This window comes from Pseudomonas sp. NFR02 (assembly GCF_900119375.1).
Taxonomy (GTDB): Bacteria; Pseudomonadota; Gammaproteobacteria; order Pseudomonadales; family Pseudomonadaceae; genus Aquipseudomonas; species Aquipseudomonas paracarnis.
Window position 1 is genome coordinate 111360 of record NZ_FPJJ01000008.1, and the last position, 113482, is coordinate 224841.

The 113482-nt window shown below is 61.1% G+C and carries 105 protein-coding genes and 1 pseudogene (2 of these 106 only partly in view); 63 read left to right on the forward strand and 43 right to left on the reverse strand.

Going from position 1 to position 113482, the window contains the following annotated elements; translation table 11 throughout:
- Positions 1-55, reverse strand: partial view of a bifunctional DedA family/phosphatase PAP2 family protein gene (locus BT199_RS22320; RefSeq protein ID WP_019818749.1) — the beginning only. 1262 nt of this gene lie to the left of the window's left edge; the window shows 55 of its 1317 coding nt (coding positions 1-55); its start codon is at positions 53-55; its stop codon lies beyond the left edge, outside the window.
- A 162-nt stretch (positions 56-217) separates the two neighbouring features.
- Positions 218-901, reverse strand: coding sequence for a DNA-3-methyladenine glycosylase (locus tag BT199_RS22325; protein ID WP_072435472.1), 684 nt, complete (start codon positions 899-901; stop codon positions 218-220).
- Between the two features lie 175 nt (positions 902-1076).
- Between BT199_RS22325 and BT199_RS22330 the strand changes: the two genes are divergently transcribed.
- The 13 genes from BT199_RS22330 (at position 1077) to BT199_RS22390 (ending at position 13558) form a co-directional block, all read left to right on the forward strand.
- The gene (locus tag BT199_RS22330; RefSeq protein ID WP_003194482.1) at positions 1077-2342 is read left to right on the forward strand and encodes a glutamate-5-semialdehyde dehydrogenase; all 1266 of its coding nucleotides are present in this window, start codon (positions 1077-1079) and stop codon (positions 2340-2342) included.
- Entirely contained in the window at positions 2342-2986 is a 645-nt protein-coding gene (gene nadD, locus BT199_RS22335) for a nicotinate-nucleotide adenylyltransferase (protein WP_003194480.1), read from the forward strand. Before BT199_RS22330 ends, nadD begins: the two co-directional genes overlap by 1 nt.
- Before the next feature lie 66 nt (positions 2987-3052).
- Positions 3053-3547 (forward strand): ribosome silencing factor, encoded by a 495-nt coding sequence (rsfS, locus tag BT199_RS22340; protein ID WP_003176298.1) that lies wholly within the window; start codon positions 3053-3055, stop codon positions 3545-3547.
- A 9-nt stretch (positions 3548-3556) separates the two neighbouring features.
- Entirely contained in the window at positions 3557-4024 is a 468-nt protein-coding gene (gene rlmH, locus BT199_RS22345) for a 23S rRNA (pseudouridine(1915)-N(3))-methyltransferase RlmH (protein WP_003176297.1), read from the forward strand.
- 15 nt (positions 4025-4039) lie between these two features.
- Positions 4040-5938 carry a penicillin-binding protein 2 gene (mrdA, locus tag BT199_RS22350; RefSeq protein ID WP_014720086.1) on the forward strand — a complete coding sequence of 633 codons (1899 nt, stop codon included), beginning with the start codon at positions 4040-4042 and terminating at the stop codon, positions 5936-5938.
- A 31-nt stretch (positions 5939-5969) separates the two neighbouring features.
- A complete protein-coding gene (gene rodA, locus BT199_RS22355; RefSeq protein ID WP_044268991.1) occupies positions 5970-7073 on the forward strand; it encodes a rod shape-determining protein RodA in 1104 nt (367 codons plus the stop codon).
- 17 nt (positions 7074-7090) lie between these two features.
- Positions 7091-8101, forward strand: a complete 1011-nt coding sequence (mltB, locus tag BT199_RS22360; protein ID WP_020301955.1) for a lytic murein transglycosylase B — start codon at positions 7091-7093, stop codon at positions 8099-8101.
- Positions 8101-9105: a septal ring lytic transglycosylase RlpA family protein gene (locus BT199_RS22365; protein ID WP_014720084.1), complete on the forward strand. Its 1005-nt coding sequence runs from the start codon at positions 8101-8103 to the stop codon at positions 9103-9105. The genes mltB and BT199_RS22365 overlap by 1 nt, the downstream gene beginning before the upstream one ends.
- A 180-nt stretch (positions 9106-9285) precedes the next feature.
- Positions 9286-10443: a D-alanyl-D-alanine carboxypeptidase family protein gene (locus tag BT199_RS22370; RefSeq protein WP_014720083.1), complete on the forward strand. Its 1158-nt coding sequence runs from the start codon at positions 9286-9288 to the stop codon at positions 10441-10443.
- An 85-nt stretch (positions 10444-10528) separates the two neighbouring features.
- Positions 10529-10810, forward strand: a complete 282-nt coding sequence (locus BT199_RS22375; RefSeq protein ID WP_005791752.1) for a DUF493 domain-containing protein — start codon at positions 10529-10531, stop codon at positions 10808-10810.
- Entirely contained in the window at positions 10810-11457 is a 648-nt protein-coding gene (gene lipB / locus BT199_RS22380) for a lipoyl(octanoyl) transferase LipB (protein ID WP_072435473.1), read from the forward strand. The genes BT199_RS22375 and lipB overlap by 1 nt, the downstream gene beginning before the upstream one ends.
- Before the next feature lie 25 nt (positions 11458-11482).
- Positions 11483-12484 (forward strand): lipoyl synthase, encoded by a 1002-nt coding sequence (gene lipA / locus BT199_RS22385; protein ID WP_175556221.1) that lies wholly within the window; start codon positions 11483-11485, stop codon positions 12482-12484.
- Positions 12485-12637: 153 nt separating this feature from the next.
- Positions 12638-13558 (forward strand): S66 peptidase family protein, encoded by a 921-nt coding sequence (locus BT199_RS22390; RefSeq protein WP_072435475.1) that lies wholly within the window; start codon positions 12638-12640, stop codon positions 13556-13558.
- 115 nt (positions 13559-13673) lie between these two features.
- Here BT199_RS22390 and BT199_RS22395 read toward each other — a convergent pair whose 3' ends face one another.
- From BT199_RS22395 to leuS, 5 genes are all read right to left on the reverse strand, one after another.
- Entirely contained in the window at positions 13674-14999 is a 1326-nt protein-coding gene (locus tag BT199_RS22395) for a lytic murein transglycosylase (RefSeq protein WP_014720079.1), read from the reverse strand.
- Between the two features lie 61 nt (positions 15000-15060).
- Positions 15061-15225: an alternative ribosome rescue factor ArfA gene (gene arfA, locus BT199_RS22400; RefSeq protein ID WP_003176285.1), complete on the reverse strand. Its 165-nt coding sequence runs from the start codon at positions 15223-15225 to the stop codon at positions 15061-15063.
- 173 nt (positions 15226-15398) lie between these two features.
- Complete coding sequence (holA, locus tag BT199_RS27315) at positions 15399-16436, reverse strand: DNA polymerase III subunit delta (RefSeq protein WP_003194456.1); 1038 nt, start codon at positions 16434-16436, stop codon at positions 15399-15401.
- 39 nt (positions 16437-16475) lie between these two features.
- Entirely contained in the window at positions 16476-17081 is a 606-nt protein-coding gene (lptE, locus tag BT199_RS22415) for an LPS-assembly lipoprotein LptE (protein WP_014720078.1), read from the reverse strand.
- 88 nt (positions 17082-17169) lie between these two features.
- On the reverse strand, positions 17170-19776 hold the full coding sequence (gene leuS, locus BT199_RS22420; protein ID WP_032904148.1) for a leucine--tRNA ligase: 2607 nt from the start codon (positions 19774-19776) through the stop codon (positions 17170-17172).
- A gap of 261 nt (positions 19777-20037) precedes the next feature.
- Here leuS and BT199_RS22425 point away from each other — a divergent pair, with 261 nt between their 5' ends.
- Together BT199_RS22425 and BT199_RS22430 are read left to right on the forward strand one after the other, a co-directional pair.
- Complete coding sequence (locus tag BT199_RS22425) at positions 20038-20343, forward strand: hypothetical protein (protein WP_072435477.1); 306 nt, start codon at positions 20038-20040, stop codon at positions 20341-20343.
- Positions 20344-20440: 97 nt separating this feature from the next.
- Positions 20441-21202 (forward strand): YdcF family protein, encoded by a 762-nt coding sequence (locus tag BT199_RS22430; RefSeq protein WP_014720075.1) that lies wholly within the window; start codon positions 20441-20443, stop codon positions 21200-21202.
- A 112-nt stretch (positions 21203-21314) separates the two neighbouring features.
- Here the strand turns inward: BT199_RS22430 and lnt are convergent, their stop codons facing one another.
- From lnt to miaB, 5 genes are all read right to left on the reverse strand, one after another.
- Positions 21315-22838: an apolipoprotein N-acyltransferase gene (lnt, locus tag BT199_RS22435; RefSeq protein ID WP_014720074.1), complete on the reverse strand. Its 1524-nt coding sequence runs from the start codon at positions 22836-22838 to the stop codon at positions 21315-21317.
- 8 nt (positions 22839-22846) lie between these two features.
- Positions 22847-23686 (reverse strand): HlyC/CorC family transporter, encoded by an 840-nt coding sequence (locus BT199_RS22440; protein ID WP_003194444.1) that lies wholly within the window; start codon positions 23684-23686, stop codon positions 22847-22849.
- A 42-nt stretch (positions 23687-23728) separates the two neighbouring features.
- On the reverse strand, positions 23729-24187 hold the full coding sequence (ybeY, locus tag BT199_RS22445) for an rRNA maturation RNase YbeY (RefSeq protein WP_019818065.1): 459 nt from the start codon (positions 24185-24187) through the stop codon (positions 23729-23731).
- Positions 24180-25184 carry a PhoH family protein gene (locus BT199_RS22450; RefSeq protein ID WP_019818064.1) on the reverse strand — a complete coding sequence of 335 codons (1005 nt, stop codon included), beginning with the start codon at positions 25182-25184 and terminating at the stop codon, positions 24180-24182. The genes ybeY and BT199_RS22450 overlap by 8 nt, the downstream gene beginning before the upstream one ends.
- 230 nt (positions 25185-25414) lie before the next feature.
- On the reverse strand, positions 25415-26743 hold the full coding sequence (gene miaB, locus BT199_RS22455) for a tRNA (N6-isopentenyl adenosine(37)-C2)-methylthiotransferase MiaB (protein ID WP_014720071.1): 1329 nt from the start codon (positions 26741-26743) through the stop codon (positions 25415-25417).
- A gap of 130 nt (positions 26744-26873) precedes the next feature.
- Here miaB and BT199_RS22460 point away from each other — a divergent pair, with 130 nt between their 5' ends.
- The 6 genes from BT199_RS22460 (at position 26874) to BT199_RS22485 (ending at position 32850) form a co-directional block, all read left to right on the forward strand.
- The gene (locus BT199_RS22460; RefSeq protein ID WP_003215457.1) at positions 26874-27200 is read left to right on the forward strand and encodes a DUF1820 family protein; all 327 of its coding nucleotides are present in this window, start codon (positions 26874-26876) and stop codon (positions 27198-27200) included.
- Positions 27201-27423: 223 nt separating this feature from the next.
- Positions 27424-29478, forward strand: coding sequence for an oxidoreductase (locus BT199_RS22465; RefSeq protein ID WP_072435478.1), 2055 nt, complete (start codon positions 27424-27426; stop codon positions 29476-29478).
- A 38-nt stretch (positions 29479-29516) separates the two neighbouring features.
- Entirely contained in the window at positions 29517-30275 is a 759-nt protein-coding gene (locus BT199_RS22470; protein WP_019818062.1) for a transporter substrate-binding domain-containing protein, read from the forward strand.
- A 30-nt stretch (positions 30276-30305) separates the two neighbouring features.
- Positions 30306-31022: an ABC transporter permease gene (locus tag BT199_RS22475; RefSeq protein WP_072435479.1), complete on the forward strand. Its 717-nt coding sequence runs from the start codon at positions 30306-30308 to the stop codon at positions 31020-31022.
- Complete coding sequence (locus tag BT199_RS22480) at positions 31019-31729, forward strand: ABC transporter permease (RefSeq protein WP_072435480.1); 711 nt, start codon at positions 31019-31021, stop codon at positions 31727-31729. Before BT199_RS22475 ends, BT199_RS22480 begins: the two co-directional genes overlap by 4 nt.
- An 8-nt stretch (positions 31730-31737) precedes the next feature.
- Positions 31738-32850, forward strand: a complete 1113-nt coding sequence (locus BT199_RS22485; RefSeq protein WP_072435481.1) for a succinylglutamate desuccinylase/aspartoacylase family protein — start codon at positions 31738-31740, stop codon at positions 32848-32850.
- On the opposite strand, the gene BT199_RS22490 is transcribed toward BT199_RS22485, so the two are convergent.
- The 4 genes from BT199_RS22490 to BT199_RS22505 all read right to left on the reverse strand — a co-directional run bounded on the left by BT199_RS22490 (position 32851) and on the right by BT199_RS22505 (position 36384).
- Positions 32851-33405: a tetratricopeptide repeat protein gene (locus BT199_RS22490; protein ID WP_072435482.1), complete on the reverse strand. Its 555-nt coding sequence runs from the start codon at positions 33403-33405 to the stop codon at positions 32851-32853.
- Positions 33406-33631: 226 nt separating this feature from the next.
- Positions 33632-34915, reverse strand: a complete 1284-nt coding sequence (hemL, locus tag BT199_RS22495) for a glutamate-1-semialdehyde 2,1-aminomutase (RefSeq protein ID WP_019818059.1) — start codon at positions 34913-34915, stop codon at positions 33632-33634.
- A gap of 11 nt (positions 34916-34926) precedes the next feature.
- On the reverse strand, positions 34927-35556 hold the full coding sequence (gene thiE, locus BT199_RS22500) for a thiamine phosphate synthase (RefSeq protein ID WP_072435483.1): 630 nt from the start codon (positions 35554-35556) through the stop codon (positions 34927-34929).
- A 30-nt stretch (positions 35557-35586) separates the two neighbouring features.
- A complete protein-coding gene (locus BT199_RS22505) occupies positions 35587-36384 on the reverse strand; it encodes a hydroxymethylpyrimidine/phosphomethylpyrimidine kinase (protein ID WP_072435484.1) in 798 nt (265 codons plus the stop codon).
- A 275-nt stretch (positions 36385-36659) separates the two neighbouring features.
- On the opposite strand from BT199_RS22505, the gene BT199_RS22510 reads away from it, so the two are divergent.
- The 4 genes from BT199_RS22510 to BT199_RS22525 all read left to right on the forward strand — a co-directional run bounded on the left by BT199_RS22510 (position 36660) and on the right by BT199_RS22525 (position 43140).
- Positions 36660-39059 (forward strand): hybrid sensor histidine kinase/response regulator, encoded by a 2400-nt coding sequence (locus BT199_RS22510; RefSeq protein ID WP_072435485.1) that lies wholly within the window; start codon positions 36660-36662, stop codon positions 39057-39059.
- Positions 39060-39127: 68 nt separating this feature from the next.
- Entirely contained in the window at positions 39128-40780 is a 1653-nt protein-coding gene (locus BT199_RS22515) for an acyl-CoA dehydrogenase family protein (RefSeq protein ID WP_072435486.1), read from the forward strand.
- A gap of 183 nt (positions 40781-40963) precedes the next feature.
- Positions 40964-42436 carry an AMP nucleosidase gene (amn, locus tag BT199_RS22520; protein ID WP_161981173.1) on the forward strand — a complete coding sequence of 491 codons (1473 nt, stop codon included), beginning with the start codon at positions 40964-40966 and terminating at the stop codon, positions 42434-42436.
- A gap of 71 nt (positions 42437-42507) precedes the next feature.
- Positions 42508-43140, forward strand: a complete 633-nt coding sequence (locus BT199_RS22525) for a pseudouridine synthase (protein WP_005791693.1) — start codon at positions 42508-42510, stop codon at positions 43138-43140.
- Here the strand turns inward: BT199_RS22525 and BT199_RS22530 are convergent.
- On the reverse strand, positions 43135-43344 hold the full coding sequence (locus tag BT199_RS22530) for a DUF2788 domain-containing protein (RefSeq protein WP_025999909.1): 210 nt from the start codon (positions 43342-43344) through the stop codon (positions 43135-43137). The two genes, BT199_RS22525 and BT199_RS22530, sit on opposite strands and share 6 nt — an antisense overlap.
- Before the next feature lie 196 nt (positions 43345-43540).
- Complete coding sequence (locus BT199_RS22535; RefSeq protein WP_003194418.1) at positions 43541-44020, reverse strand: Lrp/AsnC family transcriptional regulator; 480 nt, start codon at positions 44018-44020, stop codon at positions 43541-43543.
- A 427-nt stretch (positions 44021-44447) separates the two neighbouring features.
- Here BT199_RS22535 and BT199_RS22540 point away from each other — a divergent pair, with 427 nt between their 5' ends.
- Entirely contained in the window at positions 44448-45410 is a 963-nt protein-coding gene (locus BT199_RS22540) for a DUF6515 family protein (RefSeq protein ID WP_038451614.1), read from the forward strand.
- Here BT199_RS22540 and BT199_RS22545 read toward each other — a convergent pair.
- Both BT199_RS22545 and BT199_RS22550 read right to left on the reverse strand, forming a co-directional pair.
- Positions 45407-46300, reverse strand: a complete 894-nt coding sequence (locus BT199_RS22545; protein ID WP_072435487.1) for a cation diffusion facilitator family transporter — start codon at positions 46298-46300, stop codon at positions 45407-45409. The genes BT199_RS22540 and BT199_RS22545 overlap by 4 nt on opposite strands.
- Before the next feature lie 9 nt (positions 46301-46309).
- On the reverse strand, positions 46310-46729 hold the full coding sequence (locus BT199_RS22550; RefSeq protein WP_003194410.1) for a hypothetical protein: 420 nt from the start codon (positions 46727-46729) through the stop codon (positions 46310-46312).
- Between the two features lie 253 nt (positions 46730-46982).
- Between BT199_RS22550 and hrpB the strand changes: the two genes are divergently transcribed.
- Positions 46983-49490, forward strand: a complete 2508-nt coding sequence (gene hrpB / locus BT199_RS22555) for an ATP-dependent helicase HrpB (RefSeq protein ID WP_072435488.1) — start codon at positions 46983-46985, stop codon at positions 49488-49490.
- A gap of 122 nt (positions 49491-49612) precedes the next feature.
- Here hrpB and BT199_RS22560 read toward each other — a convergent pair whose 3' ends face one another.
- Together BT199_RS22560 and BT199_RS22565 are read right to left on the reverse strand one after the other, a co-directional pair.
- The gene (locus tag BT199_RS22560; RefSeq protein WP_072435489.1) at positions 49613-50701 is read right to left on the reverse strand and encodes an endonuclease/exonuclease/phosphatase family protein; all 1089 of its coding nucleotides are present in this window, start codon (positions 50699-50701) and stop codon (positions 49613-49615) included.
- A gap of 41 nt (positions 50702-50742) precedes the next feature.
- Positions 50743-51402 carry a YciC family protein gene (locus BT199_RS22565; protein ID WP_032873246.1) on the reverse strand — a complete coding sequence of 220 codons (660 nt, stop codon included), beginning with the start codon at positions 51400-51402 and terminating at the stop codon, positions 50743-50745.
- 182 nt (positions 51403-51584) lie between these two features.
- On the opposite strand from BT199_RS22565, the gene BT199_RS22570 reads away from it, so the two are divergent.
- The 3 genes from BT199_RS22570 (at position 51585) to BT199_RS22580 (ending at position 53539) form a co-directional block, all read left to right on the forward strand.
- On the forward strand, positions 51585-52307 hold the full coding sequence (locus tag BT199_RS22570; protein WP_072435490.1) for a DUF2076 domain-containing protein: 723 nt from the start codon (positions 51585-51587) through the stop codon (positions 52305-52307).
- Between the two features lie 118 nt (positions 52308-52425).
- Positions 52426-52902: a LabA-like NYN domain-containing protein gene (locus tag BT199_RS22575; RefSeq protein ID WP_003194396.1), complete on the forward strand. Its 477-nt coding sequence runs from the start codon at positions 52426-52428 to the stop codon at positions 52900-52902.
- Positions 52903-52927: 25 nt separating this feature from the next.
- Positions 52928-53539, forward strand: coding sequence for a 3'-5' exonuclease (locus BT199_RS22580; RefSeq protein WP_014720051.1), 612 nt, complete (start codon positions 52928-52930; stop codon positions 53537-53539).
- A 187-nt stretch (positions 53540-53726) separates the two neighbouring features.
- On the opposite strand, the gene BT199_RS22585 is transcribed toward BT199_RS22580, so the two are convergent.
- The gene (locus BT199_RS22585; RefSeq protein ID WP_072435491.1) at positions 53727-54038 is read right to left on the reverse strand and encodes a DUF6124 family protein; all 312 of its coding nucleotides are present in this window, start codon (positions 54036-54038) and stop codon (positions 53727-53729) included.
- Between the two features lie 488 nt (positions 54039-54526).
- Between BT199_RS22585 and BT199_RS22590 the strand changes: the two genes are divergently transcribed.
- Positions 54527-55093 carry a hypothetical protein gene (locus tag BT199_RS22590; protein ID WP_072435492.1) on the forward strand — a complete coding sequence of 189 codons (567 nt, stop codon included), beginning with the start codon at positions 54527-54529 and terminating at the stop codon, positions 55091-55093.
- Complete coding sequence (locus BT199_RS22595) at positions 55083-55349, forward strand: acyl carrier protein (RefSeq protein WP_072435493.1); 267 nt, start codon at positions 55083-55085, stop codon at positions 55347-55349. The genes BT199_RS22590 and BT199_RS22595 overlap by 11 nt, the downstream gene beginning before the upstream one ends.
- Before the next feature lie 187 nt (positions 55350-55536).
- On the opposite strand, the gene BT199_RS22600 is transcribed toward BT199_RS22595, so the two are convergent.
- Complete coding sequence (locus BT199_RS22600) at positions 55537-55998, reverse strand: Lrp/AsnC family transcriptional regulator (RefSeq protein ID WP_072435494.1); 462 nt, start codon at positions 55996-55998, stop codon at positions 55537-55539.
- A 160-nt stretch (positions 55999-56158) separates the two neighbouring features.
- Between BT199_RS22600 and yedA the strand changes: the two are divergent.
- Positions 56159-57056, forward strand: a pseudogene (gene yedA, locus BT199_RS22605) (drug/metabolite exporter YedA).
- Positions 57057-57104: 48 nt separating this feature from the next.
- Entirely contained in the window at positions 57105-58439 is a 1335-nt protein-coding gene (locus BT199_RS22610; protein WP_072435495.1) for an RNA helicase RhlE1, read from the forward strand.
- A gap of 113 nt (positions 58440-58552) precedes the next feature.
- On the opposite strand, the gene BT199_RS22615 is transcribed toward BT199_RS22610, so the two are convergent.
- Positions 58553-59779, reverse strand: a complete 1227-nt coding sequence (locus BT199_RS22615) for a TIGR03862 family flavoprotein (RefSeq protein ID WP_072435496.1) — start codon at positions 59777-59779, stop codon at positions 58553-58555.
- A gap of 171 nt (positions 59780-59950) precedes the next feature.
- Positions 59951-60871, reverse strand: a complete 921-nt coding sequence (locus BT199_RS22620; protein WP_072435497.1) for a histone deacetylase family protein — start codon at positions 60869-60871, stop codon at positions 59951-59953.
- Positions 60872-60948: 77 nt separating this feature from the next.
- On the opposite strand from BT199_RS22620, the gene BT199_RS22625 reads away from it, so the two are divergent.
- Genes BT199_RS22625 through BT199_RS22635 form a run of 3 tightly spaced genes read left to right on the forward strand, consistent with a single transcriptional unit; the run spans position 60949 to position 63010 of the window.
- Complete coding sequence (locus BT199_RS22625; protein ID WP_014720044.1) at positions 60949-61518, forward strand: GNAT family N-acetyltransferase; 570 nt, start codon at positions 60949-60951, stop codon at positions 61516-61518.
- Positions 61519-61556: 38 nt separating this feature from the next.
- On the forward strand, positions 61557-62426 hold the full coding sequence (gene tesB, locus BT199_RS22630; RefSeq protein ID WP_014720043.1) for an acyl-CoA thioesterase II: 870 nt from the start codon (positions 61557-61559) through the stop codon (positions 62424-62426).
- A complete protein-coding gene (locus BT199_RS22635) occupies positions 62423-63010 on the forward strand; it encodes an HAD family hydrolase (RefSeq protein ID WP_072435498.1) in 588 nt (195 codons plus the stop codon). Before tesB ends, BT199_RS22635 begins: the two co-directional genes overlap by 4 nt.
- A 132-nt stretch (positions 63011-63142) precedes the next feature.
- Here BT199_RS22635 and BT199_RS22640 read toward each other — a convergent pair whose 3' ends face one another.
- From BT199_RS22640 to BT199_RS22650, 3 genes are read right to left on the reverse strand one after another with little or no spacing between them, the layout of a single operon-like run.
- Positions 63143-64117: a lipoprotein gene (locus BT199_RS22640; RefSeq protein WP_032904158.1), complete on the reverse strand. Its 975-nt coding sequence runs from the start codon at positions 64115-64117 to the stop codon at positions 63143-63145.
- Positions 64118-65005, reverse strand: coding sequence for a KPN_02809 family neutral zinc metallopeptidase (locus BT199_RS22645; protein ID WP_014720040.1), 888 nt, complete (start codon positions 65003-65005; stop codon positions 64118-64120).
- A 45-nt stretch (positions 65006-65050) separates the two neighbouring features.
- A complete protein-coding gene (locus BT199_RS22650; protein WP_072435499.1) occupies positions 65051-65464 on the reverse strand; it encodes a lipoprotein in 414 nt (137 codons plus the stop codon).
- Between the two features lie 199 nt (positions 65465-65663).
- On the opposite strand from BT199_RS22650, the gene BT199_RS22655 reads away from it, so the two are divergent.
- Complete coding sequence (locus tag BT199_RS22655) at positions 65664-66542, forward strand: DMT family transporter (RefSeq protein ID WP_003194370.1); 879 nt, start codon at positions 65664-65666, stop codon at positions 66540-66542.
- 1 nt (position 66543) lies between these two features.
- Here the strand turns inward: BT199_RS22655 and BT199_RS22660 are convergent, their stop codons facing one another.
- Positions 66544-67878, reverse strand: a complete 1335-nt coding sequence (locus BT199_RS22660) for an MFS transporter (protein WP_058410081.1) — start codon at positions 67876-67878, stop codon at positions 66544-66546.
- 226 nt (positions 67879-68104) lie between these two features.
- On the opposite strand from BT199_RS22660, the gene quiC reads away from it, so the two are divergent.
- The gene (gene quiC, locus BT199_RS22665) at positions 68105-70006 is read left to right on the forward strand and encodes a 3-dehydroshikimate dehydratase QuiC (RefSeq protein ID WP_072435500.1); all 1902 of its coding nucleotides are present in this window, start codon (positions 68105-68107) and stop codon (positions 70004-70006) included.
- 77 nt (positions 70007-70083) lie between these two features.
- Entirely contained in the window at positions 70084-70749 is a 666-nt protein-coding gene (locus tag BT199_RS22670) for a TetR/AcrR family transcriptional regulator (RefSeq protein WP_014720036.1), read from the forward strand.
- A gap of 53 nt (positions 70750-70802) precedes the next feature.
- Here BT199_RS22670 and BT199_RS22675 read toward each other — a convergent pair whose 3' ends face one another.
- Both BT199_RS22675 and aroQ read right to left on the reverse strand, forming a co-directional pair.
- Positions 70803-71651 (reverse strand): shikimate dehydrogenase, encoded by an 849-nt coding sequence (locus tag BT199_RS22675; protein ID WP_072435501.1) that lies wholly within the window; start codon positions 71649-71651, stop codon positions 70803-70805.
- On the reverse strand, positions 71651-72097 hold the full coding sequence (gene aroQ / locus BT199_RS22680; RefSeq protein WP_014720034.1) for a type II 3-dehydroquinate dehydratase: 447 nt from the start codon (positions 72095-72097) through the stop codon (positions 71651-71653). The genes BT199_RS22675 and aroQ overlap by 1 nt, the downstream gene beginning before the upstream one ends.
- Positions 72098-72447: 350 nt before the next feature.
- On the opposite strand from aroQ, the gene BT199_RS22685 reads away from it, so the two are divergent.
- On the forward strand, positions 72448-72876 hold the full coding sequence (locus BT199_RS22685) for a DUF4160 domain-containing protein (protein ID WP_072435502.1): 429 nt from the start codon (positions 72448-72450) through the stop codon (positions 72874-72876).
- Positions 72873-73337 (forward strand): DUF2442 domain-containing protein, encoded by a 465-nt coding sequence (locus BT199_RS22690; RefSeq protein WP_034126939.1) that lies wholly within the window; start codon positions 72873-72875, stop codon positions 73335-73337. The genes BT199_RS22685 and BT199_RS22690 overlap by 4 nt, the downstream gene beginning before the upstream one ends.
- 114 nt (positions 73338-73451) lie before the next feature.
- On the opposite strand, the gene trmA is transcribed toward BT199_RS22690, so the two are convergent.
- On the reverse strand, positions 73452-74531 hold the full coding sequence (trmA, locus tag BT199_RS22695) for a tRNA (uridine(54)-C5)-methyltransferase TrmA (RefSeq protein ID WP_072435503.1): 1080 nt from the start codon (positions 74529-74531) through the stop codon (positions 73452-73454).
- Positions 74528-75823, reverse strand: a complete 1296-nt coding sequence (locus tag BT199_RS22700) for an NCS2 family permease (RefSeq protein ID WP_003194342.1) — start codon at positions 75821-75823, stop codon at positions 74528-74530. Before BT199_RS22700 ends, trmA begins: the two co-directional genes overlap by 4 nt.
- Before the next feature lie 188 nt (positions 75824-76011).
- Here BT199_RS22700 and BT199_RS22705 point away from each other — a divergent pair, with 188 nt between their 5' ends.
- The 4 genes from BT199_RS22705 (at position 76012) to BT199_RS22720 (ending at position 80245) form a co-directional block, all read left to right on the forward strand.
- Positions 76012-76458: a DUF4879 domain-containing protein gene (locus tag BT199_RS22705; RefSeq protein ID WP_014720031.1), complete on the forward strand. Its 447-nt coding sequence runs from the start codon at positions 76012-76014 to the stop codon at positions 76456-76458.
- A 96-nt stretch (positions 76459-76554) separates the two neighbouring features.
- On the forward strand, positions 76555-77079 hold the full coding sequence (locus BT199_RS22710) for a (2Fe-2S)-binding protein (protein WP_019818032.1): 525 nt from the start codon (positions 76555-76557) through the stop codon (positions 77077-77079).
- A complete protein-coding gene (locus tag BT199_RS22715) occupies positions 77076-78065 on the forward strand; it encodes an FAD binding domain-containing protein (protein WP_072435504.1) in 990 nt (329 codons plus the stop codon). Before BT199_RS22710 ends, BT199_RS22715 begins: the two co-directional genes overlap by 4 nt.
- A complete protein-coding gene (locus BT199_RS22720) occupies positions 78062-80245 on the forward strand; it encodes a xanthine dehydrogenase family protein molybdopterin-binding subunit (protein ID WP_072435505.1) in 2184 nt (727 codons plus the stop codon). The genes BT199_RS22715 and BT199_RS22720 overlap by 4 nt, the downstream gene beginning before the upstream one ends.
- 104 nt (positions 80246-80349) lie before the next feature.
- Here the strand turns inward: BT199_RS22720 and BT199_RS22725 are convergent, their stop codons facing one another.
- Together BT199_RS22725 and BT199_RS22730 are read right to left on the reverse strand one after the other, a co-directional pair.
- Positions 80350-83196, reverse strand: coding sequence for a dermonecrotic toxin domain-containing protein (locus BT199_RS22725; RefSeq protein ID WP_256576025.1), 2847 nt, complete (start codon positions 83194-83196; stop codon positions 80350-80352).
- Positions 83197-83348: 152 nt separating this feature from the next.
- The gene (locus BT199_RS22730; protein ID WP_058410077.1) at positions 83349-84587 is read right to left on the reverse strand and encodes an MFS transporter; all 1239 of its coding nucleotides are present in this window, start codon (positions 84585-84587) and stop codon (positions 83349-83351) included.
- Positions 84588-84903: 316 nt separating this feature from the next.
- Here BT199_RS22730 and BT199_RS22735 point away from each other — a divergent pair, with 316 nt between their 5' ends.
- From BT199_RS22735 to BT199_RS22745, 3 genes are read left to right on the forward strand one after another with little or no spacing between them, the layout of a single operon-like run.
- Entirely contained in the window at positions 84904-86343 is a 1440-nt protein-coding gene (locus BT199_RS22735) for a cytochrome ubiquinol oxidase subunit I (protein ID WP_014720025.1), read from the forward strand.
- A gap of 1 nt (position 86344) precedes the next feature.
- Entirely contained in the window at positions 86345-87352 is a 1008-nt protein-coding gene (gene cydB / locus BT199_RS22740) for a cytochrome d ubiquinol oxidase subunit II (protein WP_014720024.1), read from the forward strand.
- A gap of 12 nt (positions 87353-87364) precedes the next feature.
- Positions 87365-87529: a DUF2474 domain-containing protein gene (locus BT199_RS22745; RefSeq protein WP_003194328.1), complete on the forward strand. Its 165-nt coding sequence runs from the start codon at positions 87365-87367 to the stop codon at positions 87527-87529.
- A 118-nt stretch (positions 87530-87647) separates the two neighbouring features.
- Here BT199_RS22745 and BT199_RS22750 read toward each other — a convergent pair whose 3' ends face one another.
- Positions 87648-88772 (reverse strand): methyltransferase, encoded by a 1125-nt coding sequence (locus BT199_RS22750; RefSeq protein WP_072435506.1) that lies wholly within the window; start codon positions 88770-88772, stop codon positions 87648-87650.
- A gap of 138 nt (positions 88773-88910) precedes the next feature.
- Entirely contained in the window at positions 88911-89621 is a 711-nt protein-coding gene (locus BT199_RS22755; protein WP_038451576.1) for a helix-turn-helix transcriptional regulator, read from the reverse strand.
- A gap of 436 nt (positions 89622-90057) precedes the next feature.
- On the opposite strand from BT199_RS22755, the gene BT199_RS22760 reads away from it, so the two are divergent.
- Positions 90058-90834 (forward strand): ferredoxin--NADP reductase, encoded by a 777-nt coding sequence (locus BT199_RS22760; RefSeq protein WP_019818025.1) that lies wholly within the window; start codon positions 90058-90060, stop codon positions 90832-90834.
- A 41-nt stretch (positions 90835-90875) separates the two neighbouring features.
- Here the strand turns inward: BT199_RS22760 and mscL are convergent, their stop codons facing one another.
- The gene (mscL, locus tag BT199_RS22765) at positions 90876-91292 is read right to left on the reverse strand and encodes a large-conductance mechanosensitive channel protein MscL (protein ID WP_019818024.1); all 417 of its coding nucleotides are present in this window, start codon (positions 91290-91292) and stop codon (positions 90876-90878) included.
- A gap of 287 nt (positions 91293-91579) precedes the next feature.
- Here mscL and katB point away from each other — a divergent pair, with 287 nt between their 5' ends.
- The 3 genes from katB to radA are packed head-to-tail and all read left to right on the forward strand — an operon-like array spanning position 91580 to position 95121.
- Positions 91580-93121: a catalase KatB gene (katB, locus tag BT199_RS22770; RefSeq protein ID WP_072435507.1), complete on the forward strand. Its 1542-nt coding sequence runs from the start codon at positions 91580-91582 to the stop codon at positions 93119-93121.
- A 57-nt stretch (positions 93122-93178) separates the two neighbouring features.
- Positions 93179-93718 (forward strand): ankyrin repeat domain-containing protein, encoded by a 540-nt coding sequence (locus BT199_RS22775; protein ID WP_072435508.1) that lies wholly within the window; start codon positions 93179-93181, stop codon positions 93716-93718.
- 35 nt (positions 93719-93753) lie between these two features.
- Positions 93754-95121 carry a DNA repair protein RadA gene (gene radA / locus BT199_RS22780; RefSeq protein ID WP_003194313.1) on the forward strand — a complete coding sequence of 456 codons (1368 nt, stop codon included), beginning with the start codon at positions 93754-93756 and terminating at the stop codon, positions 95119-95121.
- A 129-nt stretch (positions 95122-95250) separates the two neighbouring features.
- Here the strand turns inward: radA and BT199_RS22785 are convergent, their stop codons facing one another.
- Positions 95251-95619, reverse strand: a complete 369-nt coding sequence (locus tag BT199_RS22785; protein WP_072435509.1) for a PilZ domain-containing protein — start codon at positions 95617-95619, stop codon at positions 95251-95253.
- A 174-nt stretch (positions 95620-95793) separates the two neighbouring features.
- On the opposite strand from BT199_RS22785, the gene BT199_RS22790 reads away from it, so the two are divergent.
- The 3 genes from BT199_RS22790 to yjiA all read left to right on the forward strand — a co-directional run bounded on the left by BT199_RS22790 (position 95794) and on the right by yjiA (position 99214).
- Positions 95794-97860 carry a carbon starvation CstA family protein gene (locus BT199_RS22790; protein ID WP_014720014.1) on the forward strand — a complete coding sequence of 689 codons (2067 nt, stop codon included), beginning with the start codon at positions 95794-95796 and terminating at the stop codon, positions 97858-97860.
- A 15-nt stretch (positions 97861-97875) separates the two neighbouring features.
- Positions 97876-98073, forward strand: coding sequence for a YbdD/YjiX family protein (locus tag BT199_RS22795; protein ID WP_003194308.1), 198 nt, complete (start codon positions 97876-97878; stop codon positions 98071-98073).
- A 184-nt stretch (positions 98074-98257) separates the two neighbouring features.
- The gene (yjiA, locus tag BT199_RS22805) at positions 98258-99214 is read left to right on the forward strand and encodes a GTPase (RefSeq protein WP_014720013.1); all 957 of its coding nucleotides are present in this window, start codon (positions 98258-98260) and stop codon (positions 99212-99214) included.
- 188 nt (positions 99215-99402) lie between these two features.
- Here the strand turns inward: yjiA and glyA are convergent, their stop codons facing one another.
- Together glyA and BT199_RS22815 are read right to left on the reverse strand one after the other, a co-directional pair.
- Complete coding sequence (glyA, locus tag BT199_RS22810) at positions 99403-100656, reverse strand: serine hydroxymethyltransferase (RefSeq protein ID WP_003194304.1); 1254 nt, start codon at positions 100654-100656, stop codon at positions 99403-99405.
- Between the two features lie 235 nt (positions 100657-100891).
- Complete coding sequence (locus tag BT199_RS22815) at positions 100892-104743, reverse strand: sensor domain-containing protein (RefSeq protein ID WP_019818019.1); 3852 nt, start codon at positions 104741-104743, stop codon at positions 100892-100894.
- Between the two features lie 285 nt (positions 104744-105028).
- Here BT199_RS22815 and ettA point away from each other — a divergent pair, with 285 nt between their 5' ends.
- Positions 105029-106693 (forward strand): energy-dependent translational throttle protein EttA, encoded by a 1665-nt coding sequence (gene ettA, locus BT199_RS22820; RefSeq protein ID WP_014720011.1) that lies wholly within the window; start codon positions 105029-105031, stop codon positions 106691-106693.
- A gap of 66 nt (positions 106694-106759) precedes the next feature.
- Here the strand turns inward: ettA and BT199_RS22825 are convergent, their stop codons facing one another.
- The gene (locus tag BT199_RS22825; protein ID WP_014720010.1) at positions 106760-107689 is read right to left on the reverse strand and encodes a LysR family transcriptional regulator; all 930 of its coding nucleotides are present in this window, start codon (positions 107687-107689) and stop codon (positions 106760-106762) included.
- A gap of 95 nt (positions 107690-107784) precedes the next feature.
- Here BT199_RS22825 and BT199_RS22830 point away from each other — a divergent pair, with 95 nt between their 5' ends.
- The 6 genes in view from BT199_RS22830 to aepX are tightly spaced (at most 48 nt apart) and all read left to right on the forward strand, a layout consistent with a single transcriptional unit that may run on beyond the window.
- Positions 107785-108978 (forward strand): MFS transporter, encoded by a 1194-nt coding sequence (locus BT199_RS22830; protein WP_019818017.1) that lies wholly within the window; start codon positions 107785-107787, stop codon positions 108976-108978.
- Between the two features lie 34 nt (positions 108979-109012).
- Positions 109013-109837, forward strand: coding sequence for a hypothetical protein (locus BT199_RS22835; protein ID WP_019818016.1), 825 nt, complete (start codon positions 109013-109015; stop codon positions 109835-109837).
- Between the two features lie 32 nt (positions 109838-109869).
- Entirely contained in the window at positions 109870-111087 is a 1218-nt protein-coding gene (locus tag BT199_RS22840; protein WP_060768007.1) for an MFS transporter, read from the forward strand.
- 39 nt (positions 111088-111126) lie between these two features.
- Positions 111127-112356, forward strand: a complete 1230-nt coding sequence (locus BT199_RS22845) for a pyridoxal phosphate-dependent aminotransferase (RefSeq protein WP_072435511.1) — start codon at positions 111127-111129, stop codon at positions 112354-112356.
- Positions 112357-112380: 24 nt separating this feature from the next.
- Complete coding sequence (locus tag BT199_RS22850; RefSeq protein WP_019818013.1) at positions 112381-113226, forward strand: hypothetical protein; 846 nt, start codon at positions 112381-112383, stop codon at positions 113224-113226.
- A 48-nt stretch (positions 113227-113274) separates the two neighbouring features.
- Positions 113275-113482, forward strand: the start of a protein-coding gene (aepX, locus tag BT199_RS22855; protein WP_072435512.1) for a phosphoenolpyruvate mutase. Its footprint extends 683 nt past the window's final position; only the first 208 of its 891 coding nucleotides appear in the window; the start codon lies at positions 113275-113277; its stop codon lies beyond the right edge, outside the window.

The window sequence follows — 113482 nt, forward strand, 5'->3', positions numbered from 1 at the left end:
GCCATTGTGGGTTGAGGGTCAACCAGCCGGTGATGCTATCGAGCCATTGGCCCATACAATCCACTCCATGCATACATATTCAAAAAACGCTGAAGATTCAATTGTGGGAGCGGGCTTGCTCGCGAATGCGGTGTGTCAGAAACAGATTCCTTCACTGACACGCCGCATTCGCGAGCAAGCCCGCTCCCACATTGGATCCGCTGTGTTGCGGATATCATCAAATCAAAAAATAATCTCGGCCTTCGACCTGGCCCCGACGCAGCGGGTTCCGCGTGCAATAAGGCGCATAGCCAGCATCGACGAAGCGGTACATCAAGTGTTCATCGCGCCCACTGGGGATGCCCAGGCGCGTGGTCTGGATAATCTGCGCGGGCACCTGGCCCACGTCTTCGACATACAGCAGTTCCTGATCGAAGCGCTTGGCGTCCCACATCGGCACTTTCAGGCCCAGGGCCTTGCACAGCAGCGTCTGGCCCGCACAGAGTTTTTGCGAGGGGCGTGGGCTGCCATCGGGGTTGGGGTTGTTCAACAGCATCTGCGCCAGGCTCGCCGCGCCGGAAATGTCGTCGACCCAGGGATAGGCCGATTTGATCAGCACGGCATTGCCCGGGCCGTGAGCGCTGAAGTTCAACGAATCACCGCCACGGGCGTAGTACATGTAGATATGGCCACCATCCAGAAACAAAGCCTTACGCTTTTCTGTGTAGCCGAGTGAGGCGTGGCTGCCTTTTTCGGCCACGTAATAGGCTTCGGTTTCAATAATTCGCGCCGAAAGCCAGAGATCGCCCACACGATGACGAATGACTTTTCCGAGTAATTCGCGCGCAAGCAGTTGGGCATCGCGGTCGAAGAAGCTATCGGGCAGGGGGCTGGCGGGAAGTTGGGGCGAAAAATCGGGCATGGCGGTCAAGGGTTGATACGGCTAAATGTGACCGAATCATAACAACTCTCAGCTTAATTACGCCTGAACCTGGGGTTTTTACAGTTCATTTCGACCATCCGCCCCTCACCGCTGTCAGTCGGGCGGCGTCACAGCTATAATCTGCCGCTTTCCTCTTTGCCAAGACTCCCTGACCATGACTGAGTCCGTTCTTGACTACATGACCCGCCTGGGTCGCGCTGCCCGGCAGGCCTCGCGGTTGATCGCCCGTGCGAGCACCGCGCAGAAGAACCGTGCGCTGCTGGCGGCTGCGGATGCTCTGGATGCTTCGCGCTCCGAGCTGACCGCCGCCAACGAGCTGGACCTGGCCAATGGGCGCGCTAACGGCCTGGAGCCAGCCCTGCTGGACCGCCTGGCGCTGACCCCGGCACGTATTGACGACATGATCGAAGGCCTGCGTCAGGTGGCCAAGCTGCCTGACCCCATCGGTGAAATTCGCGACATGCGTTACCTGCCGTCCGGCATCCAGGTGGGCAAGATGCGCGTGCCCCTGGGCGTGATCGGCATTATCTATGAGTCGCGCCCGAACGTGACCATCGACGCCGCGAGCCTGTGCCTCAAGTCAGGCAACGCTACCATCCTGCGTGGCGGTTCCGAGGCGATCAACTCCAACCGCGCCATCGCCGCCTGCATCCAGCAGGGCCTGGCCGTGGCCGAGTTGCCAGCCGAAGTGGTGCAAGTGGTGGAAACCACCGACCGTGCCGCCGTGGGCGCGCTGATTACCATGCCGGAATTCGTCGACGTGATTGTGCCTCGTGGTGGCAAGAGCCTGATCGAGCGCGTCAGCCGCGATGCCAAGGTGCCAGTTATCAAGCACCTGGACGGCGTCTGCCATGTGTTCATCGACATCGCCGCCGATCTCGACAAGGCGATCCGCATTGCCGACAACGCCAAGACTCACCGCTACGCGCCGTGCAACACTATGGAAACCCTGCTGGTGCACGTCGGCATTGCCGAGCGCGTGCTGCCGCCGCTGGCCGCCATCTACCGTGACAAGTCGGTAGAACTGCGCGGTTGCGAGCGCACCCGTGCGCTGCTGGGCGCGGACGTCATCGAGGCGACCGAGCAGGACTGGTACACCGAGTACACGGCCCCGATCCTGTCGATCCGCATCGTCGACGACCTGGATCAGGCCATCGAACACATCAATACCTATGGCTCCAAGCACACCGACGCCATCGTTTCCGAGCATTTCAGCGATGCCCGGCGTTTCCTCAACGAAGTGGATTCCGCTTCGGTGATGGTCAACGCCTCGACGCGTTTTGCCGACGGCTTCGAGTACGGCCTGGGGGCGGAGATCGGTATTTCCACCGACAAGCTCCACGCACGCGGCCCGGTGGGCCTCGAAGGGCTGACCAGTGAGAAGTACGTGGTGTTTGGCGACGGTCATGTGCGCACTTGATGACTAAACGCATCGGGCTGCTCGGCGGTACTTTCGACCCCGTGCACATCGGCCATTTGCGCAGTGCCCTGGAAGTTGCGGATGCCCTTGCGCTGGATGAGCTGCGCCTGCTGCCCAATTTTCGGCCGCCCCATCGCGACACGCCGCAGGTGGCCGCAGAACAACGCCTGGAAATGGTGCGTGTTGCCGTAGAAGGTATATCGCCGCTGGTGGTGGACGATCGCGAACTCAAGCGCGATAAACCGTCCTACACTATCGACACCCTGGAGCTGATGCGCGCCGAATTGGCCGCAGATGACCCACTGTTTCTGCTTTTGGGCTGGGACGCATTTTGCGGCCTGCCCTCTTGGCACCGCTGGGAGGAACTCCTCCAGCATTGCCACATCCTGGTTTTGCAACGCCCGGATGCCGACAGCGAACCGCCGGATGCCTTGCGCAACCTGCTGGCCGCGCGGTCGGTAAGTGACCCCTTGGCCCTGACCGGGCCGAACGGGAATATTGCATTCGTCTGGCAGACCCCGCTTGCGGTGTCCGCCACCCAGATCCGTCAACTGCTGGCCAGCGGGAAGTCGGTACGTTTCCTGGTGCCTGACGCGGTCCTGGCCTACATCGATGCGCACGGGCTTTACCGTGCGTCGAACTGAAAAGGCGCGCTTGAACGCACGAACCGTGCAGCAAGCGCCCGAACATACGAGCAAAACGAGTTTTATATGACGAACAAAGACGTAAGCAAAGTTAAGCGCAAAGGCACCTTCAAAAGCGCGCCGCTGCCGGTTGAAGCCCATGTTGGCCCGGAACTGGCTGGCGAAGAGCTGGTGAAAGTCGCCGTGGCTGCCCTGGAAGACGTTAAAGCCCAGGACATCCAGGTGCTGGACGTGCGCGACAAGCAGAGCATCACCGACTTCATGATCATCGCCACCGGTACCTCCAACCGCCAGATCGGCGCGATGCTGGACAAGGTTCGCGAAGCCGTCAAAGCCCAGGGCGTCAAGCCGCTGGGTGAAGAAGGCAAGGGCGACAGCGACTGGGTGCTGCTGGACATGGACGATGTGATCGTTCACATGATGACCTCCAACGCTCGCCAGTTCTACGACCTGGAGCGTCTGTGGAAAGGCGCCGAGCAGAGCCGTGCTGCCGATGGCAAGCACCACAGCCCGGAAGTGGGCCACGCGCACTTCGACAAGCTCAACAAAGACCAGGAATAAGGAACGGCTGTGCGCCTGCGTCTGATCGCTGTCGGTTCACGCATGCCCAAGTGGGTGGAAGAAGGCTGGCACGAATATGCCAAGCGTCTGCCCGCTGAGCTGTCGCTTGAGCTGGTGGAAATACCGCTCAATACCCGGGGCAAGAACGCCGACGTGGCGCGCTTTATCCGTCAGGAAGGCGAAGCCATGCTGGCCAAGGTCGGCCCCAATGAGCGCATCGTCACCCTTGAAGTGCACGGCAAGCCCTGGAGCACCGAGCAACTGGCGGTGGAGCTGGATCGCTGGCGCCTGGATTCGCGCACGGTCAATTTCATGGTCGGCGGCCCGGAAGGGCTGGCGCCGGAAGTCTGTGCGCGGGCCGATCAGCGCTGGTCGCTGTCGGCGCTGACGTTGCCGCACCCGTTGGTAAGGATTCTGATCGGTGAACAGCTGTATCGCGCCTGGACAGTTCTGTCCGGGCACCCTTACCACAAATAGCCTGCGCCGCCCCCGATGACCCAACCGATCCGCATCAAGGACCACGAGAAAGACGCACGTCTGGTACGCGCGCGGGTGGTGTTCGGTGCTGTCTTGGTGGTGGTGCTGATGTGCGTGCTGATTGCGCGGCTGTATTTCCTCCAGGTGATCCAGTACGACTATCACTCCACGCTGTCGGAAAACAACCGGGTGCATGTGCAGCCGATTCCCCCTACCCGTGGGCTGATTTTCGACCGCAATGGCGTGGTGGTTGCCGATAACCGGCCAAGCTTCAGCCTGAGCATGACCCGTGAGCGTTCCGGCGACTGGAAGCAGGTGCTCGATGTCATCGTCGAGGTGCTGCAACTGACGCCGGAAGACCGGGCCGTCTTCGAGAAGCGCATGCGGCAGGGGCGCCGGCCGTTCGAGCCGGTGCCGATCCTGTTCGAGCTGACCGAAGAGCAGATCGCCCGGATTGCGGTGAACCAGTTCCGCCTGCCGGGTGTGGAAGTGGTGGCGCAGTTGGTGCGGCATTACCCGCAAGGGCCGCACTTTGCCCACTCCGTTGGCTACATGGGGCGGATCAACGAGAAAGAGCTGAAAACCCTCGACCCGATCAACTACAGCGGCACCCATCATATCGGCAAAACCGGCATCGAGCGTTTCTACGAGGCCGAGTTGCATGGCCAGGTAGGTAACGAGGAAGTCGAGACCAATGCGCGTGGCCGCGTATTGCGCGTGCTCAAGCGCACCGATCCGGTACCGGGCAAGGACATTGTCCTGAGCCTGGACATCAAGTTGCAGGAAGCTGCCGAGATGGCCTTGGGCGGTCGGCGAGGTGCCGTAGTGGCGCTGGACCCGAAGACTGGCGAAGTGCTGGCGATGGTCAGCCAGCCCAGCTTCGACCCCAACCCGTTTGTGACGGGCATCAGCTTCAAGGCCTACGCCGAGCTGCGTGACTCCATCGACCGGCCACTGTTCAACCGTGTGTTGCGCGGCCTGTACCCCCCGGGCTCGACCATCAAGCCGGCGGTGGCGATTGCCGGCCTGGATGCTGGTGTGGTCACGGCCTCAAGCCGGGTGTACGACCCTGGCTACTACATGCTGCCCAACTACGACCACAAGTACCGTAACTGGAACCGCTCCGGTGACGGCTATGTCGATTTGGACACCGCGATCATGCGCTCCAACGACACCTATTTTTACGACCTGGCCCACAAGCTGGGGATTGATCGGCTATCTGCCTACATGGGCAAGTTTGGCCTCGGTCAGAAAGTCTCCTTGGACATGTTCGAAGAATCCCCCGGCCTGATGCCATCGCGGGAGTGGAAGCGTGCGACCCGCCGCCAGGCGTGGTTCCCTGGCGAAACCCTGATCCTGGGTATCGGCCAGGGCTATATGCAAGCCACTCCGCTGCAACTGGCCCAGGCCACGGCGCTGGTGGCGAACAAAGGCGTGTGGAACCGACCGCATCTGGCCAGGACCATCGAAGGCGAAAAGCCGGTGGACGACAACCCGATTCCGGACATCGTGCTGCGTGACCCGTCCGACTGGACCAAGGTCAACCACGGCATGCAGCAGGTGATGCACGGCGCTCGCGGCACCGCGCGCAAGGCGGCGGTCGGCGCGCAGTACCGCATTGCCGGCAAGAGTGGTACGGCCCAGGTGGTCGCAATCAAGCAGGGCGAAAAGTATGACCGCTCCAAGGTGCAGGAGCGCCACCGCGACCACGCCTTGTTTGTCGGCTTTGCGCCGGCGGAAGACCCGAAAATCGTGGTGGCAGTGATGGTCGAGAACGGCGAGTCCGGCTCCGGCGTCGCGGCCCCAGTGGTACGCCAGGTGATGGACGCCTGGCTGCTGGCCGACGATGGCCGGCTCAAGCCCGAGTATGGCGGCCCCCCTTCAAGCCCCGAGGTTACGGCCCGTGAAGAGTAATTTTGACCGCATCCTCTCCAGCGAAGATGTGATGCGTCGCCGTGCGACGTTGCTGCAACGCATGCACATTGATGGCCCCTTGCTGATCCTGCTGCTGACCCTGGCGGCCGGCAGCCTTTTTGTACTGTATTCGGCCAGCGGCAAGAACTGGGACTTGCTGATCAAGCAGGCGTCCTCGTTTGGCCTGGGCCTGCTGTCGATGGTGGTGATCGCCCAGTTGGAGCCGCGCTTCATGGCACGCTGGGTGCCCTTGGGCTATGTCGCCGGCGTGTTGCTGCTGGTGGTGGTGGACGTCATGGGCCACAACGCCATGGGGGCCACACGCTGGATCAACATCCCGGGGGTGATTCGCTTCCAGCCGTCGGAATTCATGAAGATCCTGATGCCGGCCACTATTGCCTGGTACCTGTCCAAGCGCACCTTGCCGCCGCAGCTCAAGCACGTGGCGATCAGCCTGATCCTGATTGGCGTGCCCTTTGTGCTGATCGTGCGCCAGCCGGACCTTGGCACCTCGTTGCTGATCCTCGCCGGTGGCGCGTTCGTACTGTTTATGGGCGGATTGCGCTGGCGCTGGATCCTCAGCGTGCTGGCCGCCGCCGTGCCTGTGGCGGTGGCCATGTGGTTCTTCTTTATGCACGACTACCAGAAGCAACGGATCCTGACGTTCCTCGACCCGGAGAGCGACCCGCTGGGCACCGGCTGGAACATCATCCAATCCAAGGCGGCCATCGGTTCCGGCGGGGTATTTGGCAAGGGGTGGTTGCTGGGCACCCAGTCTCACCTGGACTTCTTGCCCGAGAGCCATACCGACTTCATCATCGCGGTGATGGGCGAAGAGTTCGGCCTGGTGGGCATTTGCGCATTGTTGCTGATCTATCTGCTGTTGATTGGTCGCGGCCTGGTGATCACGGCCCAGGCGCAGACGCTGTTCGGCAAATTGCTCGCCGGCAGCCTGACCATGACTTTTTTTGTTTACGTTTTCGTCAACATCGGTATGGTCAGTGGCCTGCTGCCGGTGGTTGGGGTGCCGTTGCCATTCATTAGCTACGGCGGAACTTCGCTGGTGACATTGCTGTCAGCGTTTGGGGTTTTGATGTCGATTCATACGCATCGCAAGTGGATCGCACAGGTTTGAATAAGGTGAAGATGTCAATGCAAGTAATGCGCGGCTGGGCGACTCGGCATGCGACCTGGATGGGCCTGATCGGGCTGCTGGGGGCAACGCAAGAGGCGCAGGCCGGTGACTACGATGGCTCTCCCCAGGTTGCCGAATTTGTCGGTGAGCTGACCCGCGACTACGGTTTTGCCGGTGAGCAACTGATGGGCGTGTTCCGCGAAGCCCAGAAAAAGCAGGCGATCCTCGACGCCATTTCCCGGCCCGCCGAACGCGTCAAGCAGTGGAAGGACTATCGCCCGATGTTCCTCACTGATGCACGCATCGCCCGCGGCGTGGATTTCTGGCGCCAGCACGAGGCGGTACTGGCCCGCGCCGAGCAAGAATACGGCGTGCCGGCGCAGGTGATCGTCTCGATCATCGGCATCGAAACCTTTTACGGGCGCAATACCGGCAGCTACCGGGTGATCGACGCCTTGTCGACCCTGGGCTTCGATTACCCGCCCCGTGCCGAATTCTTCCGCAAGGAACTGCGCGAATTCCTGTTGCTGGCCCGCGAAGAGCAGGTCGACCCGCTGAGCCTCAAGGGCTCCTACGCCGGGGCGATGGGCTTGCCGCAGTTCATGCCGAGCAGCTTTCGCGCCTACGCGGTGGATTTCGACGGTGACGGGCACATCAATATCTGGAGCAACCCCGACGATGCCATCGGCAGCGTGGCCAGCTACTTCAAGCGCCACGGCTGGGTGGGCGGCGAGCCGGTGGTTATCCGCGCCGATGTCGCGGGCGAGCACGCCGACGAGGGCCTGACCCAAGGTATCGAACCGGTCAAGACCGTCGGGGAGTTGCGAGCGCTGGGCTGGTCGAGTCAGAATGCGCCACGCGACGACATGCCGGTGACGGCATTCCGCCTGGAAGGCGCAAATGGCCCTGAATACTGGATGGGCCTGAAGAATTTCTACGCAATCACGCGTTATAACCGCAGTGTGATGTACGCCATGGCCGTGCATCAGCTGTCAGATGAGCTGGTTCAAGCACGGGGCAACAAGTAATGCGGGTATCGCCGTTCAAAAAACCGCTCAAGCTGGTGGCGTTCGCCGCGTTGTCCTTGTTGGTAGCCAGTTGCTCCACCACGCCTAACCGTGCGCCGGCCAAGAAGGCCGGCGGCGCGGTCGTGCGCGCCCAGCCGGGCCTGGACATCAACCGCGCGCACAAAGACGGCGCGCCGTGGTGGGATGTGGATGTGTCGAAAATCCCGGACGCCACGCCGACCCTGCACACCGGCCCCTACAAGGCCAACCCCTATACCGTGCTGGGCAAGAATTACTTCCCGCTGCAGGAGTCCAAGACTTACGTGCAGTCGGGCACCGCGTCCTGGTACGGCACCAAGTTCCATGGCCAGAACACCGCCAACGGCGAAGTGTATGACCTGTATGGCATGAGCGCGGCCCACAAGACCCTGCCGCTGCCCAGCTATGTTCGCGTCACCAACCTGGACAACAACCGCACGGTGATCCTGCGGGTCAATGACCGCGGGCCGTTCTATTCGGACCGGATCATCGACCTGTCCTACGCCGCCGCCAAGAAGCTTGGCTACGCCGAAACCGGCACCGCCCGGGTGAAAGTCGAAGGCATCGACCCGGCGCAGTACTGGGCCCAGCGCGGCAAGCCGGCGCCGTTGATGCTCAACGAACCGGCTACCCCGCAACCGCAAGTGACGGCCTCGACCGGCAAGATCGAGCAGTGGACGCCGCCGCCGGCGCAACATGCTCCGGATACCGTCGTCGTCCCTCACGCGGCACCGGGCGCCTCGATGGCGGGCGGGCAATACCTGCAGGTCGGCGCTTTCGCCAACCCGGATGCGGCAGAACTGTTAAGGTCCAAGCTCAGCGGCATGGTCAGTGCGCCGGTTTTCATCAGCTCCATCGTGCGTAACCAGCAAACGTTGCACCGTGTGCGCATGGGCCCGATCGGCTCGCCGAGCGAAGTGGCGCAAGTGCAGAACAGCGTACGCCTGGCCAACCTGGGGCAACCTAGCGTGGTCACCGCAGAATAAGTAAAGCATTGATGGCTCGGGGGCGTCTGCGTGCCCGAGCCCTGGTTGTTGGCTCGTTGAACAATAAAAACCCAGGGGCAAGGGGTGAGCGGGCAACCGAACACGTGACAGTCTGGAAGCGGGCTGTCTGAATAGTTTTGCCCGCGAGGGCAAGTTTCCATAAGCAATTTCGAGAGACGGATGAACATCACCACCTTAGCCAAACGCACGTGCCTGCTTATCTCGCTGATCATCACCCCGGCCGCCTGGGCGGTTGAAATGGTGCCGGCCTCCCCGCAACTGGCCGCCAAGTCGTGGGTCCTCATGGACGCCGCCAGTGGCAACGTGCTGGTCGAAAACGGCGGTGATGTACGCCTGCCGCCTGCCAGCCTGACCAAGCTGATGACTGCCTACATCGCGACCCTGGAAATCCGTCGCGGCCAGATCGGCGAAAACGACCCGGTTACCGTCAGCGAAAACGCCTGGCGTACTGGTGGTTCGCGGATGTTCATCAAGGTGGGTTCGCAAGTGACCGTGAGCGACCTGCTGCACGGCATCATCATCCAGTCCGGTAACGACGCCAGCGTCGCCCTGGCCGAGCACATCGCCGGCAGCGAAGACGCCTTCGCCGACATGATGAACAAAACCGCCGGTGAGTTGGGCATGACCAACAGCCACTTCATGAACCCGACCGGCCTGCCGAACCCGGAGCACTACTCGTCGGCTCATGACATGGCGATCCTGGCGCGCGCGATCATCCGCGTTGACCCGGTGCACTACGCGATCTACTCCCAGAAGGAATTCTTCTGGAACAACATCAAGCAGCCTAACCGCAACCTGTTGCTGTGGCGCGACAAGACCGTCGATGGCCTGAAGACCGGCCACACCGACGAAGCCGGCTACTGCATGGTGTCGTCCGCCGTACGTGATGGCCAGCGCCTGATCGCCGTAGTATTCGGCACCAACAGCGAGCAGGCCCGTGCGGCCGAGACGCAAAAACTGCTGACTTACGGCTTCCGCTTCTTCGAAACCCAGACCTTCTACCAGAAGGGTGCTGAACTGGCGACCGCGCCGGTGTGGAAGGGCTCGACTTCTCAAGTCAAGGCCGGCCTGGCCGACGACCTGACCCTGACCATGCCTAAAGGCCAGCTGAAAAAGCTCGCCGCCAGCATGACCCTGAACCCGCAATTGGTTGCGCCAATCGCCAAGGGTGATGTGATCGGTAAGGTCGAAGTGAAGCTGGACGACAAGGTGGTGCACAGCGCCGACCTGATCGCGCTGGACGCTGTCGAGGAAGGTGGTATCTTCCGCCGCGTATGGGATAGCATCCGTCTATTCTTCTACGGCTTGTTCAACTGATTGTGTGCACCTGCAAAGCCCCGCGTTGATCCAACGCGGGGCTTTGCCCGTCGCCACGGCTTAGCGCTTACGAGGCTGTTCTGCCATGACCGATAAAGACGTAGAAGTAAAGGCGCCAAAGATCGAATTTCCTGTGACGGATTATCCCGTCAAGGTGATCAGCGATACCGGTGTCGGCCGCAAGGACAAGATTCTCGAAATCGTGCGCAAGCACGCGACAATCAACGACAACCGCGTGGACGAGCGCCAAAGCTCCACCGGCAAGTACACCACGATCCAGTTGCACATCGTTGCGACCGATCAAGACCAGCTCTACAACATCAACAGCGAACTGCGAGCCACCGGCTTCGTGCATATGGTGCTGTGATGTCGCAAGTCCTGGGCTTTCGCGAGCTCGGCCGGATGGCATACGAGCCGGTCTGGCATGCCATGCAGCGCTTTACCAATGAGCGCGGCACCTCGGCCCCGGATGAAATCTGGCTGGTGGAACACCCGCCGGTCTTCACCCAGGGTCAGGCCGGCAAGGCCGAGCACTTGCTGCTGCCGGGTGATATTCCGGTGGTGCAGGTCGACCGAGGGGGACAAGTGACTTACCATGGGCCCGGTCAACTAGTGGCTTACCTGCTACTGGACGTGCGCAAGCTGGGGTTTGGCGTGCGCGACCTGGTCAGCCGCATGGAAACGTGCCTGATCGAGCTATTGGCCAGTTACGGCGTGACCGCCGTGGCCAAGCCCGATGCACCGGGTGTATACGTGGATGGCGCGAAAATCGCCTCCCTGGGGCTGCGCATTCGCCACGGTTGTTCCTTTCATGGCCTGGCCTTGAATGTGGACATGGACCTGGCGCCGTTCCGGCGCATCAACCCGTGCGGTTACGCCGGGCTTGCGATGACCCAGTTGAGTGAGCATGCAACATCCATAGAATTTGCCGAGGTAAGTGCCCGGCTGCGCGCGCAGCTCGTCAAACACCTCGACTATGCAGAGCAGATGACCCTGACGGGCGGAATCGATTGATATGACTACTGATGTTGTGCAAACCATGATCCCGGCGCTGGACATCACTGAGCGTCCAGCCCCGGCCCCGCGTGCCAAGGTGGAAGCCGGCGTCAAGCTGCGCGGCGCCGAGAAGGTTGCACGCATCCCGGTCAAGATCATCCCGACCACCGAACTGCCGAAGAAACCTGACTGGATTCGCGTGCGCATCCCGGTTTCGCCGGAAGTCGACCGTATCAAGTCGCTGCTGCGCAAACACAAGTTGCACAGCGTATGCGAAGAAGCCTCCTGCCCGAACCTGGGCGAGTGCTTCTCTGGCGGCACCGCCACGTTCATGATCATGGGTGACATCTGCACCCGTCGTTGCCCGTTCTGCGACGTCGGCCACGGCCGTCCGAAGCCGTTGGACGTCAACGAGCCAGAAAGCCTGGCCATCGCCATCGCCGACCTGAAGCTCAAGTATGTGGTGATCACCTCGGTAGACCGCGACGACCTGCGTGACGGTGGTGCCCAGCATTTTGCCGACTGCATCCGCGAGATCCGCAAGCTGTCGCCGAACGTGATGCTCGAAACCCTGGTGCCGGACTACCGTGGCCGGATGGACGTCGCCCTGGACATCACCGCTGCCGAGCCGCCGGATGTGTTCAACCACAACCTGGAAACCGTGCCGCGCCTGTACAAGGCTGCACGCCCGGGTTCGGACTACCAGTGGTCGCTGACCCTGCTGCAGAAATTCAAGCAGATGATGCCGCACATCCCGACCAAGTCCGGCTTGATGCTGGGCCTGGGTGAAACCGACGAAGAAGTCATCGAAGTCATGAAGCGCATGCGCGAACACGACATCGACATGCTGACCCTGGGCCAGTACCTGCAACCGTCCCGCAGCCACTTGCCGGTGCAGCGCTTCGTGCACCCGGACACCTTCGCCTGGTTCGCCGAGGAAGGTTACAAGATGGGCTTCAAGAACGTGGCCTCGGGCCCGTTGGTGCGGTCTTCGTACCACGCCGACGAGCAGGCCAAGCTGGTCAAGGCGAGCCTGGTTTCGTAAGCCGCCCCCAGAATCAATGTGAAATGCTGGCTTGTGTGGGAGCTGGCTTGCCTGCGATAGCATCACCTCGGTGTCACTGACACACCGAGGCGCTTGCATCGCAGGCAAGCCAGCTCCCACATTTCGTTCTGCGTCATATAGGGAGAACCATGGATGACCGCCGCCGTACCTGCACTGCGCCCCGAAGGCACCTTCGGCCTGATCGCCCCCGCCGGCCCCGCCGCGCTGGATGTTGAAAAAGCCGGGCAATGGATGCGTGCCCGTGGCTACCAATTGCACATTTTCCCCGGGGTGTACGAGCACGACGGCTACCTGGCCGGCAGCGATGAAGTGCGCGTGCGTGATTTGCATGCCGCCTTCGCCAACCCCGATATCGATGCCATCCTTTGCCTGCGTGGCGGTTACGGCACGCCCCGTTTGCTCGACGCCCTGGACTTCGACGTGCTGCGCGCCAACCCGAAGCCGTTCGTGGGCTACAGCGATATCACCGCCTTGCATCTGGCCATCAACCGCTATGCGGGCTTTGTGACGTTCCATGGCCCGATGCTCAACGCCGACCTGCTCGGCGGCAAACAGCCACCCACCGAATCCTCCTTGTTCAGCCTGCTGCGTGGCCAGCGGGGCGCCGGCAGTGTGCTGCCGCACCCGATGGCCTACCCGTTGACCACAATCGAGCCAGGTGTGGCTTGTGGGCGCTTGCTGGGCGGTAACTTGTCGATGATCGCCGCAGTCATGGGCACGCCATACGAAATAGACGCTGACGGCATCATCCTGTTTATCGAAGACGTCAACGAACCGCTCTATCGCATTGACCGTCTGCTGACCCACCTGCGCCTGGCTGGCAAGCTGGCCCAGGTCGCCGGTGTGCTGGTAGGGGATGTGGCTGGTGTGGATAGCGGGGCGTTGGCACGTCTGCTGAAGCAGTCCTTTGAGCCGCTGTGCATTCCAGTGCTGGCAGGCTGGCGCAGTGGGCATTGCGACCCCAACCTGACATTGCCGATGGGCGCCTTGGTGCGCCTGGATGCGGGGGAGCAGCGTGTGGTGTTGGAGCAGGATGTAGTGTTCAAGGCCTGATCGTTCCCACGCTCTGCGTGGGAATTCCTTCAGTGACGCTCTGCGTCACCCTCTTCAGCCGCGGACGCGGAGCGTCCAAGGCAGCGCTCCCACGCAGAGCGTGGGAGCGATCACTTCAGCGGTTCTGCAGCGACTCCAGCAACTTCACCGTCGGATACCCATCCGCCGGCCAGCCCAGTGCCTGCTGCGCAGCCCGAATCGCCTTGCGCGTGTTGGCGCCAATAATCCCGTCGGCATTACCCGCGTCATAGCCTTTGGCGCTGAGCGCCGTCTGCAGGTCTATGCGTTGCGATCGGCTCAGTGGCAGCTCATCTTTTGGCCAACTGCCCCGAATCACACCGCCACCGCCAAACCGCTCCGACAGCAAGCCAACCGCCAGTGCATAGGACGACGAATTGTTGTACTTGAGGATCGCGCGGAAGTTATCCAGCACCAGGAACGCCGGGCCACGGTAGCCGGCCGGCAGCAGCAGGGCGGCGGACAGCTGGTCGACATTGGCCGGCAGGCTCACGCCAGGCGGCAGTTGGATGCCCAGTTGCAGCCATTGCGCCACGGTCTTGCGCATGCCGCCATCGGCCAGGCTGTAGTCGAAGCCCGACGGCAGCGGCTGTACTTCAACGCCCCACGGCTGGCCTTTCTGCCAACCGGAGCTTTGCAGGTAATGCGCGGTGGAGGCGAGGGCGTCGGACGGGCTGTTCCAGATATCGCGGCGACCGTCACCGTCGAAGTCCACGGCATGGGTGTTGTAGGTGGTCGGGATGAACTGGGTCTGGCCCATCGCCCCGGCCCAGGAACCTTTCATCTGGTCGGCCTGAATATCGCCATGCTGGATGATCTGCAGCGCGGCCAGCAACTGCGCTTGCGCAAAGGCCGGACGACGTCCTTCATAGGCGAGGGTGGCCAAGGAGCGGATCACCGAGTTATTGCCCTGGAAAGCGCCGAAGTTGCTCTCCATGCCCCACACCGAGACCAGCGCCTGGCGGTCGACGCCATAGCGTTGCTCGATGCTTTGCAGAATATCGGCGTACTTGACCAGCAGTGCCTGGCCATTGCGCACGCGCACCGGCGACAGTGCTCCGTCGAGGTACTCCCACACCGGGCGGGAAAATTCCGGTTGGCTGCGGTCGGCGCGAATCACCGCCATATCAGGTGTGACGCCGGCAAAAGCGTTATCGAACACGGCCGCAGTGATCCCGGCCTGCAGCGCTTGCGCACGGAAGCCAGCTTGCCATTCGGCAAAGGTCTGGGTCGGCTGGATATCGAGATTGTCCACCGCCAACGGGGCCACCACGGCAGGCGCGATAGCCGGGGCCGTCTGGAGCTTGGGCAGGGGTTGAGCGTCCGCAGCGGTAGGTTTTTCGGCGCAGGCGACAAGCAGAATGAGGCTGGAGGCAGCGATCAATTGGCGCAGGTGCCAATGACGAGAAAGACGAGAGGGCATGCACAGGTCCAGGGGTTACAAATCAGGTACAGACCTTATCATGCCAGAGGGGCGCTTGCCTTCAGGCAGCCAGAAAGTAAGAAGCCTCCCAGCTATTAGACTGGAAGGCTTCGCGGCGGTAGCTGCCTTTGCCTTTGCCGGCGCGTTCCTGGCGGCTGCGGAACAAGGGCTGGGCGATGATGGATTTGGCCTTGTTGGGGCCATGCTTGGATGGCTTTTTGCTCATGGTGGATTCTCTCGCTTGAGGGTGGAATGCAGCGGTGCAAATCATCTGCCGAAGTGGGCCGGCTGTAAAGCCCGTCGATAGGTGGGAAATGTCGCAAATAGGCAGTGGGCAGAGTCAATGTGGGAGCAGGCAAGCCAGCTCCCACAGGGTTTTGTGCCGTTGTACAGAGGTGGTTATTCGGCAGGCAACGCCAGGCGCTGGCCAGCCATCAACAGCGACAAACGGCTCAGGCTCATCCACGGTGAGCCGGCAGCCTGGCCTTTGATCTGTGCGTCGATGCGCTGCGCTTCCAGTAACAGTTGCGCCCAGCGTTGCGCCGAGTGCCGTTGCAGGGCTTTGCTCATCAGGGGTTTGCGTTTGTCCCACACCGGCGGCCTGGCCTGGCTGAAGCATTTGTCCAGCGGTGTGCCTTGGCTGTATTGCAGGGCAATGTTCGCCAACACCCGCAGCTCCCGAGCCAGTGCCCACAGAATCACCGGCGGTTCCACTCCCTCGCCACGCAGGCCTTCGAGCATGCGCAGGGCGTGGGCGGGCTCGCCGTTGAGGATGGCGTCCACCAGGCCGAACACATCAAAGCGTGCGCTATCGGCCACTGCGCCTTGCACGGTTTCGACGGTGATCTGCCCGTCTTCAGCCATCAACTTGAGCTTTTCGATCTCCTGGGCGGCGGCAAGCAGGTTGCCCTCGACCCGAGCGGCGATCAGTTCCACGGCATCCTGTGTCGCCGCCAGCCCTGATTGCGACAGGCGCTGACGAATCCACTGCGGCAACTGGTTGCTGTCCACCGGCCAGATCTGGATGAACTGAGTCTGTGGACCTTCAACCAGGGCCTTGCCCCACTTGGTTTTCTGCGCGCTGCCGTCAAGCTTGGGCAGGCTGACCAGCAGCACGGTGTCTTCGGCGGGGCGCGAGCAGTATTCCATCAGGGCCGCCGCGCCTTTATCGCCCGGCTTGCCCGAGGGCAGGCGCAGTTCCAGCAGGCGTTTTTCGGCAAACAGCGACATGCTCGCGCCAGCTTGCAGCAGCGTGCCCCAGTCGAAACTGGCGTCAGCACTGAACACCTGGCGTTCATCGAAACCTTGCTGGCGTGCGGCGGTGCGGATAGCGTCGGCCGCTTCCTGGCACAGTAGCGGGTCGTCGCCGCTGACGATGTACACAGGCGCAAGGCCACCTTGCAGGTGTTTGGCGAGTTGGGCGGGGGCAAGTTTCATAGGCAGGGCGAACGGGGCGCCAGGGGCGCCCCGTCTGGCTTACTCGACAGGGACTTCAACAGGCGACTGTTTCGGCGTGTTGTCTTCATATTCCTGCGCGGCTTTCAGGGCGTCGGCATCAGCCTTGGCCTTGTTGTCGGCCACTTGCTGCAGCTCAGCCAGTTTTTCCGGAGTGAGCATTTGCAGGCGAGTCATCATGCGCTGGATCAGCTCACGACGCATTTCCTTGCGCACCTGGATGGTCTCGGAGTCCGAACCCACCAAGTTGTTGCCATCGTGGCTCACCACTTTCTGCACCTGGATCTTGTCACCCATCAACGGCAACTGATCACGGCCTTGTATTTCGAACATCAGCGCAGTGTTCAACTCGACGTCGGACGCACGGCCAGCACTCGCGTAGCTGATATTGCGCTGGGTTTCTCGCTCATCCGTCAGGATCAGTTTGTAGGTGGCGCCGTTGTACACGTGCACACCGCTGTTTTCCAGGGTCTGGCGCAGCTGGGTGACGGTTTCGCCGTAGGCGTTGCGGGCGCTGACGTCGAGTTCCTTGAGCGACAGCTCATTGGTGCCGGTACCGCGCAGCTGGAAGCCGCAAGCGCTCAACAGCACGGCAAGGCCCATAACCAGCAGATTGCGTTTGATCATTTTGTTGCTCCCCTTGAAACCAGGTGGGCCTTCTCGGGCCCTAAAGGTTTAGTTCGGCGTGGGGCCCAAGCCCCGCGCCTGATCCGATTTAGCTGGCGACGATATTGACCAGTTTGCCAGGCACCACGATCACCTTGCGGATGGTCAGGCCTTCGGTAAAGCGCAGCACGTTCTCATTGATACGTGCAGCTGCTTCAACCTCTTCACGGCTGGCGCTGGCCGGCATGTCGATCTGGCCACGCAGTTTACCGTTAACCTGGATGACCAGTTGCAGCGTGTCCTGTACCAGGGCGCTGTCATCCTGCACCGGCCAGGCGGCATCGATGACGGCACCGCTGTGGCCCAGACGGCTCCACAGTTCATGGCTGATGTGCGGCGTGATCGGCGCGAGCAACAGGGTAACTGTTTCCAGGCCTTCCTGGATCAGCGCACGATCTTGTTCGGTCGCCTGCGAGGCTTTTTCCAGCACGTTCATCAGCGTCATCACCTGGGCGATGGCGGTGTTGAACTTGTGGTTCTGCCCGACGTCCTGGCTGGCCTGGCGGATAGCCAGGTGGATGCTGCGGCGCACGGCTTTCTGCTCGTCGTTCAAGGCGCCGATGTCCAGCTTGCCCGGCAGGCCCTGGCTGACATGGGCGTGGGCCAGGCGCCAGACGCGCTTGAGGAAACGGTGCGAGCCTTCGACACCCGAGTCGGACCATTCGGCGCTCATGTCAGGCGGCGAGGCGAACATCATGAACAGGCGGCAGGTGTCGGCGCCGAACTGATCGATCATCGACTGTGGGTCGACGCCGTTGTTCTTGGACTTGGCCATCTTCTCGGTGCCACCGATTTCCACCGGCAGGCCGTCGGCCTTCAATTTGGCGCTGATGACCTTGGCCTTGCTGTCACGCTCAAGCTCGACATCCGCCGGGTTGAACCAGGTGTAGGCGCCATTGGCTTCGCGACGATAGTAAGTGTCGGCGATCACCATGCCCTGGGTCAGCAGGTTCTTGAACGGCTCATCGGAGCTCACCAGGCCTTCGTCACGCATCAGCTTATGGAAGAAGCGCGCATACAGCAGGTGGAGGATGGCGTGTTCGATGCCACCGATGTACTGATCCACCGGCAACCAATGGTCGGCTGCGGATTTCTCCACCAGGCCGCCTTCATAGTGCGGCGAGGCATAACGAGCGTAGTACCACGAGGACTCGACGAAGGTGTCCATGGTGTCGGTTTCACGCTTGGCCGGTGCGCCGCACTTAGGGCAGCTGCACTCGTAGAACTCAGGCATGCGTGCCAACGGCGAGCCAGCGCCATCCGGCACCACGTCTTCTGGCAACACGACCGGCAGTTGGTCTTCCGGTACCGGCACGTCGCCGCAGGTTTGGCAGTGGATGATCGGGATCGGGCAGCCCCAGTAGCGCTGGCGGCTGATGCCCCAGTCGCGCAGGCGGAACTGGGTGCGCGAGGCACCGAGGTTTTTCTGGATCAGGGCAACTTCCATGGCATCGAAGGCGCCCTGGAAGTCCAGGCCGTCGAATTCGCCGGAGTTGATCAGCGTGCCGTGCTCGCCGTAGGCGTCTTGCCACGGAGCGGGGTTGGTGTCGCCCGAGCTGGTGCGCACGACCGACTTGATCGGCAGGCTGTACTTGGTAGCGAATTCGAAATCGCGCTCGTCGTGGGCCGGCACGGCCATGACGGCGCCATCGCCGTAGTGCATCAATACGTAGTTGGCGACCCAAACCGGCAGTTTCTCGCCGGTCAGCGGGTGCTCGACGAACAGGCCGGTTGGCAGGCCTTTTTTCTCCTGGGTGGCGACGTCGGCTTCGGCCACGCTGCCGCCTTTGCATTCAGCGATGAACGCCTGCAGCTCAGGGTTGTTCTGTGCGGCCTGGGTGGCCAGCGGGTGTTCGGCGGCCACGGCGACGTAGGTCGCGCCCATCAGGGTGTCTGGGCGGGTGGTGAAGACCTTGAGTGCGCCCGCTTCGCCGATGGAGTCGACGTTGTATGGGAACTGCACTTCCATGCCCTTGGATTTGCCGATCCAGTTGCGCTGCATGGTCTTGACCTGTTCAGGCCAGCCCGGCAGATCGTCGAGGCTCGACAACAGTTCATCCGCGTAGGCGGTGATCTTGAAGTAGTACATCGGGATTTCGCGCTTTTCGATCAGCGCGCCGGAACGCCAGCCGCGACCGTCGATAACCTGTTCGTTGGCCAGTACGGTCTGGTCGATCGGGTCCCAGTTCACGGTGCCGCTTTTTTTGTAGATCACACCTTTTTCGAACAGGCGCGTGAACAGCCATTGTTCCCAGCGGTAGTAATCCGGCTTGCAGGTGGTGACCTCGCGGGACCAGTCCACCGCCAGGCCCAGGCTGCGCAGCTGGGTCTTCATGTAGGCGATGTTTTCGTAGGTCCACTTGGCGGGCGCCACGTTGTTTTTCATCGCGGCGTTTTCTGCCGGCATGCCGAAGGCGTCCCAACCCATAGGTTGCAACACGTTCTTGCCGAGCATGCGCTGGTAGCGCGAAATCACGTCGCCGATGGTGTAGTTGCGCACGTGCCCCATGTGTAGCTTGCCGCTGGGGTAAGGGAACATCGATAGGCAGTAGTAAGTCTCCTTGCCTGGCTGTTCACTGACTTCAAAGGACTTTTGCTCGTCCCAGAAGGTTTGGGCGGCATTTTCTATTTCACGGGGCTGATATTGTTCGTGCATGGCTACTTTTGAACTGGATAGGGGTGGCCTAATCCTCTTCGGTGCACTGTCCGGGTTGTTCGACACCAAGAAGCGGCGCGTCCGTGCCCAAACCCTGCGGGAAGTGGAGTTACAGGAAGCGCCGTAGCATACATGACCCCACTCTATCGAGGGAAACCCTGATTGCGCGGCAAGGGCCGTCTGTCGCGGCACCGGGCAGGCGCAGCCACGGGGGCTACGCTGTTTAGTGGGGAGCAAGTATTTCTTCAATGAGGTGAGGGGATGGTTGAATCGCAGCGAACTTTAACGAAACCGCAGTTGTATGAAGGATTGATCGACCGTTTGGGTCGGGCATTGGATGCCGCAAGAACCGCAGGCCGATTGCGTGATGAGCGGCCTCTGGAGCTGGAGTTGCGAGGCTTGAGCCAGGCGGAACTTGAATTGATCAAGAACTACCTGGCGTTGAATCACGACCGCGCCTCCCATGGGCAGGCTTCCCCGCCCGCTCATTCGGCCAAGGTCATCTGGCTCAAAGACGTGGCGACCGGCCGTGGGCCAGAGAACTTCCGGTCCGTGCGGTGCAAGTGAGCCACGCGTTATCCGTTAGCGTTATCAAAATGTTGTCGGTAAGGATTGTTGCAAAACCCCGATGCATCTAGGCTGCGGGCATCTTTGGAGATGCCCGATGCCTTTTCGTTATTTCATTAAACAACTGTTGTTGCCGCCCGGTATTTTTCTGCTGTTGCTGGCGTGTGCCTGGTGGTTTCGCCGCAGCCGTCCGCGCCTGGCGGGCTTGTGCTTTGCCCTCGGGCTGGGCGGGATGTGGTTGATCAGCCTGCCAGTGATGGTGCAGTGGGGCGCCCGTGTCCTGGAGACAGAACCACCTTTGGCCCGGGAAGACTGGGCCACCTTGGCCCAGCGTGCCGACGCGATTGTGGTGCTGGGCTCGGGGCGCGAGCGCGGTGACGTTGCCTGGGGCAGCGACCAGCCCACCGGTATTGGCCTGGAGCGTGAGCGTTTTGCCGCGCGGCTGGCCAAGGCATCCGGTTTGCCAGTGCTGACCAGCGGTGGCTTGCACTACGGCACGCCGCCCAGTGAGGCCGAGCTGATGGCCGTGTCGATGCAGGATGACTTCGGTGTCACCGTACGCTGGAAAGAAGAGCGAAGCCGTACTACCTGGGAAAACGCCCAGATGAGCGCCGAGATACTCTTGCCTCAAGGCATCAAGCGTGTGGTAGTGGTGACCCAGGCCTGGCACATGCCGCGTTCGGTGTGGAGTTTTGAAAAGGCCGGCTTCACCGTGGTGCCGGGGCCGGTGGGCTTTTTGGGTGTGGACCATGGCCGACCGCTGGGTGGCTGGATGCCGGAGGTCAAGGCGGTGTGGCAAAGCGGGCAGTTGATCAATGAAGCGGTGGGGCAGGTGGGGTATCGGTTGTTTTACCGGTAGGCGCAACACAGGAGATCAAAATGTGGGAGCTGGCTTGCCTGCGATGGCGGTGGGTCAGTGAGCACTTAGGGCACTGATACACCGCCATCGCAGGCAAGCCAGCTCCCACAGGTCAGAGCGTTTTGGACATTCGTGCAGCCAGCAGAGCCCAGCCAAACAATGCCAGGCACACAATGATCAACGGCCACGAACGCCATTGCAGGTACGGCGTGAGGTTATGCATCGGCACCACCTCTCCATAGAGAATGCCGCGCTCGAACTGCGGGATCTGCGCGGTGATCTGCCCAAACGGGTTGATCAGCCCGGTCACGCCGTTGTTGGTGGCGCGGATCATCCAGCGGCCAGCCTCCAGCGCACGCATTTGCGCCATTTGCAGGTGCTGTAGCGGGCCGATGGAGCGGCCGAACCAGGTGTCGTTGCTGATAGTCAGCAGCAGGTCGCTCTGGGCCGACAGGCCGGCGGCGAATTCGGGGTACACCACTTCATAGCAAATGAACGGCGCAATCTGATAACCCTTGGCCTGCAGCATGGCCTGGTCAGAAGGGCCGCGGGCGAAGTCCGACATGGGCAGGTCGAAAAAGGCGATCAGCCCGCGCAACATGTCCTGCAACGGCACGTACTCGCCAAACGGCACCAGTTTCTGCTTGAGGTAGGTGCCGTCACCTTCACCCACCACGGTGATGCCGTTGAAATAGCGCTTCTGGTGGTGCACTTCCTGGCGAATCGGTACCCCGGTGATCAACGCACTGTCCCGGTCGGCGGCAAACTTGCCCATCATGCCCAGGTAGCCCTCGACGGACTCCTTGAGCACCGGCACGGCGGTTTCCGGCCAGACCAGCAGGTCGACGCGCTTGGAGCTCAGGCTCATGTCGCGGTACAGCGCCAACTGTGCATTGAGCTGGTCGGGGTCCCACTTCATGCTTTGCTCGACGTTGCCCTGAATCGCGGCCACGCTCAGCGGCGCGCCAGACGGCGACGTCCAGGCGTGATGCTTGAGCGCCAGGCCAATGGCCCAAGGTGCAACCAGCAATAACAGACCCGCGCCGATGAAGGCATTGCGCTTGCTGGCCAGCAGACGCGGCAGGTTGCACAGCAATGCGGCGGTGAGTGCGAGGGCGAAGGAAATCAGCCACATCCCACCCAATGGCGCGAGGCCGGTCAAAGGCCCGTCGAGTTGACTGTAACCGGAGTACAACCACGGGAAACCGGTAAGGAACCAGCCACGAAAGGCTTCCTGGCCGACCCACAACGCGGCGAACGTCAATGCATCCGCCAGTGGTGCTTCGTTACGGCGCAACCAGCGTGCCCATAACCAGGCGGGCAGGGCAAAGAACCAGGCGATGGCGGCGGTGAACAGCAGCATCAGGAACCCCGCCAGCAGCACCGAAGCGCCGCCGAAGTGGTGGATGCTGTAGTAGATCCAACTGGTGCCGGCGCCAAACAGGCCGAAGCCGAAACACCAGCCACGGGCCAGGGCTTGGCGGGGTGTCAGCTCCCGCAGGCCGATATAGAACAGGCCGACCGCTACCAGCGCCAACGGCCAGATATCGAACGGCGCCAGCGCCAGGGTTGTGATGGCGCCGGCCACCACGGCCAGCAAGTTACCGGGCCAGCCGGGTGCGATCATACGGCGCATGTCAGTCCTTAGCGGGCGATAGGTGTCAAACGGATCAGATGGATACGACGGCTATCGGCATTGAGGATGCGGAAGCGATACGCACCGATCTCGGTGGTTTCATTACGCTTGGGCAAATGCCCGAACGCACTCATCACCAGGCCGCCTACGGTGTCGAACTCATCGTCCGAGAACTCGCTGTCGAAAAACTCGTTGAAGTTCTCGATCGGCGTCAGCGCCTTGATCAGGAAATCACCGCTGGGCAGCGGCTTGATGTAGCTGTCTTCTTCGACGTCGTGCTCGTCTTCGATGTCGCCGACGATCTGCTCCAGCACGTCTTCGATGGTGACCAGGCCGGCCACGCCGCCGTATTCGTCAATCACAATGGCCATGTGATTGTGGTTGGCGCGAAACTCGCGCAGCAGCACATTCAGGCGCTTGGACTCGGGCACGAAGGTGGCCGGGCGCAGCAGGTCCTTGATGTTGAAGCTGTCGCCGTTCTCCTTGAGGATCAACGGCAGCAAGTCCTTGGCCAGCAGGACGCCCATGACGTCGTCATGGCTTTCACCGATCACCGGGTAGCGCGAATGCGCCGAGTCGATCACGGCCGGGAGGAATTCCCGTGGGGTCTGGGTCGCCTTGATGCTGATCATCTGCGAGCGCGGGACCATGATGTCGCGTACTTGCAGGTCAGCCACCTGGATGGCGCCCTCGACGATGGCCAGCGCTTCGCTGTCCAGCAATTTGTTCTGGTGTGCATCGCGCAGCAGCTCCAAGAGCTCCTGGCGGTTCTTCGGCTCGTGGGCAAAAGCCTGGGTCAGTTTACCCAGCCATGACTTCTGCCCGTTGCTCGATCGGTCTTCGCTCATAGCGATTACTCTAAATCCTTTGATATGACAGTTGAGTGTTGATCAGTTTTCGTCGTCTGCGTACGGGTCGCGGTGACCCAGCTCTGCAAGCAACGTTCGTTCCAGCGCTTCCATTTCCTCGGCTTCGTCATCGTCTATATGGTCGTAACCCAAGAGATGCAAGCAGCCGTGGATGACTAGATGGGCCCAATGGGCCTCAAGTTCCTTGCCTTGTTCGGCCGCTTCGCGTTCGACCACCGCGACGCAGATCACCAGGTCGCCCAGCAGCGGGATATCCAGCAATTCGTCGGGCACGTCGGCGGGGAAGGACAGCACGTTGGTCGCGTAGTCTTTCTGGCGCCAGGTGTGGTTCAGCTCACGGCCTTCGGCCTCGTCCACCAGACGAATGGTCAGTTCCGAGTCGGCGGTGCGCTGGCGCAAGGCCAGTTCACACCATTGGCGGAACTGGGCTTCGCTGGGGGCGGGCGCGTCGGTGGCCAGCTGCAGGTCTAGCTCAAGCATCGTGGCGAGCGTCCTTGGCGGGCGCGTCGTCGCGGTGTTCGAAACGCTCATAGGCCTCGACAATGCGCTGCACCAGCGGGTGGCGTACCACGTCCTTGGGCATGAAGTGCGTGAAGCTGATACCCGGCACGTCCTTGAGCACCTCGATCACCTGGCCCAGGCCCGACTTGGTGCCCTTGGGCAGGTCGACCTGGGTGATGTCGCCCGTGATCACGGCAGTGGAGCCGAAACCGATACGGGTGAGGAACATCTTCATCTGCTCAACGGTGGTGTTCTGGCTTTCGTCGAGGATGATGAAGCTGTTGTTGAGCGTGCGGCCACGCATGTAGGCCAGTGGTGCGATCTCGATCACCTGGCGCTCGATCAGCTTGGCCACGTATTCAAAGCCGAGCATCTCGTACAGCGCGTCGTAGAGTGGGCGCAGGTACGGGTCGATCTTCTGGGCCAGGTCGCCGGGCAGGAAACCGAGCTTTTCGCCGGCCTCGACCGCTGGGCGCACCAGCAGGATGCGCCGCACTTGCTCGCGCTCCAGGGCATCGACAGCGCAGGCCACCGCCAGGTAGGTCTTGCCGGTACCGGCCGGGCCGATGCCGAAGTTGATGTCGTTGCCGAGGATTTCCTTGACGTACTTCTGCTGATTCAAGCCGCGGGGGCGAATCATGCCTTTTTTGGTACGCAAGGCCACGCTGGCTTCGGCCACCGGGTTATTGGCCAGGTCTTCCACAGCCGATTCCTGCAGGTACAGGTGCACGGTCTCCGGCGACAGCTCGCTACCCTTGGTTTCGCGGTAGAGGCGGCGCAACAGGTTTTCTGCAGACGTGGTGTGTTGAGGTTCACCAATGAGCTCGAACTGATTGCCGCGGTTGCGGATCTCGATGCTCAGGCGTTGTTCGATCAGGCGCAGGTGCTCGTCGAACTGGCCGCACAGGTTGGCGAAACGGCGAGCCTCAAACGGCTCGAGGATAAAGCGATGGGGTTCTGCTATGGGTGCGTTCAAGGTTGCTTTTAGCCGCCCTTTGGCTGATGAGGTGAGAGAGAGAATAACGCCAGGCGCCGGTGTGCGAAAGCACTTAAATAGCTTGGCCCCACTCTCGATAACCCTGAAGAACCCCTGTGGGAGCTGGCTTGCCTGCGATAGCGGTGGGTCAGTTGGCACATAGGGCACTGATACATCGCTATCGCAGGCAAGCCAGCTTCCACATTTTGATCTTCATCCGGTCAGCGAGATCAGTTGATCAACGAGCCACGCAACGAGTGTGGCTGCGCCGCATCAATGTGCACATCGGCAAACTGGCCGATCAGCGTGGGATTGTCGCAGCGGAAGTTGACGATTCGGTTGTTCTCGGTACGCCCCTGCAATTCACCCGGGTCTTTCTTCGAATAATCTGTGACCAGAATGCGCTGGATCGAACCGACCATTTGTCGGCTGATTTCAAAGCCCTGCTGATTGAGGCGATGTTGCAGCGCGTTCAAACGCTCTTTTTTCAACGCTTCCGGGGTTTCATCCAGCAGGTCGGCAGCCGGGGTGCCCGGGCGCTGGCTGTAGACGAACGAGTAGGAGAAGTCGAAACCGACGTCCTCGATCAGCTTCATGGTCTGCTGGAAGTCTTTCTCGGTTTCGCCCGGGAAGCCGACGATAAAGTCCGAACTGATGCAGATGCCCGGCACGGCAGCGCGCAGTTTGCGCAATTTGGATTTGTATTCCAGCGCGGTGTGGTTGCGCTTCATCGCCGACAAAATGCGGTCCGAACCCGATTGCACCGGCAAGTGTAGGTGTTTGACCAGCTCTGGCACTTCGGCGTGGGCCTGGATCAGGCTGTCGGAGAACTCCAGCGGGTGGGAGGTGGTGTAGCGGATACGCTCGATGCCATCGACAGCGGCGACCACGCGGATCAATTCCGCCAGGTCGGCCAGGCGGCCATCATCGGTCTGGCCACGGTAGCCGTTGACGTTCTGGCCCAGCAGGGTCACTTCGCGCACGCCGTTTTCAGCCAGGTGGATGATTTCCGATAGCACATCGTCAAACGGCCGGCTGACTTCTTCGCCGCGGGTGTAAGGCACCACGCAGAAGGTGCAGTACTTGCTGCAGCCTTCCATCACCGACACATAGGCGCTCGGCCCATCGATGCGCGGTTCGGGCAGATGATCAAATTTTTCGATTTCGGGGAACGACACGTCAACCTGCGGCAGCTTGGTGATGCGTGCGGCGTCGATCATCTCGGGCAAGCGGTGCAGGGTTTGCGGGCCGAACACCACATCGACATAGGGCGCGCGGTCGCGGATCGCAGCGCCTTCCTGGCTGGCCACGCACCCGCCGACGGCGATCACCATGTCCGGGTTGGCCAGTTTCAATTCGCGCCAGCGGCCCAGCTGCGAATACACACGGTCCTGGGCCCGCTCGCGGATCGAGCAGGTATTGAGCAGGATCACGTCGGCATCTTCGGCGCGGGCAGTGACTTCCAGGGCCTGGTGTTCGCCCAGCAAGTCGACCATGCGCGAGCTGTCGTACTCGTTCATCTGGCAACCGTGGGTTTCGATGTAAAGCTTCTTGGCCATGGGAATCGTCAACTGGTGGTAAAGAACCGCGCATTATAGGGGGCATGCCCATTGGTTCCTAGCGCTGTGCATCGGGTGCCATGCTATAGTTCGCGCCCTCTTTTATATCCCCATGTGTTGTTCGCCCACCATGACCAAACGTGAAGCTCCAATCTATAAGGTGATTTTCCTCAACCAGGGCCAGGTGTTCGAAATGTACGCCAAGCAGATCTATCAAAGTGATCTGTGGGGCTTCCTGGAGGTGGAAGAGTTCGTCTTTGGCGAGCGCACCCAGTTGGTGGTCGATCCGGGCGAAGAAAAGCTCAAGGCCCAGTTCGAAGGGGTAGTGCGCAGCTTTGTGCCCATGCATTCGATTGTGCGCATCGATGAAGTCGAGCGCTTGGGGACGCCGAAGATCAGTGAAGCTCGGGGCATGAGCAATGTGATGCCGTTTCCGATGCCGATGCCTGAGAAGTGATCTGCAATTAATTTGTAGGGCGTTTCCGAAACTGCCTCTCAATGGATAGACATTTTGTTTGAAAGATAGCAAATTTTGTTTATTCAGAGAGGGCATCATGAATATACCAATAATAAGAAAACCTCGAAGTTTCCCCCGTTCGACTGCGTTTAATCACGCCACTCATTAGCGTCAAGTTCCATCACGCCGTCATTAACGAACTGACCTGTTCGGGAGTAGCCCTGTGCGCGATCCTCGCTATGACATTCTGTTTGAACCGATGCAAATAGGCCCGGTGCGTACCCGCAATCGCTTTTATCAAGTTCCGCACTGTAATGGCATGGGCCACGTGCACCCCTCGGCGATGGCGCGCATGCGCGCAGTGAAAGCCGAGGGCGGCTGGGGCGTGGTGTGCACGGAAGAATGCGAAATCAGCCCGCTGAGCGAGTTCTCACCTTATATAGAAGCGCGTCTTTGGGATGAACGCGATATTCCTGCACTGGCGCGCATGTGTGAGGGGGTACACCGTCACGGGGCGTTGGCCGGGGTAGAGCTGGCATTCAATGGTTACTCGGCGCCCAACCGCTACAGTCGCGAAATTCCCTGGGCGCCTTCCAATACCCCGGTGCGCAGTTACGACCCGGTGCAGGCTCGGGCCATGAGCCATGCCGATATCCGGCAATTGCGCGCCCTGCATCGAGCCGCCGCATTGCGCGCCCGGGAGGCGGGTTTCGACATCATCTATGTGTACGCCGGCCACGACTTGAGCGTGCCGTTCCATTTCCTCACGCCACGCAATAACCGGCGTACCGACGAATACGGCGGTACGCTGAAAAACCGTGTGCGCCTGTTGCGCGAGTTGATTGAAGACACTCGCGACGCAGTGGGTGATCGGTGTGCCGTAGCGGTCCGCCTGGCGGTGGATGAGCAAATGGCCGACGGCCTCAGCCGCGAGGGCGAAGGTGCCGAAATCTTCTCGATGCTGGCGGACCTGCCGGACTTGTGGGACGTCAATGTCGCCGATTGGTCCAATGACAGCGTGACGGCGCGCTTTGCCGGGGAGGGTTACCAGGAGGCCTTCCTGCTGGGGCTCAAGGCGCTGACCAGCAAGCCCGTGGTGGGCGTCGGCCGCTTCACTTCGCCGGACACCATGGTGTCTTTGGTTCGCCGTGGCGTACTGGACCTGATCGGGGCGGCCCGCCCTTCGATTGCCGATCCGTTCTTGCCCAAGAAGATTGAAGAGGGGCGCGCCGAGGAAATTCGCGAATGCATCGGCTGCAATGTATGTGTCAGTGGCGACCACACCAGCACGCCCCTGCGCTGTACACAGAACCCGACCATGGGCGAGGAGTGGCGGCGTGGCTGGCACCCCGAGTCGGTCAACCGTACGCAGCAACCCGGCCGGGCGCTGGTGGTCGGCGCCGGGCCATCCGGGCTTGAGTGTGCACGGATCCTAGGTGCGCGAGGGATGGAAGTGGCCCTGGTCGACAGCCTGCGCACCCTAGGCGGGCGTGTAGCGTTGGAAGCCCGGCTGCCGGGGCTGGCGAGTTGGGCACGGGTGATTGACTATCGACTGGATGCGTTGAGCCGCATGCCGTCAGTCGAGATCTATCGGGAAAGCCCCTTGCAGGCCCTGGATGTGCTGGATTTCGCCGCCGAGCATGTGTTCATCGCTACGGGTTCCCATTGGCGGCGGGATGGCTTGGGACGCGCCTTGCGCTCCCCCTTAACGGGCCTGGAGAGCCTGCCCGTGCTGACGCCTGATGACCTGATGGCGGGGGTGTTGCCCACTTCGCCGGTGCTGCTGTTCGATGACGATCACTATTACATGGGCAGCGTGCTGGCCGAACACCTGGTGGCGCGGGGTGTGGAGGTGATATTCGTCACCCCTGCGGCGGACGTGGCGGCCTGGACCCATAACACTCTCGAGCAGCACCGCATTCAGCGTCGTCTGATGCAGTTGAATGTCACGATCATACCGTCCCATACGCTGGTCAGCGTTAAGCCAGAGGGTGTGGTAGCGGGTTGCATCTACACCGAACGTACGCGGTTGATCCCAGCTGCAGCCTTGCTGCTGGTCACTTCCCGGGAGCCTGAGCAGGCGCTGTATCAGGCCTTGAACAACTCACCCGAACAGTTACAGGCGGCAGGCATCCGAACGCTGACGCTGATCGGCGACTGTGTGGCGCCGGGCACCATTGCGGCGGCGGTGTATTCAGGTCATCGCATCGCACGTGAGTTCGATGCGCCCGAAGGCTCGCTGATAGTGCGGCGGGAAATTCCATTTATCGAGGTGTAGTCAGTCCGACTGTTCAATCAATAACGAGGAATACAATAATGAAAAAAATACTCCTGATGTTATTCACCACACTCCTTATTAATTCATCGTTGTTTGCCAGCGATTATAAAGTGATCCGTTTCGCTGCCGATCCCAACTATGCGCCCTTTGCTTATAAAGACAGTACGGGCACTTTGACCGGTTTTGAAATAGATATTGGCAATGCAATTTGTGCACATTTGAATGTTCGCTGCCAATGGGTCGAGAGTGACTTTGACGGCATGATTCCCAGCCTCAATGCCGGCAAGATCGACGCCATCCTTGCTTCAATGACCATCACTGCCGCTCGGCAAAAGGTCATCGACTTTTCCTCGGAGGTGTTTTCCAGTCCCACTGCCATGGTGATGCGCCCTGGCACTGAGCTTTCCACAGGCATGGCCGTCGGCTATTTGCAGGGCAGTACTCAAGAAGTGTATGCCCGGCAAGTGCTCGCCGGGCAGGGTATGAAGGTGGTGGCTTATGCCGATCAGGAGCAAGTGTACGCGGACCTGCTGACAGGGCGTTTGCAGGCATCGCTGCAGGATGCTCAGCAAGCACAGAGCGGATTTTTACGTTCACCCCAAGGCGTCGGGTTCGTGCTGGGCCCGTTGATTGACAGCGAGTTGATGCCGTCCAAAAGCGGCATTGGCATCGCCAAGGGCAACCACACGTTGAAAGCGCTGTTGGATAAGGGGCTGGCTGCCCTGCACGCCGATGGCACCTACGCTCGCCTGCAAGAGCAGTACTTCCCCGGAGTGAACATGTTCAGCGGCCAATAACCGCCCTCAACGGCCAGCGAGGACACAATCATGCTACCTGCCTTCACTCAATTCGCCGCGTCCCTGGGCGGTTTTTTGCCGATGTTACTGCACGGGGTCTGGGTCACCCTGCAACTGGCACTGTTGTCATTGCTGCTGGGGCTGATCCTGGGCCTGCTGGGGGCAGGCGCCAAGCTGTCCAAGGTCAGGGCATGGCGCCTGTGCGCGCAGGTGTATACCACCTTGATTCGCGGGGTTCCGGACCTGTTGTTGATGCTGTTGATTTTCTACGGGTTGCAGACAGGCCTGAGTCGTCTGACCAGCGAATTGGGCTGGGCCTACATCGATGTCGACCCTTTCAGCGCCGGCGTGATCACTCTGGGGTTTATCTACGGCGCCTATTTCACCGAAACCTTTCGCGGCGCGTTGCTGGCTGTGCCCCGGGGCCAGTTCCAGGCTGCCAAAGCCCTTGGCCTGACCTTCAGGCAGAGTTTTGTGCATGTGATATTCCCGCAAATGATGCGGTTTGCCCTGCCGGGGCTGGGCAATAACTGGATGGTCTTGCTCAAGGCCACGGCGTTGGTGTCGATCATCGGCTTGGCAGACTTGGTGAAAGTGGCGCAGATGGCGGGCAAGAGCAGTCAGCAATTACTGGCTTTTCTGCTGCTGGCGGCGCTGGTTTACCTGTTGCTCAGCAGTGTTTCAAACGCGGCGTTGCGCTGGCTGGAGCGTCGGTATGGTGACGGTGTGCAGGAATCATCATCATGATCGAGCTTATCCAGGAGTATTGGCGGCCGTTTATCTATTCTGACGGCCAACAAATCACCGGCCTGGCCATGACCTTGTGGCTGACTAGCGCCTCTTCGTGCCTGGGCCTGCTGTTGGCGTTGCCACTGTCCATTGCCAGGACGTCCAGCCGACGCTGGCTGCGTTGGCCGGTGCAAAGCTTTACCTACGTGTTTCGCGGCACACCGCTGTATATCCAGTTGCTGATCTTCTACACCGGCATCTACAGCATTGGCGCCGTTCGCGAGCAACCGTTGCTGGATGCTTTTTTTCGCGAAGCGCTCAATTGCACCCTTCTGGCGTTTGCCCTCAATACCGCGGCCTACACCACGGAAATACTCGCGGGCGCGATCCGGGTGATGCCGCGCGGTGAAATCGAGGCTGCACGGTCGTTGGGTTTCGACGGTTGGAAGCTGTACGTGCACTTGATCATGCCCTCGGCCCTGCGCCGGTCGTTGCCCTACTACAGCAATGAAGTGATCTTCATGTTGCATTCCACCACCCTGGCGTTCACGGCAACGGTGCCGGATATCCTGAAAGTCGCACGGGATGCCAACGCTGCAACCTTCCTCACCTTCCAATCCTTTGGCCTGGCCGCGGCGCTCTACTTGTGCATTACGTTCGCGTTGATCTGCCTGTTCCGTCTGGCAGAACGACGCTGGCTGAGCTTTCTTGATTCGAATCGATAGGAGGCGATATGCAGACTTGCAGACATGAACTGTTGACGGCTGTGCCAGGTACCACGCGGCATATTCATAGTTTTCATTACGGCCCAGCCGATGCGCCGAGCAAGGTTTACATCCAGGCTTCCCTGCACGCCGATGAGTTGCCGGGGATGTTGGTGTTGTGGCATCTCAAACAACGGCTGGCAGATCTGGAGGCCAAAGGTGCGCTGCGTTGGCAGGTGGTGCTGGTGCCGGTGGCCAATCCGCTGGGTTTGGAGCAGGTGCTGATGGACGTGCCGCAGGGGCGCTTCGATAACGACAGTCGAGAGAACTTCAATCGCTTCTTCGTCGACGTCAGCCAGCAGGTCGGGGATCAGGTCCAGGATGTTCTGACTGATGATCCTGCGCATAACCTGCACCTGATCCGCGCGACCTTGCGGCAAACCCTTGTCAGCCAGGTGCCGGGGACCCAGCTGCATTCCCTGCGCCTGGCCCTGCAAACGCTGGCCTGTGACGCCGACAGAGTGCTGGACCTGCATTGTGATTTCGAGGCGGTGCAGCACCTGTACCTGGCACCGGACGCCTGGCCCCAGGTGGAACCGCTGGCGCGGTACCTGGGCGCCCGGGCCTGCTTTATGAGCCCGGACGCGGGCGGGCATTCGTTCGACGATTGCTACACCTTGTTCTGGGCACGGATGCAGGCGCGTTTCCCTGGGGTCTTTGCGGCGCCGGGTTTTGCCGTGACCGTGGAGTTGCGCGGCGTGGCTGATGTGAGCCACGGGCTGGCGCGACAGGATTGTCAGGCGTTGATCAACTATCTGACTTTGCAGGGAGGCGTTGAGGGGCAAGCGCCTCCACTACCGGCGTTATTGAGTCCGCCAACACCCTTGGCGGGGGTCGAGCCGGTGGTGAGTGCGGTGGGAGGCTTGATTGTGTTTTGCGCGCAGGTGGGGGATTACCTGGAAGCAGGACAAATCGTGGCGCACGTCATAGATCCGATTACAGACCGTGTGACCGAGGTAGTGTGTGAGCGTGCAGGGCTTTTGTATGTACGATCAATACGCCGAATGGCAAGCGCCGGTATGGCGATTGCCCACGTCGCAGGGGCCACGGCGTATCGACAGGGCTACCTGTTATCGCCGTGATCAAGGCAGGGGAGAGAAAGGCGAACGCCCATCGGCGCTCTGCAACTCCCGCAGGTAGTTGCGGAAAATCTGCCCCAGCACCTGGGTCGCCACTTCCAGTTCATCGCGCTGCATGTGCTCGGCGACTTCGTCGGCGGTGTCCAGCGCGTCTTCGGCGCCATTGACCGCGGCCATTTTCAGCACGATGTACGCCTGAATGTTGTTGGCCGGCACGCCTTCGCCTTTGAAGAACATGTTGCCCAACTGGTATTGCGCCTGGGCGTGGCCCTGCAACGAGGCTTTCTCGAAGTAGCTCAACGCTTTGTTGAGGTCAACGGCCGGGTTCTTGCTGTCGTGGTAGTACTCGCCCAACTCGTATTGCGCCTGCGCATCCCCGTCCTCGGCCTGTTTCTGGCACGCGCTCAGGGCTTCGGCCTGGCTCTCTGGCTGGGTATTGAGGGTGCAACGACCCATCGCTGGAATTAACAACGAGTTGCCGCCGGCCTGGGCATGTGCCAGTAGCGGTTGAAGGAGCAACAGGCAGCCCAGAACCAGGGTGCGGCCGGTGCGTTTCATGGGAATCGACTTACCTCTGACGGGGCGCGCGGACCCTCGAGGGAGTCCAATAAGCGCGCATTATGAAATAAGCAGGCCTCTGCTTACAAAGTCTTTACTCGTTTTTCTGCTGCTTGGGCAAGTTATCTGCCGGATTGCAGTGCAATTCTCGAAAAAACCAGGAATTCTCTGTAAGCAAAGTAGCAAATCTGACGCTGCCAGGGGCAACGTCAGAGGTTGCCGTCACTTATTTCAGGGCCGCGAAGGCGCGCTCGGCAGCATCCAGGGTCAATTTCAGTTCGGCTTCGCCATGGGCAATCGAGGTGAAGCCGGCTTCAAAGGCGCTCGGCGCCAGGTACACGCCGCCTTCGAGCATCAGGTGGAAGAAGCGCTTGAACAGCTCGGCATCGCTGCCCATCACGTCATCGAAGGTGACGATATCGTCGGCGCCGCTGAAGTACAGGCCGAACATGCCACCGGCCTGGGTGGTCACAAACGGGATGCCGGCGGCGTCGGCGCGTTGTTGCAGGCCGTCGAGCAGGCGCGTGGTGTAGTCGGTCAGCTCGGCGTGGAAGCCCGGGCGGCTGATCAGGCGCAGGGTGGTCAGGCCGGCGGCCATGGCCAGTGGGTTACCCGACAAGGTGCCTGCCTGGTATACCGGGCCGAGCGGGGCGATGTGTTGCATGATCTCGCGCTTGCCGCCGAAGCAGCCTACCGGCATGCCGCCGCCGATGATCTTGCCGAAGGTGCTCAGGTCTGGCGTAACGCCGTAGTAAGCCTGGGCGCCACCGAGGGCGACCCGGAAACCGGTCATCACTTCGTCAAAAATCAGCACCACGCCATGCTTGTCGCACTGCTCGCGCAAGCCCTCAAGAAAACCCGGGGCCGGTGGAACGCAGTTCATGTTGCCGGCAACCGGCTCGACGATGATGCAGGCAACGTCCTGGCCGACTTCGCTGAGCATCTGCTCGACGGCTGCGATGTCGTTGAACGGCAAGGTCAGGGTGTGCTTGGCGAATGCCGCAGGTACGCCAGCGGAATTGGGGACGCCCTGGGTCAGCGCGCCGGAGCCGGCTTTCACCAGCAGGCTGTCGGAGTGGCCGTGGTAGCAGCCTTCGAACTTGATGATGTTGTCGCGGCCGGTGAAACCACGGGCCAGGCGGATCGCGCTCATGGTGGCTTCGGTGCCGGAGCTGACCATGCGCACCATTTCCATCGACGGCACGATCGAGCAGACCAGGTCGGCCATCTCGGTTTCCATCGCGGTCGGGGCGCCGTAGGACAAGCCGTGTTGCAGTTGCTGGCGCACCGCCTCCAGCACATCCGGATGGCTGTGGCCGAGGATCATCGGGCCCCAGGAGCCGACGTAGTCGACATAGCGCTTGTCGTCTTCATCGGTGACGTAGGCGCCTTCGGCATGCTTGAAGAACAACGGCGTGCCGCCCACGCTCTTGAACGCACGCACGGGGGAGTTCACACCGCCGGGGATGTGTTTCTGGGCGTTGGCAAACAGGGTTTCGGAACGGGACATGATCGGGCTCTCTAAACTGAAGATTTAAGAAGGTCGTTGAATGCACGGGCGCGGCGGGTGACTTCCTGGGTGCTGTCGGCACCGAACAGGCCATGGACCACGGCGAGCAGGTCAGCCCCGTGGGCCACCAGCGGCTCGGCGTTTTCCAGGGTGACGCCGCCGATTACGCAGATCGGCAGGTGCAGGCGCTTGCGGGCCTGGGCCAGCATGTCAACGGTGGCGGCGGGTGCGCCGGGTTTGGTCGTGGAATTGAAGAAGCGGCCGAAGGCGACGTAGCTGGCGCCTTCTTTGGCGGCCTGTTCGGCCAGTTCGATCTGGCTGTGGCAGGTGGCGCCGATGATCGCCTTGGCGCCGAGCAGTGCCCGGGCCGAGGTCAGCGGGCCGTCGGTCTGGCCCAGATGTACGCCGACGCCCAGTCGCGCGGCCAGTTCGGCATCGTCGTTGATGATCAATTGAGTCTTGTAGCGCGAGCACAGTTCATAGAGCTTTTCGGCTTCACGCAGGCGCCGTGTCTCGTCGCTGCTTTTGTCGCGGTACTGCAACAGGGTGACGCCACCGTCCAGCGCCGCCTCGACGTAGGCGAGGAATTTGCCGGCCAACAGTTGGCTGTCGGTAATGGCGTAAAGGCCGCGTAGTTTCATCGGGCAAACCCCTTGCTGACGAGCGATAAGTTACGAGCAGAAATCCAGCGGCAATCGACGCGGCACGAACTGGCCCTGGCCGAGTTGTTCGGCATCACGCAGGGTACGCCACGTGTAGTTGAGAGCCGTTTGCACGGCGCTGGCCAAACCTTCGCCTTGGGCAATGCGCCCGGCCAGCGCACTGGCCAAGGTGCAACCCGAGCCGTGATAACCGCCGGGCAAACGCTGGCAGGTAAAGGTCTGGCGCGTGCCGTCGCGGCTGTACAGGCGGTTGTGCACTTCGTGCTCGTCGCCATGGCCACCGGTGATCAGCAGGTGCTTGATGTACGGCAACAGCTTCTCGGCGCAGTCGTCGGCGCTGCCGTCGGGCAGTTCCGCGAGGATGCGCGCTTCGGGCAGGTTGGGGGTGGCGATCAATGACAAGGGCAGCAGCCGCTCGCGCATTGCATAACCGACCTCGTCCTTGCCCAGGCTACCGCCGCCGCCGGCGCGCAGCACCGGGTCGCAGACCGCCGGCAAATGCGGGTGCGCCTGCAGCAGTTCGACCACGGTGTCGACCATCGCGGTGGAGCCGAGCATGCCCAGCTTGACTGCCGCAACTTCAGAGTCGCCGAGCACGGCATTGGCCTGGGCCAGTACCCACTCACGGTCAAGCACGCGGAAATCACTGACATTGACAGTATTTTGCACGGTCAACGCGGTGACGGCCGGGGCCGCGTGGCAACCCTGGGCGAGCAGGGCTTCGATATCTGCCTGCAGGCCGGCGCCACCACTGGGGTCGTGGCCGGAGAGACAGAGGACAACGGGGCGAGAGCTGTAGATATTCATGGTGCGCGAGCTTACCACCAAACGCTTTTTGCGTGGCTGCCTGGCGATGGCAGGAGTTTGCCGCTGCGGCGCGATTTGCCGTGGCTGAGCGCTGCATTGAGATGAGCTGAAAGCATTGCCCTAGAGCTGTCCTAAAAAAAGTTCCCGCGGTGGCTAATGGCTTTTACTGGCTATGCTAAAGTGCATCCAAACAACTTACTGTATCGCCGGTGTACGTCTTCTCAAAAGGAATGGGGGGCTTTTGACACAACCGGACCAGGCTACGCTGGGGCTCTATGCGCTATTTGCTGATTTTTTTATTGTGCGGGCTGCCGATGCTCGCCAGCGCCGTCGAGTTCAACCAGGACACGCGAAGCCTCCCGTTGGGCCGGGTCATGCAAGTGCTCGAAGACCCAACCGATGCCCTCACCATCGCCGATGTCAGTTCCCCCGCCTATGCCGCCCAATTCAAGACCCACGACAAAGACACGCTCAATGCCGGCTATTCACGCTCGGTGTTCTGGCTGAAGGTCAACCTGCACTACACCGCCAAAGATCCCCGGGCACCGCGCACCTGGTTTCTGGAACTGGCCTACCCGCCGCTCAATCGCCTGGACCTTTACCAGGACGACGGCACTGGTCACTTCCGCCTCACCACCCGCACCGGCAGCGCGTTGCCGTTTTCCAGCCGTGAGGTGAGCCAGAGCAACTACCTGTTCAAGCTCAGCTTCTTGCCCGACCAGCAACAAACTGTCTACCTGCGCTTGCAAAGCCAAGGCTCGATCCAGGCACCGCTGACATTATGGGCCGGCACCGCCTACATGGAGGAGCAGCCGCTGCGCTTGTACGTGCTCGGCGCCATCTACGGTGTGTTGCTGGGCATGCTGATCTACAACCTGTTCATCTACCTGAGCGTGCGCGACACCAGCTACCTGTATTACATCCTCTATATCGCCTCGTTCGGCTTGTATCAGCTGTCGGTCAATGGCGTCGCGGTGGAGTACTTCTGGCCGAACAACCCGTGGTGGGCGAATGCGGCGGTGCCCTTCCTGATCGGCTCGGCGGCCTTGTTCGGCAGCCTGTTCGCGCGCAGTTTCCTGCACACCGCGCAGCACAGCCGCTGGCTCAACCGTATCCTGCTGGCGCTCGCGGCCTGTGGAGGGTTGGTGATGGCACTGGCGTTGTTGACCAGTTACGCCGTGGCCCTGCGCCTGGCCACTGCGCTGGCGCTGGTGTTTACCGTGACCATCTTCGTGGCGGCCATCAAGGCCTGGTATTGCGGGCAGCGCATGGCGCGTTATTTCATCATCGCCTGGTCGGCTTTCCTGCTCGGCGGGGTGGTCAACACCCTGATGGTGCTGGGTTACCTGCCTAACGTGTTCCTGACCATGTACGCCAGCCAGCTCGGCTCAGCCATTGAAGTGGCGCTGTTGTCCCTGGCCCTGGCCGACCGCATCAACGGCATGCGCGAACAGCAGGCGCAGATTCTCCTCGATGCCAGCCAGAAGCTGGAAGCGCTCAACCAGCAACTGGCCCGCAGTAATCGCCTCAAAGACGAATTTCTCGCCACCCTGACCCACGAATTGCGCACGCCGATGAACGGTGTGATCGGCTCGCTGGAGCTGATGCAAACCGTGTCATTGGACGATGACCTGACGCAGTACCAGCAAACCGCCGCCGGCTCGGCGCGGGACATGATGCGCATGGTCAACGGCATCCTCACCCTCACCGAATTGCAGGCCGGTCGCCTGGTGGCCCAGCCGCAAGTGTTCAGCCTGCGCGGCACGCTCGATACCTTGCGCCAGCAATTCACCGGCAGCGCCCAGAGCAAAGGCCTGGCGTTCTCCATTGATGTGGCCGATGAGGTGCCGGACCGGCTGATCGGCGACGCCGACAAACTGCTCCAGTGCCTGGATTGCCTGCTCGATAACGCTTTCAAATTCACCCACGTCGGCGCGGTGCGCTTGCGAGTGGTGGGCGTGCCCCAAGGGGATGGCGCCTTGCACCTGAGCTTTATCGTCACCGACACCGGTATCGGCTTCGCCTTTCTCGATGAGGCCACGCTGTATCAGCGTTTCTTTCAGTTGGACGGCTCGATGACGCGTGAATACGGCGGCCTGGGCATTGGCCTGGCGATCTGCCGGCAGTTGATCGAACTGCTGGGCGGGCGCCTGACCCATCATTCTGAGCCCCGTAAAGGCAGTCGCTTCCAGTTGGAAGTGGACGTCAGCGCCGTGCCGCAGCAGGGGACGCCCGCCACGCAAACGCTGCCTGCACAGCGTGCGCCTCAGGAGTGCACGGTGCTGTTGGTGGACGACAACAGCGTGGGCCAACTGGCGGTGCGTGGCATGTTGCTCAAGCTCGGTTACCGGGTCAAAACCGTGGACAGCGGCCCGGCGGCACTCGCTGCATTGCAAGGGCATAGCTTCGACGCCGTGCTGCTGGATGTGCCAGAGGGTGGCTTTTCGTTGTGCTGTCAGATTCGCGCATTGCCTGGCTGCGGTGAATTGCCGGTGATCGCCCTGAGCTCTTCGCCCAATGGGCCGGAGCGTGAGCGCTGCCATGGCATTGGCATGACGGATCGGCTGGCCAAGCCGGTGCGTTTCGATGCTTTGCAGGCGGCACTTGAACGTAGCGTGCTGTGCGCGGATGAGGGTGAAAGCGCCGAACATTCGGCGCGTATGCCACTTTTTTAAGGTCTTGCACGGTGCTTAACTGAATTCCGGGCCACTGTTCATGCGGCCTTTTTTCCAGGAGGCCCGTCATGAACCTGCATCAGTTTGCCGAAACCCACGACGTCACCAACCAGCCACCGTCCCTGGACGGCACCAACCTGTATCGCATCGACTTGCCTTTGCAGGAATGGTCACGCCGCTTTGGCGCCGGCTGGGCCCAAGCGCGCATTGATGCCTACGGCGCGCTGGCGGGTGGGCCGTTGATGGCAGCCGGCTTCCTGGCCAACCAGAACAAACCGGTGTTCAGCAGCCATGACCGTTATGGCCATCGCATTGACCTGGTTGAGTTTCACCCGGCTTATCACGAGCTGATGCGCACCGCCGTCGAGCATGGCCTGCCGTCGTTGCCGTGGGCCCATCCCCAGGCGGGCGCCCATGTGGCGCGTGCGGCGATGACCTACCTGCACAGCCAGGCCGAAGCCGGCAGCGGCTGCCCGCTGACCATGACCTTCGCCTGCGTCCCGGCCCTGCGCCTGCAACCGGAGCTGGCGGACCTCTGGCTGCCTAAAGTCCTCAGTACCCAATACGACCCCCGCAATGTCGGCATCGCCCACAAGGCCGGCGCTACTATCGGCATGGCCATGACCGAGAAGCAGGGCGGCACCGACGTGCGCGCCAACACCACCCGCGCTTACCCCGTGGGCGCGAGTGGCCCTGGCCAAGCCTACGAGTTGGTGGGGCATAAGTGGTTCTGCTCGGCACCGATGTGCGATGGCTTTCTGACCCTGGCCCAGACCGACAAGGGCCTGACCTGTTTCCTGCTGCCCCGGCACCGCCCGGATGACACGCGCAACGAGTTCTACATCCAGCGCTTGAAGAACAAACTCGGCAACTGCTCCAACGCCTCCAGCGAAGTGGAATTTCGCGGCGCCCTGGCGTGGATGGTCGGTGAAGAAGGCCGCGGCGTTCCAACCATCATCGAAATGGTTGCCATGACCCGCTTCGATTGCATGGTCGGCTCCAGCGCCTTGATGCGTCAGGCGCTGACCCAGGCCAGCCATCACTGCGCTCATCGGCAGGTGGGTGGCCGCGTGCTCAGCGAGCAGCCGCTGATGCAGAACGTGCTGGCCGACCTGGCCCTGGAAAGCGAAGCGGCCCTGGCCTTGAGCCTGCGCATGGGCCGCGCCCTGGATCATCTTGATGATGCGCATGAAGCCAAATTCGCCCGGCTGGTCACGGCCGTGGGCAAGTACTGGATCTGCAAACGCGCGCCCGCGATGATCAACGAAGCCGCCGAATGCATGGGCGGTGCCGGGTATGTGGAGGACAGCATCCTGCCGCGCCTTTACCGCGAGGCACCGGTGAATTCGACGTGGGAAGGTTCCGGCAATGTGCAGTGCCTGGACGTATTGCGTGCCCTGTCCAAAGAGCCGGGGGTACTGGAGGCGTTGTTTGTGGAGCTGGGCGATGGCCACGGCGACAAGCAGTTGGCGCGGCATATCGAGCAGTTGAAGGCGGCATTCATGGACACCCAGGACATCCAGTATCGGGCGCGGCAACTGACCGAGGACATCGCCCTGGCGTTACAGGCCAAGTTGTTGCTGGAGGCGGGTAATGCGGCGGTGAGTGATGGGTTTATCGCCAGCCGGCTGGGTGAATCGTCGGGGCGGGTATATGGCACCTTGCCGCGTGGCGTCGACGTGGAAGCAATTGTCGCCCGCTCAACCCCGCAATCGCTCTGAATAAACACAATCCAAATGTGGGAGCTGGCTTGCCGGCGATAGCGGTGGTGCAGCCAGCAATTATGTAGCTGATAGACCGCTATCGCAGGCAAGCCAGCTCCCACCTATCAACGCATTCCACTTCTGGTGTTTCGGTGAGGCTTGGATACAGGCAAGATAAAGGCCTGCAAGTCAGAACACAGGATGCTTACCGTGACCGAAGCTTTTGTTGTCGTTAAAACCGCCGAAGAAGCCGTGGACCGGCTGGCGGCGCTGCATGAGCGTGCCACTGGCGCGCTCAACCAGGCGCTCAAGCAATACCTCAAGGACCGCGTCGAGCCCGACGCCGAGCAGCGCGCATTGTTTCGCTACCCGGAACTGCGCTTGACCTACCACTGCCACGGTGAAGTCCCCCAAACCACTCGGGCGTATGCCAAGGTGCAACTGCCGGGGACCTACAGCGTCACCGTGACCCACCCGGCCGCGTTCCGTAAGTACCTGCTGGAGCAACTGGTGCCGCTGATGCACGACTTCACCGTCACGGTGGAAGTGGGCGTCAGCCAGCAGAACATCCCGTACCCCTATGTGGTGGAGCAGGGCGATGAACTGGCCGGCTCCGGCGTCACCGCCGCGACCCTGGCCCGTGTATTCCCCAGTACCGACCTGTCCGCCGCCACCGACGGCATTGCCGATGGCCTGTACGACTGGGAAAACACCGACCCGCTGCCCCTGGCCCTGTTCGATGCCGCCCGTGTGGACTTTTCCCTGCGCCGCCTGGTGCATTACACCGGCAGCGACTGGCGCCATGTACAGCCGTGGATCCTGCTGACCAACTACCACCGCTACGTGGACCAGTTCATCCTGCATGGCCTGGAGCAACTGCGCAGTGACCCGCGTTTTATCCGCATGGTGCTGCCCGGCAACGTGGTGATCGACAAGAGCATGGACCACGGCGAAGCCTCGGCCATTGCCGCCGGCGTGGTCTGGCACCGCTACCAGATGCCGGCGTATCACCTGCAGGCCACTGACGGCCACGGCGTGACCCTGGTGAACATCGGCGTGGGCCCGTCCAACGCCAAGAACATCACCGACCACCTGGCCGTATTGCGCCCGCATTGCTGGCTGATGATCGGCCACTGCGGCGGCTTGCGCCAATCCCAGACCATCGGCGACTACGTACTGGCCCACGCCTATATGCGCCGCGACGGGATTCTGGACCGTGTAGTACCGCCGAACATCCCGATCCCGGCCCTGGCCGAAGTGCAGCTGGCGCTTCAGCAAGCGGCGGCGAAAGTCACCGGCGAAAAAGGCGAAGAGCTGAAAAAACGCCTGCGCACCGGTACCGTGCTGACCTACGACGACCGTAACTGGGAACTGCGCTGGGCCCAGGAGCGGCCGCTGATCAACCTGTCTCGCGCCGTGGCCGTGGACATGGAAAGCGGCACCATCGCCGCCCAGGGTTACCGTTTGCGCGTGCCTTACGGCACCTTGTTATGCGTATCCGACAAGCCGCTGCACAGCGAGATCAAGCTGCCGGGTTCGGCCAACGCGTTCTACGAGCGTGCGGTCAGCCAGCATTTGAAGATCGGCATCGAGGCGGTCGACCTGTTGCGCACCGAACTCAACTCGTTGCACTCGCGCAAACTGCGCAGCTTCGACGAACCGCCGTTCCGCTAAGCGGTTGGGATGGTCATTTGGCGGTCAGGCCACTAGCATTGTCGGTCCTGACCGTTAGATGTTCCTTTGCCATGTCCCGTCCTACCCGTCCCGATTCGCGCCGCCCAGGCGTGAAACCTTCGCAGCCTGTTCGACGTGTCGCCAAGGCGCCACCGGCCGAGCCGAAGCTGATCCTGTTCAACAAACCGTTCGATGTGCTGACCCAGTTCAGCGACGAAGGCGGGCGCGCGACGCTCAAGGATTTTATCGATATTCCCGGTATTTACCCGGCGGGGCGCCTGGACCGTGACAGCGAAGGCTTGCTGCTGTTGACCAACGATGGCCAGCTTCAGGCGCGCATCGCCGATCCCAAGCACAAATTGGCGAAAACCTACTGGGTGCAAGTGGAAGGTGAGCCGACTGAAGAACAGCTGCAACGTCTGCGCGATGGTGTCGAGCTGAACGATGGCATGACCTTGCCTGCCGAGGCTCGACAACTGGATGAACCGGCGTTATGGCCGCGCAACCCGCCGGTACGCTTTCGCAAAAGCGTGCCGACGCATTGGCTGGAGTTGGTGATACGTGAAGGGCGCAACCGTCAGGTACGGCGCATGACCGCAGCAGTGGGCCTGCCGACGCTGCGCCTGGTGCGCGTGCGCATTGGCGACTGGTCTATCGACGGCCTGGATCAAGGCCAATGGAAGGCAGTGCCGGCGCGCTTATAAGGCGCCGGATTCAATCAGGCCGATCACCACGCTCTTGATGATGAACGCTGCCACACCAAGGCCCAACACGAAAAACAGGATGAACGAACCAAAGCGCCCGGCCTTGGATTTTTTCGCCAGGTCCCAGACGATAAAGCCCATGAAAATGATCAGGATAGTGACCAGGCCGGTCATCATCCATTCTTCAAACAGGGCGGGGTCGATGTTGTTCATGGGACTCTTCCGACAAGACAAGCGAGCAGTATACGGCAGCGTCACAAACGCAACATTGACCTGAGTCGTACGCGATCAAACGGTGGGAGCTGGCTTGCCTGCGATAGCGGTCTGTCAGTGATCGTGAGGCAAACTGGCCCGCCGCCATCGCAGGCAAGCCAGCTCCCACCGTTGAACATCGTTGTTCTCAGGTGCGCAGGTGGGTCAGGGGCAGTTCGGTGCTGTTGAGCACTTGGTTCAGCACAAAGCTGGAACGCACGCTGGTCACCCCTTCGATCCGGGTCAGATGCCCCAGCAGCAATTTTTGATAGTGATCCATGTCCGGCACTACCACCTTCAACTGGTAGTCCGCATCCATCCCGGTCACGAGGCTGCACTCCAGCACTTGCGGCAGGGTGCGGATGGCGGCCTCGAAATTCTCGAAGCGTTCCGGCGTGTGACGGTCCATGCCGATCAATACATAAGCGGTGAGGCTCAGGCCGAGCATCTTGCGGTCGAGCAGGGCGACCTGGCGGGCGATGTAGCCGTCGTCCTCCAATTGCTTGACCCGGCGTGAGCAGGGCGAAGGCGACAGGCCGATGCGTTCGGCCAGCTCCTGGTTGGAGATCCTCGCGTCGCGCTGCAATTCCGCCAGAATACTCAGGTCGTATCGGTCAAGCTTGCTCATTGGGTTGGCCTTTGTCGTAACTATTGCGGTTAATTATCCATGAAGGGTTAAAAATTGCGCAAGCACTGTTTATTGACGCAATCTTCGCAATCCTCTGCCCGCCCGGCACGCCTATGATTACCAACAGAATCACCGCCTGGACAACAGTCCACAGCAACGCGCCCAATCAGGCCCGTTGCGGCCGCCGCCCCAGCAGGGTTGAGCCGGCCTCCAGGCTGCACACTGTCCACAAGACGGCGTGAGGTGAGCCAACGTCAAAAGCGTTGAGCCAGGACGAAATTCTCAAGGGGTGGCCGACGGGTCACCCCTTTTTCTTTGTGCGCGTTTTGCCTTCAGAAAATAGTTCTCGTGACTGATAACCTGTCTCAGAACCGGGCGAGGCTTTTCCAGTCTCATGATCAAGCCCCAATCCGCAGTGAGGAAAAGCATGAAGCGCATCTGGCGTATGGCAGGTGTTGGTTTGCTGGTGGTCAGCGTCGGCTCCCAGGCGATGGCCGACGAACGCGATAACTCACCGGGCCAGGGGCAACGGCCTGAGCACAATCAGCCACGCCCACAAAACCCGCAGGGTGATCGTGGCGGCCAGCACGAGGGTGGCCAATGGCAAGGTCGGCCTCAAGGTCATGAGCCGGGGCGACCAGCACCGCAACCGCAACCCTCCAATAACCTGCCGATCCAGGGCCGGCCCGATACCGTGCGCCAGACCCAGGAGCCGCGCCAGGGTTATTACCGTGATATTCCCAGACGCCCCGATGACAACCGGCATTGGGAGGCCGGCGGCCCCGGTTCGCGTCCGGGTAACGATCGCCCCGGTGATAACCGCTGGCCAGGCCGCCCCGACGGGCATGGCAACGGCTGGGGCCCGGGCCCGCAACATCGCCCTGGTTATGTCATCGACCGTTTCCCCGATCGCAATTACCGCGTGCCTTACCGTGGCCAGGACTACTTTTTCTCCGGTGGCTACTGGTATCGCCCCCAAGGCCCGCGCTACGTGGTGGTGACACCGCCCTACGGCATCCGCGTGCATTACCTGCCGGACTACGCACGTGAAGTGTGGGTAGGCGGCTCGCTGTTGTTCCTCGCCGCAGGCGCCTATTACGCCTACGAGCAAAGCACCCAACAATACGTGGTGGTACAACCTCCGACGCAGGTGCCATCACCTCCGCCGACGCCTCAAGGCAACGGTTATGACGTGGTGGCTTACCCGGCCAACGGCCAGTCGCCAGCCCAGGTACAGCAGGACGGCTACGACTGTTATCGCTGGGCGGTGCAACAAAGTGGCTTCGACCCGCGCACCGTCACCTACGCCCCGGACCCTGCGGTGGTGCAAACCTACCGCCAGGCCCAGGGCAACTGCCTGGGCAGTCGGGGGTATCAGGTGCAGTACTAGGCCTTGTTACCGGTGACCACTTCCCGTGGGTCGGCGTGCACCAGCACTTCGGCTTTCGGGTATTCCCGGTGAATGGCATCGGCGGCCTGGTCGCTGATGCCATGGGCCACCGACAGCGTCAATTCCCCCGGCAACTCCAGGTGCAACTGCACAAACCAGTGGTTGCCGGAAACCCGCGTACGCAAGTCGTGGGCACCCAGCACGCCGGGCACGCCACGGGCCAGCTCCAGCATGTGCTGGCTGACATCCGGCGGTAGCTCTTCATCCATCAACACCGCAAAGCTTTCCCGGGCGATCTGGATCGCGCTCCACAGAATGTAAGCGGCGATTCCCAGGCCGAACCAGGCGTCGACCTGATGAAAGCCAAAGCCTGCCAACACCAGCGCAATCAGGATGCTGCCATTGAGCAGCAAGTCTGAGCGGTAATGCAGCGAGTCGGCACGCACCGCGTTGGAGCCGGTCTCGCGCACCACGTGGTGTTGCAGCATCAGCAGGGCCACGGTCAGCCCCAGCGACAAGATAATCACGCCGATACTCAGCCACGGTGCGCCGACCGGCTCCGGATGCTTGAGCCGTTCATAGGCCTGGAGCGCAATCAGTACCGCACTGCCGGCGATAAACAAGGCTTGCGCCATACCCGCCAGCGACTCTGCCTTGCCATGCCCATAACGATGATCGTCATCGGCGGGGCGCAGGGCGTAATGCACCGCCAGCAAGTTCAGCAGCGAGGTCACGCCGTCGAGCAGCGAGTCGGTCAACCCGGCGAGCATGCTCACCGAGCCGCTGAGCCACCAGGCGATGGCCTTGGTGATAATCAGCACACAGGCCACGCCCACCGAGGCGCGGGTGGCCAGGCGCAAGAGCCTTGCGTGTTCGGGGCTGCTGGTCATGGGCTGTCCTTACGCGGCAGGCTGCAGGCCCAGGGCCGCCAGTTGCTGCACGCTGCCCTTGAACTGGATCAGGCGTGGGTCGTCCAGCGGCAAGGTGCGGCCGGTTTCTTTCTGGATGATGCTCTGCAGCTTGGCGTTATCGACCGTGCCGTCAGCGCCGATGGCTTCGTGCAGTTTCTCGGGGGCGACCTGGGCGGTCTTGCCCGGTTCGAAGTAAATGGCGCCCGTGGCGAAGTCGACACCGAAGGCGATCAGGCCGGGGATCACATAAAACAACAGGCCGAGGGCATCGAGTACCGCGATGGTCGGGTCGATCTTGCCATCGATCTGGCCACGACGGTCGGGGTAGAAAATCGACCCGCAGGCGGTAAGTTGGCTCAGCAGGGTAACGGCGAGGACACCGCCGATGACACGGGAAGCGATACGCATGAAAAAGTCTCCTGAACATATTTAAGGGTGACTATAAGCCAGATCGGCCAGGCGCCGATGAACCAATGTGGGAGCTGGCTTGCCTGCGATTGCGACGGTTCAGGAAATACAGCGGCAACTGTCACACCGCTATCGCAGGCAAGCCAGCTCCCACCTCCGACTGCATTCACAGCCCAAAGCGTGGGTGTTTTTAAGACCCGCATCGGCACTCGGCAGTTCGCCGTTATACTCGCCGCTCTGCTTTGGAGCCAGTATGAATTCGTTGCCGATCGATGATGTTTTACCCGCCCTGCGTGACGCCTTGGCGCATCGCCATGAAGCCGTGCTGGAAGCGCCCCCCGGCGCCGGTAAAACCACCCGCGTGCCGTTGGCCTTGTTGCATGAGCCGTGGCTCGCCGGGCAAACCATCCTGATGCTCGAACCCCGGCGCCTGGCTGCCCGTGCTGCTGCCGAGCGGCTGGCCAGTGAACTGGGTGAAAAGGTCGGTGAGACCGTGGGCTACCGCATTCGGCTGGACAGCAAAGTCGGCCCCAATACGCGTATCGAGGTGGTCACCGAAGGTATCCTCACCCGCCGCCTGCAGGACGACCCGGCGCTGGACGGCGTGGGCTTGTTGATCTTCGACGAATTCCACGAGCGCAGCCTCGATGCCGACCTGGCGCTGGCCCTGAGCCTTAACGGTCGCGAGCTGTTTCGCGACGAGCAGCCGCTGAAGATCCTGCTGATGTCCGCCACCCTCGAAGGCGAGCGCTTGGCCGGCCTGCTGGATGACGCGCCGATCCTGCGCAGCGAAGGGCGCATGTTCCCGGTGCAGATGCGCTGGGGCCGGCCGTACCAGGCCGGGGAGTTTATCGAGCCGCGCGTGGTGCAAACTATCCTCGAAGCCCTGCATGACGAGCCCGGCAGTGTGCTGGTATTTCTGCCGGGGCAGGCGGAGATTCGCCGGGTCAACCAGCAACTGACTGAGGCCTTGGGTGATCGCCCTGATGTACTGTTATGCCCGTTGCACGGTGAGCTGGACCTCAACGCCCAGCGCGCCGCCATCGACCCGGCGCCGGCCGGCAAGCGCAAAGTGGTGCTGGCCACCAACATCGCCGAGACCAGCCTGACCATCAACGGCGTACGCGTGGTGATCGACGCCGGGCTGGCGCGGGTGCCGCGTTTCGACCCCGGCAGCGGCATGACCCGCCTCGACACCCAGCGCATCTCCCGCGCCAGCGCCACCCAACGCGCCGGCCGGGCAGGGCGCCTGGAGCCGGGGGTGTGTTATCGGCTGTGGTCCGAAGACCAGCACGACGGTCTGGCCGCTTATGGCAGCGCGGAAATCCTCGCCGCTGACCTGGCGGGGCTGGCCTTGCAACTGGCCCGTTGGGGCGTGACGCCCAGCCAGTTGGTGTGGCTGGACGTACCACCCACGGCCGCGTATGCCCAGGCTCAGGACCTGTTGCAGCGCCTCGGTGCATTGAACGAAGAAAACCTCACCGCCCATGGCCAGAAGATGGCGGAGTTGCCGGCTCACCCGCGTATCGCCCATCTGTTGTTGCGTGGCCAGGACCTGGGCCTCGCCGCCACCGCCTGTGACGTGGCGGCCCTGCTGGGCGAACGCGACATCTTGCGCGGCGGCGGTGCCGATTTGCACAGCCGCCTGGCGCTGATGTCCGGAGAAGAACGTGCGCGCGGCACCCAGGGCGGCGTTCAGCGTGCCAAGCAACTGGCCCGGCAATACCGTGGCTACATGCGCGGAAAGGCGACCCAGCCGGTGGACAACCCCGACCACCCGCGCTGGCTCGGCGCCTTGCTGGCATTGGCCTACCCGGACCGCGTCGCCCAGCAACGGCGCCCTGGTGGCGCTGAATATCGCCTGGCCAATGGCCGAGCGGCGCTGTTTGCCGAAGCCGACAGCCTGATGAAACAACCTTGGCTGGTGATCGCCGACCTGGGCAGCCGCCAGGGCCAGCGTGAAGAGCGCATCTACCTGGCGGCGGATTTTGACCCGGCACTGTTCGACACGGTGCTGGCCGAGCAAGTGCGCAACGTCGACCAACTCGACTGGGACGAGCGCGAAGGCGTCTTGCGTGCCGAGCGCCAACGCAAAGTCGGTGAACTGGTGCTCAGCCGCGAACCCCTGACCGGCCTCGACGAATCCGCTCGCAGCCAGGCGCTGGTCAACCTGGTGCGCCGCAAAGGCCTGGAACTGCTGCCCTGGACCCCGGAACTGCGTCAGTGGCAAGCCCGTGTGATGCTGCTGCGCCAACTGGATGCCGGCAACACCAGCGAGTGGCCCGACATCAGTGACAAGGCCCTGCTCGCGGGCCTGGAGCACTGGCTGATGCCTTACCTGGGCAAGGTCTCGCGCCTCAGCCATTTCGCCAACCTGGATATTTCCAGCTACCTGCACAACCTGCTGCCCTGGCCCTTGCCCCAACGCCTGGAAGAGCTGGCGCCGCAGCATGTGAAAGTGCCTTCAGGGTCATCGGTACGCCTGGACTACAGCGAACAGCCGCCGATTCTGGCGGTGCGCTTGCAGGAATTGTTCGGGTTGGCAGACACCCCGCGCATTGCCGGCGGGCGCCTGGCCGTGAAGCTGCACCTGCTGTCCCCGGCGCGGCGACCGGTGCAGGTCACGCAGGACCTGGCGAACTTTTGGCGCAGTACCTATGCCGAGGTGAAGAAGGATTTGAAAGGGCGCTACCCCAAGCATTACTGGCCGGATGACCCGTTGGTGGCCGAAGCGACGGCCCGGATCAAGCCGCGTAAGTAGGCGCGATGCAGTTCAAATGTGGGAGCTGGCTTGCCTGCGATCGCATCGCTGCGCTGTCACTGAAAGACCGCATCGGCGGCATCGCAGGCAAGCCAGCTCCCACAAAAGATTAAGGATGTGGGTTATTGCGCGGCAGGCAGCAGGAAGCGGGCGATAACCGGTAGATGGTTGGAAATGCGCAATGTGTCCTCCTGCCTCACCTTCGCCTCCACCCGCTTGATGCGCGGGCTGTAGAACAGATAATCCAAGGTGCGATCCGGCCCGTCCAGGCTCGGGTCATTGGGGAAGTGCGTCAGCCATTTTTCTCGATCAATCCCGCTGGACTCGCTGTTACGTGGGATCATCGGGTACTTGTCCCACAGCAGGTGCAACTCGCTGTCCGGCGCATACTGCCCACGCTTAGCCGCGTCCAGGCGCAGGTATTGGCCCAGTGGCAGCAGATTGAAATCCCCGCCGATCAACCAGGGCGTGCCCCGGCCTTCGAACTTGTCCAGCAGCTTGGCCGTGGCTTGCACTTGTTGTTGCGCTGCCGAGCGGCCAGGTGCGCCGCCGTCCAGGCGTGTATTGAGCACCGCCAGTTGGCCGCCATCGCTCAAGGGCAGGTAAGTCAGTAGCAACGCAGGTTTAGGTTGGAACTGCCGGCTGATGAAGTTGGTTTCGGCGGCCGGCAGTTGCAGGCGTTCGGCGTGTTCGATCTGGTAGCGGCTGAGCGTAGCGAGCTTGCGCCCGACACTGCCGAAGATATGCAGGCTGGGCACAAAGTCGGCCTTCCAGTCGAACGCCTGGGTGCTGCAGGGGTAGAGGTCGACCAGACGCTCCTGCAACAGCGCAAGCTGGTCCTGATAATGGGAAGGCTTGGCGCCTTCGTCGACTTCCTGCAACAGCAGGATGTCGGGTTGTTCGTCGCGAATCACCCGCGCCACTTCGTCGAGGCTAAAGGCCATGTCTTCGACGGTGGGGCGATCGTCCGGGCCGCTGCCGTCCGGGATGTCGTACCAGAACACGTAGTTCTTGCCGGCCAGGTATTGCACATTCCAGGTCATGACCTTGAGCGCCTGCCCCGGCAACAGCGTCGGCGCGCGGGGTGCCACGCAACTGACGGGCAGGGTCTCTTTGTCGGCAGGGCGCCAGGTCAGGCTGTAGATCAGCGCGGCCAGCAGGCCGGCGATGATCAACAGGCTCAACAGGGTGATGCGCAATAAACGGGTCATCGGCTCGGCTTATATGCGTGTCAGAAGAGCCACGGAGCATATCACCGCACGTCGGCGTCGCCACCGATCAGCATGAATAAACGGAACAGCACCACGCTGGTAAACAACTGCAAAAAGCTGTGGGCACTGTCCATCAATAGCCCCAGCAGCGGCGCCGGCTCAGGGTAGGCCGCCACGCTGGCGCCCTTGAGCAGCCACAACGGCGTCATCACACACAGCAGGCACACCAGGATGCGCCAGAAATGCCCGCGGGTCAGGCGAAAGCTTTCCTTCATCGCCTCCAGGGCGGGCATGCCGCGCAGCACCAGCAGGTATTCGGCAAACGCCAGCACCACCATCAGCCACAAGCCCGGCAGGAAATACAGCGACAGCCCCAACAGAATCAGCAAGGTGCTCATGGCTGTCAGCAGGGCAAAACGCGGCCACAGGCTCAAGGCCATGGCCCACACGTCCTTGGTGCGCGGCGACTCGCCCCGGGTGCGGGCATCGAGAAACAGGATCAGGGCGCCGGTGTACAGCGGGTACACCAACAAACCCACGACCACGCTGTAGCCGGGAAACGCATCCGGGCCCAGCGTGTGGTCCAGCACCTGTTGCAACAAGGCTTCGAGGATCACCAATGGCAGGCACAGCTGGACGATGGCGCCCAGGTTGCGCTGGGTAAAGCGGAAGGAGTCGCGCAAAACGTCTAACGGATTCATCAGGGTCATCACAGGCCTGGAAGCAGAGGGCCACACTTTAACCGATCAGGGTCCAAGGGGCGCAAACGTAAACCTTGAGTAAAGACCATTGAAACAACTCGTAACATCCCCATAACTGGAAAGCCCCCAGCCTGATCACAGGCGGGACCGGAATTTTTTATCGGCAATCTAACGAGGTCGCCATGAACAGCGAAGAGCAAACCCTGATCGATGGACTGTTTTCACGGTTGCAGCAAGCCGAAACGGACTCAGCCCCCCGCGACGCCCAGGCCGAAGCGCGGATCAAGGAGCATATGGCTCGCCAACCCGCCGTCGGCTACTACATGACCCAGTCGATTCTGGTGCAGGAACATGCGCTGCAGAGCCTCGACGCGCAAAACAAGCAACAGGCCCAGCAAATCCAGCAATTGCAGGACGAGCTGCAACGGGCCAAGGCCACGCAACCGGCGCCGGCCAGCGGTGGTGGGTTCCTGTCGAGCATCTTTGGCGGCGGCTCCCGTGAGCCACAGCCTGCGCCGAGCAACACAGGTGGCGGCTGGCGTGAGCCGGCGCGACCCGCTTTTGGTCAGCCAGCGCCGCAGCAGAACTACCAACCGCCGCAAGCACCGGCCGCCGCGCCAGCCGGCAGCGGCTTCCTCGGTGGCGCCATGAAAACCGCCGCCGGCGTGGCCGGTGGGGTGTTGCTGGCCGAAGGCATCAGCAGCCTGTTCCATCACAACCAGCAGCCGCAGGTGGTGGAAGAAATCATCGAACAACCGGCACCGGCCAGTGACCAGGGCAACTGGGGCAACGATGACCACAAGTTTGCCGGCAATGACAGCTGGGGCAGCAACTCTGATAACTTCGCCGACAGCGATTATTCCGACGATTCCTCATCCTTTGGCGACGACGATTCCTTCGTCTGACACACCACGCCGGGGCGCTGCGGCGCTCCGGTCTGATTTTTTCCCGGAAACGCTCCCTTGGCTGGCATACTGGCGCCCTTTCCGGGCGCTGGCGCCTGGCTGTCCATGAGGAAGTGCGGTGAAAAAAATTGCGGTGTTCGCCGATGTGCAAAACCTCTACTACACCGTGCGCCAGGCCTATGGTTGCCACTTCAACTACGCCGCTCTGTGGGCTGACATCAGCGCGCGCGGGCAGATTGTCGAGGCGTACGCCTATGCCATCGACCGCGGCGACAGCAAGCAGCAGCAGTTCCAGCAGATCCTGCGCAACCTGGGCTTTACGGTAAAACTCAAGCCGTACATCCAGCGCAGCGACGGCTCGGCCAAGGGCGACTGGGACGTGGGCATCACGCTGGACATCATGGACGCCGCCGACCATGTCGACGAAGTCGTGCTGGCCTCCGGTGACGGTGATTTCGACATGTTGCTCGAGCGCATCATCCACAAGCATGGCGTGCGGGCCGTGGCCTACGGCGTGCCGGGGCTGACGGCCAACTCATTGATACGCGCCGCCAGCCACTATGTGCCGATCGAAGGCGCGTTGTTGCTCAAATAGATCGTAGAACGGAGTTGGAACGGGTTTGGAACGTATAGCGGTCATCGACTTTGAAACCACCGGCATCACCCCCAGCAGCCACTGCCGGGCCACGGAGATTGGCGTGGTCATCCTTGAGCGCGGGCAAATCGTGGACCGCTACCAGAGCCTGATGAATGCTGGCGTGCGCATACCGGCGTTTATCGAACAGCTCACCGGCATCAGCAACGCCATGCTGCGCAGCGCGCCACCGGCTGAACGAGTGATGAACGAAGTCAATGAGTTCGTCGGCACCACGCCCTTGATGGCGCACAACGCCGCGTTCGACCAGAAGTTCTGGGACTTTGAGCTTGGCCTGATCCGCCGCACCCGCCTGCAAAAATTTGCCTGCTCCCTGCTCCTGGCTCGCCGCCTGATGCCGGCGGCGCCCAACCACAAGCTCGGCACCCTCAACACCTACGCCAAACTGCCCCACACCGGCCAGGCTCACCGGGCGCTGGCGGATGCGGAAATGGCCGCCAACCTCACCGCGCACCTGGCCCGGGAACTGCGCCAGACCCACGGCCTGCGGGAGCTGTCCCATGACCTGTTGTGCACCTTGCAGAAAGTGCCGGCCGCGAAGATCAATGAGCACCTGAAGAAACATCGCGGGTTTTAAGGCCTGGCGCTGATCGTCCCCACGCTCCGCGTGGGCATGCATCTGGTGACGCTCCGCGTCACGACTTTAAGAGCGGACGCAGAGCGTCCAGGGCGGCATTCCCACGCAGAGCGTGGGAACGATCAGCAAACACTGGAGTGCCAATGTGGGAGCGGGCAAGCCCGCTCCCACAGGGGTTATGCGTCGACTATCGAGGCTGTGCGCACTCCAGCGCCTGGTCCACCACCCCCTTCGCCATCTCCACCAAATGCATCACCGCCCGCTGCGGCGCCTTCATCACCTCACCCGAGGCATTCGCCGTCTCCACCGCGCAGTGCAACAAATCCGCCGCATGGGCCAGGGCGTCTTCGAAGCTCAGGTTGTCATTGAGGATAAATATCGGCGCATCCGGGGCGGATGCCTTGAGGTAGTAGTCGATGGCACGACGGTGGAGCAGGGCGTCTTCGCTGAGGAAGTCGGTTTTGGACTGGGGTGGATCGGGGGTGACTTTTTTGACCATGGTGAAACTTCTCCGTCAGGTAAGAAGCTGCAACCGTTCGCTTGCACACGAATTAGGGTGGCAGCAGTACGCAGGTGTGCAAGACCGAGACGGAGTCCGGTAGATCCAAAGATCTCCCGCGTACAGCTGCCATGACACTTAGCGCCAGAGATAAACCCAGGCGTAGAGAGTTAAGGCTATGTGTATTACCGTCGTCGGACTTGCACGTCCGGTCACCGAACATTCGATGACAGGGCGAGACTAGCTACCGAATCCGACGGAAACAAGGCCGTGGGATTCTCTCGGAAACGTCCCGCAAATGAAAGGGATCGGTCTTGCTGGCCAATGAAAAAACGGGGTTTTGAGGTCTCTTTCACCTGAGTGCTGAATGGTCGGTAGGCCAAATCCGGCTATGACCTAGGACCTTTCTGGTTTTCCTTTTTACTCCTCTACCGCGTCTTACTGCGACCTACCATCCCGTCTGTCACTCATGCACAGGGATTACAGTCATGCAGGAAAGCGATCTTCATACGGCGATTATGCGAAGCAAGTTGGAACTTGAGTCAAATGGCATTGATCTGGGCTCCAGTTCAAGCATGGCGTTTCATGTGGGCAACACGATGACAAGCTGCCCGGCAGTCATGGTGTTGCCGAGTTCGCCAGGTTGGAGTCATGGCCCTCATTACCAGTTACTCAAGCCGATTCACGCTGATCCCACCGTGCCCGATACGACGTTTGATGAACTCTGGAAATGTACACAGCAACACTACGGCCTCACGGCAGCTACAGTGATCACTGGTGCGGCGGGTATACCGATAAGCAAAATTGCGGTGGGTGCTTGGGTTCACGTCGGCTCCAGCAAAACCACGAACCTGGCTAGCCTGATCGGAATGCGCTTTTTCCCTCGTACATTGATCAGGCAACCCACCATGGCCAGAATGGCAAAAGCAACGTTTGGCACGGTCCGGGTATTTGGCATCATCGGGCGAGGCATACCCTTCGTTGCTGCCGGGCTTGCAGTCTTTGACCTAGTCAGTATTGGTAAGTGTGCCTATGAGGCGAGGAATGGAAGGTAATCTGAGCAGAGCCGAAGTCGCTGAAAAAGTGATCCAGCTATTCGTCGATATCATTGGTTTTATCGACCGAAGCGAAGTGTCGGATCAAACCGACTTCATCCATGACTTCGACATCATTGATGACGACCTGACCTGCTTTGTCATGCAGATCAAATGGCAGTTCAAGCTGCAAGCGACGCAGGAGGATTGGGATCACATCACGACCATCAAGCAGATCGTTGATTTGATCGTTGAGCGCAGATCAAGCCCTTTGTAGGAGCGAGCTTGCTCGCGAAGAACGCCAACGGTGACGCTGGCATCCTGAATGCACGCGGCGCCCTCAGGTCTTTCGCGAGCAAGCTCGCTCCTACAGGGGGCGGCGGGCAAGCGGTGAGGCCACTGGCGCCATCGCAGGCAAGCCAGCTCCCACAGTTGACCGCGTCGCTCGGGCAGTGCGCGATCCCTCAGCCACCATTTTTTCCATTGGCTTCCAATTGCCCCAACGGCACCCGCCGCTCTATGGCGCTGGACAAAATAATCGAGGTTTTGCTGAAGCCAAACTTCGCTACCCGGTTAATCAGGTTCTCCAACTCGGGCATCGAGCCCACCGCCGCTTGCATGATCACGCAGGGGTCGCCCGTGACCCGGTGGCATTCGGTCAGTTCGGGAATTTCCGCCAGGGCGTCGTACACCTTTTGGCTGCCATGATTGGTCAGCCGCAGTTCAATCACGCATTGAATCGGCAAACCCACTTTGGATAAATCCACCTTGGCCTGGTACCCGGTGATCACGCCGCTGGCCTCAAGCTTGGCCACGCGTTCGGCCACGGCGGGTGCGGAGAGGTTCACGGTGCGCGCCAGTTGCGCGTAGGAAGCACGGCCATCTTCAAGCAGGGCGCTGAGGAGCATGCGGTCGTATTTGTCCATGATAAGGCTCCGGTTGCGCATCGCTTTCGAAAGCACGGTTTATAGCCTTGATAACCATGGTTTGAGAAGTGTATTGGCGTTTTAAACAGGTTTTGTAACTTAAGTTTATCCACCTTCGTTTCTAGAATAAGTCTCCCATTTCCTGTCATAGAGCCGCCCAATGCCTGGCCCACGTCGCTTTCCCTTACCGTTGATCGCCGCCTTTTTTTGCGTTGTATGTGATCTGGGGTTCCACCTACCTGGTGATCCGCATTGGCGTGGAGTACTGGCCGCCGCTGTTGCTGGCGGGGATTCGGTTTTGCACGGCGGGCGCGTTGATGTACGGCTTTCTCAGGTGGCGCGGGGTGCCGGCGCCGACCTGGCCGCAGTGGAAGGCGGCCGGGATGATCGGGATTTTGTTGCTCACCGTGGGCAATGGTGGCGTCAGCGTGGCCGAACATATGGGCGTGTCGTCCGGCGTGGCCGCGCTGGCGGTGGCGACGGTGCCGCTGTTTACCTTGCTGTGTGGGTTTTTCTGGGGCGCACGTAATACGCGGTTGGAATGGGCCGGGGTGCTGCTGGGGATCATCGGCATTGCCATGCTCAACATGGGCAGTACCTTGCAGTCGAGCCCACTGGGCGCGGTGTTGCTGTTGATGGCGGCGGCGTCCTGGGCCTTCGGCTCGGTGTGGAGCCGGCATTTGCCGCTGCCCCAAGGCGCCATGGCCAGTGCCGCGGAAATGCTCGTGGCTGGCGTGGCGCTGCTGCTGGTCAGCGCGTTGTCTGGCGAGCACCTGCAGGCCATGCCGCCGCTGGAAGGCTGGCTGGCCCTGGCGTACCTCACGGTGTTCGGCTCGATCATCGCCTTCAACGCTTATATGTACCTGCTCAAGCACGTACGCCCGGCGGCGGCGACCAGCTACGCCTATGTGAACCCGGCCGTGGCCGTGTTACTGGGGATTGTGTTCGTCGGTGAGAGCATCGGCCTGGAAGAAGCCCTGGCAATGCTGGTGATCATCAGCGCGGTGTTGCTGATCAGCCTGCCCCAATGGCGCAAGCCCAAACCCGAAATAAGGTAAACTGCCGCGCATTACGCCCTTGCGCTGAATTTTTCCTACGGTAACTACATGACTTTCGCCACCCTTGGCCTGATCGAACCCTTGCTGCGCGCCCTTGAGACGCTTGGCTACCAGACCCCGACGCCGGTGCAGGCCCAAGCCATTCCGGCCGTGCTGGCCGGTCGCGACCTGATGGCCGCAGCCCAGACCGGCACCGGCAAGACCGCAGGTTTCGCCTTGCCGCTGCTGCAACTGCTGACCCTGGAAGGGCCGAAAGTCGCCGCCAACTCGGCGCGTGCGCTGATCCTGTGCCCCACTCGCGAGCTGGCTGAGCAGGTTCACGCCAGCGTTGCCGAGTACGCCCAGCACCTGCCGCTGACCACTTACGCGGTGTACGGCGGCGTGAGTATCAACCCGCAGATGATGAAGCTGCGCAAGGGTGTGGATATTTTGGTCGCCACCCCTGGCCGCCTGATCGACCTGTTCCGCCAGAACGCGCTGAAGCTCAACCAGCTGCAAACCCTGGTGCTGGATGAAGCCGACCGTATGCTCGACCTGGGCTTCTCCGAAGAGCTTGCCAACATTTATCGCATGCTGCCGAAAAAGCGCCAGACCCTGCTGTTCTCCGCGACCTTCTCCGATGACATCCGCCTGCTCGCCGGGCAAATGCTCAACGACCCGCTGAGCATCGAAGTCAGCCCCCGCAACGTTGCCGCCAACACCGTCAAGCAGTGGGTTGTGCCGGTGGACAAGAAGCGCAAGCCGGAGCTGTTTGTGCACCTGATGCGCAAAGGCCGTTGGAAGCAAGTGCTGGTGTTCGCCAAGACCCGCAACGGCGTAGACGCCCTGGTGGACAAGTTGCAGGGCCTGGGCATCAACGCCGACGGCATTCATGGCGACAAACCCCAAGCCACCCGCCAACGCGCACTGGACCGCTTCAAGACCAGCGACGTGCAGATCCTGGTGGCCACCGACGTAGCGGCCCGTGGCCTGGATATCGAAGACCTGCCGCTGGTGGTCAACTTTGACCTACCCATCGTGGCCGAAGACTACATCCACCGTATCGGCCGTACCGGGCGTGCGGGCAACACCGGTGAGGCGATTTCCCTGGTGTGTGCCGACGAGGTGAACATGCTCTCGGCGATCGAGATGCTGACCCGTCAGACCCTCACCCGCAAGATGGAACCGGATTTCGAGCCGGAGCACCGCGTGCCGGACACCGATGCCAGCGGGCAGGTGGTCAAGAAACCGAAAAAGCCGAAGAAGCCTAAAGCGTCCGGCGGTGGCGGCAAGCGCAACCTGGGCAAGTGGGTAGACAGTGGGGAAGTGGCGCCGGCCGAGCCTTCGATCAAGCCGGTGCGCAAGGTGCCGGTGTTTAACACTGGGCCGCGTAAGAAGAAGTGATTGATCGTTCCCACGCTCCGCGTGGGAACGCATCCTGTGACGCTCTGCGTCACGAACCTAAAGCGGGACGCAGAGCGTCCCTGGCGGCATCCCCACGCAGAGCGTGGGAACGATCAGCGTTGGAGCCACTCCAACATCCCCAGCCCAGCCGTCCGGCCACTGGCAAAACAGCCGGTCAGCAAATACCCACCGGTCGGCGCCTCCCAATCCAGCATTTCCCCCGCACAAAACACGCCAGGCAATGGCTTGAGCATCAACCGCTCATCCAGCGCTTCAAACGGCACACCACCCGCCGTGCTGATCGCCTCATCCATCGGCCGTGTTTTCACCAATGTCAGCGGCAACGCTTTGATATCCACCGCCAATTGCGCCGGATCGGTGAAGTGTTCAGCGGGCGTCAACTCGCGTAACAACGCCGCTTTCACCCCATCCAACCCCAACTGACTGTGCAAGTGCTTGCTCATCGACCGCGAGCCACGGGGCTTGGCCAATGCGGCCTGCACCTTGTCCAACGGCTTGCTGGGCAGTAAATCGATATGCACCGTGGCCGCACCGTCGCGGTTGATCGCTTCGCGAATCGGCGCCGACAAGGCGTAAATCAAACTGCCTTCAATGCCGGTGGCGGTGATCACGCATTCACCCAGCCGAGGCTTGTCATCCCCCAGGCCAATGGCGACGTTTTTCAACGGTGCGCCCGCGAATTTGCTGACCATCAACTCGCTCCACGCCGATACTTCAAACCCGCAGTTGCTCGGTTGCAGCCGCACATAGGGCAGGCCTTTGCCTTCAAACAGGTTGAGCCATGCACCGTCGGAGCCCAATCGCGACCAGCTGCCGCCGCCCAGGGCCAGCAGCACAGCGTCGCTGTGGACAACTTTTTCGCCGTCCGGGCTGTGGATAAGTAAATCGCCCTCGGCATTCCAACCCGTCCACCGATGCCGGGTGTGGATAACCACACCTTGCTCCCGCAGACGCTTGAGCCAGGCGCGCAACAGTGGCGCGGCTTTCATATCGGTAGGAAATACGCGGCCGGAGGTGCCGACAAAGGTCTGGATACCCAGGCCATGGATCCATTCGCACAACGCCTCGGCACCAAAGCTGCGCAGCAGCGGCGCCATGTGCGGCGCGCGTTCAGCGTAGCGCGACAGAAACGCCGGGTACGCCTCGGAGTGGGTGATGTTCATGCCGCCCACGCCGGCCAGCAGGAACTTGCGCCCCACTGAAGGCATGCCGTCGTACAGATCCACGCGCACGCCCGCCTGGCTCAAGACTTCGGCGGCCATCAGCCCGGCGGGGCCGCCGCCGATAATGGAGACGTGGTGGGCAGAAGTCTGAGGCATGGGCAGGGCTACGGTGATGTGAATAGGCCGAGCATTCTACCCGACCATGACGCCGCTGCCTGATCAAAAAACGTACACTTTCCTACAGGCCATGCGGCTACTCGCTTGCAGCCGCTTACGCTCAAGTTATCCACAGGCCGTTCCACAGGCATTGTGGGTAACGCTCACACTTCAATGACAGCCTGATGACGTCCACACCCGCTGCGCGCTGTGGTGCAGGATGCCGTGGCGGCGGGCGAGGGCGGGGCGGTCCTTGCTGTAACCGCCGCCGATCACGCCCATCACCGGTATGTCGCGGCCCAGGCAGTGGCGCATCACGCTTTCATCACGGGCGGCGACGCCTGCATCTGTCAGCTTGAGGTAACCAAGGGCGTCGTCCTTGTGCACATCCACGCCGGCGTCGTACAGCACCAGATCCGGCTGGTAGAGCGGCAGCAGGTAGTTGAGCGCGTCATCCACCACCTTGAGGTAGTCGGCATCGCCCATGCCCATGGGCAGCGGGATGTCCCAGTCGCTCTGGGCCTTGCGTGCCGGGAAGTTCTTTTCGCAGTGCAGCGACACGGTGATGGCGTCCGGCGTGTCGTGCAGGATGCGTGCGGTGCCGTCGCCCTGGTGCACGTCGCAATCGAAGATCAGCACGCGATTGACCCGGCCGCTGGCCAACAGGTAATGGCTGATCACCGCCAGGTCATTAAAAATGCAGAAACCCGCCGGATAATCGTAATGGGCATGGTGGGTGCCACCGGCCAAATGGCAGGCCAGGCCATGTTCGAGGGCCTGTTCGGCGGCCAGGATCGAGCCGCCCACCGCGCGCACCGTGCGCCGGGCCAGGGCTTCGCTCCACGGCAGGCCGAGGCGGCGTTGGTCTACGCGGGACAGTTCGCCGCTCATGTAGCGTTCGATATACCCAGGTTCATGGGCCAGGGCCAAAATGTCTGCCGGGCACAGCGGCGGGCGCAGCAATTGGCTGTCTTCGGTCAGGCCGCTGTCCACCAGGTGGTCACGCAACAGGCGAAACTTGTCCATGGGGAACCGGTGGTCCGCCGGGAACTCAGGGCTGTAGTCTTCGTGGTAGATCAATGGCAAGGGCATGGGATTTTCTGACGGGAGCCTGCGACGGATCTTAACAGCGCTGTACACTCACGCACATGGCAAGGCAGGGGGGACCCATGGAGCCAATACTGGAATTGGAAAGTGCACGCTTGGTGCTGCGCCAATGGCGCGACAGCGACCTGCCGGACTTTGCGCGCATGTGCGCCGACCCGCAGGTGATGCGCTACTTTCCGGCTCAATTGAGCCACTTGGAAAGCGCCGCGCTTATCGGCCGGATTCGCGGGCATTTTGCTGAATATGGCTTTGGTTTTTGGGCCTTGCAGCGCAAGGACACGGGCGAATTTATCGGCCTGACCGGGCTTGCGAATGTCAGCTTTGAAGCCGGCTTTACCCCGGCGGTGGAAATCGGCTGGCGCCTGGCCCGCGAACATTGGGGCCTGGGTTATGCCAGTGAGGCCGCCTGGACAGCGTTGCGCTGTGGTTTTGACCGCTTGCAACTGGACGAAATCCTGGCCTTCACCACCGAGAGCAATCTGCCCTCACAAAAAGTCATGCAGGCCATCGGTATGCATTACGATCCGCAGGCAGATTTTGAACACCCGAAAGTCGCAGCCGGTGACCCGCTGCGACCGCATGTTTTGTACCGCATCACCCGCGCCCAATGGTTGGACACGCTGCACGGATAAGCAGCCCGGAATGCCCTATTGATTGTAGGAGTTGCTCTATGAGCCAAGTATTGGAAGATCTGGTGGACTTGCTGACCCTGGAGCCGATCGAGGAGAACCTCTTTCGCGGCCGCAGCCAGGACCTGGGCTTTCGCCAGCTGTTCGGCGGCCAAGTGCTCGGCCAGTCACTGTCGGCGGCCAGCCAGACCGTAGAAGAAGCGCGGCATGTGCATTCCCTGCACGGTTATTTCCTGCGCCCTGGCGATGCCGCGTTGCCGGTGGTGTATTCGGTGGACCGCGTGCGCGACGGTGGCAGTTTCAGCACGCGTCGTGTCACCGCGATTCAAAAGGGCAATCCGATCTTCACCTGCACGACCTCGTTCCAGTACGACGAACAAGGCTTCGAGCACCAGACCACCATGCCGGTGGTAGTGGGCCCGGAAAACCTGCCGTCGGAGCTGGAGCTGACCCAGCAACGTGCGCACCTGATCCCCGAGCACATGCGCGACAAGTTGCTGTGCCCCAAGCCCATCGAAGTGCGCCCGGTCACCGAAAAAGACCCGTTCAACCCGCAGCCGTCCGACCCGGTCAAGTACGTGTGGTTTCGTGCCGACGGTGCCTTGGCGGACACCCCGGCGCTGCATAAGTACCTGTTGGCCTACGCCTCGGACTTCGGCCTGCTGACCACCTCGCTGCTGCCCCATGGCAAGACCGTGTGGCAGAAAGACATGCAGGTCGCCAGCCTCGATCACGCGCTGTGGTTCCACGCCGACCTGCGTGCCGATGACTGGTTGTTGTACGCCATGGACAGCCCGTGGGCTGGCAACTCCAGGGGGTTCTCCCGGGGCAGCGTGTACAACCGCGCCGGGCAACTGGTGGCGTCGGTGACCCAGGAAGGTTTGATCCGCCATCGCAAGGATTGGGCATGAGCCTCGGCGACGTTAGGCACTGGGTGTTCGACATGGACGGCACCCTCACGGTGGCCGTGCATGATTTTGCCGCTATCCGCGTGGCGCTGGACATTCCACCTGAAGACGACATCCTCACGCACCTGGCGGCCTTGCCGGCGCCGGTTGCAGCGGCCAAGCACGCCTGGTTGCTGGAGCACGAGCGCGAGCTGGCCCTGGGTTCGGTGGCGGCGCAAGGCGCGGTGGAATTGGTACGCGAATTGGCCGGGCGCGGTTATCGCTTGGGGATCCTGACCCGTAATGCGCGGGAGCTGGCCCATATCACGTTGGAGGCGATAGGCCTGGCGGACTGCTTTGCCATTGAGGATGTGCTGGGGCGCGATGATGCGCCGCACAAGCCGGATCCCGGTGGGTTGCTGAAACTGGCGGCGGCTTGGGACGTAGCACCCCGCGACATGGTGATGGTCGGGGATTACCGCTTTGACCTGGATTGTGGCCGGGCAGCGGGCACCAAGACGGTGTTGGTGAACTTGCCGGAGAACCCTTGGCCGGAATTGACGGATTGGCATGCCGAGGATTGTGCGGCGCTGCGCCGAATGATCTAAGCCGGGCGACAGAGAGCAAATGTGGGAGCTGGCTTGCCTGCGATAGCGGTGGGTCAGCTGACACTTTATCAACTGACAGTCCGTCATCGCAGGCAAGCCAGCTCCCACATTTTGATTAGGTTCCTTCAGGTGCTAATGGGCGAACAGCACCTTTTCTCCTTCTGGCGAGGTAAACATTTTGTCCCCGTCATGTCCCACCCCCGGCACTTCTACCAGCCGGTGGCCCAACTGCGGATGCCGCTGCTTGAGGTAGTCAAAGTAGTTGTGGCCACGAAGCAGTCGATACGCACCCTGGGTTTCGGCTTCGCAGCTTTTATCCAATGCCGGGTGGTTGGGGTCGGTGTCCTGCTGGCCCAACAGGTAAGTGATGTCGCGTGAGACGTAGTCTTGTTCCAGTTGCTGGGCACCTCGGCCCCCCACGTAATCCGGCAGGTTTTGCATGCCGTACTTCCAGTCGTTAAAGCCTGGGCAATTGGCGATGTCGAACGTCACCGGGCGCTGCGGGCTGAAGTACGCATAGGACGACGGGTTAGCCACCACATACCGCAGGCGGATGCCCTCGGAGTTCAGCAACGGGTGGTCGTGGCCGGTGAGGGCGAAGCGCTGCACCACTTGGCCGCCACCGGAATGCCCGGCGACCACGATTTCTTTCAGCGCCGGGAACAGTTTGTGGTTGCCCAAGTGCTTGATGATCTGGTCCAGAGCGCCATAAGAGCTGATCTGCCCTGGGCCGGTGGACGCTTCGCCGGCCATCCAGTCGTTACCCGTCCAACGCACTACCTCGTGGCCCAGGTGATTGCGCTTCACGTCGGCTTGATTGAGAAACTGCGGCGCGATCACCAGCGTAGTACCGCCCACCCCGGCATGCTCGGCGGCGTCGATGCCGCTTTGCAGGTAGGTTTGTGCATTGCGCAGGCGGCCATGCACGATGATCAATGCGCGTGTGACCTTGGGCAGTGGTTCGCGCCAATCCTGGCTCAGGCCCAGGCTGAGGTCGCCGGCCTCCAGATGAAAGCGATCGGGGCTGACCACCTTGACGCCGTGTTCGGCTGCGAAGGTGCAACAGGACACGAGCACACCCAGCAGTAACCCCCATCGTTTGATCATTTAGAGACTCTTGGCCGCGAAGGTATCGCATTGAGTGATCTGGCCCTGGGCGAAGCCGGTCTTGAACCAGCGCACGCGCTGGGCCGAGGTGCCGTGGGTGAACGAGTCTGGTACCACGCGCCCCTGGCCTTGTTGCTGCAAGCGGTCATCGCCGATGGCATTGGCTGCGTTCAGGGCTTCTTCGATATCGCCGGGTTCCAGCCAGTTCAGACGTTTTTGCGCATGATTGGCCCACACGCCGGCAAAGCAGTCGGCTTGCAGCTCCTGGCGAACCAGCAGGCCACCGTCGCCTTCCATCTGCCGACCCTGTTGGCGCGCCGCCTGGATCTTGGACGAGATGCCCAGCAACGTTTGTACGTGGTGCCCGATTTCGTGGGCGATCACGTAGGCCTGGGCGAAATCACCGGCGGCCTGGAAGCGTTGCGACATTTCCCGGAAGAAATCCAGGTCCAGGTACACCTGCTGGTCAGCCGGGCAGTAGAACGGGCCGCTGGCCGAGGTGGCGCCACCACAGGCTGAGTTCACCCGGCCACGGAACAGGATCAGTTTCGGGTTCTTATAGGCCAGCCCATTTTCCTGGAACACTTGGCCCCAGGTGTCTTCGGTATCGCCCAGCACAGCGCGCACAAAGTCGGCTTGCTCATCGTTGGCTGGCGGCGCTTGACGCGGCTGGGTGCTGACCGACGGCGCCTGTTCCATCTGGCCGGTCAATTGGCCAAGAATCTGCATCGGGTCCTGGCCGGTCAGCCAGCCAATGCCGACGATCAGCACGATGGCCGTGAGGCTCAGGCCCTTGCCGCCGCCGAAGCGCATACCGCCACCGCCGCCGCCACTGTCGTTACGGGCATCCACCACGTTGTCGCTGCGTCGGCCTTTTTTCCATAGCATGGGAGCAATCCTCTGTGTGCAAACCGTGATTGATTATGGTCGGTATTAACGGCAATAGCCTTCGCCAGTGGCGACGATCAGGCAGTCTTTTTTATCTGCCAGCCATTTCAAGCCGGTGGCGGCGCCGTCGCCAGCGCGCAACAGCTGCGGGCCGTCGGGCCGAGTAAAGGCGATGCCGTCTTCGGTGGCCTCACCTTTGAAGGTGCCGGCGTCATCGGCGTCGAGGCCGTATTGCATGGTCAGCAGGTAGTGGCCACGGCCAATGCTGTCGTCCTTGGCGATGGTCAGGTGCAAGCCTTCGACACCGACCCACTTGCCGACCCATTTATCGGTGGGCGGAGTTTCGGGCACCAGGGTCGCTTGCACGGAAGCCGGCGCGGGCTTGGGGGCTTCTTTCGGGGTTTTATCGCAGGCGGCGAGCAGGGCGAGGGCAGACAGGGCAAAGAGAATTTTTTTCATAGCGGCAAGGCCTTGGTTAAATAGTGTGCAACGCCGGGGCGAGCGTGCAGCGTTGGACTCGGATCCATCGATTTAGTGCGCTGTTCGCCCAGTGTTTGGTTATGCTCTTGGGGCAGACTCCGGCCCGGCTGCTAGATTACCGGGTTGAGCGCGACTTGGTTCAGCGCTCAGCGTCCCGCTCGCCACACAAGGGAATTCAATGACTGTCAGTACCCCGCTCTCCGGCGTCAACCATCCGTTCAAAGGCATCCTGCTGATTGTGCTGGCGACGTTCCTGTTCTCCAGCCACGACGCCTTGTCCAAATACCTGGCCGGGTTTTACCCGATCGTGATGGTGGTGTGGGCGCGGTACATGGTCCACACCTTGCTGATGGCCGGGATCTTTCTGCCGCAATCGGGCCTGCGCGTGTTGCGCAGCAAGCGGCCGGGCATGCAGGTGGTGCGGGCGTTATGCCTGTTGGGCACCAGCCTGTTCTTCACCACAGCGCTGCATTACATCCCGTTGGCCGAAGCTACAGCGGTGAACTTCCTGGCGCCGATCCTGGTGACGGCGCTGTCGGTGCCGTTGCTCGGTGAGCACGTGACCCGAGGCCAGTGGCTAGCGGTGATCTGCGGGTTTATCGGCGTGGTGATCATTATCCACCCCGGCGGCGAGCTGTTTACCCCGGCGGTGTTGCTGCCGCTGTGTTCGGCGCTGTTCTTCTGCTTCTACCAGTTGCTCACGCGCATCCTCAGCCAATACGACAGCCCGACCACCAGCAACTTCTTCGCCGGCCTGTGCAACACCTTGGTGATGAGTGCAATGGTGCCGTTCTTCTGGCAAGTGCCGACGCTGTGGCATGCGGTGATGATGCTGGCGCTGGGCACCTGCGGGATGACCGCGCACCTGATGCTCACCCAGGCGTTCCGCTTCGCGGCGCCGGCCTTGCTGGCGCCGTTTGGCTATTGCCAGATCGTGTTTGCGGGGTTGTTGGGCTGGCTGGTGTTCAGCCATACCCCCGATATGACCACGGTGGTGGGTATCGGGGTGATCTGCATGAGCGGGTTGGCCGCTGCCTGGCAGCAACGGCGCAGGTAGATCAAACGTCTACGGTAGGGATCTTGCGCGGCGCCATGAAGTACATCCACACCAGTGCGATGAAGTACATCGCCGGGATCAGGGTGAACAACACCGTGTAGTTGTTGTTGGTCACCGTGAGGATATGGCCGACGATCTGGGTCATGAACATGCCGCCGATGGCCGCGCACATGCCGCCGAAACCGAACACCGTGCTCATCATGTGCTTGGGCGTGTAGTCCATCACCAGGCTCCAGATGTTGGCGGTCCAGGCCTGGTGCGCGCCGATGGCCAGGGAGATGGCAAACACCGCGACCCACAGCTGGCTGGAGCCGGCCGCCATGATGACGCCGACGATGCAGCAGGCGAACAGCAGCATCGACAACAGCCGCGCCTTGATCGAGTTCATCCCACGGCCAATCAGGAATGACGACAGGATCCCGCCCCCGACGCTGCCAAAGTCGGCGGTGAGGTAAATGATGATCAGCGGAATGCCCATCTGGGTCACGTTGATGCCCAGGTTGTATTGCTGATTCAAGAACGGCGGCAGCCAATACAGGTAGAACCAGAACACCGGCGCGGTCAGCGAGTAGGCGAGGGCGAAGGCCCAAGTGCCACGCATGCGCAGGATGCGGCTGAACGGCACGCGGGGTTGTTCCGGTTCGACTTCCTGTTGCACGTAGTCCAATTCGGATTGTTTAACCGTGGGGTGGTCTTCCGGGTTGTAGTACTTCAAGCCCCAGAGCACCAGCCAGATACCGCCCAGTGCCGACATGCACAGGAACGCTGCCTGCCAGCCCCACACGTGCAGGATCAACGGCAGCAGCATGGGCGTCATCATCGCGCCGACGTTGGTGCCGGCGTTGAAGATGCCGGTGGCCACTGCCCGTTCACCCGCCGGGAACCACAAGCGTGTGGTCTTGACGCAGGCCGGGTAGTTGGCGGCTTCGGTCAGCCCGAGGATAAACCGGCAGACCATAAAGCCGACCGCCGAGGTGGCCAGGCCATGGGCGCCGGTGGCCAGGCTCCACAGCAGCACGGCGCAGAAGAACACGCGCTTGACGCCAACCCGGTCAATCAGGCGGCCTTGCAGCACAAAGCCGATGGCATAGCCGACCTGGAACCAGAAGTTGATGTTGGCGTAGTCCATCGCCGTCCAGCTCATTTCCTTGGCGAGGATCGGTTGCATCACGCCCAGGGCGGCGCGGTCGATGTAGTTCAAGGTGGTGGCAAAGAACACCAGGGCCAGCATGCCCCAGCGCGTTTTACCCACGGCCAGGGCACCGCGGATCTTGTCGCCGATGCCGGCGTGCGGGTTGCCCGGGCGCGCGGCCAGGGCTGAATTTTGCAGAGGCATGAGGTTTGTACCCGTTTTTTGAAATTCTTATGGTGTGTTCTGGGTCTTTGTTACGTGAGCGAATTACCCGGTCGATGGTGCGCAGTGGTTAAAAAGTCGTCAATTCGCCAAAGGGGCTTAGTGTTCGATAATCGCACCAAAAACTAACCGGTTCGTACATTTTAATTGCTGCCTGTAGGCTGGGGGCGAATAATTTGCCACAAACAACAATTGCCGGGAGTCTTCCATGCAACGTTCTATCGCCACTGTGTCCTTGAGCGGCACCCTGCCGGAAAAACTCGAAGCCATCGCCGCCGCCGGGTTTGATGGGGTGGAGATCTTTGAGAACGACTTGTTGTATTACGACGGCAGCCCTCGGGAAGTTAGGCAGATGTGTGCCGACCTCGGCATCGCCATCACCCTGTTCCAGCCGTTTCGCGACTTCGAAGGCTGCCGCCGTGATCGCCTGGCGCGCAACCTGGAGCGCGCCGAACGCAAATTCGATCTGATGCAAGAGCTAGGCACCGACCTGGTGCTGGTGTGCAGTAACGCCTCGGCCGACAGCGTGGGTGACGAACGCATTCTGCTCGATGACCTGAGCCTGCTGGCCGAACACGCGGCCAAGCGCGGCCTGCGCATCGGCTATGAAGCGTTGGCCTGGGGCAAGCATGTGAACACCTGGCAGCAGGTATGGAACCTGGTGCGCCAGGTCGATCACCCAAGCCTGGGCGTGTTGCTCGACAGCTTCCACACCTTGTCGCTCAAGGGCGACCCGAGTGGCATCGCCCAGATCCCCGGCGACAAGATTTTCTTTGTGCAAATGGCCGACGCGCCGATCCTGGCCATGGATGTGCTGGAGTGGAGCCGGCATTTCCGTTGCTTCCCCGGCCAGGGCGAATTTGACCTGGCGGGCTTTCTCGCGCCGATCATCCAAAGTGGCTACACCGGGCCCTTGTCCCTGGAAATTTTCAACGATGGCTTCCGCGCCGCGCCCACTCGTGCGAATGCGGCAGATGGCTTGCGCTCGTTGCTGTACCTCGAGGAAAAAACCCGCCAGCGCCTGGCGCAAGAGGCACCCGCTGCGCCAGTGGACATCCTGTTTGAAACCCCGGCGGCCAGCGAGTACGACGGGATCGAATTCCTCGAATTTGCCGTGGATGAAAGCCTTGGCGCCAAACTGAGCAATTGGCTGGAACGCCTGGGGTTTGCCAAGGCCGGCCAGCATCGCTCGAAGAATGTGAGCCTGTTGCGCCAGGGCGATATCAATCTGATCCTCAACTGCGAACCCTATTCCTTCGCCCACAACTTTTTCGAGGCCCATGGCCCGTCGCTGTGCGCCACGGCAATTCGGGTCAAGGACAGTGCCAAGGCCCTGGAGCGGGCGGTGGCCTACAAGGGCCAGCCTTATCGCGGCCTGGTCGGCCCCAACGAGCTGGAATTGGCCGCCGTGCGTGCACCGGATGGCAGCCTGATTTACCTGGTCGACCCCAGCGAAGGCGGGCTGTACGACACCGATTTCAACCTGCAAACGGCCGCACCCGCTAGCGGCGGCTTGTTGCGCATCGACCACATGGCCATGGCCTTGCCGGCCGACAGCCTCGACAGTTGGGTATTGTTTTATAAGAGCCTGCTGGATTTTGAAGCCGACGATGAAGTGGTGCTGCCCGACCCTTACGGCCTGGTGAAAAGCCGTGCGTTGCGTAGCCGCTGCAGCTCGATCCGTCTGCCGCTGAACATCTCCGAAAACCGCAACACCGCGATTTCCCACGCGCTCTCCAGCTATCGCGGTTCGGGCGTGCACCACATTGCCTTCGATTGCGCGGATATTTTCGCCGAGGTACGCCGGGCCAAAGAAGCCGGTGTGCCGTTGCTGGATATCCCTCTCAACTATTACGACGACCTGGCGGCGCGCTTTGATTTTGACGATGAGTTCCTCAGTGAGTTGGCGTATTACAACGTGCTGTATGACCGCGACGCCCAGGGCGGTGAGTTGTTTCATGTGTACACCGAGGCGTTCGAGGGGCGGTTTTTCTTCGAGATCATCCAGCGCAAGAATGGCTATGCCGGCTACGGCGCTGCCAACGTCGCGGTGCGTCTGGCGGCGATGGCCAAGTCGCGCAGTGGGGCGGTACGCCAGGCTCGGCTATAACCGCAAGGCAGGTGCTTCCTTCGGGGAGCGCCGCGGCCCATAATCAGCGCCTGCACAACAATGGCCGTGAGCGCACCATGACCTCGAGTCCCGATCTCCCCGCGGTAGCTGACGCACCGCGCAAGAGTCGCAAGAACAATCCGGAAAAGACCCGGGAGAATATTCTCCAGGAAGCCATTGTCGAGTTTGTTCAACAGGGCCTGGCCGGCGCTCGCGTAGACGCCATCGCTGAGCGCATCCATACCTCCAAGCGCATGATCTATTACTACTTCGGCAGCAAGGAGCAGCTATACGTCGAGGTGCTGGAGAAGCTCTACGGTGATATCCGCAACACCGAAACGCGTATGAACCTCACCGCCCTGGAGCCGCGTGAGGCGATTCGCCGGCTGGTGGAATTCACCTTTGATCACCACGACCAGAACGTGGATTTCGTGCGCATCGTCAGCATCGAAAACATCCACAACGCCGAGTACGTCAAACGCACCGAGACCATCAAGGCGATGAACAGCAAAATCCTGGAAGGGCTGGGGGAGACCCTGCGCCGCGGGGCTGAGTTGGGGCTGTTTCGCGAAGGGCTGGAGCCGCTGGATGTGCACTTGCTGATCAACTCGTTCAGTTTCTACCGGGTGTCCAACCGGCACACCTTCAGCGAGATTTTCCAGATCGAACTGTCGGATGAGGCGATCAAGCAGCGCCATCGGGAAATGATTTGCGAGTCGGTGTTGCGCTACCTGCAAGCCTGAGAACTGATCGTTCCCACGCAGAGCGTGGGAACGATCATGATGGGGTTGCATCCCTAGATATTCATGCTCTGGAAGTGCGCCAGCATCCTGTCTGCATCCGCCACTTCACCGCTGAACAACTCAAACGCCTTCACCGCCTGAAACACCGCCATATTGCCGCCATCCAGGGTACGGCAACCCAAGGCGCGCGCGTCCCGCAGCAGTTGGGTTTCCAGCGGGAAGTACACAATTTCCGCCACCCACAATTCAGCCCGCAACAACGTCGCAGGCACAGGCGTGCCGGGCAGCTTGGCCATGCCCATCGGCGTGGTGTTCACCAGGCCATCGGCCTCGGCCATGGCGTTTTCCAAGTGGCTGCCGACCTGAGCGCGACCGGTGCCGAACTGCTGGGCAAGGTTATCCACAAGGTCCTGGGCGCGAGTGCGGTCGACATCGAAGATGCTCAAGTATTCCACGCCTTCTGCCAACAGTGCATGGGCCACTGCCGCGCCCGCACCACCGGCGCCCATCTGCACCACGCGTTGGCGCGGCACGTTGTGCAAGTTGCGCCGAAAGCCTTCGGCGAACCCCAGGCAGTCGGTGTTATGACCGATGCGTTTGCCGCCCTTGAACACCACGGTGTTGACCGCACCAATACCCCTGGCCTCATCGGAGAGCTCATCGAGCAACGGCAGAATCGCCTGCTTGCACGGGTAAGTAATGTTCAAACCGGTGAAGTGCATCAACTCAGCGGCCCGTAGTAATTCCGGCAGGGCTTTGAGGTCCAGGTGCAGCGGCTCCAGGTCGATCAGGCGATACAGGTAGCGCAAGCCTTGGGCGTCGCCTTCCTGCTCATGCAGTGCCGGTGTGCGTGAGGCCTGGATGCCGGCGCCGATCAGGCCGGCAAGAATGCTTGGTTTCATTACGTGCGTCCCTTCAGCGTCAGGCTGAAATGTTCCAAGGCCAGGTGGTAGCCATGGCTGCCAAACCCGGCCAGCACGGCCTGGGCGATCGGTGACACAAACGAGTGATGACGAAAGGCTTCACGGGCATGCACGTTGGATAAATGCACTTCGATCACTGGCACTTCACTGGCCACCAGGGCATCGCGGATCGCGACCGAAGTGTGAGTCCAGGCCGCCGGGTTGATCACAATACCCGCGCAGCGGTTGCGGGCGCCGTGGATCCAGTCAAGCAATTCGCCCTCGTGGTTGGTCTGGCGAAACTCGATCTTCAGCCCGAGCTTGTCGGCGCTGCGACCACACAGGGTGGCAATGTCGGCCAGGGTTTCATGGCCATAAGTGGCAGGCTCGCGGGTGCCGAGCAGGTTGAGATTGGGGCCGTTGAGCACCAGCACGATGGGCGGCATAGAGGCTTCTCCACAGTTCTTATTGGTTGTGGAGTCAAAATGTACTGGTTGGTTAATTTGGTCAATGGATGGCTGCGGATCTGTTCGGTGATCGAACGTTTAATCAGTGCAATTGCTGGATTACCGGCTGATGGGCATTCGGTTGAAGTATTGCGCGAGGTTGCTGAACGAGGCGGACTTTCGAGCATTGACCGGGTCGTTCCAGTCGTTGGCATCCCTGGTTACAACCCGGCATTCGCGGGTTTTTTGTGCTTACTAATCTGTGAAACAGCTTCGGGAATAGGAGCCGGTTGTCGGGTGGCAGAGGGAAATTGTTACCTGACGGAAAATAACCTAACGGATGGGTTACGATGAGAGTAGGTGCTTACAAAGGCTATGTCATTTCGGTGTTTATCAGGGATGAGCATTGCCCGCCCCATGTGCATGTCAGGGGCAAGGGATGGGATGCGCGGTTTCGTTTCAGTTTCCTGGATGGGGAAGTTGAGTTGTGGGATGTAGAGCCTGAACGGAGGCGGCCACCCACAGCACTTCTGAAGGAGATACGCGGGGCGATCATGCAGCGGCACTACTTGGCGCGGGCACGCAGGATCTGGTGGGAAAAACTGCAGACGGTTTGCCTGGAGAATCATTCCTGGAATTGGGACGCTGGTGAGTTGGTTCCAGGATTGGTCATTCGACACGGCGTCTATGTCATCGCCAGCGCCAGGCACGATGTCGTAGCGCAACGGACTATTTTGAATCTGGTAAGAGCGCCAGATTGCGTGGGGATTAATTTATGAAAATCATAAAAGCCAAAGTCACACCTTATGTACCTCTCACTGAAGCCGACGTTGACAAGGCAATCGCCCGAGGACGCAGGTTGAAACGCCTGTACGCCAACGCCAGTAACGTACGTTATGAAAACGATTGCCTCTCCATTGGCTTCTCCGATGGCAGCCGCGTGGTGTTGCCGGTGGCTGGCCTGCCGGAGTTCGAAGGGTTTTCAGAGAAGGATTTCCAGCAGTTGGAAGTGACTTTCGGAGGCAAGGCGATTAGCTGTGAAGCGCAAGACCTGGATGTTTCGATCACAGGGTTGATCGCTACAAGCCAGCCGCTGATGGACCTGGCAACCAGCCTGGTGGCATCACGCAATGGTCGCAAAAGCAGCGCGGCCAAGACCGCAGCGGCCCGGGCCAATGGCAAGAAGGGGGGCCGGCCACGCAAGGAAGTACCGCAGCCGCCAGAGACAACAGACACTTGAATAAACTGTAGGAGCGAGCTTGCTCGCGAAAAACCCACAGGCAACGCGTTTATCCAGGAAGCACGCGTTATCGTTGACGTTTTTCGCGAGCAAGCTCGCTCCTACCCTGCAGGTTTATCGGCGGGTCAGCAACACACCCGACTCCATATGGTGCGTCCACGGGAACTGGTCAAACATTGCACACTGGGAGATCCGGTGCGTGTCGTGCAGTTGCGCGATGTTCGCCGCCAGCGTCTCCGGGTTGCAGGAGATGTACAGGATGTTGTCGAAGCGCCGGGTCAGCTCGCAGGTGTCCGGGTCCATGCCAGCGCGGGGCGGGTCGACGAAGACGCTACCGAATTCGTAGTTTTTCAGGTCGATGCCGTGCAGGCGGCGGAACGGGCGCACGTCATTCAGGGCTTGGGTGAGTTCTTCGGCGGAGAGGCGCACCAGGGTGACGTTATCCACGCCATTTTCATCCAGGTTGCTCAGGGCCGCATTCACTGAGGTCTTGCTGATCTCGGTGGCCAGCACCTTGCGCACGCGGGTCGCCAGCGGCAGGGTGAAGTTGCCGTTGCCGCAGTACAGCTCCAGCAAATCGTCCGGGCGATCGCCCAGCGTTTCGTAGGCCCAGTTGAGCATCTTCTGGTTCACCGTGCCGTTGGGCTGGGTGAACGCGCCTTCGGGTTGGCGGTAGCTGAAGGTGCGCCCACCGACGTCGAGTTTCTCCACCACGTAGTCGTGGCCGATCACATCGCGCTTGCCCTTGGAACGGCCGATGATGCTCACATTCAGCTCAGCGGCCAATTTGTTTGCGGCGGTGTGCCAATGTTCGTCCAGCGGGCGGTGATAACACAGGGTGATCATCGCGTCGCCGGCCAGGGTGGTGAGGAACTCCACCTGGAACAGCTTGTGGCTCAGGGCGGCGCTGGCTTGCCAGGCGGCCTTGAGTTGCGGCATCAACTGGTTGATGCGCTGGCTGGCGATGGGGAACTCTTCGATGAGGATCGGCGTGCGCTTGTCCTCCTGGGAGAACATCGCGTAGTGGCGCTCGCCGCCTTCGCGCCACAGGCGGAACTCCGCGCGCAGGCGGAAGTGCTGCAGCGGCGAGTCGAAGACCTGCGGCTCGGGCGCGTCGAACGGTGCGAGCAGGTCACGCAGGCGCGTGACCTTGTCTTGCAGTTGAGCGGTGTAGCTTGCGGCGTCGAAAGTCATGCGTTGAACCAACCCAGCTTGATCACAAACAGGATCGACAGGATCACCAGTGCCGGGTTCAGCTCACGGTAGCGGCCCGAAAGCAGCTTGATGGCGGTCCAGGCGATGAAACCGAAGGCGATGCCGTTGGCGATGGAGTAAGTGAAGGGCATCGCCAGGGCGGTGATCACCACCGGCGCTGCCACCGTAATGTCGTCCCAGTCGATTTCGGCCAGGCCTTGGCTCATCAGCACCGCCACAAACAGCAAGGCTGGCGCGGTGGCATAGGCCGGTACGCTGGCGGCCAATGGCGAGAAGAACAGCGCCAGCAAAAACAGGATCGCGACCACGATGGCGGTCAAGCCGGTACGGCCACCGGCGCTCACGCCTGCGGCCGATTCGATGTAGCTGGTGGTGGTCGAGGTACCCAGCAGGGAACCGGCCATGGCAGCGGTACTGTCGGCGATCAGTGCACGGCCCATTTTCGGCATATGGCCGTCCTTGCCCATCAGGCCGGCGCGCTTGGCGACGCCGATCAGGGTGCCGGAGTTGTCGAACAGGTCAACGAACAGGAAGGCGAAGATCACGCTGACCAGGCCGATGTCCAGCGCGCCCTTGATATCCAGCTGCAGGAAGGTCGGCGCCAGGGACGGCGGTACTGAGGTCACACCGATGAACGGCGTGAAGCCCAGGACGATGGAGGCGACGGTCACCGCCAGGATGCCGATCAGCACCGCGCCGCGTACGGCCAGGGCTTCCAGCGCGACGATCAGCACGAAACCCAGGGTCGCCAGGATCGGCGCCGGTTGTTTCAGGTCGCCCAGGCCCACCATGGTGGCCGGGTTGCTCACCACGATACCGGCGTTATGCAGGGCGATCAGCGCCAGGAACAGGCCGATGCCGGCGGCAATCGCCGAGCGCAGCGGCAGGGGGATGGCGTTGATGATCCACTCACGAATGCGGAAGATCGACAGCAAGAAAAACAGCACCGCCGAAATGAATACCGCGCCCAGCGCCACCTGCCAGGTGTGGCCCATGTGCAGGACCACGGTGTAGGTGAAGAAGGCGTTGAGGCCCATGCCCGGTGCCAGGGCAATCGGGTAGTTGGCGATCAGGCCCATCACGGTCGAACCGATGGCCGCCGCCAGGCAGGTGGCGACAAACACCGCGCCCTTGTCCATGCCGGTCTCGCCGAGGATGCTCGGGTTCACGAACAGGATGTAGGCCATGGCCAGGAAGGTGGTGATCCCCGCGAGAATCTCGGTGCGCACATTGGTGTTGTGGGCTTTGAGTTGAAACAGCTTTTCCAGCATGCCGGCTCCCTGTGACGCTAGTGTGCGTCGTGATTTGTTGACCTCTAAGTCAAAGCACAAACTGCGCCAAACGCTTGTGGTTTCAGAGAGGATCGGAAAAAGCGGCGCATCATACCAGCAGCCGAGGCTGTGTGGCGCATGGGCTTGAGGCATACTGCGCCGACGTTCAACAGCCGGTCATCGACAGCATGAAAAAAGCCAACCCGTGGAGTCTAGCTCTGATTGCCAGTATCAGCCTGTGGCTGGGCGCAGCACCGGCGTGGGGCGCGACTGCACCCGCCTTGAGCGAGGTGCGGGTGTTCAAGGTGGAATCGGCCGACTGCAGCGAAGCGATCCCGGAGCGGGTCAACACCACCCAGATGTGCGAGCACCGCGGGCCCACCCAGGTCTCGGTGATGGAAGTCGGCCTGGGCAACAGCCCCATGGGCCGCTTTAACGGCGCAGAGTTGAATGGGCAACGCACAGCGGTGTGCCAGGTCGGCAACATCAGTGAGGCGTGCAACGGCGTGGGCACCTTGATGGGCTACATCTATGTGTTCGACCTGAACGTCCAGGCCCAGGGCTGGTTCGAATTCACCAATACCTCGATCAACCCACCGCAAAACACCCTGAAAGCCCAGCTCAATATCCGCTGATCAATCATCTTGAACGCTCAAAACCCCCGGAAGTCGTACCCCTAAGACGGCGATTTTCCTGAACGCCGCGGATGTACTTCAACCCGTGAGGTGTTTATGAGCGCGACCCCCCATGGCGCGGCGGCCCAGCCGTTCGTTGCCCACCCGATACGCCTGACACTCAACGGCCAGGCTCGCCAACTGAACGTGTTGCCCTGGACCACCTTGCTGGACTTGCTGCGTGAGCAGTTGGACCTGGTAGGCAGCAAAAAAGGCTGCGACCACGGCCAGTGCGGCGCCTGCACCGTGTTACGTGACGGCAAACGCGTGAATGCCTGCCTGACCCTGGCCGTGATGTGCGACGGCGCCGAATTGACCACCATCGAAGGCCTGGCCGACGGCGACCAACTGCACCCCATGCAACAGGCCTTTATCCAGCACGACGCGTTCCAGTGCGGCTATTGCACCCCCGGCCAGATCTGTTCTGCCGTGGGCCTGGCCAATGAAGGCCGCGCCCACGACCGTGCGCAGATCCAGGAATTGATGAGCGGCAACCTGTGCCGCTGCGGCGCCTACAACAACATCCGCGATGCCATCGAAGACGCGCTGCCGGCCTGCCGCCGCCAGGGAGGTGAGTCATGAACCCCTTCCACTACAGCAGGCCGACCGATGTGCAGCAGGCCGTTCAGATGAGCAGCGGCGCCTCGCGCTTTATCGCCGGTGGCACCAACCTGTTGGACCTGATGAAGGAAAACATCAGCCATCCCGAGCATCTGATCGACATCACCGGCTTGCCGCTGCACGACATTCAAGAGACCGCCGAGGGTGGCCTGCGTATCGGTGCGCTGGTGAGCAACGCCGACCTGGCCTGGCACCCACTCATTGAGCAGCGTTACCCGTTGCTGTCCCAGGCCATTCTCGCCGGGGCGTCCCCGCAGTTACGCAACATGGCCAGTACCGGCGGCAATCTGTTGCAGCGCACCCGTTGCTATTACTTCTACGACGCCGCGGTGCCGTGCAACAAGCGCCAGCCCGGCAGCGGCTGCCCGGCGCGCGACGGTTTGAACCGTATCCATGCGATCCTCGGCGCCAGTGAACAGTGTGTGGCCACCCATCCATCGGACATGTGCGTGGCCCTGGCGGCGCTTGCGGCGCGGGTGCATGTAGAAGGACGTGGCGGTGCGCGGGTGATCGAGTTCGCCGACTTCCATCGCTTGCCAGGCGATGCGCCGCAACGTGACAACCAATTGGCCGACGATGAGCTGATCACGGCCATTGAGCTGCCCGCCGATCACCTGGCCCGCCACAGCCATTACCTGAAAATCCGTGACCGTGCCTCCTATGCCTTCGCCCTGGTTTCGGTGGCCGCCGCCTTGGAGTTGGACGGCGATGAAATCATCGACGCACGCCTGGCTTTGGGCGGTGTGGCGCATAAACCCTGGCGTGACCGCGCAGTGGAAGCCTTGCTGATCGGCCGCACGGTCAGCCGCGAAACCTTCAGCGCCGCCGCCGACGCCCTGCTGCAAGACGCCGAACCGTTGGAACACAACGGCTTCAAGGTCAAGCTGGCCCGGCGCGCGATCATTCGTGCCCTGAGCGACGCCGCCGTCGCAGGAGAACAGCCATGAGCGCCATCGGTAAACCCCTGGACCGTGTCGACGGTCTGCTCAAGGTCACCGGCCAAGCACGCTACGCCGGTGAATTTCCCGAGGACGGCCTGCTGCATGGCAGCGTGGTGTCGAGCACGATCGCCAAAGGCCGGGTGCTGCGCATCGATGCGTCCAAGGCGTTGGCCTTGCCTGGTGTAGTGGACGTGATCCATCACCTCAACCGGCCGAAAATCGCCAGCTATGACGAGGCGTTCGCCGATGCTGATGCGGCCGATGGCTCGCCTTTTCGCCCGCTGTATAACGACCGCGTACTCTACAGTGGCCAGCCCCTGGCCTTGGTGATTGCCGATAACCTCGAACTGGCGCGGCACGCCGGCTCGCTGGTGCAGATCGACTACGCGCCTGAAGCCTTCGAAACCGACCTGCTCACCCAGCAAGCGGCGGCGCACCCGTCGCCCCAGACCCCACCCAAACCGCGCGGCAACTTCGAGGCTGAATGGGCCGGTGCCGCAATCAGTCTGGACTTGCACTACAGCACGCCCATCGAGCACCACAACCCGATGGAGCCCCACGCCAGCACCGTGCTGTATCAGCCCGACGGCACCCTGCATATTCACGACAAGACCCAGGGCCCGCAGAACTGCCAGGCCTATGTGCAAAAAGTCTTCGGCCTGGATAAGAACCAGGTGCGCATCTTTGCCGCTTTCGTCGGCGGTGCCTTCGGTTCGGGCCTGCGCCCGCAATACCAATTGCCGCTCGCGGTGATGGCGGCCATGGCGCTCAAGCGTTCGGTGCGGGTCACCCTGACGCGCCAGCAGATGTTCACCTTCGGCTATCGTCCGCGCACCTTGCAGCGTTTGCAGATGGGCGCCGCCGCCAATGGTCGCTTGCTGGCGCTGGGGCATACCGCGATTGGCCAGACCTCGCGCTTTGAGGATTTCAGCGAGCACGTGGTGGAGTGGAGCGGCATGCTCTATCACTGCGACAACGTGCAACTGACCTACAAGCTGGTGCCGCTGGACGTCTTTACTCCGCTGGATATGCGTGCGCCCGGTGCGGCACTGGGCGTGATCGGCCTGGAGTGTGCCATGGACGAACTGGCCTGCGCCTTGGCCATCGATCCGGTGCAATTGCGCCTGATCAACTACGCCGAACGCAACCAGAACGAAGACAAACCCTGGTCGAGCAAGGCCCTGCGCGAGTGCTACAGCGAAGGCGCCGAACGCTTCGGCTGGAGCCAGCGCAACCCGGAACCGCGCAGCATGCGTGACGGCCGCCAATTGATCGGCTGGGGCATGGCCGGCGGGGTGTGGGAAGCCATGCAGATGAAAGCCAGCGCCAAGGCGCGCCTCGACGCCGAGGGTAAGCTCACCGTCAGCAGCGCTACCACCGACATTGGTACCGGCACTTACACCGTAATGACTCAAATCGCCGCCCAGGCCAGCGGGGTGGCCATGGCCGATGTGCGTTTTGTGCTAGGCGATTCGTCGTTGCCCACCGCGCCGTTGCAGGGCGGCTCGTTTACCGTCTCGTCCGTCGGCACTGCCGTGCAGCAAGCGTGCGAAGCGCTGAATGCCAAGTTGCTGGAGATCGCCCGGCAGACTTATCCGGTATTCAAGGATGCCGATTCGGTTCGGTTTGAAGACGGCCAGCTACACAGCGGTGACGTGAGCGTGTCGTTGGCGCAATTGGTCAAGGACAGCGGTGAAGAGGCCCTGGAGGTACAGGTCGACAGCCAGCCCGACAAGAAGCGCGAGGGTTATGCCAGCGCTACTCACTCGGCGGTGTTCGTCGAAGTGCGGGTCGATGAAGACCTGGGCACCATCAAGGTCAGTCGTGTGGTCAGCGCCATTGCCGCTGGGCGCGTGGTCAACCCCAAGATGGCCCGCAGCCAGATCCTCGGCGGCGTGGTGTGGGGCATCGGCATGGCGCTGCATGAAGAGACCCAGGTGGACCATGAACTGGGGCGCTACATGAACCACAGCCTGGCCGAATACCACATCCCGGTGAACGCCGATATTGGCGAGATTGACGTGCTGTTTGTCGAAGAGCATGACGAGATCGTCAATGCCCTCGGGTCCAAAGGCGTGGGGGAAATCGGCATTGTCGGGGTGGCGGCGGCGGTGGCGAATGCGGTTTACCATGCCACCGGAAAGCGGGTGCGGGAGTTTCCGATTACCTTGGATAAAGTGCTCTAACATAAACGGCCAATCCAGTGTCGACCACCGTTTCACTAACGTCCCGTGACGCTGGCGAAACGGTGGGGGCTGGGTGGCGGCTACATCACGCGCAGTAACACGGCTCAGAACGGACGTGCAACGCTGCCGTCGTACAGGTTGTAACGCTCTTTCGGCACCTTGGTAGGGGCGTCGAAGTACACATATAAAATTCCATCTTTTTCTTTCGTCGCCAACACCTCCAAGGAAACGTTTGGTTTGATTGCTACATGGTCAACTAGAAATCCACTGGAAAGGTTTTTTTTGGGAATCGACTCGTTGAATATATAGATGACAGGCTGGTTATTTTGCGTAAGCGGATCATCTTTGGCCCAGGTGCTCCACCCCTTTACATTTGAAGGCTGAGATGAGGACGATTGAATGGCGGGCCCCCGGAATACTTTTCCAACCCCCGCTTTCAATTTTTTTGCGCCCTCGGCGGAAACATAAGAGTAGCGGAATGCTGGACCTCTATAATCGGCTTGATTATCCAGGTCCGATAAGAGCTTTTTAAGCTCTTCTGAATACTCGTTTGGATCGGATTTTGCGCGTAGTTCGCTATTTATCTCTGCTGACCCGCCTTCAGTATATTTGCCTAACGCTTGAGAATGCTCGGCCTTAGATCCATTTATCAAGTCTTCCAACGATTGACTGAAGTGTTCCCTCTCTGACTCGGTATAGGCTTCCTTGGGTTTGTTAATATTGGCGATATACTCGTTGAGTTCCTCTTTTGCACGGGACGCATTTTTTAAGAACCATGGGAGTTTGATACCCCCCGGCCCATTGATCGGGCTCCACGCTCCATCAGCAGTCGCGTGCACGGTCATCACAGGTTTTTTGGTCAATGGGTCAATGATCTGGGCATAACCATCACTGAGCTTAAACCGGCCGTCGATCTCATGTACTTGGCTGTTTCCTGCGTCATCGGTTATTCGGATCATCCATCGGTCTTCGCCGTTGGGCCCCTTGATTTGATAGATGCCTTTGGCGTTTGGGGTAACGCCTGAGATCAGTTGCTCACCCTCTGGTACCACATGGCTGCTGATGTCCTTCCATTGAGATGGACGTAGACGATTGACTGTCGATTCGCCGGCCCCTACAGGGGGGGCGGTATCTGGCGGGTAGTGGGGAGGCGTAGGTGCCTCGCCGGGTTTTACCGTAGGCGCCTTGGGTTCGTTAACGGCACCTTCCCCCGCTTTGCCAGCCTTTACGATACGCGGTATCACCACAGGTGCGGCATTGAACACGCCGAATATGATTCGTTGGTTGCCAGTCGGTTTGCCATGTATTTTGTCATCGATACCAATACCCGTATTGGTGGCTCCGCTGGCCAGATAGAACGCATCCAATGCCAGTCCCACTTCAGGCATCGCGAAAGCCAGTGGAGTCAGGAACATCGCTACTTTTGTAGCCTTTTCAAAACCAGAGAGAATATTTTTCTTGGTGACGTCGCTGTCACTGGTGATATCCACGGCAGCATCTGCATAAGATCGGTCTTTCTGACGCTTTGTGAGTTCATCGAAGGGCGAATGGCTGGGTTCTGCCTTAATGTAGTTTTGTGGGTCCCAGTAACCGCTGAACGCCCGATGGTCATAGGACAATAACCCTCCCGGGGTCTCGCGCTTTTCAGGCCAGGTACCGAGCCCGGTCAGCGTCTCTTCTGTGCCTGCTTGCGCATAGCCGTTAGGTTTATCTTTGAGGGGGAAGTGCGCGACCATCGCTTCGCGCTTCACGGGATCGGCCATCTGCTTGGCGAACCATGCCTTCATTTCAGCCTGGCTGTTGAAGGTGTGAATGGGGGAAGAGTTTCCGGGTATGTACAAAAGCGTCAGGGGTGGGAGCTTGTTGCCGTTGGCATCGTATCTGACCTTTTTGTCCGTGATGTACATAAGATCGGTAGATTGAAAGTTTCCGACTTTCAGCATCCCCATTTCGATGTTGGGATCTTTTGGAGGTTTTTTTTGCAGGTCTTCAAGTTTGATGTCCGGCCAGGCGGTCTCTTCGCCTGACAAACCGAGGGCCCGCATGACCAAGTCGTGGGCGTCCTTAGTGAGGCTGTGCTCTTGATGCTGGGTTTTGGCGGCCTTGATCAGAGACGCTTTGGAGAGTAACGGATAGTTTTTCTCGTTCTGGTTCCAGAACTCATTCAGGAATTGATCGTAAGGCTTTTTATAGTCCGCCTTCCAAATCATTTTCCTGAACTCATCGGGAGTGAGCGCACTCTGGTTTCCTGCGTTGTAAACCGGTGCAGGTTCTTCGGCGGACTCTCGGTAAATGCCTTGAAAGGTATGGGTAGTGTCAGCCTTTTCAGTGTAGGGGTTGAACCGGCTGAAGCTGAAGGTGCCAGGTGTATGCGTTTTTAATTCAGGCTTAACGATGACCTCAGGGCCGCCTGGGTAGAAAGCGACTGGGTAACCATTACCCTTTGGTACGTCCTGATCGTTGGTAATGAGTGCCTCGGTCAATGAGATGCGCTTGATGATTTTCGCGGGATAAGGTCTTTCACCCTGGGTGTTGTAGTCGTACGTCACTATGTAGGTGTTATCGGGATCTATATCCCACTTTTCTTTTTCGGCAGGGGTCTTGGCTTTGGCCGCCATCTCGGCAAATTTGTTCTTCAGGTAAATCGAGGCTTCTTGTTGAACGCTTTTGAAGTCGTCGCTTATCTTTTGTGTGACTGGGTCGACGCTAGTGTTTGGGCCAAGGTCGACGGTCGCGGGGGCTTTCTGCTCCATCCCGACGCTTTTGCCCGGATCAGGGTTAACAGTGATTTGAGTATATCCATTGCCTGAGTCTGGCACGGTCTCCTTCACTAGTTCCTGTTTTTGAGGTGGACTGGAATCGATTGAGCGTTTCTGGCGCTGACCAACGTTTGCCGAAGCAGGCTCGGACAGTGCGGGGTAGGTGTTAGGGCGAGGGGAGCCGACTAGCATGAAAAACCTCAGATTTTATGACTGAACTAGGTAGCCCCTGAGTGGTGATGCTGTAGGTAAAGTTCCATTGGCTGTGTAGCTCTTTGCAACCTTTGGGATCGGCTTGGTTCCTACTCATCCTCCCCGGTAAACGTGCAATGGTCAAAACGTTCTCAAGTACTCTTTTCTTCGACCGGTACGTGCATACGATCACGGTTGGCCAGCGTCGGGAACAGCTTGATCCACACCCCGGTTACCACCAAAGTGCCAACCCCGCCCATCACCACCGCAGGCACGGTGCCAAACCAGTGGGCGGTAATCCCGGATTCGAATTCGCCCAATTGATTGGACGCACCGATAAACAGGCCATTGACCGCACTCACCCGCCCGCGCATTTCATCTGGCGTTTCCAACTGCACGAACGACGCACGGATCACCATGCTGATCATGTCTGCCGCGCCCAGTACCACCAGCACCGCCAGTGAAAACCAGAACGAAGTCGACAGGCCGAAGGCAATGGTTGCCACCCCGAACACGCCGACGGCGGTGAACATTACGCGGCCCACCTGGCGGTCTACCGAAAAGCGCGCCAGCCACAGTGACATCAGCAATGCGCCCACGGCCGGGGCCGACCGCAGCAGGCCCAGGCCCCAGGCACCGGTCAGCAGGATGTCCTTGGCGAACACCGGCAACAGCGCGGTGGCGCCGCCCAGCAGCACGGCAAACAGGTCCAGGGAGATGGCGCCGAGAATGTCCGGGCGGCTGCGGATAAAGCGAATACCGGCCAGCAACGAGTCCATCGTGGCCTTGGCTTTGTTCAGTGGGGTCTGGCGTGCGGGCAGGTTCAGGGTCAGCACGCAGGCAATCAGGTACAGCGCCACGGTGGGACCGTACACCCACACACTGCCAAACGCGTAAAGCAGGCCGCCCAGGGCCGGTGCGACGATGGTTGCCAGTTGCTGGGCCGATTGCGAGGCGGCCACGGCGCGGGGGAACAGCGCGCTGGGCACGATGCTCGGCAACAGCGCCTGGGTGGTAGGCATTTCAAACGAACGTGCGGCGCCCAGCAGGAAGGCGAGGATAAAGATCATCTCGCGGGTCACGTTGCCGGTCAGGCCGCCGATGGCCAGGGACAAGGCAATGAGTGCCTGTAACGTCTGGCAGATAGCGGCGACCCGGCGCCGTTCATAGCGGTCAGCCACGTGACCGGTGTGCAGCATGAACAGTACGCGCGGTATGAATTCCACCAGGCCGACCAGGCCCAGGTCCAGGACGTTGCCGGTCAGTTGGTAGAGGTTCCAGCCAATTGCCACAGTGAGCATCTGGAAGCCGCTGGCCGTGAAGATCCGCGCCAGCCAGAACGCGATGAAAGGGCGGTGGTGACGTAACAGCAACGCAGGTTCACTGGGCATCGGGAATCAGGTCGGCAACGGGAGAATGGCGAGATTAGCATCAAGCTGTAACAAATAGTTGCAAGAACTGAGCTGAGGCAAGCTGTCACGCGGCAAAAGACCACACAGTCCTACGGCAAAAATGGGACTACTCTTTCAACGATGCTTGATCCAGATCAAAACCTGCCCCGGGATTGTTCTGGTGGCCGAAAGGCCAGATTCCCCACGCGATGGGTAATAAAAGAAACGAATTGAAATTCGCCACACTCCATATCCGTGGGGGCAGTGGGTGCAGGCTCCCAGCCAGCAGCCGGTATTACCTGACAGAGGAAGACTTATGTTCGGTTTGGAGGCGCTAGATCTCGCCCGAATTCAATTCGCGTTCACCATCTCATTCCACATCCTGTTCCCGGCGATCACCATCGGCCTGGCCAGTTACCTTGCGGTGCTGGAGGGCTTGTGGCTCAAGACCCACAACGACACCTACCGTGACCTCTATCATTTCTGGTCGAAGATCTTTGCCGTCAACTTCGGCATGGGTGTGGTATCGGGCCTGGTCATGGCCTACCAGTTCGGCACCAACTGGAGCCGCTTCTCAGACTTCGCCGGTGCCGTCACCGGGCCGTTGCTGACGTACGAAGTGCTCACGGCCTTCTTCCTCGAGGCCGGTTTCCTGGGGGTGATGTTGTTTGGCTGGAACAAGGTGGGGCGCAAGCTGCACTTCTTCGCCACCGTGATGGTGGCCGTGGGTACGTTGATCTCCACGTTCTGGATTCTCGCCTCCAACAGCTGGATGCAGACGCCCCAGGGCTTTGAAATCATCGATGGCCGCGTGATACCGACCGACTGGTTGGCGGTGATCTTCAACCCCTCGTTCCCCTACCGCCTGATGCACATGGCCACAGCGGCGTTCGTGGCCACGGCCTTCTTCGTCGGCTCGTCGGCGGCCTGGCATCTACTGCGCGGCAAGGACAACCCGGCGATCCGCAAAATGCTCTCGATGGCGATGTGGATGGCCTTGATCGTTGCGCCCATCCAGGCGGTGATCGGCGACTTCCACGGCCTCAATACCCTCAAGCATCAGCCGGCCAAGATCGCCGCGATTGAAGGCCACTGGGAAAATATCGGCAACGAACCCACGCCGCTGATCCTGTTCGGCTGGCCGGACATGAAAGCCGAGAAAACCAAATACGCGGTCGAGATTCCGTACCTGGGTAGCCTGATCCTGACTCACTCCCTGGACAAGCAGGTGCCGGCGCTCAAGGAGTTCCCGCCTGAAGACCGCCCCAACTCCACCGTTGTGTTCTGGTCGTTCCGGGTCATGGTCGGCCTGGGGTTCCTGATGATCTTCACCGGTCTGTTCAGCCTGTGGCTGCGCCGGGGCGACAAGATGTACACGTCCAAACCGTTCCTGTACCTGGCGTTGTGGATGGGCCCGTCTGGCCTGATTGCGATTCTTGCCGGCTGGTTCACCACCGAAATCGGTCGCCAGCCCTGGGTGGTCTACGGGTTGATGCGCACGGCGGATGCCTCCTCCGGGCATAGCCTGACGCAGATGACCATTACCCTGGTGTTGTTCGTGGTGGTGTACTTCGCGCTGTTCGGTGCGGGCCTGGGCTACATGATGCGCCTGGTGCGCAAAGGCCCCGTGACCCACGACAGTACCGAGCCAGCCCACGGTGGCCCTGGCCAGAAACGCACCCCGGCGCGTCCGTTGTCTGCTGCCGACGACGGCAGTGACAACGACCACGACCACATCCAGCACAAGGGGAATTGAGATGGGTATTGATCTTCCGCTGATCTGGGCCGTGATCATCATCTTCGGCATCATGATGTACGTGGTCATGGACGGCTTCGACCTGGGTATCGGCATTCTTTTTCCGTTTATCCCGGGCAAAGTCGACCGTGACGTGATGATGAACACCGTGGCACCCGTATGGGACGGCAACGAAACCTGGCTGGTACTCGGCGGCGCGGCGTTGTTCGGCGCGTTCCCGCTGGCCTATTCGGTGGTGCTGTCGGCGCTGTACCTGCCGCTGATCCTGATGCTGATCGGGCTGATCTTCCGCGGCGTGGCCTTTGAGTTCCGCTTCAAGGCCAAGGACCACAAGCGTCACCTGTGGGACAAGGCGTTTATTGGCGGCTCGCTGGCGGCGACCTTCTTCCAGGGGGTGGCGTTGGGCGCCTTTATCGACGGTATTCCGGTGGTGGATCGCCAGTTCGCCGGCGGTTCACTGGACTGGCTCACACCCTTCACGATGTTCTGCGGCGTGGCGCTGATCGTGGCGTATGCCTTGCTCGGCTGCACCTGGCTGATCATGAAGACCGAAGGCAAGTTGCAGGAGCAGATGCACAACCTGGCGCGGCCTTTGGCGTTTGTGGTGTTGGCGGTGATCGGCATCGTCAGCATCTGGACGCCGCTGACCCACCCGGAAATCGCGTCGCGCTGGTTCACCTTGCCGAACCTGTTCTGGTTCCTGCCGGTGCCGATCCTGGTGCTGGTTACCATGTACGGGCTGATCCGCGCCGTGGCACGTAATGCGCACTACACGCCGTTCCTGTTGACGCTGGTGCTGATTTTCCTCGGCTACAGTGGCCTGGGGATCAGCCTGTGGCCGAACATCATCCCGCCGTCCGTGTCGATCTGGGATGCCGCCGCGCCGCCGCAAAGCCAGGGCTTCATGCTGGTGGGCACGTTGTTCATCATCCCGTTCATCCTGGGCTACACCTTCTGGAGCTACTACGTGTTCCGCGGCAAGGTCACCCACGAAGACGGCTATCACTAGGAGGGTTGAAACATGTCCAAACCTTCGTTGCACGAAATTGAACAGGCCGAGAAGCAGCCATTGTGGCGGCGCCTGGGGTGGCTGGCGATGATCTGGACCGGCAGCGTGCTGGCCCTGTTCGTGGTGGCCAGCCTGATGCGCATGTTCATGAATGCGGCAGGCCTGAGCACCCACTGAAGCTGTAGGAGCGAGCTTGCTCGCGAAAAACGTCAACGATAACGCGGGGTGCCTGACGCCCCGCGGTATTCTCAGGCTTTTCGCGAGCAAGCTCGCTCCTACAAAAAAGCAGGGCTTTTTATTTTCGCGCTTTGAGGATGACGAACTTGGGCGTGGCCGCTACTTGTTCGACGCCACGGAACAGCCGCGCCAACTTGCTGTGGTAGCCCAGGTGACGATTACCTACGATATACAGGGCTCCGCCGACCACCAGAGCTTCGCGTGCCTGCTGGAACATACGCCAGGCGAGGAAGTCACCGACCACTTGTTGTTGGTGGAACGGCGGGTTGCACAGCACCACGTCCAGCGATTGCGCCTCCTGGCCGGCCAGGCCGTCGTCGGCACGTACGCTGACGTCCCGTTCACCCAAGGCGGCTTGCCAGTTTTCGGCGGCCGATTGCACTGCCATATACGACTCATCCACCAAGGTGTAGTGCGCGTCGGGGTTTTGCAGGGCGCTGGCAATCGCCAGTACGCCGTTGCCGCAGCCCAGGTCCGCCACGCGGGCGCGGCCCAGGCTTTTTGGCAGATGCGGCAGGAAGGCACGGGTGCCGATGTCCAGGCCTTCGCGGCAAAACACGTTGGCGTGGTTACACAACTCGATGACCGGCGCATCCAGAGTATAGCGGGTCGGGTAGGGCGAGACCGCGGCAGGGCGCTGCTCGACGCTGGCGATCAGCAACCGTGCCTTTTTGACCGCCAATGAGGCGTGCATGGGCCCGATGTAACGCTCCAGCAATTCACCTGCGGCCCGGGGCAAATGCTTGACCATCGCACCTGCGATCACCTCGGCGCCGGGCGCCAGTTGCCCTTGCAGGCGGATCAGTTGTTCTTCCAGCAACGCCAGGGTTTTCGGCACGCGGATCAACACGCGATCGAACGGCCCGGTCGCGAGCTGGCTAGCCGGTATGAAGGGCACGGCATCGAAGGGCTTGCCGTTGCGCACCAGGTTTTTTTCCAGGCCCTGGGCGGCGAGGAACGAATCGCCGCTGGAGGTTACCTGTACCTGGCCCTGAAGGCTGGCCGCCAGGGCGCCGAAGCTGTCATTGAGGACCAGCACGCGGGTGGCGGCAGTGGGCTGTTGCGCGGCGAGGTGGCTGAGCAGGTATTCGTCGGCGGCATCGAAGGCTTGCAGCGGATCATTGTGTTGCTCTGGCTGACGAATCAGGTCGAGCTGGGCGAAAGGGCTGTCAAGCAGGGGCATGGCGGGGCAAGGCTCTGGGTAATCGACGGACCGTCTGAGTGAACGGCGGGGGCCACGCGAAGCGCACCCTCAACACTCAGAATTGGCCGTAAATATTACGTTTTTTTCAACGCGATGACATGCGGTGTTTTGCGTGGGCTAAAACAGCCCGGCTTTAGCGGCACGCAGCACCGCCTGGATCTTGTTATGCACGCCCAGCTTCTTGAAGGTACTGCTGATATGAAAGCCCACGGTGCGCTCGGACAGGCAAAGAATCGCGGCAATCTCGGAGGCGGTCTTGCCCATCGCGGACCACTTGAGTATTTCTGTTTCCCGGGCAGTCAATTTGCTGGGCGCTTTGATCTCGGGTGCGTTGGCGTACTTGCGCGCGACCACCGCATGCATCACATGGCAAAGCCACAACACCTGGGCGGTTTTTTCGTAGAGCTCTGCAGGGGTGACCTTGCCCTTGCTGCGAACCAGGGTCAGCATGCTGAACACCCCCTGGAAATCATGCACAGGTTGGGTCCAGCCGAAATGCACTCCGCATGCCTGGGCCAACTCCCACAGCTGGGGGGCGTCAGCAAAGGTTTTTTGCTCCCAGAGAATGGGCAGTACCGAAGTTTTACAGTGGGTTACAACGGGGTCTACATCGAAGAAGTGTGCTTTTTTATAAATACTGAGCCATTCATTTGGATAGTTATTGAATAAAATTGGTTTTGTAGGGGGGCATTGTGATTGGGTGCTCATGGTAAAGGAGCAATATTCGAAGCCTAGTTCATAGGTGTGGTTTATCACCATCTCAAACACACTGGTGATTTCACTCTCGCCGTCCAGCTTGGGTAGCCGGGTATTATGCCAATTGACCATCGGTGACTCTCCATAGGTGTCTGTGTAACCTGGGTACGTCCTGATCTCCCAATGCAGCTCGAAAAGAAGTGTAGGGTAAGTCCTACAATTGAGTTTAAAAAAAATTTTATCTACAGGGCTCGTTTAGTTCGCCGGTTTTGTACAAGACTCGAAGTTTTGTATAGGAGCGCTTGGCAGGGGCTTTTTTTTCAATGTTTTGAAGGTGGTATCATAATGATGTCGCTGTAAGTGCCGTTGCTTCTAGTGAGGTATTCGGGGCACGTTAATAGCCAAATAATTAGTTCCGGAGTGGAGTGCATGGTTGACCCCGTGATGGGCAAAAAACGTGCAGCCCAGCTGAGTGTGCTTTGAGCGATTGCAAAGCCAGTACCAATCATCGGTGTTTGCGCGGGCTGTTTTGAGGGACACTAAAGGCCTGTGCAAAACGGAGCCCCCCATGACGGCCAGTGCTGAGAAATTTACCCGCCAGACCCTGCTCGATGTGCAATCGCTGACCCCCAGCCTGTTCACCCTGCGCACCACCCGCGATGCCGGTTTTCGTTTTACCGCCGGCCAGTTCGTGCGCCTGGGCGTTACCAAGGCGGATGGCAGCACCGTCTGGCGTGCCTATTCCATCGTGTCTTCGCCGTTTGACGAGCATCTGGATTTCTTTTCCATCGTGGTCCCCGGTGGTGAGTTCACCAGTGAACTGAGCCGCCTGAAGGTGGGCGATACCTTGCTGGTAGAGCGCCAGGCTACGGGTTTTCTGACCCTCAACCGCTTTGTCGACGGGCGCGACCTGTGGTTGCTGGGAACCGGTACGGGCGTCGCGCCGTTCCTGTCGATCCTGCAGGACTTCGAAGTCTGGGAAAAATTCGAGCGCATCATCCTGGTGTACAGCGCCCGGGAAGCCAAGGAACTGGCCTACCAGTCGCTGATCGACACACTGGGTGAGCGCGAGTACCTGGCCGAGTACGCCCACAAGCTCACCTACATTCCTATCGTCACCCGCGAGCAGCATCCGGGCGCATTGAATGGGCGTATTACGGCCTTGATCGAAAATGGCGAATTGGAGCGGGCCGCCGGCGTGGAGCTGACGGCGCAGGATTCGCGCGTACTGATTTGCGGCAACCCACAGATGGTCGATGACACGCGCCAGTTGCTCAAGCAGCGGGACATGCAACTGAGCCTGAGCCGACGGCCTGGCCAGGTGGCGGTAGAAAATTATTGGTAGAAAAAAGGCGCCTTGCGAGGCGCCTTTTTTGCATCCGCCGGTTAAAGCGGCTTGTTGTTCTGTGCCTTGAGCAGATCGCGGATCTCGCCCAGCAGCACTTCTTCCTTGCTCGGCGTCGGCGGCAGGCTTGGGGCCACGGCTTCTTCGCGCTTCAGACGGTTGATCGCCTTCACGCCCATGAAGATTGCAAACGCGACGATCACAAAGTCGATGATGCTCTGGATGAACTTGCCGTAGGCCAGGACAACAGCGGGGACATCACCCTGTGCGGCCTTGAGCGTGACGGCCAGATCGGCAAAGTCCACACCACCGATCAGCAGGCCGATGGGAGGCATTATCACGTCGCCTACAAATGAGGAAACAATCTTGCCGAAGGCAGCACCGATGATGATACCGACGGCCATGTCGACCACATTACCTTTGACCGCGAAGGCCTTGAACTCACTGATCACGCCCATAGGTTATTCCTTGTTACAGTTGAGGAGGGTGGAGGTCAGTGTAATTCAGTCGAACAGCGCTTGCTCGACACAACTGTTAACACTGTCGGTTTTTATCGACACATCAAATCGCAAATAGTTTGCAAAGTGCCATCAATCGCGCGCGAATTAGCCGCTATTTCAGCGAGTTACCAGATTTTTTTCTTAATCGGGTCTGTGGTGTTTTTCTATTTATCTTCTGACTCGCAGGTCACTAGCCTCTGACAAGCACAACAGAATGTGCGCTAAAAAAACCAGAGGAAACCTCGATGAACACTCCAATCAGCCGCAGGCCCGTGTCGGCGCGTCATGCGCTGGCACTGGTAACCGCCAGCCTGCTTTCCCTCTCTGTGCAAGCCGCCAACCTGACCCGCGATAACGGGGCCAACGTCGGTGATAACCAGAACTCCCAGACCGCCGGCGCCAATGGCCCGGTGTTGCTGCAGGATGTGCAACTGATCCAGAAGCTGCAGCGCTTCGACCGCGAACGCATCCCGGAGCGCGTGGTGCACGCACGCGGCACGGGCGCCCATGGCACCTTCACCGTGACCGACAACCTCAGCGACCTGACCAAGGCCAAAGTGTTCGCCGCCGGTGAAACCACGCCGGTGTTCGTGCGCTTCTCGGCGGTGGTGCATGGCAACCACTCCCCGGAAACCCTGCGGGACCCACGGGGCTTCGCCACCAAGTTCTATACCGCCGAAGGTAACTGGGACCTGGTCGGTAATAACTTCCCAACGTTCTTTATTCGCGATGCCATCAAGTTCCCGGACATGGTCCATGCCTTTAAACCGGACCCGCGCACTAACCTGGACGATGACTCGCGCCGTTTCGACTTCTTCTCCCATGTTCCAGAGTCCACTCGTACACTGACCGAGTTGTACTCGGACTCCGGCACCCCCGCCAGTTACCGCGAAATGGACGGCAATGGCGTACATGCCTACAAGTTGATTAACACTAAAGGTGAAGTGCACTACGTCAAGTTTCATTGGAAGAGCCTGCAGGGCATCAAGAACCTTGATCCCAAGCAAGTTACCGAAGTACAAGGGCGTGACTACAGCCATATGACCAATGATCTGGTCACGCACATCAACAAAGGCGACTTCCCTAAGTGGGAGCTGTATGTGCAGGTGCTCAAGCCTGAAGACCTGGCCAAGTTTGATTTCGACCCACTGGATGCCACCAAGATCTGGCCGAATGTGCCCGAGCGCAAAGTCGGGCAAATGGTGCTGAACCGCAACCCGGCCAATGTGTTCCAGGAAACCGAGCAAGTCGCGATGGCCCCGGCCAACCTGGTACCGGGTATCGAGCCGTCGGAAGACCGCTTGCTGCAGGGGCGGGTGTTCTCCTACGCCGATACGCAGATGTACCGCCTGGGCGCGAACGCCCTGCAGTTGCCGATCAACGCTCCACGGGTCACCGTCAACAACGGCAACCAGGATGGCGCGATGAACTTTGGCAAGACCACCACCGGTGTGAATTACCAGCCAAGCCGCCTGTTGCCGCGCGAAGAGCCGCAAGCCGCACGCTACAGCCAGGCGCCGCTGTCGGGCAGCACCCAGCAGGCCAAGATCCAGCGTGAGCAGAACTTCAAGCAGGCCGGTGACCTGTACCGTTCCTACACCAAGAAAGAGCGCGAAGACCTGATCAACAACTTCGGCGGCTCATTGGCCACCACCGATGACGAGAGCAAGCACATCATCCTGTCGTTCCTCTACAAGGCCGATCCCGAGTACGGCACCGGCGTGGCCAAGGTCGCCAAGGGCGACCTGGCTCGCGTAAAGGCGCTGGCGGAAAAACTGACTGACTGATTCGTTGGTTATGGTCGGCGCCTTCACGGGCGTCGACCTTTGGCAGGAGAACACCCTATGCGCATCACTATCGGTTTACTGATGGCCATGCTGGCCTTCGCTGCCCAAGCCGAGTCCCCCGACCCGGTGGCGCTCAAGGCACAGTTGCAGGACTACTATTTCGACGCCGCCCGTCGTGGCGACCTCGACATGCTCAACACCTTCATTGAGTCCGGCTACGGCCTCAATGCCCAGGATGACAAGGGCTACACCGCGTTGATCCTGGCTGCTTATCACGGCCAGGGCCCGTATGTGGAGCGTCTGCTCGATGCCGGCGCCGACGCCTGCGTGCAGGATAAACGCGGTAACACAGCGTTGATGGGCGCCATCTTCAAAGGTGAGCTGAAAATCGCCCAGCGCCTGTTGGCCACCGACTGCAACCCCGACCAGCGCAACGGCGCAGGGCAGACCGCTGCCATGTACGCCGGGTTGTTCAAGCGCGTCGAATTGTTGGGGGCGCTGCAAGCCAAAGGCGCAGACCTGAACGCCGAGGACCCGGTCGGTAACAGTGCTTCACGTTTAGCCAAGGGCGAAATCCGGACCCCAGCGTCGCGCTGAGCTATCATCGCGGTTTTTCGGTTGGAGGTTCTCATATGGCAAAGGCCAAGCGCATGTACGGCTGCACAGAGTGCGGCGCGACCTTTCCCAAATGGGCGGGCCAGTGCTCCGAATGCGGCGCGTGGAACACCCTGACTGAAACCATGATCGAGAGTGGCGGTGCCGCGGCCCCCACCGGCCGTGCCGGCTGGACCGGGCAACAGGCGCAGATCAAGACCCTGGCCGAAGTCAGCGTCGAAGAAATCCCGCGCTTTTCCACCGCCTCCGGCGAATTGGACCGGGTGCTGGGCGGTGGCCTGGTGGACGGCTCGGTGGTATTGATTGGCGGTGACCCGGGCATCGGCAAGTCCACGATCCTGTTGCAAACCCTGTGCAGCATCGCCAGCCGCATGCCTGCGCTGTATGTCACCGGCGAAGAGTCCCAGCAGCAAGTGGCCATGCGCGCCCGGCGCCTGGGCTTGCCCCAGGACCAACTGCGGGTCATGACCGAAACCTGCATCGAAAGCATCATCGCCACGGCGCGCATCGAAAAGCCCAAGGTCATGGTCATTGACTCGATCCAGACGATTTTCACTGAACAACTGCAATCGGCACCCGGCGGTGTGTCCCAGGTGCGCGAAAGCGCGGCGCTGTTGGTGCGTTACGCCAAGCAGAGCGGCACGGCGATCTTCCTGGTCGGCCACGTGACCAAGGAAGGCGCACTGGCCGGGCCACGGGTGTTGGAACATATGGTCGACACCGTGTTGTATTTCGAAGGGGAATCCGACGGTCGCCTGCGCTTGCTGCGAGCGGTGAAGAACCGTTTTGGCGCCGTCAACGAACTGGGTGTGTTCGCTATGACCGATCGGGGGCTGAAAGAAGTCTCGAACCCCTCGGCGATTTTTCTCACCCGCGCTCAGGAAGAAGTCCCAGGCAGTGTGGTGATGGCCACCTGGGAAGGCACCCGGCCGATGCTGGTGGAAGTCCAGGCGCTGGTGGATGACAGCCATTTGGCCAACCCACGGCGGGTCACACTGGGCCTGGACCAGAACCGCCTGGCGATGCTGCTGGCGGTGCTGCACCGGCATGGCGGCATTCCGACCCACGACCAGGATGTGTTCCTCAACGTGGTGGGCGGGGTCAAGGTGTTGGAGACCGCGTCCGACCTGGCGTTGATGGCGGCGGTGATGTCCAGCCTGCGTAATCGGCCGTTGCCCCATGACTTGCTGGTGTTTGGCGAGGTGGGTTTGTCGGGCGAAGTGCGCCCGGTGCCGAGTGGGCAGGAGCGCTTGAAGGAAGCGGCCAAGCATGGCTTCAAACGGGCGATTGTGCCCAAGGGCAATGCGCCGAAGGAGGCGCCGCCGGGGTTGCAGATTATTGCTGTGACGCGGCTGGAGCAGGCGTTGGATGCCCTGTTCGAATAATCCGCAGCACCGCTGAACCCCTGTGGGAGCTGGCTTGCCTGCGATGGCGGTGTATCAGGCAAGAATGGGTAAGCTGACCCGCCGCTATCGCAGGCAAGCCAGCTCCCACATTTTGATTGATGTGCGTTTTCAGATCTCCAGCAGGGCGCCCAGCTCGCGCTCCAGTTCTTGCTCATCACCCAGGTTCAGCTCAACGAACCTACGCAAATGGCTGATCGAATCCAGATCAATGTGTTTGCACACAAAGCCCAATTGACCCTGATCTTCATGGGTCAGCCGCGCTTGCATCTTTATATGCGTCTTCTGGTCCAGGCGTATGTCGACGTCAAAGGGCAGCGCTTTATTTCCCTTCCAGTTGTCAGGCCGTTCCACCAGCAATCCTTTGAGTGACAGATCCACCAGTTTTACCGGCCATTCGCTGCCGCTTTGCCGAAGTTCGGCCGTGGCATCAAAGGCGATCCGGCGAAAACGGCGACGTTCGGACGCATGCTCGGTCATCGTAAAGCCCTCTGTGAATGGGAGGAGTGTAGCCCGGGGCCATCAAGGGGCGTTTATTTCGGCTTTTTTTAACGGTTGAAGGCTCTAGACCAACGTAGGGGGCTGGTCTTTAAGGCCAGTAGCGCTAAACTCGGGCTGGCTGTCCTTTCTGTCCACCCTGGCTGGAATATAAAAATGAAAAATAATAATAGCCTGCTACGCCACTTACCCTGGCTGGTGCTGGCAATTGTAGGAGCGTGCGCCCTGGGCGTAGTGGCCTTGCGCCGCGGCGAGGCGATCAACGCCTTGTGGATTGTGGTCGCTGCGGTGGCCATCTACCTGGTTGCGTACCGTTACTACAGTCTGTTCATCGCCAACAACGTGATGCAACTCGATCCCCGGCGGGCAACCCCTGCGGTGGTCAACAACGATGGTCTGGACTATGTGCCGACCAACAAACACATTCTTTTCGGTCACCACTTTGCGGCGATTGCCGGTGCAGGCCCGTTGGTCGGCCCGGTGCTGGCGGCGCAAATGGGCTATCTGCCCGGTACCCTGTGGCTGATTGCCGGGGTGGTGCTGGCCGGTGCGGTGCAAGACTTCATGGTCCTGTTCCTGTCCACCCGTCGCAATGGCCGTTCCCTGGGGGACATGGTTCGCGAAGAGATGGGCCGCATTCCGGGGACCATCGCGCTGTTTGGCTGCTTCCTGATCATGATCATCATCCTCGCGGTGCTGGCGCTGATCGTGGTCAAAGCCCTGGCCGAGAGCCCATGGGGCATCTTCACGGTGATGGCGACCATCCCGATCGCGATGTTCATGGGCATCTACATGCGCTACATCCGCCCGGGCCGCATCGGTGAAATCTCGATCATCGGCGTGCTGTTGCTGCTCGGTTCGATCTGGCTGGGCGGGCAGATTGCCGCTGATCCGGTGTGGGCCAAGGCGTTCACCTTCACCGGTATCCAGATCACCTGGATGCTGATCGGCTACGGTTTCGTGGCCGCTGTGCTGCCGGTGTGGCTGATCCTGGCGCCCCGCGACTACCTGTCGACGTTCCTGAAAATCGGCACCATCATCGCCCTGGCGATTGGCATCCTGATCACCATGCCTGATCTGAAAATGCCGGCACTCACCCAGTTCATCGACGGCACCGGCCCGGTGTGGAAGGGCGGCCTGTTCCCGTTCCTGTTCATCACCATTGCCTGTGGCGCGGTCTCGGGCTTCCATGCGCTGATCTCCTCGGGCACCACGCCCAAGTTGCTCGCCAGTGAGAGCCATGCCCGTTACATCGGTTACGGCGGCATGCTGATGGAGTCGTTCGTGGCCATCATGGCGATGGTTGCCGCCTCGGTGATTGAGCCTGGCGTGTACTTCGCCATGAACAGCCCGGCTGCCATTGTCGGCACCGACGTGGTCACCGTGGCGCAAACTGTCAGCAGTTGGGGCTTTGCCATTACGCCTGAGGCGCTGTCGGCCGTTGCCCACGATATCGGTGAAACCACCATCCTGGCACGTGCCGGGGGCGCGCCGACTCTGGCGGTAGGTATCGCGCAGATCCTGCACAGCGTGCTGCCGGGTGAAAACACCATGGCGTTCTGGTACCACTTTGCGATCCTGTTCGAAGCGCTGTTCATCCTTACGGCAGTGGATGCCGGTACCCGCGCCGGTCGTTTCATGCTGCAAGACCTGCTCGGTTCCTTCGTGCCTGCGCTCAAACGCACCGAGTCCTGGACTGCCAACCTGATTGCTACCGCAGGCTGCGTTGCGATGTGGGGTTACTTGCTGTACCAGGGCGTGATCGACCCGCTGGGTGGCATCAATACCTTGTGGCCGCTGTTCGGTATCTCCAACCAGATGCTGGCCGGTATCGCGCTGATGCTGGCGACCGTTGTGCTGATCAAAATGAAGCGTCAGCGCTACATCTGGGTGACCATGTTGCCGGCTGTCTGGCTGCTGATCTGCACCACCACGGCAGGCTTCATCAAGCTGTTCGACGCCAACCCTGCGATCGGCTTCCTGTCGCTGGCCAAGAAATACAGCGATGCCCTGGCTAACGGCCAGATCCTCGCCCCGGCCAAGAGCATCGACCAGATGCAGCACGTGATCTGGAACGCCTACACCAACGCAACGCTGACGGCGCTGTTCCTGTTCGTGGTGTTCAGCATCCTGTTCTATGCGCTCAAAGTCGGCGTCGCCGCCTGGGGTAACAAAGAACGTACGGATAAAGAAGCCCCGTTCCAGGCTGTACCGGACGCGTAAACGAGGATTGCAAGCATGTTCAATGACATCAGTCGCCTCGGTAAATACCTCGGTCAGGCCGCCCGCCTGATGGTCGGCATGCCCGACTACGACACCTACGTCGAGCATATGCAAACCAAACACCCGGACAAGCCGGTGATGGACTACAAGGCGTTCTTCCGGGAACGCCAGGAAGCCCGTTACGGCGGCAAGGGTGGGCCCAAGTGCTGCTGACCCGGTAACGCGGGCCAATGCAATATCCCTGTGGGAGCAGGGCTTTCTGTGGGAGGTGGCTTGCCTGCGATAGCATCACCTCGGTCTGACGCAAGCACCGAGTTGTCTGCATCGCAGGCAAGCCAGCTCCCACAGGGGCCTTTGCTCCCACATTTGTTTCTGTGTTTCTTCAAGGAGAATCTCTTTGTCCTCTCCCATCCCCGTCACCATCCTCAGTGGCTTTCTCGGCGCCGGCAAGACCACCTTGCTGCGCCACCTGCTCAAAGCCGAGCACGGCTTGAAAATCGCCGTGATCGAAAACGAATTCAGTGACGCCGGTATCGACACCCAACTGCTGGGCGACGAGCCGGTGCAAGTGATGACCCTGTCCAACGGCTGCGTGTGCTGCACCATCCACACCGACCTGACCAAAGCCCTGTACCTGCTGCTGGAACGCCTGGACAGCGGCGAGATCGCCTTCGACCGGCTGGTGATCGAATGCACCGGCCTGGCCGACCCGGCGCCGGTGGCCCAGACGTTCTTCATCGACGAAGAACTGCGCGAGCGTTATATCCTCGACGGCATCATCACCCTGGTGGATGCGGCCCACGCCGAGCATCACCTGACCCAGACCATCGCCCAGGCCCAGATCGGCTTTGCCGACCGCTTGCTGGTGAGCAAACGCGACTTGGTAGACGACGCCAGCTTCGACGCCCTCAGCCAGCGCCTCACCCGCATCAACCGCCGTGCGCCGATTCGCGTAGTGGACCACGGAAAGATTGATTTGGCCGAGCTGCTGGACGTACGTGGCTTCAACCTCAATGCCGGCATGAGCCTGCGCCCGGTGAGTGCAGCGCCTTCGGTGGACCGTATTTCCAGCCTGGTGCTGCGCACCGACCAGCCGCTGGATATCGACCGTCTCAGCGAGTTCATGAACGAACTGCTGGAAGACCATGGCAAGCAACTGCTGCGTTACAAAGGCGTGTTGAACATTGCCGGGGAGGATCGACGCATGGTGTTCCAGGGCGTGCTGAAGCTGTATGGCTTCGACTGGGATACCGAATGGGCCGAGGGCGAGGCGCGGGAGAGTGTGATCGTGTTTATTGCCGATGAGCTGCCCGAAGACAAGATTCGCCAAGGCTTTGAGCGGGTCTACCAATAACCCGGGCTTGTAATGCAAACAAATGTGGGAGCTGGCTTGCCTGCGATAGCGGTTTTCAGTCAGCCCATCAGTGACTGACCCACCGCCATCGCAGGCAAGCCAGCTCCCACACTTGACCCTGTTTCAAATTGAAATCGGCATAAAAAAGCCCGGCTCATGAGCCGGGCTTCTTATTCACGCAACTGCCATCAAGCGCCGTATACCGGCAGCTTCTTGCAGATGGCCTTGACCTTCTCACGTACCGCGTCGATCACGGCTTCGTTGTTCAGGTCTGCCAGGATGTCGCAGATCCAGCCCGCCAGTTCCTTGCACTCGGCTTCCTTGAAGCCGCGGGTGGTCACTGCCGGGGTGCCGAAGCGCAGGCCGGAGGTGACGAACGGCGAACGTGGGTCGTTCGGCACGGAGTTCTTGTTCACGGTGATGAAGGCTTTGCCCAGGGCAGCATCAGCATCTTTACCAGAAATGTCCTGCTTGATCAGCGACAGCAGGAACAGGTGGTTTTCAGTACCGCCGGACACCACGTCAAAACCGCGCTCGATGAACACGCTGGCCATGGTCTTGGCGTTCTTGACCACTTGTTGCTGGTAGGTCTTGAACTCAGGCTGCAGTGCTTCCTTGAAGCAGATCGCCTTGGCCGCGATCACGTGCTCCAGCGGGCCGCCTTGGGCGCCCGGGAAAACGGCGGAGTTGAGCTTCTTCTCGATCTCGGCGTTGGCACGCGCCAGGATCAGGCCGCCACGTGGACCGCGCAGGGTCTTGTGGGTCGTGGTGGTGACCACGTCAGCGTAAGGCACTGGGTTGGGGTAAACGCCCGCAGCCACCAGACCGGCCACGTGGGCCATGTCGACGAACAGGTAGGCACCGACCTTGTCGGCGATTTCACGGAAGCGTGGGAAGTCCAGGATCTGCGAGTAGGCAGAGAAACCGGCCACGATCATTTTTGGCTTGTGCTCAACCGCTAGGCGCTCGACTTCGTCGTAGTCGATCAGGCCGTTGGCATCGATACCGTACTGAACGGCGTTGTACAGCTTGCCGGAGGACGAAACCGTGGCGCCGTGGGTCAGGTGACCGCCGTGGGCCAGGCTCATGCCCAGGATGGTGTCGCCGCCTTGCAGCAGGGCCAGGTACACGGCGCTGTTGGCTTGGGAACCGGCGTGTGGTTGGACGTTGGCGTAATCGGCGCCGAACAGCTCTTTTGCACGGTCGATGGCCAACTGCTCAACCACGTCGACGTACTCGCAACCACCGTAGTAGCGCTTGCCTGGGTAGCCTTCGGCGTACTTGTTGGTCAGAACCGAACCTTGAGCCTCCATCACCGCAGGGCTGGTGTAGTTTTCCGAAGCGATCAGCTCAATGTGCTCTTCCTGGCGCACGGCTTCTTGCTCCATGGCGGCGAAGAGATCGGCGTCGTACTTGGCAATAGTCAAATCACGGCTGAACATGGCGGTCCTCAAGGATCGGGGGCAGAAAAGGAGGGCATTCTAACCCAATGGGTTTTAGATGGCATATGAAAGGACATCATGTCGCGGACAAGTGGTTTTCACTCAGCCCCTGATCGTTCCCACGCTCTGCGTGGGAATGCATCCCGTGGCGCTCTGCGTCACATTTAAAAGCGGACGCAGAGCGTCCAGAATTGCGTTCCCACGCGGAGCGTGGGAACGATCAGGGACGGCACTTTCAGTCAAACATGAACAGCGCATCATTACTGAACTGCACCTCAAACCGATTCGCCGGCATTGGCCGCCCGAACAGGTAACCCTGCACCTCATCACAGCCATGCTCACGCAGGAAGTCTAGCTGCTCATGGGTTTCCACCCCTTCGGCAATCACCGCCAGGTTCAGGCTGTGGGCCATGGCAATGATCGCCCGGGCAATCTGTGCGTCCTGCTCACCCGAGGGCAGGCCGTCGACGAAGGTGCGGTCGATCTTCAGCACATCGATGGGGAATTGCTTGAGGTAGTTGAGCGACGAATAGCCGGTGCCAAAGTCATCCACCGCGATGCTCAGGCCCAGGTTTTTCAGGCTGGCGAGGATCTGCAGGGCTTCGTTGACTTCACGCATCAGGATACTTTCGGTCAGTTCCAGCTCCAGGCACGCCGGTGGCAGGCCGGTGTCCTTGAGGATAGTGGCGATGCGCGTGCCCAACTGGCCGTCGGAGAACTGCCGCGCCGAGATGTTCACTGAGACTTTCGGCACGCGCACCTTGTTCTGGTGCCAGGTCTTGAGCTGGCGGCAGGCTTCGCCGATTACCCAGTCGCCCACATCCACCACCAGTCCGAGCTCTTCCAGCACTGGGATAAAGTCCCCGGGCGGTACCAGGCCACGGCGCGGGTGGCGCCAGCGCAGCAGGGCTTCGGCGCCGGTCAGGCGTTTGCCGTCGCCGCTGAATTGCGGCTGGTAATAGAGCACGAATTCGTTCTGGTCCAAGGCGTGGCGCAGGTCGCTTTCCAGTTCCAGGCGCTCCAGGGCGCTGGCGTTCATGTCGGCCTGGTAGAACTGGAAGTTGTTCTTGCCGCGCTCTTTAGCGTGATACATCGCCGTGTCGGCGTTTTTCATCAATTGGCTCAGCTCGTTGCCGTCTTGCGGGCTCAGGGCGATGCCGATGCTGGCGGTCACGAAGAATTCGCGGCCCTCCAGCACAAAAGGTTTGACCAGGCTGGCGAGGATCTGCTCGGCCACATGAATGGCGCGGTTCAGCGCCATGTCGCGGCTGACCCGTGGTTGCAGGAGCAAGGTGAATTCGTCGCCGCCCATGCGCGCCACGGTGTCGTCCTCGGCCACGCAGCCGAGCAGGCGCGTGGCCATTTCCTTGAGCATCCGGTCGCCGGCCGCGTGGCCGAGGGAGTCGTTGATCGGCTTGAAGCGGTCAAGGTCGAGGAACATCAGCACCACCCACGACTTCTGCCGTTCGGCGGACTGCAACGCGGTGTGCAGGCGGTCCTGGAACAGGGTGCGGTTGGGCAGGTGGGTCAGGGCGTCGTAGTAGGCCAGGCGGTGGATGCGCTGCTCACTGGCCTTGCGCTCGCTGATATCGCTGAAGAAACACACGTAACTGGCCAGGTCGCCTTCGTCGTCGAACACCGCGGTAATGCCCACCCAGGCCGGGTAATGCTCGCCATTGAGACGCTTGAGCCACACCTCGCCTTCCCAGGTGCTGTGCTGGTGCAATTGCTTGAGCACATAACGCAGATGGGCTTCCTGCTGCTCATCGACGGTGAGCATATTGGGCAACTGGTCGAGCACATCGCTCACCGCATAGCCGCTGACCCGGCTGAACGCCTCGTTGGCTTGCACGATATAACCGGCCGGGTCGGTGATCAGGATCGCCGAGGTGGAATGCTCGAATACCGTGGCCGCCATGCGCAGGTCTTTTTCGGCGCGGCGTTGCTGGCTGATATCGCGGCCCACGCCGAGGATGCCTTCAAACGCGCCATGTTCATCCCACACCAGCACCAGGCGCAGTTCTATCGGCACCTTGCGCCCGTCGGCGCGCAGGCAGTCGAACAGAAACAGTTGGGTCTGCAGTTCATCGCGCAAGGTGTTCAAGGCGTCGGGGTTGCCGAGGGCGCGGCTGACCTGTTCCATCAGGCTATAAATGCCGGTCAACTGCTGAGGGTTGGCAACGATCGACTGCCAGCCGTTCTTGAACACCCAGTCCACGTCATAGCCCAGGACGGTGTTGACCGAGGGGCTGATGTAGTTGAGGGCCAGTTGGCTGTCGGTGGAGCAGATCACGTCGCTGATGCTTTCGGCCAGCATCCGGTAGCGCTGTTCACTGTCGCGCAGCGATTCACTGGCCTCGATCTGGTCGGTAATGTCCTTGGCCACGCCGATGATCCGGGTGACCACCGTAGACGTATCGCGGGCCAGGGCCTGTTCGCGGATATCGAAGCGGCGCCACTGGTTATTGCGGTGACGAAAGCGCAGTTGGCAGTGCAATTGGGTCGTATAGCCGACCTGGCGTTGTTGTTGGCGCGCGTCATGGTAGTGCTCGGCGTCTTCGGGGTGCAGCAGGATTTCCCAGAAGTACTCACCCATTTGCTGCAACTCGGCTTTGTTGTAGCCCAGGGTGTGACCCAAATGATGGTTGCTGAAAATCATGCGCTGGCTGATCACGTCTTGCACATACAGGTGGTCGGGCACGGTGCGCACCACATCCGACCAGAAGCTTTCACGCTCCACCAGCGACAACTCGATCAGCTTGCGGCTGGTGATGTCGCTGATGCTGAGAATCACGGCCTTGACGTCATCCTGCTGCTCGGGCAAACGCATCACCAGCCACAGGTACTGTTCGTTGCCGGCTACGTCGTTGAGCTGGATTTCCAGCTCCAGCTGTTTTTGCCGGGTCAGTACGGCTTCCAGCACCTGATAGCCGATGGACGTGGCATTGCGCGGGCAGTCATCGATCAGGCGTTCCCACGCCTGCTCGCAGGACGCGACGTTGAGCAGGCGCACGGCCATCTGGTTGACCTCGGTGACGCGCAACTCCTTGAGCAGTTGCTTGCGCTCCGTGGGGTTGGCCTGCAACCAGGCGTGCAACTGCTCACGGCTTTGCACCTGGGTCTTGTTGCAAAACGCCTTGAGCCCCGACAGGTCCAACACGCACAACGCGACGCCGGTGCCTTCGAAGATGTCCTGGTAGCGTCGCCGGCCTTCATTCACCTGGCGTTGGCGGCGGCGCATGTTGAGCAGCACGATCACCGGGATTAGCGAGAACGCCAGGCCCAGCAGGCACTTGCCGATAAAGGCGGGCAGTAGTTGCTCCAATACCGCGCTGCGGTCAAACATGCCGCGCAGTTGCCAATCGCTTTTGCTCAACGGCGTGACCAGCACGCTGCGGTTCAATTCTTCCGGTGTCAGGGCGCCGGACCACTGCGCCGGCATGCCGCTGTCACGGCTGACCACACGATGGTTCAGGCTGTTCTCGATTGCCCACATCGGGCGCTGGCCCTGGACATCCTGGCGTGTGAGGTTGGCCAGATAATTGGGCGCCAGGCGCAAGGCCCAGTACACCTTGGAGCCACCGCTGGGTTGGTGCAGCAACAGATAGATGACCGTGCCGTCATTATCATTGCTCAGGTAGTAGGACTGGGCGTGACTGCGCTTGACCAGGTCTTCGAGCAGGGCACTGTCTTGGCTGCCTTCGGCAGTGTCGCTGATCAGTGCGCCGCTGGGGGCGAGCAGGGCGAAGCTGCGCAGGTCCGGTAATGAGCGCTGCAGCGTGCGCATCAGGGCCTGCTGCTGTTCGGCATTGCGCGGCGGCTCGACAATCGGCAACAGGTTCAGGGCGATCTGTGCGCTCAGGGCCATGTTTTGGCTGATCTGCTCGGCCAGGTCGGCGCTGTAGTCGATGGTGTATTGCTGTTGGTTTTTCTGGTTTTGCTGCAATTGGTCCAGCAGTTGCCAGAACAACAGGGCGAGCAACAGCAGGACAAGCGTCGCCAACGCGCCTTTCAAGGTGCCGTGCAGGGGCGCTCCCGGCGCAATATGAGCGGCGCGCAAGGGCGTGGGCGGCGTGACGTTGGACAAACTGTGATCCTGCGGTTTGGCTGGACTGGCGCGCGACGTGCACTATAAGCCGGACGCCCGAAGGGCGGCTAGCATGCCTTGAGTTGTGGCAAAGTGCCAGTCCTGCCTGGCTGGACTGCCCCAGCGCATTCAGGTAGCTTTGCCGGTTACGCGGGGGCGTTCCAGCCCCAGACATTCAGGCTTTTTTTGCTCGCTGGCATTGATGATAGTCAAAGGCCCGCGCGGCGCATGGCCTGGCACGGGCTTCGTCCGCTTAATTCATCAGTCACTGACGCTAGGTTCACCATGGCTCAATACGTCTTCACCATGCATCGGCTGGGAAAAGTTGTTCCGCCGAAGCGGGAAATCCTGAAAAACATTTCGCTGTCCTTCTTCCCAGGCGCCAAGATCGGCGTGCTCGGCCTCAACGGTTCGGGTAAGTCCACCCTGCTGAAAATCATGGCGGGCGTCGACACCGAGTTCGAAGGCGAAGCCCGTCCGATGCCGGACCTGAACATCGGTTACCTGCCGCAAGAGCCGATCCTGGACCCGACCAAGACCGTGCGTGAAGTGGTCGAAGAAGCCGTCAGCGTGATCAAGGACGCCCAGGCCCGCCTCGATGAGGTGTACGCCGCCTACGCTGAACCGGATGCCGACTTCGACAAGCTGGCCGCCGAACAGGCCAAGCTTGAAGCGATCCTGCAGGCGGGCGATGGCCACAACCTGGAGCGCCAACTGGAAGTCGCCGCCGATGCGCTGCGCCTGCCAGCCTGGGACGCCAAGGTCGAGCACCTGTCCGGTGGTGAAAAGCGTCGTGTGGCCCTATGCCGCCTGCTGCTGTCGGCCCCTGACATGCTGCTGCTCGACGAACCGACCAACCACCTGGACGCCGATTCCGTCGCCTGGCTGGAGCATTTCCTCCACGATTTCCCGGGCACCGTGGTTGCGATCACGCACGACCGTTACTTCCTGGACAACGTCGCCGGCTGGATCCTCGAACTCGACCGCGGCGCCGGTATCCCTTACGAGGGCAACTACTCCGGTTGGCTGGAAGCCAAGTCCGACCGTCTGGCCGCCGAATCCAAGCAGCAATCGGCCCACGAAAAAGCCATGAAGGAAGAACTGGAGTGGGTGCGCAAAGGCGCCAAGGCCCGCCAGTCCAAATCCAAGGCCCGTCTGCAACGCTTTGAAGAAATGCAGTCGCAGGAATTCCAGAAGCGCAGCGAAACCAACGAGATCTACATCCCGGCCGGTCCGCGCCTGGGTGACAAGGTCATCGAGTTCAAGAACGTGACCAAAGGCTACGGCGACCGCGTGCTGATCGACAACCTGTCGTTCGCCATGCCAAAAGGCGCGATCGTCGGCGTCATCGGCGGTAACGGTGCGGGTAAATCCACCCTGTTCCGCATGCTGATGGGCAAGGAAACCCCGGACTCCGGCAGCATCGAGATCGGTGACACCGTGCAACTGGCCTGTGTGGACCAGAGCCGCGACGACCTCGACGGCAGCAAGACTGTGTTCCAGCAGATCTCCGACGGTTCCGACCAGATCCGTATCGGCAACTATGAAATCCCGTCGCGCACCTACGTCGGCCGTTTCAACTTCAAGGGCGGCGACCAGCAGAAGTTCGTCAAGGACCTGTCCGGTGGTGAGCGCGGTCGCTTGCACCTCGCCCTGACCCTGAAAGAGGGCGGCAACGTCTTGCTGCTCGACGAACCGTCCAACGACCTCGACGTTGAAACCCTACGTTCCCTGGAAGAAGCCCTGCTGGACTTCCCGGGCGCCGCCATTGTGATCTCTCACGATCGGTGGTTCCTTGACCGCGTCGCGACCCACATCCTGGCGTACGAAGATGACTCCCAGGCGGTGTTCTTCGAAGGCAACTACACCGAGTACGAAGCCGACCGTAAGAAGCGCTTGGGTGAGGCCGCTGCCCAGCCGCACCGTGTGCGTCACAAAAAGCTGGCCTGATGCTGCAATAGCCGCAACAGCCTGTTGAAAAAATACCCCTCACGCAGGGGTATTTTTTTGCCCGCGTTATGCCGGAAGCGTCGTGGGCGCCAGCGTTGGGCGGCTGCGCAGCAATTCTTCGACCACCCCCATAAACGCCTCGACCAACAATGAGCGTGACGGTGAGCGCGTGAGTATCAGCAGGTGTACCCAGGCTTCGGGGTCTGCCAAGGGGCGGTAGACCACGCCTTCCCTGGCCAGGGTGCGGGTGCACTGGGGCACGAGCGAGACACCTTGGCCTGCCGCCACCAGGGCGATGATCGAGGTGATCTGGCGCCCCGCAGGGCCCGGGCGCAGCGCCAGGCCGCGGCGTTGATACAGGTGCTCGATGGAGCCGTTGAGGCCCGAACCGTAGTCGCTGGGGAACAGAATCAACGGGTACTCACTGAGCTGGGCGAGGGTGACTTCGTCCTGGTCCGCCAGCGGGTTGTCGCTGCAAAGCGCCGCCACCAACGGTTCTTGCCCCAAGGACAAAGCCTCGACGCCGGTTTGCCCGGCCTCCGGCAGCAGGCGGCTCATGCCGACGTCGATGCGCCCGTCCAGTACGTGCGTGTGCAGGCTGCCGGAAGCGCTCTCCACCAGGGTCAGTTGCACATCGGGAAAACGCTGGGCGAAGGCTTGCAGGGTTTGGCTGAAGAGTTCCGACAACGCGATCGAGCTGGCATAGCCTACGACCAGTTGGCCGGTCGAGCCGGCAGCCAGCTTGGCGGCGATGTCTTGTGCAAGCCTGGCGTGCTCCAGCGCTGCGCGGGCATACGGCAAAAAGTGCTGGCCTTGGGCGGTCAGTGTGACCGTGCGACTGGTGCGGTCGAACAGGCGAAAGCCAAGCTCGGTTTCCAGGGCCGAAATCTGCCGCGTCAGGGGCGGCTGGGCAAGGTGCAGGCGCTGGGCTGCGCGGCCGAAGTGCAGCTCTTCGGCGACCGTCAGGAAGTACCGTAACTTGCGTAGATCAAGCATGCTGTTTCCTGGGTATTGATCGGTCCGAATTCGGTATTGGTGTTCCCTGCGCTGGGTATTCTATAAACATCCTCGACTATAAGACGAGAGGCCACATGAACCCGCGCATGCATCACGCCCGCTTCGCCGTGTTCCTGTGTGGCTGTGCGGCGTTTCTGAATCTTTATGCGACACAGAGCATCCTGCCTGCGTTTGCCGAAAGCTTCCAGGTGAGTGCCCGACAGGCAGGGTGGAGCATCACGGTGACCACGTTGGCCGTGGCGGTGACCGCGCCGTTTGTCGGGCGCCTGACCGGCCGTTTCGAGCAGCGCACGGTGATTGCCGTGGCCGCGTTGCTGCTGGCGCTGCCGACGCTGCTGACGGCCTATGTGGACAGTTTTGCCGAGCTGCTGGTGTGGCGTTTTGTCGAAGGGATGTTGATTCCCGTGGTGTTCGCCACCAGCGTGGCTTATATCGGTGATCGCTGGCGTGCGGCCACGGTCACCGAGATCACCAGTTTGTACGTCGCGGGGACGGTGCTCGGTGGGTTTGCCGGGCGCTTTGTTTCGGGTGTCATGACCCAATATGTGGGCTGGCGCGAAGCCTTCGAACTGTTGGCGGTGATCAGCCTGCTGGTCGGCCTGCTGATTGTGTGGCTGTTGCCGGCCAATCCGGTGGCGCGGCCCGGCGTTGCGGCCGTGGGCATGCACGGGGTGCGCCGGCTCCTGCGCAAACCCTTGCTGGCGGCCTATGGCGTCGGTTTCTGCGTGCTGTTCTCCCAAGTCGCAACCTTTACCTATGCCGGGCTGTATCTCAGCCAGGCCCCGTTCAACCTGGGCGCTGCAGCCTTGGGCACTTTGTATGCGGTGTTCCTGCTGGCGCTGGTGGTCATTCCTGTTGCGGGGCGCTTGAGCAAATCGCGACCACAATCGCAGTTACTGACCGGCGCTGTGGCGCTCGGCATCTGTGGCTCGGCGCTGACATTGTTGCCGTCCCTGTGGCTGATCGTGCTGGGGCTGGCCCTGAGCTCCACCGGCGTATTCCTGGCACAGGCATCCGCCAATGCGTATATCGCCACCACGGCGGGCCCGGACAAGTCCGGCGCCGTGGGGCTGTACCTGACCGGTTATTACCTGGGTGGCAGCGCCGGCGCCGTGGCCCCGGCCATGCTCTGGAATCAATGGGGCTGGCCGGGCTGCGTGGCGTTGGTCGCAGGTTTTCAGCTGTTGTCGCTGGCGATTGCCCTGCTGGGCTGGAAACCGGTAAAGCCCCAGGCCCTGATCGCCGGACAGCGCGGCAAACCAGCCTGATTTTTCATCCAATAAAGGACTATGAGAGGTGAACATGACTAACACCGTGATCAAGCGCAGCCAGTTGTTGAAGCTCATCGAACCGGTATTGAACGACATGCCGGCCGGTGCCTTGCGTCACGCGCTGTTCGAAGCCTTCTGGGCTCAGGAAGACGCGCTGGTGGATATCGAAGACGCTTTTGCGCGACTCACCTCGCGTCGGCATTCGCCGGCGGTACTGCGCAAGTTCTTCGCCAGTTGGTCCAAGACCAATAATTCGGCAGCCAGTGTGTCCGGCCTGGCCAACCGCATTACCTTGCTGGCGCGCTCCGATGAAGGCTCCGCCGCCGCGGCGCAGTTGTACCGCGCCTGCGGCAGCCTGCAACGCATCACCGATGAAGATCTGGGCGCGTTGGGCAACACCTTGCACGCAGACCTGTTCTACACCATGGCCACCGCGCTGTGCGGCGATGACCAGTGGATATTGAAGGACAATTGCCTGCCCTCGGCACAGGCGTTCAAGGACTGGACCGACACCCGCCGCCTGCGAGATCGCGACCTGTTGCAGGGGCTACTGACCACGTTGATCCACGAGGTGTACACCCATGGCGAAGTGGAATTCATCCACCCGTTGTACTCGCAGTGGTTCGTGCGGGACATGGGCGTGCCGCCGGAGAAATCCCGTGCGACGGTGGCCTGGGTCACGGTGCACACCGGCGGTACTGAGAGCAACCATTTCGCCCATGCGGTGGCGGCGGTGAATGAGTTCACCACTGCCATGCAGATTGAAGTGGACCCCGCCACGGCACGCGACATTTTCGCCCAATACCTGCAGCGTAAAGCCAGTGTGATGAGCGACTGTGCGCAGTTGCTGGGTTAACCCGGCGTTTTGCCTGAGAGCCTCTGACCCAGATGAACACCCTGAAGCAGACCGCAACGCCATCGTTGTCGCCGCCTGACCCGGTCAGCGTGCGTCGCCGCGCTCTGGTGGCCGGCTGCGGCGCGCATGCCGTGCACGACGGGCTGACCGATGTGATTTATGTGCTGTTGCCGATCTGGCAAGCGCAGTTCGGCCTCAGCTACGCCCAGATCGGCCTGTTGCGTGGTGCTTACGCGGGCATGATGGCCGGTTTTCAGTTACTGGCCAGCCGGGCTGCCGCGCGCTGGGGGCGTGAACGCTTGCTGGTAGGTGGCACGGCGTTGGCGGGCCTGGCCTACCTGCTGGCCGGCCAGGCCGGTGGGCTGGGCGTGTTGTTATTGGCGCTGCTGCTGGGCGGGCTCGGCGCGAGTACGCAGCACCCGCTGGCCTCGTCGTTGATCACCGATACGCACGAGGCCGGCGGGGGCGTCAAACAAGCGCTGTCGCAGTACAACTTCAGCGGCGATATCGGCAAGACCCTGATCCCGGGGCTGATCGGCCTGTTGCTGGCGGTCATCAGTTGGCGCGCCAGTGTCACCCTGCTGGGTGTACTCGGGCTGCTGGCGGCAGGCCTGTTGTGGTGGCTGATCCCGGCACGCACCGAGGCGACGGCGGCGCCGCTGAAAGCCACCCGTACGGGCGACGGCGCCGGCTCCGCGAGCGGCCTGCGTGCGCTGATCGTGACCGGCACGCTGGACAGCGCCGTGCGCATGGGTTTCCTCACGTTTCTGCCGTTTTTGCTCAAGGCCAAGGGCGCCGGGCCTGCGGGCATCGGCCTGGCGCTGACCATGCTGTTCGTGGGGGGCGCCTTCGGCAAATTGTTGTGCGGTTACCTCGGTGCGCGCATCGGCATGATGAAAACGGTATGGGCCACGGAGTTCACCACGGCTGTGCTGATTGTCATGGCGGTGTACTTGCCCTACGCCGGCTTGATGGTGATGTTGCCGCTGCTGGGGCTGGCGCTGAACGGCACGTCGTCGGTGCTGTACGGCGCAGTCCCGGACCTGGCAGGGCCGGGCAGGCGCGACCAGGCGTTCGCCGTGTTCTACACCGGCACCATCGGTGGCGGCGCCTTGGCGCCGGTGCTGTTCGGCAGCCTTGGGGATGCCACCGGTGTGCCCATGGCCGTCCTGTTGCTGGCCGCCACCCTGTTGCTGACCTTGCCGCTGTCCTGGCGGGTTCAGCAAGGGCTGGAGGCCCAAGCCCGGTAGGGCGAACGAACGTTCCAACGTGTTCTGGCAGGTATAACAATGAATAACAGTGAACCGTCTGCCGTGTCATTGCCGTTGTCCCAGCGTGCGCAACGTCTCAGCGCACCCGGCACGTCCAGCATGCGCAGTAAAGCCAATGCCTTGAAAGAAGCCGGCGTCAACGTGGTCAACTTTGCCGCGGGCGAATTGTCCTTCGATGCCTGCCCGATCATGAAAGCCGCCGCGGCCGATGCGCTCGCCACTGCCCGCAACCGCTACACGCCGCCCATCGGCCTGCCCCAGCTTCGCCACGCGCTGGCGCAGCAGGTCACTCAGCGCTGCGGGGTGAATTACGCCGCCGATGAAATAGCGGTGACCGCTGGTGCCAAGCAGGCGCTGTACAACGCCGCGATGGTGCTGCTCAATCCGGGGGATGAAGTCATCGTCGCGGTGCCGTACTGGGAAACCTTCCCCACCCAGATCCAACTGGCCGGTGGCGTTCCCGTCTATGTCGACACGGCTGCGGATGACTATCGCCTCACCTGCGCAGCGGTCCAGAAGGCCCTGACCCCGCGCACCCGGATGATTGTGATCAACACCCCGAACAATCCGACGGGCACGGTTTATCAGCGCGAAGAACTGCTGGGTATTGCCCGGCTCGCCTTCGCACACAGGCTTTGGGTGGTGTTCGACGAGTGTTACCGCAAACTGGTGCGCGCGCCCCATGAACATCACAACATCGTGTCGCTGTTTGCGCCGCTCAAACATCAGACGGTACTGGTCGATTCGTTTTCCAAGAGCCACGCGGTCACCGGCTGGCGGGTAGGGTATGCGTGTGCGCCCGCCCCAGTCATCGCCGCCATGCACAACCTGCAAGGGCATACGACGTCCAACCCCAGCAGCCTGTCCCAATATGCCGCGCTCGGCAGCCTGATGGCGGACGCGCCGCACTTTACCCGCCAGATCAATGCCTTCCTCGACCAGCAATTGCTCGCGGCCTGCACCTGCCTGGGGCATGTCGACGGCATTCGGTGCGCCCCGCCGGAAGGGGCGTTCTATCTGTTTATCGATGTGTCCCGCAAGTTGGGGGGGCGCTACCTGGGCACCGTTATTCGTGACGTCGACCACTTGGCCGATCTGTTATTGACCGAGGCCCATATCGCGGTAGTGCCCGGCTCTGGCTGTGGCGACGAAAACAGCATCCGCATCTCCTACGCCGTTGAGCGTGAAGCGCTGATTGAGGGCCTCACACGCTTCGCTCGTTTCATGTCAGAAATCGTTGTGCATTAACCCCACCTTAAAAGGATATGAGCCGTGGAAAATCTGAGCCGCCAATTGATCGGGTACGTGAATCAGGCGCTGGTGGATGTCGAGGATGGACATCTGGCCCAAGCCCTGCTCAGCGGTTTCAACAGTCAAACCGCCGCGCTGGACACGTACTGCGAGACCTATGTCGACATGACCTCCAGTAATTGGAGCGAGTCGTCACTGTGTACGTTCTTCTGTGGCTGGCGTAGCCCGGACGGCGCCGCCCATGCCGTCTCGAGCGTCATCGTGCGCATCCTCCAGGAGTCGGCATCGTTGACGGATGACGCCCGGTTGAAAATGCTCGAAGCGGCGGCCCATTGTGGGGAGATCATTGTCGAGGACATCGGGCTGGGTGAAATGCATGGGCATCCGCACCATTCCAAGCTGTATTACCGCATGGCTTCGGCCATTTGCGGCTCCGATGATTGGCGCCTGCAAGACAAATTCCTCAACCCGATTACCAAAGAGTTCTCCGGTTGGGTGGGGGAAAAACGCCCATTGGCGCCGCAACTCATCGAAGCGCTGGAAATGATGGCCATGACGGAGTTGTTCAATACCGGCGAATACAACCTGATGACCCCGCTATGGAAGCAGTGGTTGCGCGATGTACGGGGCTACAGCGCCGGTGAGGCCAGCCGCGTCGCAAGTTTTCTCAGCGTGCATTGCGGCAGCGTGGAAGCACGCCACTTCAAGCATGCCGCTGAGGCGTTGCGGCTGTATGCCAGCGCCACCGGGCAGGCCGTGGATTACGCGCGTATCGCACGGCTCTCCAGGGAGTACGTGGCCAGGGCCTGCGAACATCTGCAAAAGATGGCGTCGGTGCTCAAGTGCGAACAGCCCGCCTGGGATTGAGGCTGTTCGATAACCCTTGTTGTGCCGCTGATAAGGAGCCTGAACCCTATGATGGATACCGAAGCGCGCCGACGCCCTCTGTCGGCGCTGTTGGATAGCAACCGTTGCCTGCGTGTACTCGAAGCCCATAGCCCGATATCGGCGTTGCTCGCGCAGCGCGCCAGGCTGGAAATCAGCCCAGGGCATACGGTGGGGTACGACGCCATCTGGTCGAGTTCGCTGACCGACTCGACCCAGCGCGGGTTACCCGACATCG

Excerpts from the sequence above, each read along its gene's own strand:
- BT199_RS22325 (WP_072435472.1), bottom strand. The coding sequence starts at position 901 with ATGCCCGATTTTTCGCCCCAACTTCCCGCCAGCCCCCTGCCCGATAGC.
- BT199_RS22330 (WP_003194482.1), top strand. The coding sequence starts at position 1,077 with ATGACTGAGTCCGTTCTTGACTACATGACCCGCCTGGGTCGCGCTGCC.
- nadD (WP_003194480.1), top strand. The coding sequence starts at position 2,342 with ATGACTAAACGCATCGGGCTGCTCGGCGGTACTTTCGACCCCGTGCAC.
- rsfS (WP_003176298.1), top strand. The coding sequence starts at position 3,053 with ATGACGAACAAAGACGTAAGCAAAGTTAAGCGCAAAGGCACCTTCAAA.
- mrdA (WP_014720086.1), top strand. The coding sequence starts at position 4,040 with ATGACCCAACCGATCCGCATCAAGGACCACGAGAAAGACGCACGTCTG.
- rodA (WP_044268991.1), top strand. The coding sequence starts at position 5,970 with ATGCGTCGCCGTGCGACGTTGCTGCAACGCATGCACATTGATGGCCCC.
- mltB (WP_020301955.1), top strand. The coding sequence starts at position 7,091 with ATGCAAGTAATGCGCGGCTGGGCGACTCGGCATGCGACCTGGATGGGC.
- BT199_RS22365 (WP_014720084.1), top strand. The coding sequence starts at position 8,101 with ATGCGGGTATCGCCGTTCAAAAAACCGCTCAAGCTGGTGGCGTTCGCC.
- BT199_RS22370 (WP_014720083.1), top strand. The coding sequence starts at position 9,286 with ATGAACATCACCACCTTAGCCAAACGCACGTGCCTGCTTATCTCGCTG.
- BT199_RS22375 (WP_005791752.1), top strand. The coding sequence starts at position 10,529 with ATGACCGATAAAGACGTAGAAGTAAAGGCGCCAAAGATCGAATTTCCT.
- lipB (WP_072435473.1), top strand. The coding sequence starts at position 10,810 with ATGTCGCAAGTCCTGGGCTTTCGCGAGCTCGGCCGGATGGCATACGAG.
- lipA (WP_175556221.1), top strand. The coding sequence starts at position 11,483 with ATGATCCCGGCGCTGGACATCACTGAGCGTCCAGCCCCGGCCCCGCGT.
- BT199_RS22390 (WP_072435475.1), top strand. The coding sequence starts at position 12,638 with ATGACCGCCGCCGTACCTGCACTGCGCCCCGAAGGCACCTTCGGCCTG.
- BT199_RS22395 (WP_014720079.1), bottom strand. The coding sequence starts at position 14,999 with ATGCCCTCTCGTCTTTCTCGTCATTGGCACCTGCGCCAATTGATCGCT.
- arfA (WP_003176285.1), bottom strand. The coding sequence starts at position 15,225 with ATGAGCAAAAAGCCATCCAAGCATGGCCCCAACAAGGCCAAATCCATC.
- holA (WP_003194456.1), bottom strand. The coding sequence starts at position 16,436 with ATGAAACTTGCCCCCGCCCAACTCGCCAAACACCTGCAAGGTGGCCTT.
- lptE (WP_014720078.1), bottom strand. The coding sequence starts at position 17,081 with ATGATCAAACGCAATCTGCTGGTTATGGGCCTTGCCGTGCTGTTGAGC.
- leuS (WP_032904148.1), bottom strand. The coding sequence starts at position 19,776 with ATGCACGAACAATATCAGCCCCGTGAAATAGAAAATGCCGCCCAAACC.
- BT199_RS22425 (WP_072435477.1), top strand. The coding sequence starts at position 20,038 with ATGGTTGAATCGCAGCGAACTTTAACGAAACCGCAGTTGTATGAAGGA.
- BT199_RS22430 (WP_014720075.1), top strand. The coding sequence starts at position 20,441 with ATGCCTTTTCGTTATTTCATTAAACAACTGTTGTTGCCGCCCGGTATT.
- lnt (WP_014720074.1), bottom strand. The coding sequence starts at position 22,838 with ATGCGCCGTATGATCGCACCCGGCTGGCCCGGTAACTTGCTGGCCGTG.
- BT199_RS22440 (WP_003194444.1), bottom strand. The coding sequence starts at position 23,686 with ATGAGCGAAGACCGATCGAGCAACGGGCAGAAGTCATGGCTGGGTAAA.
- ybeY (WP_019818065.1), bottom strand. The coding sequence starts at position 24,187 with ATGCTTGAGCTAGACCTGCAGCTGGCCACCGACGCGCCCGCCCCCAGC.
- miaB (WP_014720071.1), bottom strand. The coding sequence starts at position 26,743 with ATGGCCAAGAAGCTTTACATCGAAACCCACGGTTGCCAGATGAACGAG.
- BT199_RS22460 (WP_003215457.1), top strand. The coding sequence starts at position 26,874 with ATGACCAAACGTGAAGCTCCAATCTATAAGGTGATTTTCCTCAACCAG.
- BT199_RS22470 (WP_019818062.1), top strand. The coding sequence starts at position 29,517 with ATGAAAAAAATACTCCTGATGTTATTCACCACACTCCTTATTAATTCA.
- BT199_RS22475 (WP_072435479.1), top strand. The coding sequence starts at position 30,306 with ATGCTACCTGCCTTCACTCAATTCGCCGCGTCCCTGGGCGGTTTTTTG.
- BT199_RS22480 (WP_072435480.1), top strand. The coding sequence starts at position 31,019 with ATGATCGAGCTTATCCAGGAGTATTGGCGGCCGTTTATCTATTCTGAC.
- BT199_RS22485 (WP_072435481.1), top strand. The coding sequence starts at position 31,738 with ATGCAGACTTGCAGACATGAACTGTTGACGGCTGTGCCAGGTACCACG.
- BT199_RS22490 (WP_072435482.1), bottom strand. The coding sequence starts at position 33,405 with ATGAAACGCACCGGCCGCACCCTGGTTCTGGGCTGCCTGTTGCTCCTT.
- hemL (WP_019818059.1), bottom strand. The coding sequence starts at position 34,915 with ATGTCCCGTTCCGAAACCCTGTTTGCCAACGCCCAGAAACACATCCCC.
- thiE (WP_072435483.1), bottom strand. The coding sequence starts at position 35,556 with ATGAAACTACGCGGCCTTTACGCCATTACCGACAGCCAACTGTTGGCC.
- BT199_RS22505 (WP_072435484.1), bottom strand. The coding sequence starts at position 36,384 with ATGAATATCTACAGCTCTCGCCCCGTTGTCCTCTGTCTCTCCGGCCAC.
- BT199_RS22510 (WP_072435485.1), top strand. The coding sequence starts at position 36,660 with ATGCGCTATTTGCTGATTTTTTTATTGTGCGGGCTGCCGATGCTCGCC.
- BT199_RS22515 (WP_072435486.1), top strand. The coding sequence starts at position 39,128 with ATGAACCTGCATCAGTTTGCCGAAACCCACGACGTCACCAACCAGCCA.
- amn (WP_161981173.1), top strand. The coding sequence starts at position 40,964 with ATGCTTACCGTGACCGAAGCTTTTGTTGTCGTTAAAACCGCCGAAGAA.
- BT199_RS22525 (WP_005791693.1), top strand. The coding sequence starts at position 42,508 with ATGTCCCGTCCTACCCGTCCCGATTCGCGCCGCCCAGGCGTGAAACCT.
- BT199_RS22535 (WP_003194418.1), bottom strand. The coding sequence starts at position 44,020 with ATGAGCAAGCTTGACCGATACGACCTGAGTATTCTGGCGGAATTGCAG.
- BT199_RS22540 (WP_038451614.1), top strand. The coding sequence starts at position 44,448 with ATGAAGCGCATCTGGCGTATGGCAGGTGTTGGTTTGCTGGTGGTCAGC.
- BT199_RS22545 (WP_072435487.1), bottom strand. The coding sequence starts at position 46,300 with ATGACCAGCAGCCCCGAACACGCAAGGCTCTTGCGCCTGGCCACCCGC.
- BT199_RS22550 (WP_003194410.1), bottom strand. The coding sequence starts at position 46,729 with ATGCGTATCGCTTCCCGTGTCATCGGCGGTGTCCTCGCCGTTACCCTG.
- hrpB (WP_072435488.1), top strand. The coding sequence starts at position 46,983 with ATGAATTCGTTGCCGATCGATGATGTTTTACCCGCCCTGCGTGACGCC.
- BT199_RS22560 (WP_072435489.1), bottom strand. The coding sequence starts at position 50,701 with ATGACCCGTTTATTGCGCATCACCCTGTTGAGCCTGTTGATCATCGCC.
- BT199_RS22565 (WP_032873246.1), bottom strand. The coding sequence starts at position 51,402 with ATGAATCCGTTAGACGTTTTGCGCGACTCCTTCCGCTTTACCCAGCGC.
- BT199_RS22570 (WP_072435490.1), top strand. The coding sequence starts at position 51,585 with ATGAACAGCGAAGAGCAAACCCTGATCGATGGACTGTTTTCACGGTTG.
- BT199_RS22585 (WP_072435491.1), bottom strand. The coding sequence starts at position 54,038 with ATGGTCAAAAAAGTCACCCCCGATCCACCCCAGTCCAAAACCGACTTC.
- BT199_RS22590 (WP_072435492.1), top strand. The coding sequence starts at position 54,527 with ATGCAGGAAAGCGATCTTCATACGGCGATTATGCGAAGCAAGTTGGAA.
- BT199_RS22595 (WP_072435493.1), top strand. The coding sequence starts at position 55,083 with ATGGAAGGTAATCTGAGCAGAGCCGAAGTCGCTGAAAAAGTGATCCAG.
- BT199_RS22600 (WP_072435494.1), bottom strand. The coding sequence starts at position 55,998 with ATGGACAAATACGACCGCATGCTCCTCAGCGCCCTGCTTGAAGATGGC.
- BT199_RS22610 (WP_072435495.1), top strand. The coding sequence starts at position 57,105 with ATGACTTTCGCCACCCTTGGCCTGATCGAACCCTTGCTGCGCGCCCTT.
- BT199_RS22615 (WP_072435496.1), bottom strand. The coding sequence starts at position 59,779 with ATGCCTCAGACTTCTGCCCACCACGTCTCCATTATCGGCGGCGGCCCC.
- BT199_RS22620 (WP_072435497.1), bottom strand. The coding sequence starts at position 60,871 with ATGCCCTTGCCATTGATCTACCACGAAGACTACAGCCCTGAGTTCCCG.
- BT199_RS22625 (WP_014720044.1), top strand. The coding sequence starts at position 60,949 with ATGGAGCCAATACTGGAATTGGAAAGTGCACGCTTGGTGCTGCGCCAA.
- tesB (WP_014720043.1), top strand. The coding sequence starts at position 61,557 with ATGAGCCAAGTATTGGAAGATCTGGTGGACTTGCTGACCCTGGAGCCG.
- BT199_RS22635 (WP_072435498.1), top strand. The coding sequence starts at position 62,423 with ATGAGCCTCGGCGACGTTAGGCACTGGGTGTTCGACATGGACGGCACC.
- BT199_RS22640 (WP_032904158.1), bottom strand. The coding sequence starts at position 64,117 with ATGATCAAACGATGGGGGTTACTGCTGGGTGTGCTCGTGTCCTGTTGC.
- BT199_RS22645 (WP_014720040.1), bottom strand. The coding sequence starts at position 65,005 with ATGCTATGGAAAAAAGGCCGACGCAGCGACAACGTGGTGGATGCCCGT.
- BT199_RS22650 (WP_072435499.1), bottom strand. The coding sequence starts at position 65,464 with ATGAAAAAAATTCTCTTTGCCCTGTCTGCCCTCGCCCTGCTCGCCGCC.
- BT199_RS22655 (WP_003194370.1), top strand. The coding sequence starts at position 65,664 with ATGACTGTCAGTACCCCGCTCTCCGGCGTCAACCATCCGTTCAAAGGC.
- BT199_RS22660 (WP_058410081.1), bottom strand. The coding sequence starts at position 67,878 with ATGCCTCTGCAAAATTCAGCCCTGGCCGCGCGCCCGGGCAACCCGCAC.
- quiC (WP_072435500.1), top strand. The coding sequence starts at position 68,105 with ATGCAACGTTCTATCGCCACTGTGTCCTTGAGCGGCACCCTGCCGGAA.
- BT199_RS22670 (WP_014720036.1), top strand. The coding sequence starts at position 70,084 with ATGACCTCGAGTCCCGATCTCCCCGCGGTAGCTGACGCACCGCGCAAG.
- BT199_RS22675 (WP_072435501.1), bottom strand. The coding sequence starts at position 71,651 with ATGAAACCAAGCATTCTTGCCGGCCTGATCGGCGCCGGCATCCAGGCC.
- aroQ (WP_014720034.1), bottom strand. The coding sequence starts at position 72,097 with ATGCCGCCCATCGTGCTGGTGCTCAACGGCCCCAATCTCAACCTGCTC.
- BT199_RS22685 (WP_072435502.1), top strand. The coding sequence starts at position 72,448 with ATGAGAGTAGGTGCTTACAAAGGCTATGTCATTTCGGTGTTTATCAGG.
- BT199_RS22690 (WP_034126939.1), top strand. The coding sequence starts at position 72,873 with ATGAAAATCATAAAAGCCAAAGTCACACCTTATGTACCTCTCACTGAA.
- trmA (WP_072435503.1), bottom strand. The coding sequence starts at position 74,531 with ATGACTTTCGACGCCGCAAGCTACACCGCTCAACTGCAAGACAAGGTC.
- BT199_RS22700 (WP_003194342.1), bottom strand. The coding sequence starts at position 75,823 with ATGCTGGAAAAGCTGTTTCAACTCAAAGCCCACAACACCAATGTGCGC.
- BT199_RS22705 (WP_014720031.1), top strand. The coding sequence starts at position 76,012 with ATGAAAAAAGCCAACCCGTGGAGTCTAGCTCTGATTGCCAGTATCAGC.
- BT199_RS22710 (WP_019818032.1), top strand. The coding sequence starts at position 76,555 with ATGAGCGCGACCCCCCATGGCGCGGCGGCCCAGCCGTTCGTTGCCCAC.
- BT199_RS22715 (WP_072435504.1), top strand. The coding sequence starts at position 77,076 with ATGAACCCCTTCCACTACAGCAGGCCGACCGATGTGCAGCAGGCCGTT.
- BT199_RS22720 (WP_072435505.1), top strand. The coding sequence starts at position 78,062 with ATGAGCGCCATCGGTAAACCCCTGGACCGTGTCGACGGTCTGCTCAAG.
- BT199_RS22725 (WP_256576025.1), bottom strand. The coding sequence starts at position 83,196 with ATGCTAGTCGGCTCCCCTCGCCCTAACACCTACCCCGCACTGTCCGAG.
- BT199_RS22730 (WP_058410077.1), bottom strand. The coding sequence starts at position 84,587 with ATGCCCAGTGAACCTGCGTTGCTGTTACGTCACCACCGCCCTTTCATC.
- BT199_RS22735 (WP_014720025.1), top strand. The coding sequence starts at position 84,904 with ATGTTCGGTTTGGAGGCGCTAGATCTCGCCCGAATTCAATTCGCGTTC.
- cydB (WP_014720024.1), top strand. The coding sequence starts at position 86,345 with ATGGGTATTGATCTTCCGCTGATCTGGGCCGTGATCATCATCTTCGGC.
- BT199_RS22745 (WP_003194328.1), top strand. The coding sequence starts at position 87,365 with ATGTCCAAACCTTCGTTGCACGAAATTGAACAGGCCGAGAAGCAGCCA.
- BT199_RS22750 (WP_072435506.1), bottom strand. The coding sequence starts at position 88,772 with ATGCCCCTGCTTGACAGCCCTTTCGCCCAGCTCGACCTGATTCGTCAG.
- BT199_RS22755 (WP_038451576.1), bottom strand. The coding sequence starts at position 89,621 with ATGGTCAATTGGCATAATACCCGGCTACCCAAGCTGGACGGCGAGAGT.
- BT199_RS22760 (WP_019818025.1), top strand. The coding sequence starts at position 90,058 with ATGACGGCCAGTGCTGAGAAATTTACCCGCCAGACCCTGCTCGATGTG.
- mscL (WP_019818024.1), bottom strand. The coding sequence starts at position 91,292 with ATGGGCGTGATCAGTGAGTTCAAGGCCTTCGCGGTCAAAGGTAATGTG.
- katB (WP_072435507.1), top strand. The coding sequence starts at position 91,580 with ATGAACACTCCAATCAGCCGCAGGCCCGTGTCGGCGCGTCATGCGCTG.
- BT199_RS22775 (WP_072435508.1), top strand. The coding sequence starts at position 93,179 with ATGCGCATCACTATCGGTTTACTGATGGCCATGCTGGCCTTCGCTGCC.
- radA (WP_003194313.1), top strand. The coding sequence starts at position 93,754 with ATGGCAAAGGCCAAGCGCATGTACGGCTGCACAGAGTGCGGCGCGACC.
- BT199_RS22785 (WP_072435509.1), bottom strand. The coding sequence starts at position 95,619 with ATGACCGAGCATGCGTCCGAACGTCGCCGTTTTCGCCGGATCGCCTTT.
- BT199_RS22790 (WP_014720014.1), top strand. The coding sequence starts at position 95,794 with ATGAAAAATAATAATAGCCTGCTACGCCACTTACCCTGGCTGGTGCTG.
- BT199_RS22795 (WP_003194308.1), top strand. The coding sequence starts at position 97,876 with ATGTTCAATGACATCAGTCGCCTCGGTAAATACCTCGGTCAGGCCGCC.
- glyA (WP_003194304.1), bottom strand. The coding sequence starts at position 100,656 with ATGTTCAGCCGTGATTTGACTATTGCCAAGTACGACGCCGATCTCTTC.
- ettA (WP_014720011.1), top strand. The coding sequence starts at position 105,029 with ATGGCTCAATACGTCTTCACCATGCATCGGCTGGGAAAAGTTGTTCCG.
- BT199_RS22825 (WP_014720010.1), bottom strand. The coding sequence starts at position 107,689 with ATGCTTGATCTACGCAAGTTACGGTACTTCCTGACGGTCGCCGAAGAG.
- BT199_RS22830 (WP_019818017.1), top strand. The coding sequence starts at position 107,785 with ATGAACCCGCGCATGCATCACGCCCGCTTCGCCGTGTTCCTGTGTGGC.
- BT199_RS22835 (WP_019818016.1), top strand. The coding sequence starts at position 109,013 with ATGACTAACACCGTGATCAAGCGCAGCCAGTTGTTGAAGCTCATCGAA.
- BT199_RS22840 (WP_060768007.1), top strand. The coding sequence starts at position 109,870 with ATGAACACCCTGAAGCAGACCGCAACGCCATCGTTGTCGCCGCCTGAC.
- BT199_RS22845 (WP_072435511.1), top strand. The coding sequence starts at position 111,127 with ATGAATAACAGTGAACCGTCTGCCGTGTCATTGCCGTTGTCCCAGCGT.